The following is a 115,343-nucleotide window of genomic DNA, read 5'->3' on the forward strand; positions in this document are numbered from 1 at the left end:
TATGAATATGAACAATTTAAAAAGAGCATCCATGCTGGCCTTTCTAATGATCCTTGCTGCACATACCATTTTTGCACAGGATAAAAAACCGGAGCGCGCAAGTCCCGCAAAGGTGGCCAAAGGAACGATTAATGGGGCAGCAGTGACCATCAACTACAGTAGTCCGGCTGTTAAAGGAAGAAAAATCTGGGGAGAACTGGTGCCTTATGACAAAACCTGGAGAGCAGGGGCTAACGAAGCTACTACTTTTGAAACAGACAAACCATTAAAAATCCAGGGGCTTAGCCTTCCGGCAGGAAAATATAGTCTGTACGCCGTGCCTGGTGAAAAATCCTGGAAAATCATTTTTAACTCTCAGACTGGTCAGTGGGGCATTAAGCGCACGGGAGAGACTACGGATGATGAGACTAAACATGTACTCACTGTTACAGTGCATCCGGTAAAGTCTTCTTCATTTAATGAGCAGCTGAGTTATGTAATCGCAGAAAGCGGTTTTTCTTTGCTTTGGGAAAACCTTGCTGTTCCTGTAAATTTCAAATAAAATAAGCTTTAAATAGTCCTGCCGCAAATTCAGAATTTGCGGCAGGACTATAGATTAAGACTTTTTCACCGGCACAGCTGCTGCTCCTGCCGGAATGCCCAGCTTGGCTTTAACGGCAGCAGTTAAATCTATACCGTCGTCATAAGCCAGCAAATTGTTTGCCGACTGTTGTGCATTATCATCAAACACATAAGCGATACCCTTTTCTTTGGCTACTGCTTTTACCGCAGTAATAAATTTTGTCTGCAGGGGAGTCATCAGTTCACCTTGTTTGGCTGCCATCACCTGCTGCGCATTTTCAGTAGCCTGATCTATACCTTTCTTAAGTCCGTCCAGCTCTACGCCCATGGCCTGCAGCTCTTTGCCAACTGTTTCTTTATTGGCCTCATTAAGGGTTTTATTTTTTGCTACTGCTGCATTGTACTTTAATGTATAAGCGCTCTGTAGTTTTTCTATCTCGGCCTGTTTTGTTTTCTGCAGGCTCTCCAGAGTAGTGGAGATTGTTTTAGCCTCGGGCATGCTGGTAAAAACCGACTGCGAATTAAGGTGACCAATTTTTTGTTGAGCATTAACGGCAGTTGCGGATAATAATAACGCAGCTGCGATAAAATATGCATTGATAAATTTCTTCATGTTCTCTTAGGTTTTGAGTTAAATATTAAATTATTACTGGCTGAATTAATATTTCAGCCAATTGTATGGTTATACCATATACACACAACTCAATAAATGCACATATGTTGTGCCGGCACGCGCATAAATAACCTGTAATAATTATATTTGCATATGGAGACAATATTTACAGAATTCAGACAACATATAGAAGAGATTTCAAAGTTGACGGATGACGAATTCGAATATATTCTCAGTCATTTTGTAAAGAAAAAATTCAGGAAACATCAGTTCCTGATCCAGCAGGATGAACCGGTGAAATATGAGTATTTTGTACTGAATGGCTGCGTGAAAGCGTATACCCTGGATCATGACACTAAAATGCATATTTTGCAGTTCGGGATGCAGGATTGGTGGATAGGGGATTACCAGGCTTACTTTAAACAAATTCCGGCCACGCTGTATGTGGACTGTATCGAAGATACAGAGGTGCTCTGCCTGACCCTCGAAAACAGGGAGAAACTATGTACCGAGATGCACAAATTTGAGCACTTTACCCGGAAAAAGCTCAATTCAGGCTATGTGGCACTTCAGCAGCGGATACTTAGCTTATTAAACAGCACGCCAAAAGAACGTTATGAGCAGTTGCTTGTGCAATACCCCAGTTTATTTCAGAAGGTTCCTAAACAATATATAGCGGCTTATCTTGGTGTATCAAGAGAAACACTGAGCCGCTTAAACTCAGTAGTTAAATAATTCCGGCATCAAATGATGTGCTTAAGGACTTTGTGAAAAAACGTTTCATCTAATGATACTGATGTTAAAAAAGAATACTTTTGTAACATGAAAAACTTGAAATTTATATTACCTGCCGCTATAATTGCACTTGCTGCCTGTAGCCCTGCTACACGTAATGCAGATGATCAGAACGCCAAAACTGACTCAGCAAGCACTGCTCCTGTCAGTCAGCAGACTGAAGCAAGGCCCTTATTTGCGAAAATGACAATTAAAGATACCATCAAAAGCGGAGAGCCTGTTCAGCTTAAGTTTACAGTTTATAATACAGCAGACAGTGTTCAGCAATTCTGTAAATGGCATACTCCCTTTGAACCTTTGATCAGCAAATATTTAGACATTAGGGATGAAAACGGTGAAGAAGTAAATTACAAAGGTGCCATGGCCAAGCGCATCATGCCGCCACCGGCTAGTAGTTATCAAAAACTAAACCCTAAAGACAGTCTTTCTGCAGATGTTGATCTGTTAAAAGGTTATGCCATTACTAAACCGGCGAAGTATACTATTCTTTATAACAGTCAGAATATGAGCGGGCTGGTTGTAAAGGATAGCATTACCTTTGTATACGGAAAATAACAATGTTTGATAAATTTACCAGACAGCTCAGCTGTCTGGTAAATTATATTATTTGGCCAGTAAAGCCATTAAATGATCAGCAACAACTACAGACGATGACGGATTCTGACCGGTGATCAGTAAGCCGTCAGTAATTGCAAAGGGCTGCCAGTCGCCGGCTTTCTGATAATTTCCGCCATTTTCTTTTAGCATGTCCTCTACCAGGAAAGGCACAATGGCGGTTAAACCTACACCATCTTCTTCGCTGTTGGTAAAGCCGGTTACATTTTTACCTTTTACAAGCGGCTGTCCGTCGTGACTTTTCACATGTTTCAATGCTGCAGGCGCGTGGCAAACAAAAGATACCGGCTTATTATTTTGATAAAAGGACTCTATCAGTCTTGCCGACTGAGGATCTTCTGCAAGGTCCCAAAGCGGACCGTGACCGCCGGGATAATAAACGGCATCAAAATCTTTCTCTGATACCTCACTAAGCAATAATGTAGAATTTAGTTTATCCTGTGTAGCCTGGTCCGCGTAATAACGTTTTGTATCCGCTGTACTGCTTTCCGGTTCTTCACTTTTCGGATCTATCGGAGTGCTTCCGCCCTTTGGAGAAGCTATCGTGATGTCAACGCCCTGATCCAGCAGATGGTAATATGGAGCAGCAAATTCTTCTACCCATAGCCCTGTTTTTTTACCGGTATCACCTACCTGGTCATGAGAGGTTACCACAAAGAGTATTTTAGTGCCTTTTAAATTATCAGTTGTCTGAGCTTCCATGTTTTCCTGTTTAATGTTTGTAAGAAATATAATCACAAAGCTCCGGTAAAACAAAGACTTCCCACAGGAGGCAAATCACAATTTTCATGTGATCAGGATCACACGCTTTGCCTGATTGCTGGAGTATTAATCAGCTGATATGATAATGGATCCGGATCCTGCTCAGGTTTTACTTTTTTAACTGTTTCGGCCTTAAATAAAATACCGGCAAAGGCACTGAGGTCAAATACGATCATAATCCAGGCGAACAGTTGCAGGCCCATTACCACAGCTATAAAGATGTGCATCATCACAATACTGATTAATATAACAGCGCGTACCTTAGCCCATTTTATCCAGATCAGAAACGGAAATGCGGTCTCTGCCAACAGTGTGCCCCATGTTAGCGCGTATGATATAACAGGATAACAGGCAAGCGATTTGATCAAAGGTGTAAAGGCAGTATAAAACTGCGGCTGATTGATAGCTTTCCAGATTGCTGTTCCGTTCATCCATTCCTGTCCGCCCAGTTTTGAATATCCTGCAGTAAAATAAACAATGCAAAGGTGAACCTGAACCACCCCGAGGAAGAGGCTCAGCTGAGCCGCATCGAGTGGTCTGTGCTTCTTGTCCATCAGCTGATCGATCGTGTATACTTTATGTGTGGGGAAAATCAGACAGTAAAACAGCAGGGAAAACAAGAAGCCGTCAAAGCCAAAAGCGATTAAATTATAACTGTTAAATACCATAATATGTGTCAGCAGGCAGATAAAGACATTCAGTTTTGTTTGAAAACCAACCAGCAGCAGCAGGGCGGCAACAGCAAGAACAATGTATATGCTGTTTAAAAACACGTGCTGATCCTGAATATGCAGGAAATCGCTCAGTCCGTGCAGCGACAAAACATAGGATACTTCCAGTGGCCTGGAAAGTACGTCCTGCACAATCCCGTTCCTGCTGTACATCAGGTCGAGCTCACTGAATTCAACAAATACTTTAGTGAGGATCGCTATGGCTACACCTATCCTCAGAACAGCGAGCTGATAACCTTCTTTCAGTTTAAACATTTTCATAACTTTAATGATCAGTGTATATTTTAGTTATAAGTGTATGTGCCATTGTATACTTCATAGAACTTTCCGGATTTTGTGCCCGCACGGTATTGTTCCATGCTTTCAGGTTTATATTCTCCTACAGAAATAAACACCGGGCCTTGGTGCGGATATTTTGTAGATATATAGGAGACGACCACGCGCGACATCAGTTCGTATGCTTTCTGGTTCCTGAAAGTATGGATAGCAGATGAAAAGCGGCTGTCGAACATATTCCTGCCGGTGCCAAATGCATCGATCTTCAATTGCTGACGCGCTGTGAGTGTGTACGTTTTAATGACTGTCTGATTGCCAACATTCGGCGAAAAAAAGGAATAACCGAATCCTCCTCCGGTCCAGAGTGTATATCGGCATAAAGCGGCTTCAAAACTCTTGTTCGTAATTTTAATTAAGCCCGATCCCAAAAGAACGGTGCAAAGGTGGGCAATCAGAAAGCCCTTGAAAATTAAATTTTTCATGAGAATACCTTTTGTGGATTGTAATTGCCATCCGGTTAGCTTTGGCTGGCAGTTTTAATGCTGATGGTGCAGCTTTAATAATTGGAAGCCAGCGAATTGAGATTGCTGAGCTTTACCCTTCTGAAAGATTGGGCTGTAAGGCCTTTGTCGAGCACAGAAATGATTTCCTTTCTCAGTTCAGCGCTTTGTTTGCGGGAGCCGGGCTGCATTACCAATATGCCGGATGCTGCATAATCTTTGTGATCTCTGATACCTCTGCCCTCCAACTTTTCTATTCCGCAAATGGGGGCGGTACCGTAAACAGTAGTAATGGTTTTTGTGCCGGATGACGACCAGACCGTTAAACGATAAGAGGAGGGGTCGGTGTTCTTTAATCGTGCCAGTATTTTTTGTACTTCTGCTGCCGAACTGGTATGAATAATATAAGCCCTGGCATAATCTTTTGTGATCAGATTGGTAATGACAAACATCATGACAGAACCGGCGCAAATCAGGGTCAATAACTTTTTCATCTTATGATCTTAAAATTGAAATCAGCTCTAATAGACATTACAACAAAGAAATACAGGGAGCAGAGCAATGCCCGCCCCCTGTAAGATCTTTATCTCATATTGCCGCCTCTCAGCGCGCTGGTACTTACTGTTTTAACTGTTTGCGTGCTCAGGTTTTTGTTGAGCTTAGAAATGATATCTCTCTGAAAATCCTTTCCGTTGGTGATTACTTTAACCGCTACAATCACATCGGAAGCCGCGTATCCGCCGCCGATTTTTCCTGTACTGCCATTTACTTTGCCAATTGCAGAAAGAGGGGCAGTACCATATACCGTGCTGCTGGCTTTACCGCGGTTGGTGGTGCTCACTGTTAAGCGGTAAGTGGAAGGATCGGCATCTTTCAGGGAAGCCAGGATCTTGTTTACTTCGGATGACGAGCTGGTGTTGATAATCAGTGCTTTGGCTGTTTCCTGTGCCATTAAACGTGAAGAGCCCAGCATCAGTAATGCGCCGGCGCAAAGAGGAATAAATAATTTTTTCATGTTCTTAATTTTTAAATTGATTAATATTTGGTAATTGTCTAGACTTACTTCATTAGTCGCAACACTTACCGGCAGGGAAACAAAACATGTAAATTATTTTTTTCTGTTGAAGAAGGGGCTGCTCCTGAAGAAGAAGTAAAGGGCAGAGAAGAGCAGGATCGCGGCAATCAGTGCTGCCATGGGCAAACTACCTGCAGACTGGCGGTCAATGCCATCGGTATTGCCTATAACCACCGTTGCTGCCCAAAAGTAAGGAAGGTCATAGATATGGTCTCCCTGTGCCATCAGATCAAGTTTGGCGCGGTTGAGCGCAACATCCTTGGGCAAGCCCGCCTGCAGATAGGCATAGAACATCTCCGTAATCTGGTAGGTGATCTGATGATCTACCTGCCAGAGGTTGGTGACCGTAGCGGGGACACCTCCAACTGTAAAGGCCCTTGCCAGGCTAAAAATACCTTCGCCTTCGGCATGGTGCCCTACACCGGTATTACAGGCTGATAATACCGCCAGATCTGTGTTCGAAAAGGTTATTTTCTGAATGTCCGACAAATAGACTGCTGAATCGGCCAGATATAATACGGGCTCTTTTTTCGTAAGGCCGGCATCGGCATGTGCATAGATCTGCACAATATTGTAATGTGCGGCATTGCTGAGAAACTGGCCCCTGGTGGCGCCGCTGCCGGTCAGCAATGACGAAGAGGTAAATCCGGCCGCAATTTTTTGCAGTGACTCAGCTGAGCCCGGCAATGGCGAAAGTGCAGGATTATTGTTGTACCGCTCCGGAGCGATCCCAAAAAATGTGTGTTTACCTGCTTCGCTGCTCAGGTTCTTCATCAGAACATTCATGGAATGCACATAACTAAAAGTATACTGCTTTGCAAGGAAACTGGTTTGTCTGCGGCTATTCGAAATCAGTGCTTCAAAAGGTATAAAAAGATCATCCGGTGATACGATTACACGTTCCCCGGCAATCCTGAGAGGCTTGAATAGCTGTTGATAAAGCAGATTGGCTGCCTTGCAGTAACGATCGTAGTTCTGATTGAGCAAAGATTTGTCTGAACACAGTGCCAGCATTTCCCTCGCGTTTGCCCGGTAGGCAGTGTCCTTTAGTTTTGCAAGCTCTTGCCTGTCAGCTGAAAGGGACAGGATGTAAACTGCTGATCCCCCGTTGAAGTATTCGATCAAAGACTGCTTATCCGCTGATAACTTTCGGATTGCCTTGGTATAAGAATAAACACTGTTATCATATTTGTACTGATAATATACCGGATATTTGCTTTCCAGGCTTTTGATAAAATCTTCCCATCTGCTTTGTGCATCGTGCCATTGCCTGTTGAAGACATTATAGTTTTTATCTGTTTTGGCTAAAGACAGCAGTTTCTGGCTCAGTGCAACTGTCCTGGTGCGCAGCTGTTTTTCAGCCATTTGGTCCCTGCCCGAAATATGATGGGAGGCTATAATTGCATTCAGCTGATCACCCAGTAGTACAGCACGGCTTTTCTCAAAAAAGTAATAGGCTTTTTCGGTATTTCCAAGCTGATAACAAACCTCAATGGCTTCGCCGTACAATTGTTTTGTTTTCTGGCGCCAATATAGCCTGGACTGCTCGCCGGACTGCTTCCAGCGCATGATATCCACAGACTTATCTGCGATCTCATAGGTGTTTAACGCCAGCTGCAGCAGCATTCTGTCCTTTTTGCTGTGATAGAGTGCCAGTAATGCAGATCCTTTATTGGCGAGAATATTATAAACCACATAGTCATTGGCAACAAGTTTCAGCATATCTACACTGAGGTTGCTTTTAATGGCGGTGTCCGTAAAATTGAGGGGCAGTACGTTTAAGGCCTTTTGATAATATTTCAGCGCATTCCTGAAGTCTTTATTTTTCCAGTACACTACACCGCTGTTCATGTAAAGGCCGGCCAGCTGGTATGGCTCGCCGGTTATCAGGGCCAGCTTGATCCCTTCATTATAATAGCACAAAGCTTTGTTGCCCTGATTTAATCCATTCAGGTATACACTGCCTATATCCAGCAGGTCCCTGGAGCATTGTTGCAACAGTCCGGTAGCTTTGTTCAGCTCAAAGGCTTTATGATAATAGCTTAATGACTCTGTTACCCTTTTCTTTTCATACAGTAAATTCGCATAAATTGAATAGCTTGTTGCCAGCTGGTCTGCATTTGTTCCTGCTTTTTCAAGCAAGAATATCGCCCTCTGGACATCGGCCTCTGCCTCCTCAAAGTTATCAAGCTCAGCTTCTGATTGCGCTTTCTGGGCCAGGAGCGGGGCCGCTGCCAATTCATTCTGGTCCCTCTCTGCCAGTAGCAGCCCCTCAGCTGCAACCTCCGTGCTTTTTTGATAGTCGCCTGTCTGGAAATATTCAAATGCATCCTGTGCATAAGCCATAAAAACGATAAAGTGTTTCTCCGGAAATGGAATGCCGCTTCGGATACACAGACCGAAATAACGGTGTGATTCAGCAGGCAGTTGCAGGCGCTTATAAAACACGCCGAGGTTAAAATAACTGTGTGTCAGAAACGACTTTTGCAGGCCCGGGCCATTTCCCTGATTTACCTGCACAGCCTCCCTGGTATAAAATATAGCCCGTTCCACATCATCTGCCTTGCTGTACTGATCGCCGATCCGGTGCAGGATCTGTGCATAGGCATTGTTTTTTGTAGGGTGGCACTTTAAGAATGCTGCCTGTAGCTCCTTCAGTTGTCTGATTTTTTTTGCGTAACTGTCTGTCGTATTGCTGTTAATCGCAGCAACCCTGGCAATGATTTCCGTATCCGTGATGCACTGTGCTTTCAGCGGCATTGTCAGGGCAGACATTGCCGATAAAAGTACAGCGATACGGGCACAAAGGTTTAGCATGTAGGGCTGGCTATTGTTTTTTTACACAGGCTCCGGCGATGATATATTTCCTGCCAAGTGCAGGCTGGTTGAGCAGTAATGGACCCGCTCCGCCACTGTCTGGCAGCAGCGCCAGTGCAGACAGGAAATCTGATTTTTTAATATTGGGCGCATACAGGGCTTTACTGCAATTGGCACCAATAATCCCGCTGGCAATGGCAGTGGCAAATGAAGATCCGCTGATCTCGTCCGTTGTGCCGGTATTGCTGTCAAAAGGCACCGTAAACTTCATACTGCCGTCCCTGCTACGATCTGTCTCTACGCCAAGGTCTACAAACTGTTCAGAATAATTTTGTGTTGGGCTTACCGTTTTTCCGTCGGTGGTAGTTACTGCAATTACACTGTTTGCAGCGTTGCTCAGGCGGGCAGGATAAAAAGTATGGATCTCCAGGTTTCGCAGCTGATCATCGCTGAGGTTAATGCCCTGTTCTGCCAGGAATATTTGTCGCGCAAGATCGTCATCTGCATCCGTCTTGTTTCCTGCAGCGGTAATAAAAAGTATTCCTTTTTTCTTTAGTTCCACGGTAATGAGCTCCTTCAGATAGGGCACCGGGATTTCATAGTAATAATAAAACCCCCAGCTGGCATTGATAATCTGTGCCCCCTTTGCCATCGCGAAGTGGATACCGCAGATAACGCTGAAAAGATCACTGATGCCCTCTTTATCATGGGTTTTTAGCGGCATGATCTTTACTGAATTGCTGGCAGAATGTTTAAATTCATTGATGATATACTGGCTCACCAGACTGCCGTGCCTGTTGGGATGATCATCCTCAAAATTACCATTGTCAGCAACAAAATTCCATCCGGACTGTACATCCCTGTAACATTCTGATGCAAATTTTGCAGCTTTCTCTCTCCAGATATACTCAGGGTTTACCAGGCGTGTATCTATGCCGGTATCGAGCACCGCAACAACAATCTGGTCCTTCTTTTGATCTGTTTTGCCGGGTGTGAAGGCGGGCCTGTCAAACCTCGTTTCTCTGCCAGAGGGCACATAGTTATAGTAATTCAGCGAATAAGATTCTCCCACGGTCTGCGTAGTCTGAGGGCCGGAACCACCATGTACTGTATCGGTATTCACCACGGTATGGATGCCTTTGGCAGACCATAATTGTACCGGTATTTTGCAGTTTCCGCAGGTTTTGATGCTGATCGCATCCGTTTTGATACCTTTTTTCTGAAAAGAATCTTTAATAGCACGGATATCCTTTTCTGTCGGGTCATTTTTGAAAAAGATGATTAGCTGATCTTTCCGGTATGACCGGCTTAATAATTTTTCTATCCTGGGATTTGGTTTTCTGATCCAGGCAGCTGTTCCCCTGAGAGGTTCCTTTTGATTGTTGTCCATGAGAGAGATTTTATAATTTCTTTAACCATATTTTAGCTTCATTGCTGCCCTCCAAATCTTTTTGCACTACTTCATTTAATATTTTCTTTGCTTCAGCCAAATCATCAGCTTTATTTCTTTTCATCAGCGCAATCGCCTGATAAAATAAGCCCGGGTTGGAGTATAGCTTAAAACCGGCAAGCGCATGAAATGCAACTACTGCCTGATCGTATTTGCCGGTAGCCAGGAAAGTGATGCCCAGATTTTTGATCACCTCCGGTTGCGGAACTGGATTTCTGGCCAGTTTGCTAAATATTTGCTCGGCCCTGACATAATCTTTCGCATTGTATGCCGCAATTCCCTGCTGTATCTGGCTGGTAGAATCAGCAGCGCCCATGGTCTGGCCCAGCGTGCTGAAACTGGACTGAATGTAGTCACCAGACAGCCGCTGCGAAGGGGCAGGGCGGAACCACAAGGTGTAGCCCAGCACAACGATGATACAGGCCGCCGCCAGGTAAAATGCCAGTTTGCCGGGGCTTTGCTTAACCTTTGCTTTCGCTGCCGGTTCCGGCATGACGGATAACTCTGCATGTAATTCTGCAAATTCTGCTTTCTTCCGGTCATTTAACGATTGCCTGATGCCATCTCTCAAAGCCACATAAGCAGCAACCTCCGCTGCAAATTCCGTATCTGCGAGGCACCTGTCTTCAAATTCCTTTTTCTCGTGGTCCTGCAAATTACCTTTAAAATATGCCTCTATTATTTCCGGGTTGTTCATCACAGGGATTGTTTTATGTTCATCATTTTTCTCAGTTTCTCCAGGCAGCGCAGGCGGCTGGTTTTTACTACATCTGCCGAGTTGTACAGCATAAATCCGGCGATGTCCTTATCACTGTAACCATCTTCAAAATACAGCAGTATCTCCCTGCATTTATCTCCCAGTTCCTGTAGTTTCTGGGTGATGCCGGCCCATTGTTCTTTCGCAATGATCTGCTGAACCACATTTCTTGCCCCGTCTGGTAGTTCAAAAACCAAACTGTCAATTGATGTTGTCTGATAAACCTGTCGCTTATTAGTCGTTTCTTTTCTCAGATGGTCAACACATTTATTGGAAAATATTTGGTAACAATATGATTTTAGTGCCGAGCGGCCTTCAAACTTACCTTCAACGATATTATGGATTACACTGATAATCGTATCTGAGTAACAGCTGGCGGCATATTCTTCATCAATTCCATACTTGAAAACACCCTGTTTAATAAAATAAAAAAAAGTCTGATAAAGTGTTCTTTCAAAGGCAGGGCGCTGCGGACCCCCGTTTTTTAGTCCCTCGATGATGTTGAAGTCTGGTATTGGAGTGGTCATTTAGAATACGTTTGTAAGCGTAAATAAATATTGTCTAATAAATATACAAATAATAATCAGTGTAAAAAACAGCCAAACATAGTGATAAATTTTGTCTCAGCTATCACTGTTATTACTTCATTATCTTTACGTTAACGCTCCGGATTCTGATATCTGCTACTAAATCCATTTAAACAAAAAGCCGGACAACATGAGGTGCTGCCCGGCTTTAATAAAAATTTATTGGCTTACATTATCTCTCCTTTTTCAAGGCCGTCTTTGCCTGGAGGGTTTCTATTGTATCCTGCATCATCAAAGTGTGTATGGTTGTAAAAATCATCATCGGCATTGTGCTTATAATTCATTACTTCAACAACATGTTCAGCTGTGCCGGTCAGCACATCCCTGATTTGGAGTTCATCCCTTGCAGTAATTTGTTCACCATCGTATTCCGGCAGGAAGCTTAATTTTGAGGATATAGCTTCGGTCAATAATACTTCGTCTTTATCCTCCTTTAGTGTCACCAGCCCGATCGGGATCAGTACCCGCTTTTCCTCGTCCAGTTCGTAACCTTCCAGTTTTGTAATAATATATCTTACCTTAAGGGCTTCTACATCAAAGATGAGGTCTTCCACATCCCCGATATAATCACCCAGCGAATCATATATTTCCCAGCCCGTAATGTCAGGCTGGTGGTCTGAAATTTCGAAATCACTGCCGTCAAGTTCCTCCAGACGGTCATTAGTGTTATTATCTTCTGTATCCATAACTAATCGATTTTTAGATTGAACAATCGAGCAATCCATTAGTTTTGCATAGGGCCGCTGAGCGCGTTATTGATAATTATTCTTATTCAGCCCGATCAGTTCTTGCTCATCCAAAAGTCTGGGGCAAGTCCTTCAAAAAAGCCCATGCGGTGCTCTTCCACACTGTAGATCAGCAAAAATGTCTCCGGCCTTACCTGGATATTTTCATTGAGCAAAAACATAATCCTTCCAAAAAAGGCCTGTTTTACTGCCGCTGTTTGTTCCGGGGCCAGTATGTTGAGTAACATAAAGCCATCCGGAGCGTTTGGGGCCTCATAATTTTTAGAGAAGATCAATTCATCAGGTTCAAGCTGTTTGATCATCTGGAACATGCTGTCTTCATCATTTGGCAAAGAATTCATTCCTGCATCCTGGACCGCGTCAGATACCGACATGATATAATCTGTAAGCTTACCTTTAATCAGCGCAATACGAACAACACCCATAATTTATCCTCCTTAATTGTTGTAGTTCATACGGCTATATCTGGCTATACAAATTTAACTGGTTTGATATCAAACCCAAATTATCCTGTAATTTTCGTAGCTCATACTTTGTTTTGCACAACTATATGATGATGAGCTGACATAATAGGGGAATATTTTTTCTTTGGTATCAAGTATTCGCTGGATGGCTAAAAACTATCGGTGAAATTGAACAATTTTTCCGTTAGTCTATTTTATAGATCTGCACTTTACCAATGTTCAATCCTCTTTTGATTGCCGGGCTTCCCTTATAACCAATTTTGGCCTCACCAAAGGAAGTCACCTTGATTTGGTCTGAAACATTCAGGCGCAATTCAGCTTCACCATACAATGTAGCCGTACTCGTACTGTTTTTTATGGCAAGTGCATCGATCTTGCTTTCACCGTAAGACGTAAATCTTTGTTCGGCAATGCTTCCTGATTTCAGCATTAATGAGCTTTCGCCATAGCTTGTGGTATGCATCGTTTTCAGTTGTACTTCATCGATATCGACCTGTGCCTCTCCATACATTACCAGGTTAAAGTTTTCCTGTTCAATTTTGCTTTTCAGGTGTATGGTTTCTTCACCCCGAACGGACAGGTCATGCAGCGTTTTGTAGGAGATGGCTACTGTTAAAACCGTGCCCTTGTACAGGGGTTCTTTTCGCTTTTGCTCATCCTCATTTACTTTTTCATTTTTTGTCACTTCCTTGGCTCCCTCAAGGTAAACACGCAAGGTCTGACCATTGGATTCGATGTTAACCTTTTCCCTGCCCACGGTCAGGTTTTCAATGGTTACGGCTTCTTTGTCGCCCTGCGTAAAGGTTACCTGCACATGTGGGCTTACGATCACTCTGTCAAATTTTGCTACGGATACAACTTCCTGAGCTTGTAGAGTTTTACACGTAATAAGGGCAATAGCGGTGGTAATGAAAAGTAATTTGTTCATGTTAATTTAAATAATGTGTAAAATAATAATTTTTGCACAGATCGTTTAAACATTTTCTGCCTATCAGATCTAAGCTAAAAAAAAAGCGGAAATGATACGATGACCATTTCCGCTTAATCTAAATTAACGCTCTCATATACTAAAGCGTAATAACTTCTTAAATATTGTGTAAACCTGAATTATTTTTTACAAAGGCCTGTCTGAGGCATTTACACCAAAAGTCTTGGAAGGTTTATTTCCCATTACAAAGTTCATTGTACCGCCTTTTATCAAATCACTGTGTTTGATAAATGATTTCGTGTAAGGCTTACCGTTCATTGTAATACTTTGGATATAAATATTTTTCCTGCCCTGGTTTTCTGCAGTAATTACAAATTTCTTACTGCCCAGGCTAATTGTTGCCTTGTTCATAACAGGGGAGCCTACGATGTAAATGCCGCTCATCGGGTTCATAGAGTAGAAGCCCATTGAGGATAAAACGTACCATGCACTCATTTGTCCGGCGTCTTCGTTACCACAGATCCCGTCTTTCTCAGTGGTATAAAACTTGTTCATCACATCGCGAACTACCTCTGCTGTCCTCCAGGGCTCGCCTGCGAAATTGTACAGATAGGCAACATGATGGCTCGGCTCATTGCCATGTGCATACTGGCCGATCAGTCCTGTTACATCGTTCGGCGCATTTTTCATCTTTGATGACATCGTGAAGAAATGGTCAAGCTTAGCAACAAATGCTTTTTCACCGCCATTAAGCTTAATCAGTCCGTACGGGTCCTGCGGTACCAGCCAGGTGTACTGCCAGCCATTGCCTTCAGTATAATCACTTTTACCGGGTTTTGCATCGATAGGATCAAAGGGCAGGTTCCATTTGCCATTGGCAAGTTTCCCTACAAAATGTCCTTCATCAGCATTATAATATTGTTCGTAAAGCTTAGCTCTTTTACCAAAGTAAGCAGCATCGTCCTTCCTGCCTAATTTTTCGGCCATTTTAGAAATCCCCCAGTCGGCAATCGCATATTCCATTGCCCAGGCTACAGATTCTTTCATACTGTCTGATGGGATATAGCCCGGTTTCTTTACATATTCAATTCCCATTTCCGGCATCATTGCGGTAGTTCTGATGGCTTTGTAAGCCAGTTCCACATCAGCAGGATAAAGCAGGCCTTTCATATAAGCGTCCGTGATCACCGGTATTGCCGGATAGCCCACCATACAGAAAGTTTCACTTCCCTGTAAAGGCCATAGCGGCAGTTTGCCCTGCTGCTCATAAATCGCCAGGAGGCTATGCACCATATCTTTCACCTTTGCAGGTTCAATGATCGTCATCAGCGGATTTAATGCCCTGTAGGTGTCCCAGAGCGAGAAAGTAGTATAGTTTGTAAATTTCTGATTGGTATAAACTTTTTTATCCGTGCCCCTGTAATCTCCATTATGGTCGTTAAAGGTACTTGGAGCAAAGTAAGTATGATACAATGCAGTATAGAAAACCGTTTTGGTTGACTGATCTGCCTCAAACACAATTTTATTCAGCGCCTTGTTCCATGAAAGGTCAGCGGCTTCTTTTACTGCCTCAAAGTTCCAGTTTGGAGCCTCTGCCTTAATGTTTGCAAGTGCATTGTCTGTACTCACAGGAGAGATGCCTACCTTAACCTTAATGTCAGGATTTTTTACAGCATCAAAGAACAATGCGGCTTTGGTTCCTACACCAGTAACCACTTTTCCTGTTACAGGGTCAAGGCCATTGTATAACTGTACTTTGGTTACCGGTACAGACAGTACCAAGGCGAAAAATACGCGCTGGTCTTTAGACCATCCTGTAGAATAACGGTAGCCTACAAAAGTACTGTCGTTTACCTGTGTAAGGGAAGACGAAACTGTTTTGTCCCATAACATCGTAAAATCCAGGTCTACCAGTAAGTGTGCGTTATCGGTTTTATCATAGTGGTAATGATGAAAGCCTACTCTTGTTGTTGCAGTCAGTTCTGCTTTTACCTTATACTTGTCCAGATAAGCGCTGTAATAGCCAGGTTTGGCTACTTCGCTGTCTTTAGAAAAGAACGATCCGTAGCCGCTCTCCATATTGTTAAATTTAGCGGGTGTTAGCTGTACTTCGCCATTGGCGGGAACAACCAGGACATCATTTAAATCACCTATACCGGTGCCGCTCAGGTGGGTATGGCTAAAGCCAAGGATCTCCTTGCTGATATAGTTATATCCGCTGCACCAGTCCCATCCGTTAAATTCATCCCAGTCCTGCATGATCTGCGAAGGACCTAACTGTACTGCGCCCGTAGGCACGTTAGCGCCTACAAATACGTGTCCGTGACCTACCGAACCGATAAAGGGGTTAACATATTGGGTTAGTGGCACAGTTTTTTGTGGTGCCTGTGCGTAAACGCCGCCGGCGTTAACCGTGCCGATCAGCGTTACTGCTGCCAGGAGTGTTGTAATCTTAGTTCTTATCATTTTTGGTGTGTTGAAATGGCTAATATAATACTCTTGACCGTTATGCAGATAATGAAGATGTCATATCACCTTTACAGATATGTGAAAAGGCCCGGCCCGGGGGCAGAAAAGGCTAAACCCAACTCTCCTAAATAAACCAAATAATATTTCAGTTTCAAAAACCCATGATGGTATTAAATTACGTATTATTGATAGAGGGAAAGAGCTTTTGGCTCTGCCTGTGAAAACTATTATTTACTAAAAAATACCCTGGAACAGTTGGTTGCCAGATAATCAAATGTTTCGAAGCAGCGCATGGCATTAGATGTAAACAATAACACAAAAACCGAAAAAGAACTGAGTGAAACCGAGAGCCTAAAAGCTGTTCTGCAATTTTCACCTGTTCCAAGTTTCATCATAGATCCCAAAGGTAACCAGTTTACCATTATTTCTGTCAACAACTCATTTTTACAGCTTGCGGCTGATGCGGCTGAAGAGTTTGAAGGAAAATCCATGGCCGATATCTTTAAGCCTCTTGATTACTCTGCCTTTCAAAACAAATATGCGATGATGAAGGCATTAGAGCAGGTATTGTTCAGCACGATGCCTGAAAGCCTCACCATCTTCGGCTGTGAACTGTTCAGCGGATCAGCTGCAGGCCAGCCGGTTGATTTTCTCCATTGCGATATTTACCCGGTGCTGGGCAGCGACAGGAACGTCCGGCTGATTGTGCTGCATCTCCGTGAAACCAAAAAAGAACTTCCGGCAGGCGCAGAACCGGATTTTACCTGCAAGGAAAGGCCAGGAGCAGAGGGTATAAAAGCTGCTCCGGAAATTCTGCGTTCTACGGAACTTCATGCAATGGAATATCCTTTGCTGAAATCTGTACTTGAACAGGAAAAGGAAAGATATGAAGACCTTTTTAATTTAAGCCCGCTGCCACAGTTTCTGTATGACCTTGATACATTGCTGTTCCTGGATGCGAATGAGGCAGCAGTTGAAGAATACGGATATAGCAGGGAAGAGTTCCTCAAGCTCAGCCTTATGGACATCAGGCCCGAGGAAGACAGAGGTTTATTGACTGAGATCATCAATACCCGCGTAGTCAAAGGCAAGCTGGGCAATAGTACGGTGCGCCATATGAAAAAGAATGGCGAAATGATGTATGTGAACGTACAAGGCAACTCAGTACGCTATGGCGGAAAGAATGCCAGGCTCGTGGTTGTGGTGAACCTTACAGAAAAAATAAATGCACGCAAGACCATCGAAAGGAGCGAGCAGCGCTATAAGGCACTGGCCCAGGAAGGCTCAGACCTGATTGCCATCATCAGCGTTGAAGGTGTATATCACTACGTTAACCCTAATTCTAAAGCCATTATTGGTGTGGATTCTGATTTTTATATTGGAAAGAATGCTTTCGACTTTATCCATGAGGACGATAAGGAAATGGTGGCAGAACATATCAGTTTACTGACCAACCATAAACGTATCCAGTTGCCGCCCTTCCGTTTTGAGGTAAACAATGGTGAATACCGCTGGATCGAAACTGTGATGACCAATATGATTGATGAGCCCAGCGTTTCGGGAATCATTGCCAACTCCAGGGATGTTACGGAGCGTATCAAAAATGATCTCAGGGTACAGGAAAGTATTGAACGTTTTAATGTGGTTTCAAAAGCAACAAGTGACGCTGTGTGGGACTGGGACATGAAGGATGATAAACTGATCTGGAACAAGGGGCTGCGCGGCATCTTTGGATATAAGGTAAGTGAAACTGACGATGCCTGGTGGCTGGAGCGTATTCACAAAGACGATGTAAAGTATGTGATGGAACAATTCCAGTCTACGATCAAACACAAGCGGTCGCGGCTTGAGATAGAATACCGTTTCCGCTGCAGTGACGGTCATTATAAAAACGTTTTAGACAGGATGTTTACCACTTATAATAAGGCCGGTGAACCGATAAGGATGATTGGTTCAATTCAGGACATTACCGAAAGGACTAAAATCACAAGAGAAATCCAGGAGCAAAATGACCGTTTGAAAGAGATCTCCTGGCTGCAGTCGCATGGCGTACGGGCACCCCTAGCACGTGTAATGGGCTTAACAAACCTGCTTTCCTCCGGCATCATAGATCATGGATCTTCTGAGGAATCGCTGCGGTATCTTTTGCAGTCGGCTACAGAGCTCGACAATGTGATTCGTGATATCATCAAGAAAACAGAGAGTTTGCAGCGTAAGAAGTAGCCGCTTTGCTCAACATGTTCGAATTATACAATTATTGGTTTCCTGTAAACAATTCCCTGAAGGGGTAGTATGTTAATTTTGGACTCAAATGCTTGGCATTTCCAAAATATCAATATGCTCAATCAAATAATAATGTTATGGTTACCTATTTAACGATCTTTCAGACCAATGATGAAAATGCTTCCAGGGGATTGGAACTGATATTCTCAAAGCTCAGGAAAAACACGCCTTCAGAACCGGGATGCATCAGTTATAAGATTTATACCGAAGTCAACAACCCTTTGCGGTCCTATATTCTCGAGATATGGATGTCGCAGGAGCAGTTCGAAGATCATGGAGAAGTAGCGGCAGCCAATGGCTATGTAAAACAAGCCTTGGTATTTACGACAGGCCCGATCGAAACTTTTCAAATTATAGAAAAGTAGTGATATTCGGACAGAATGCTGTCATTAATAAAAAATACGTAGTTTGATTCCTCCGGACTGCATCTGCTCCCGGATTGCGGAAATATTCCTTTTTCAGAACAAATACTGTAGCCCAAATGTTAACGTAACCTAATATTTGGCCTGATCCTTCATACACTAAACGGCGAAATTATGTATAAAAAAGAAACGATAGAGGCGTTTTATAAAAACAACTATCATCAAACTCCCGGCGAGGAGGAAATGAACTTCAATGTTTTAAACTACAAAAAATGTCTGGAAGGAGATGTTATCCCATATCGCAGAAGGGATTACTATAAAGTTACTTTTCTGACAGGACATTATCTTCTTCATTATGGTGATAAAAGCCTGGAAATAAAGGGCACTCTTTTGGCTTTTTTCAGTCCGGAAATCCCATATACAGCAGATGCCATGCAAGTTGATAACAAGGGGGCATATTTCATTTTCCGTGAGGCCTACTTTAATGAGTTTTACAAAGGGAACATTCGTGACCTTCCCATTTTTGCCAGTAAGACGATACCCATATACCAGCTCGATGAACCGGGCGCATCCTTCGTAGAAAAAATGCTGGACAAAATGACGGATGAGATGAACTCTGATTACGAATTTAAACATGACCTGATCAGGAGTTACATTCTGGAGCTTTTACATTTTGCCTTGAAAATGCAGCCTACAGAAAACCTGTATAAAAATATTGATGCCAAAACCAGGATTACCAATGTGTTTAATGAATTACTTGACCGTCAGTTCCCGATTGAATCTCCCGACCGGCCCCTGAACCTGCGCAGTGCAGGCGACTATGCTGAGAAACTGGGGATCCATGTGAATTATCTGAACCGGGCTCTAAGGACTGCAACAGGGATTACAACCACAGAGCACATTAATGAACGCATTATTCGGGAGGCGATTAAGCTGCTTAAGCACTCAGACTGGAACATTGCCGAAATTTGCTACAGTCTCGGTTTTGAAGATCCCTCACATTTTAACCATTTCTTTAAAAGGCAGACTAACCTGAGACCTTCGCATTACAGGATGCAGTTCCGCAACATAAAATAAATAAGATGCCCAGCACCAGGGCGGGCATCTTATCACCCCCAATTATTTTTGCGGGCTCAGATTTAACACACCTCCATCTATCAATATCTCTGTACCAACAACAAAGGATGATTCGTCTGAAGCCAGAAATACAGCCGCGGGACCGATGTCAGCCGGCAGTCCGATCCTCCCAACAGGGATAGTCTGAACCGTTTGTTTTTTATATTCCTCAACCTGGTCTGCCTGTAAGGCCTTCCCAAAGATCGGCGTATCTATGGTACCGGGCAAAATTGCATTCACCCTGATTTTCCTGGATAATAAATCCTGAGAAAACCCGCGCGCATAAGATCTGATCGCAGCTTTACATCCACTGTACACGCACATTCCCTCAAAAGCATAGCGCCCGCCAAATGAGGACATCAGTATGATCGAGCTACCTTCGTTCATATAAGGAACAGCTTTCTGAACGGTAAAATAAACGGCTTTCTGGTTCAGGGCGATGAACTTATCAAAAACATCTTCCGATGTGTCTACCACTGTCTGTTGTTTTGCACTGTCCGGAGGCCCCCCGGCATTTACCACCAGAATATCAATGCTGCCAAACCTGTCAGCTGTTTGTTTGAATACGTTGTCCAGATCCTCCGATTTGGTCACATCGGCATTGATAGCAATAAAACTGTCTCCAAGTTGTTGTATTGATTTGTCCAGCGTTTCCTGGGTCCTGCCTACGATCGCACCAATCGCACCTTCATTTTTGAAGGCTTCAGCAACGCCAAAACCGATACCGCTGTTACCACCGGTGATCACGGCGACTTTGTCCTTCAGTTTCATATTTTTACTGCTAAAGTTTCAGGAATAAACCGGTTCCGCATAAAGTCGACATATTCCTGATCGGCCTTCTGCCTGGTGCTGAAATACAGTTCAGTATCCTCGCCAATGTGATAACGGAGACGATCTGAGTTGTCTGTGGCTGCGGCGTAAATTAATGCGGCCACATCTTCCGGCGGAGCAGGGGTCTCATATTTATACCAGTTGTCCATTCCTTCTTTAGTTACATCCTCATAAACTTTGATCTGATCGTCTTTGGCCTGAAGGTATGACCCTGTGTTGTTGGTCGCCGTTGACCCGGGCTCTACAATTTTTACCCTGATGTTCAGCGGGAGCAATTCATAAGAAATCCCCTCTGTAAAGCCCTCCACTGCAAATTTGCTGGCATGATACAAACACATTCCCGGAAAGGTGATCCGTCCTCCCTGTGAGGAAACATTGATAATCGTACCAGATCCGTTCGCTCTGAAGTGGGGGATGATTGTTTTTACCGTATTCATCACCCCAAATAGATTTACCCCGAACTGAGTTTTTACCTGATCGCTGGTCGCCAGTTCAAATGCTCCCAATACCAGTATGCCGGCGTTGTTAACCACAACATCAATCTTCCCGAATTTTTCTATACCCGCATCGATAGCTGATTTAATGCTGTCGTTATCCTCCACATCAATTTTCGTAACGAAAACATTGTTTAGTTTTGTAAGTTCCTGTTCCTTATCAGGAGAACGCATGGTTGCGATCACATTCCATCCTTCGGCAGCAAATTTTTTGGCTGTGGTCTTACCAATTCCGGCAGAAGCACCGGTAATTAAAATTGTCTTTTCCATAGTTTTTAATTTAGACTCCTAAGTTATGCCGCCGCATTTCCTTAAGATTGTCCGTTAAAAACCAATACTTGTACATTTCAGGACTTTTTGCCGGGCTTGAAAAATACCGCTAGTCCACCAGTTTATCCACAACCTTGTTCAGCGTTAATCCCTGTACAATAATAGAAAAAACCACAATAATATAACTAACCGATACGATCATGGGCTTAAATTCTGAAAAGGGCAGGGAGAGCGCCAGCGCTACTGATATACCTCCCCGTAAACCTGCCCAGATGACAATGGCGATACGTTTATAGGGCAGTCCGAGGCTTCGCGACAGCACCATGGCAGGAGCGGTGATACTGATTGATCTCGCTATCAGCACAAAGACAATAGCCAGCAGGCTGATTACCCAATACGCGCTGTAAAAATGTATGGTTGCTACCTGTAAACCGATCATCACAAAAAGAATGGTGTTGAGCAGGTCGTCAATCAATCCCCAGATTTTATCCAGGATATCTTTTAAAGATCTTTCATCTGCTGTCATGCCCAGCTTCACATTACTCAGCATTAATCCTGCTGCCACAGCGGCCAGCGGGATCGATACATGCAGTATACCGCCCAGTACCGATATCCCCATGACCATCGAGATCGTGATCATCAGCACGGTCTGCAGTTCGGTGATCTTCTTGATCAGGTAGATACAAATCACCGCAGAACCAATACCGAGCAATACGCCCCCAAAAACTTCCTGTACAAAAAGGATGAGCGTGCTTGACCAGGTGAAGGCGGCAGTTGTACTGTCAGTAAGTTCACGCAGCGTAACGAAAAGGAGGATTCCAACCCCGTCATTGAACAGGGATTCTCCGCCGATAATGGTTTCCAGAGAGGCGGGTATCCTTGATTTTTTAAGCACGGAAAGCACGGCTACAGGATCAGTAGGAGAGATCAGCGCACCAAAAAGTAAACAGTATAACAGCGGCACATCAATTCCAAAAAGGGGCAGCGTCCAGAAAAACAGAAAACCAAAGATGGTGGTAGAGCCGATTACCCCGACGGTACTCAGCACCAAAACCGGCAGCTTTTGGGCTTTCAGCTTTTCAAAATCAAAATGCAGGGCACTGGTAAAAAGCAGGAAGGCCAGCATCACATCGAGGAGTGTCCTTGTAAAATCTACGCTTGCAGTCAGTTCCTTAAAAAAATTGTATGCCTCAGGAAAGATCTTTCCGGAAACTAAGATCAGGATGGAGAGCACAATGGCAATCACCATGATACCTATTGTTCCGGGAAGCTTAACATACCGGTGGTTGATATAGGCGATGAATGAACTGATCGTAAAAAGTATGGCAATGGTAGTAAAAGTATCCATAGATACTTTTACACATGAATCATGCCTGTATACCCTCAGCTGTTTTTTTTATCTGCAGATCCCTGAACATTCAGCGCAGCTAAGCAGCCTTGTTAGCCTGTGCAGGATCAGATTTAAATATATTAAAAACCTGTACCAGCAGGGGGGCAGCCGCAACAGCCGCCGTAACATACTTGAACAGGTCACTGTAGGTCTCCTTCTGAGAGGTAAACAGAAAGGCCAGCACCGCCGTGATCAACAGCGTCAGTGGGATTTTCAATTTCCGCCAGTTTCCGTTATCCTCTATTTGCCGCTGGATACTGTCCGCTTCAGATTTGCCAATTGCAGTCAGTATAAAATCACGGAACCCATGGTTAAACAGCCTGATGATACCATCATCTTCCCTGATCACCAATCCTTTACTGATCAGCAGGATCAGGTTGTATTCATCAAATGGGTTAACCAGTCCGTCTTCGGCCAGATCATAGAGGATAAATTTTTCCTCCTTGGTGAGCGACTGCCAGATATACATATAGAAATAGTGAGAGGTTACACCAAGTTTCATGGTAATCGATTCACTGTTCATTCCCCCGGCATTTAACAGTTTGCCTGCTTTATGTATTGGCGCAGACATTTTAGAAAGCATATGGCCGCGCTGTGTTTCGTATTTGAGCGTATTGCGCCAGTTTCCAGTTAATTTGGAACTGTTAAACCTCGGTTTCAGGCCCATGTTTTGCGTTTCCAGTTTTTGGATCACCAGTCTGAAATGCCCCAGCAGCACATGCCAGCGTTCCAGGTCATGTTCCGGTGAGGACTTGCCTGTGATCTGATGATTTACGGAATCCAGGAAATTAACCGGGTGCACGGTAGAGATGATCATCACCTTGCAGTTATTCTTTTGCAGGATGTCTTCCAGTAAGCCCAGCTTTGCACGGTTAGACTCGGGGTTTTTGATATCATATTCAAACTGATTCACGATCACTAGCTTATGCTGTCCGGAAAGTGCCTGCGTGCGCATGGTGTTCCAGTCTGTTACCGAATTTGCTGGCGTGCCTGCCGCTGTGGCGCCCGTATCATTTGGTATCAGGAACATATCGGCCACAAAGCAGTTATCGTTTGCCGGATTCGGCGACTTATAGCGCAGTGGAGTGCCGTCCTTTCCGGTAATTACGCCGCTTTGCACAAGGCTGATCACATGTTCCATCTTGCCCGATCCCGGGACACCAATTAAAAACACCAGCTTGTTCAGGTCATTGTCTTCCAGTAATATCCTGTCTATGATTGGCCAGCCGGCATTGGATGGGAGGTTAAGGCTAAACAGCCGTTTGATCACCTGTTTAAAAGTGTAAAAGAAAGCAGCAAGCACGGCAAAAAATCCGAGCCATAAAAATATGTCCCTGAACAGGTCGCGCTCCTTTTCCTGCAGCGGAAGTTCGTAGCCCAATGGTGATGATTTCAGTACAAAATGTTTGTTTTCTGCCAGTGCATATTCGCTCTTGTCATTGCCCTTCTCAAACAACCCGCTAAACCGCCAGTTGGCATCACAGGGCGCCATTGCCACACCGTCAATACCGGGAACCAGCCTCTCATTGTTTACTGTCAGCAAACGGAACATGAAATTTGCAGCCTCATCAGCTTTGTTCTGCTTTGCACATTCGATTTGATCCTTCTGAACAGTATCCATGTAAATCCAGATACCGTCGCGGTATACATTAGGCTTTACAATCCTGTCGCTTTGCGGTTTGTCCAGTACTGCATTGGTAAACTCGATATGACGGTAACGGGACACCAGTCTTAAATTGTAATTATAGATCGTGATAAAAAACAGCGCTACAGGCAGTCCGCTGGTAATGATCAGCCTTGAGAAAGACATCAGCGAAAAACTGATGCTCAGGTCATTTCCAGCCATCCGGTCTATACGTTCTCTAAAACCCGGCAAGGCAGCCAGGTAGCAGAGGCCAAAAAGCGCCGCAGTCACCAGGGCTTCAAAAAGCAGCAGGAACTGAAACGGAACGTAGTACAATGCAATGGAATTCATGAGTACCAGCAATCCGCCCATTGTCCATGCTGTCCGCTTTTTAAGTTTGATCTTCTGCCGGTCTCCTTCCTTATGTCTGGACAGGTAGAGGTAATTCTGAAAGAAATAAGAAATTTTTGCTGCTGCGAGGAATATAAATACAAACTCCAGGAAAGAAACAGCCGTAAACCAAAAGCCCAGTAAAACGATGATGATCACAATGTTTGCCAGCGTTGACAGGTTGTACTCCCCACGGAACAATGCATTGGGGCCCATCCAGGAAACATCAAAGTAATGTTTGGTATAAAACGCAGGGCGCACTGCCACTGCAAAAAGGATCAGCAGGTCTAAACCGAGTATGATGAAATAAGCAAACAGCATCGAAAAGGTAAACGTAAAATTGTTCACCTGCCTGAAACTGATGAATGAACTGTCCTCCATCACCAGCAGGGTAAAAGGCAGCCCTGCCACCGGTTCAGCATAAACTTTATATTGCCTGCCCTCATAACGGGTGTTAAAAACTGTATCCGTTAAATGCTGAACGGCTGCAGCCAACACGCTGTGGGCGGAAAATTCTTCGAATAAATTCTCGTTGAGTTGCTTTGCCTTGTTGCTGTGATAGAGTACCTTGCCTTCCTGATCAATCATGCAGAATATAAACCCGGGTGTCAATATCACATTGCGCAGCGATTGCATATTAAAAGATAAGGTCGTTAACTTGTTCTGCTTCGATCGTACAGACATCACAGTGGTAAAATCGCCTGTAATCCTGGAAACCACCGGTTCCAGCGCAAATACCTTTCCCATATGGGTTGATAGGTACAGCGGGGGACCGGCAGCATAGAGCGACTTAAAATAACCTCTGTTTGAGTAATTGCCCGTCGGCGCGTTAAACCTAGCCTTTGGCGACCAGTTTCCGGTTTCTTTGCCCGCACTGTTCATCTGATTGACCTGGTTGATGCTCGTGTCTTTTCTAAAACGCATAAGTCCCTGTATCACCTTAGCGTCGAAGCCGCTGCTCATTCCTGTATCCAGACTGTTTGCTCTTGCGTTGACATTGGATTTTGTACTGGTTGTTGGTGCGCTGATGATGTTGTCGGCGGCAAGTAATGTCCGGTATCTGTCGCCAATTTCATTGGAGAATGCGGTCGCCAACCTGGCGGCAGTATTTTTGGCGGATGTTTTAAATGCTTCTGGTCCTGTCCGTACGGGCATGCTATAGCAGAGGAAAACAAAAAATAGCACAGACATCAGCAGCATGGGCACTGCCAGCGAGAAGATGCCATCAGATGCCGTCATCCTGTCCTGCGAGCCCATCTGGTAGACCTTGATCCAGGGCAGGGCAATAATAGATGCCAGGACAATTACTGACAGCAGGATTACGATCTCATTGGGCAGGTTATTTCTTTCCGTATTATACCGGGATTTTGATACCAGACCTGCAATCGTCAGCTTGCCCTGCGTTTTGGTGCTGAGCTGCTGTGAGAATAACTTATAGGCTGTGCCGCTCAGGGAAACATTCCTTACCGGATTTTTATCGAATGCGCTTTTGTCATTTTTTAAGGAGTCTACAACCATACGCGTAATCCCGCTCTGAAATGTTTGATAGATCACTGTGGTATCCTTAAAGATAATGTAATTATCAAAAGAGTTTTCCGGAAACAGCCCTGCGATAAACCGTTTCAGCGTGTAGGTCATCTCGATAATTGTTTTATCGCGGCGCAGGCGGATGGAGAAAACATCGCCATTTACTGTAATTGTGGTGTCCGTGGTTTTAATTACAGGTGGTACTTTCAGTTTATCTGCCGGAAGCACCGGAGGCGCTGAGTAAGTTCCGGTATCCAGTCTGAAATTTGCGTTCCTGACGTTTTTTAAATATTCGGCCACCAGCTGGTAGCGATCACTTGTTTTTGGCTGTTTAAAGCTGTCCATCAATGTATTGAGCAGGTCCAGCGAGTTGCTGATCTTCTCATCTACATTGGCAGCCATATTCTGAAGGCTCCTGTATCTTTTGAGCTCTATTTCATTTTGATTAACAGGTATATACCAGAGGAAATATCCTGCACCGAGAATAATAATCAGAATCACTGTAGCAAAGACAGTTCCGGCTTTGGAGTTGATAATTGGTAGTTTCATCTTTGATTAAATTAAGAGCTGTTATTTCCTCTGTTATACCTGCTATTTATTTTTTTGAACTAAATTGTTTGAACATTTCGAAGGGAGCACTGATGATAAACTGTGCGCCAAAACCTTCCTGGAAACTTGTCCACTTGTTTTTTACACTAGTGAGATAACCGAAGTTAACACCGCCCTGAAGCCCTTTTGTCTTTCCTTTTATAAAATACAAGGGAAGTGTAAAGGCTACTTTCTCACTTTCAATTCCGTAGGTCACAGCAGGGGCTATGGCCAGAATAGGCTCAGTATCGCCCTTGTTATTAAAGCTCTGACGATATTCCGCAGTAACTTTATGGTCCCTGGAATATTCCGGGCTTCCGAATGAAAGGGTTTGGCTAAATGTATTATTGGTGGTACCAAATTTCCTGCTAAACTCCATTTCATCCGCGCTCTCATAGGTTTTGGAGAAGTGATATGAAAAGGCAAGGTAATTCTTAACAGAAAACGGGAAACCTACGGTAAATCCAACATTTGGTGTGAAATGCGTTTCTTCCTTCTTTTTGAGGCTCACTGAATCTGTTGCATAAGAGAATTTGGCTTTGTTAAAGGCTACACTGAGATTGTAGAAGACCGGGTTTCTGTTGCTGATCTTTTTCAGGATCAGCTTTTGTTTTTCCGTTCCGTTTTCCATCATGTAGTTTCTGTCGGCAGTGAGATCGCTCACCGCTGGGTTGTTTCTTCTGAATTCGGCTTTAACATCGTTGAAAGCCCTGCGCTCAGCGGCGGTATATTCCGGGTTCCAGTTCATATACTGGATATTCAGCGCAATCGTGGTACCCGGTGTTAGTCCTTTCCTGAAATCAAAAATGGTAGCTTTTGTTGCAGTTTTACCTATATTCTGCTCCAGTGATAAACCCCCGTTCCAGGATTTGCCGCCTGCCTTTAGTTCCGCATTTCCTTTTACGCCCTTCTCCAGCTCAGATGAAAGAGAGAGATTAGAAATTACGTTCGAGAAAGCACCGTTACCGTTAGGTGTAAAGTTGGCGGCTTTTACCTGCGATTCTCTTTTTTCAAGCATTTCCTTTTCTGCTGCGGACCTTTCCTGTGAAAATCCGCTGAATGAAGCTGTTGTTAATACAATTGCGAGTAGCTGTTTTTTCATATTTATAAATAAAGCGGTGTAGTTACATTAATGATGTTTTCCGATTCCGCTGCTGCAGCTAAATCAAACGTGATTCCTTCAGTGTACTCAATGAATGGGGGATTAGCCTTAATTGTGTACCTGGCTGGATTTGATGACCAGTAATGGTATTCCAGCTGGTAAGTTGTGTTGGGCTGCAGCACTACATTTGCAGTGTCATTGTCAGCAAAGGACAGCAGTTTTACACCATCACTGTCATAGAGGTAAACCCGAAGGTAGCCGTTGTCGGCCGAAGTTGTAATTTGCATATTTGAGCGTTAATTAATAAGTTTCCAATGAATTTTCCGGATCAGATCAGCCTGGATCCTGCAGATAATCAGGTCAGCCTGATTCCTTTTTGCCTTTTAGGACAAAGTGTTTTCTAAATATGAATGTGCGGTAGCGGCTGGATAACGGGGGTAAATCTAGGTATTCATTAAGCAAGCGGAAATAGCGAGAAATAGCTATTGTTAGAGAAGGTAGAGCCCGCGGGACTGGCAAAAAAAAAGCCTGGTCCTGAAATGTCTCCCGGGAGGGGCATTTCAGAACCAGGCTCTTGCGATGAGCGTGATATGACTATTTAATATGCGTGGCGGCGTCGATAATCAGATTGGCCACCTCTACCGGATGCGACTCAAATACGGCATGGCTTGCACCTGCAATTTCTACAGTCTTGCTTGTTGCCCTTTTTGCATAAAAGCGTTCCAGGTCGGGATTGATGATGCGGTCAGACTGAGCTACCATATACCAGCTTGGCCTGCTTCTCCAGGCAGGTGTTTGTATCACCGCACGGAAAACCACATCGGCAGTAGGCATTTGCGCATCTGCCATAAATGTAGCCCGGTACTTTGGCAGGTCGGCGGCGAAATCGGCATAAAACATTTCAGGCTTGATGTAATCAAAACCGTCGGCACCTTTTTGCAAAGATTTGTAGGCCGAAGGATAAAGTTTACCGTTTCCGGCTTCAGTTTCTCCTTTATCAGGTGCGTGCGCTGCGATATATACCAGTCCTGCCACGTGAGGGTCGTTTCCCGCTACAGTGATAACTGCACCACCGTAACTGTGGCCAACAAGGATGCATGGGCCGTCCTGCAGGTCGAGCACGCGCTTAACTGCTGCAACATCATTTTCAAAAGAATTTAAGGGTTGCTGGGTAACAGTCACATGATATCCTTTTTTATACAGGATATCATAAACGGGTTTCCAGCCCGACCCGTCTACAAATGCACCATGTACGAGGACGATATTTTTAACCACTTTGGCTGGCTGCGCAGCTACAACAGGGGCGGGCTTTGCCGCAGGTTTCGTTTGTTGTACTGCAGCAGGTGCAGCCGGCTTTGCCGGTTGAGCGCTGGTTGTTGCCGATGGCTTTGCTACCTGCGCATGCGTTGAAAGACTTAAGGAGGCACTTAATGCAAAAGCAGCCGTGAAAGCAATGCTGCTGTGCCTGATAAATTTCAGATTTTTCATAGATGTATAGAAGAGTATAAATTAAGCTAATTACAATATATAACGCATCTGCGCTTCATACGATACGATCAATGAAAAATAAATCCTGCAGGAACAGGCTTGTCCCGCGGTTACAACTGGAGAATTAAGGTAGTTGTTACAGGATATTTAATTCACCGGCTGGAAACTTTTACCGGATATTTTTAACATATACTGTTAGATTATACATTTATTCCGCGATTTTAATCAGGTCATCCAATGAATAAAAAAACTCATCTTCTGCGTTTATTAGTGGCTGCAGGGGCAATCCTCGTAGTGATGGTCAATGCCTTTGTGAACGATGGACTGCTAAAATTTTGCTGTAATGCGATCGCTGTTGCCGGCAGTGCGTACGGGATCATCGTGTTTATCTTTCCCAGGTCGGCATTCGTGCATAAACTAAACTATCAGCTGCGTAAATATGTATTCTTCAACATACTTCTTGGCCCGGAAAGAGAGGAAAGTGTAAGCGGGGCTGATGCTTTCGTTAAGTTAAAAAGCAGATTATTAGCCTATACGGCAGAACAGATCAGTAACCGCACAGATCTCATTAACAGTCCTGAGATATTCAGTTTCGATTTTGGTGTAAAAGAAGAATTCAATGGGGGAAGCATTCCGGGGAACCAGTCAAAAGAATGGAAGGAACATCTGCAGGACCAGTTTCTGTTTATCACAGGCGCATCAGGCAGTGGAAAAACCTTCGAACTCATCAAACGCGTCCACTTCCTTTGTGAACAGCTCAAGCCTGGCGAAACCAACCGGGAACTGCTGCGGGACCAAAAGGTTCCGCTATACATTGAGCTAAAATCATTAGACCGGAACCTTGATCAGCACTGGATTGAAGATTATATCAGTAAGTCTGCTTCCATTGCAAATAAAGACTTGAGCCTGAGCGAAATTACGGCATTAATTGTCGGTAAGCAGGTCGTTTATTTTTTTGATGGTTTAGACGAAGTCGAAGAAGAATACCGGTATGCCTGTGTCCAGGAGATGATCAGGTTATCAAAAATTACCGGTGTGCATGTCAGCTGCCGGAAAGAAGTTTTCAAACGGCTTACTGAGGCTAATCAACTGGAACTTCAATATTATCCCGCAGAATACTTCCTTAAACCACTCAGCTTTGAATTCGTTAAGGACACAATCCGGTCACTCTTCAACCGGACTGATGCTGTAAAGGCAGAGATGATTGAATTCATCACCAACAAACCCAGGCTGCAGCGGCATATGTCGCGGCCAATATTCCTCAATCTGTTCATCGGTGTATACACCAACTTAACTGAGGAAGAAAAGCGGAGGCTCGCAATCGGCAATGTAGAGGAAACAATGGATATCCTCTGGGCAAACTATGAAGATTTTATCGTTAAAAATAAACTATGGAGAGACAGCGACATCCTGGGGATCAGGACGATCACCGTATGGCTGGCCAGGATCATGGGATACCGGTCGTTCTATATTGAGTCGATCCAGCCCTCATGGATTTCCACGATAAAAGAGGGTGCGGTGGTAGAGCATAAGGGCCTTCAGAAACTTTATTATTTAACCACAAGGGTGGTCGCCTCGGTGATTATCGGCAGTGCCCTGTCCTGTATCATCTCAACACCCTTTGCCCTATTGTCCGGAAGTATCATCGGCGGTACAGCAATTTCAGTATTGGCCGGTCTTTACAACAGGATAAAGGCACCGGAGGGGATTCCGGTATGGCTTACCAACTTCCTGTTTTCGATAGGAATGATCGCTGTGCTGATTATTGTCTGCGGAGGCTACCAGGGCCTGGCCCTGCGCAGGGCCCCCGAGGAAATGGCTACCCCGTACTTTTCTGCTACTGAATGCTGGCCGGGGGTATTGCTGGGCATCACCCTCAGCACTATTTTCAGTTACCGTGTGATTATGGAAAAGATCAGGAAACAATATATCCTGCCGGTAGAGCTTTTTCATTTCGACTGGCCCCATGCCGTAAAATATGGCTTGTCCTGGGGTTTCACGAGCGGCATTATTGTAGGTACGATGGGTGTTTACGTGCGTAATAAATATGAGCAGACAGTATTCATCAGGAAGTGGCTTGTGCCATACCTGCAAAAGGAACTGCACAATTTTCGGGGAGCCTCAATCTCAGCAGCTCATCTCGATGCCGCCATTTTCATCTATGCCTTCCTTGTTACCTTTTTCGTGGCCTCGATCCTGATTGTCCTGCTGGCGGGCCGGTACAATGATCAGGTGCAGACAAATATCGGCAAGAAACAAAAACTAAATTACGGTATCAAAGAGTCCCGCCGTCATGCACTGGTCCACGGCGGCAAGGTAGGTGTGCTCGTTGCGGCCCTTTATTATATCATTATGCTCAGGATTGGTATGGGCAACTGGTTTTTCTGCCTCAAAATATCTCTGGGTGCATCAGTACTGGCGTTTTTATGGTTTGGCGGGATGGAAGTGATCAACCATCGTATCCTGCGGATCAATCTTTATTTACGGGGCATTGCACCACTGGATTATACACCATGGGTACAGAAACAGCAGGATATGGGCCTGATTATATCTACGGGTTTCCAGATGAAGTTTTATCATACTACACTGGCCGGTTATTACATGCGTTATCCGCTGGAGAATAACCCCCGCATCCGGCTGAAAAAGGTCAACGCAACAGACTTCCTTTTATATACACTGATACTTGCTGCCTGTGTAGTGTTCATTGCACTTCCATTTTACCAGCGCTACATCGGGCAAACATACTGGAAAGGGGATTATGATATCAGGACTGATATTCCAGAAAGTAAAAAAGTAAACGACAGCACTTACAGGTTCCTGGCAAACGGGAAAATGAATGTCTCTGCCAGCGGATATATTGTTGTAGGAACCTTTGTTGGTTACGCTTGTCCGCAGGGAACTACCTGTGGGTTTATGGGAATGCCTATCGACAGCGCTTACAATCTGGACGGGTTTGGGCAATACCGGCATGCTGCTTTACTTTACCGTATTAAACATCAGGATACGCACTGGTCTGAATATCGGTACGCTTCAGAACTCCGCTTGCTCAATGTCAAAAAGAACGACCTTTTGCAGGTACTCGTCAATGATAAGGAATGGCAGAATAACACTAAACGTTACCAGCTTTCAATGAAAGCCTGCGGAAATTGCAAATAAATAACCATCAAATGAACCATCAGCTAATGTCCTGGCTTACCAGTATGCCCATCGCACACCGCGGTCTGTATGACGAGGAAAATGCCATACCGGAAAATTCCATGACTGCATTCGAAAAGGCAATTGAACACAATTACGCGATTGAGCTGGACGTATATGTAACCCTGAGCCATGAGGTAGTTGTTTTTCATGATCCAACATTGAGAAGAATGTGCGGTGTTGACAAACGTGTAGAATCTTTAACCAAAGAAAATCTGGCGCGTTATCAGTTGCTGAGGACGGGCGAGCGGATACCTTTGCTAAAAGATGTACTTAGACTCGTGAGGGGCAGGGTGCCCCTGCTGATCGAAATTAAACGGCAGCCCTGGATTAAAAATGCCAATATGGTGATTTTGAATACGCTGCTGGGTTATAAAGGAGAGATGGCTGTACAGTCGTTTGATCCCTTTGTGCTCGGATGGTTTGCCCGGAAAGGCCCGATGGTGACGCGTGGCCAGCTTGCCTCAGACTTCCGCTCAGAAAAAATGCACTGGCTTTTGAAATACCTGCTGTGCAACCTCAAGCTTAATTTTATTAGTAAGCCACATTTTCTGGCCTATGATGCAAAGGCGCTCCCTAAACGCCATATCGAAAGAAGAAGGAAAAAGAATGGAATGATTGTGCTGGGCTGGACGGTTGCAGACCAGGCGGAGCTGAACAGGATTAAACCGCATTGCGACAATATTATTTTTGAGAGATTCAGGCCCGGATAGAAAAAAGGCCGGCAAATTCTGCCAGCCCTTCTTTAGCTTATCTATGCGGACGGTGATTAACCACTACATGGTGTCTTTTTTTACGGTGTTTCTTACGATGATGTGGTTGCGCGTCGGCTGCCTGAAAGGCAAAGGTAGTCAGTAAAATGAATACCAGAATTTTTATGTGTTTCATAGAATTGATATAAGTGTGTACTTAAATGTTGATGTATTCAGCTGCAATGCTTGCAGAAGATTAATTGTGCCGGCCTCTTTCCTGTTGTCCTTTTCCCTCATTGTGCCCCCCATTTCCCCTGTGATGGCGCATTTCTGCACAGCCTGATAACATTACAGCCGTGACTAACAGCAGGCAGAACGTTTTGATAGTATTATTTTTCATGTTCGTTTATGATTTGAAGTTAGAACACGAATGAGCCCTGATTGTTGCCTGCCTGGGGGGCGTTATCGACAGACGGCAGGCTTGTGTCGACGCAGCGGTACAATGTGCAGATGAAAGTTGCGGTGTTTTGCTGCTCATAAATCAATTTTGATTGAATCAATATTTTAAATAGCTTGCAGAGCCTCGATTCCGGAGCTTTCATACATTCAAATCATCTGACAGGGATATAACATATAATGGATACAAACAAAACCGCGGGTACGCTTCTCCAAACAAAACAGCATTATGAAATTCTCGACGGACTGAGAGGGTTTGCCGCTCTGGCGGTGGTCACCTTCCATTTTATGGAGTGGGTATATACTGATTCCAGTCAGAACTTTATCGGCCACGGTTTTTTGGCGGTCGATTTCTTTTTCTGCCTTTCCGGATTTGTGATCGGTTATGCCTACGATGACCGCATCGCCAAAATGGGCAGAGCTAAGTTTTTCATATCAAGAATGATCAGGCTGCACCCACTGGTTGTAGCAGGATCTGTCCTGGGCCTGCTGGCATTCTTGTTCGATCCCTTTGGCGGTCATCCGGAAATGTACAGCACCGGAAAAATCATTCTGACATTTTTCTGTTCCATACTGATGATTCCCTTACCTGTGATAGCCGACAGGGGTTTTAACCTGTTCAGCTTTAATGCACCGGCCTGGTCGTTATTTTGGGAATATATGGCCAATATTGTCTACGGATTTGTGCTTTACCGCATTAGCAAAGCTTTCGTGCTGCTGTTAACCATTCTTTCTGCAGTTGCGATATGCTGTGTCAGCTATCGCTCCGGCAATTTGCTGGGCGGCTGGAGCGGGCCAACGTTCTGGGACGGCTGCGCCAGGATATCCTATTCCTTTTTAGCAGGACTGCTGATTTACCGTTCCAACTGGATCATCAAAAACAAGCTGGGTTTTATCGGTCTGGCCATATTGCTGCTCCTTGCCTTTATCATGCCAGCCTCCCCAAAATGGAACTGGTTCGCAGAACCTATCATTGTACTGCTTTATTTTCCCTTACTGATTGCTTTAGGCGCCGGGGCTGCACTGTCGCCCGGACTAAAAAACATTTGCGTATTTTCAGGAAAGATCTCTTACCCGCTTTACATGACGCATTATGCTGCATTATGGATGTTCGGTAATTATCTGACCAATTACAAGCCGGATGCGGATCATTTAACCCTGATCATTATATCCGGTGTGCTGCTGCTGCTTGGCGCATCATATCTGGTAATGGTGCTTTATGATATCCCGCTGAGGAAATATCTGACAGAAAAATGGAAGCAGCGGTTAGCCAGTAATCAGACTTAAGGTAGTTAATTTCGTATTGCCAGGGATATTCCTGTGAATATACAAGCAAGTATTTCATCATGCTCAATCAAGCCTAAATATAATGCCTAAACAACCAACCAAACTTAAAAGCAGGGCTGCAGATCCTGTTTCAGCCGATCAGATCATACAATCAAACCCAGTCATCAGCAGGCGCGACATGCTTGGACTGACAGGCGTCGCCGGTCTTACGCTCTTAACCGGTCTTGGGTCAAAAACCTTTGCACAAACTGCAGCAGTACGTCCCCGCATCGCATGCCTTGTCAGCTACTGGGGTGCTCCGAGGTCGCATGCCGACTGGATCATTACCAAACTGCTGGACGGTTACTGGTGGGAGGGAGCACATACCCCCTCGCGGGTAGAGGTTGTCGCTATTTACATCCATCAGCTTCCTGAAAGCGGACTGGGGCAGAAAGTAGCTAAAACCAAAAATATTCCAATCTTCAAAACCGTAGGCGAAGCTGTCACCCTTGGTGGCAAAGAACTCGCCGTGGATGGCGTTGTCATCGTTGCCGAACACGGAGAATATCCTACCAATCTCAAAGGACAGTGGATGTTGCCGCGCTGGTGGATTTACCAGCAGGTAATCCGGGTGTTCGAGCAAAGCAAACGTTCGGTGCCCATCTTTAACGATAAACACCTTTCTTACAACTGGGACGAAGCCAAATGGATGTTCGATAAATCACGGGAGCTCAATTTTCCCTTAACCGGTGGTTCGTCCATACCCGTATTTTACCGCACGCCAGAAATAGAACTCGCTAACGATACCCCAATCAGGGCTTCAATCCTGGTAGGAGATACTGCCGATGAAGGCGCACTTTTCCATTGTGTAGACCTGCTCCAGGCTTTTGTGGAACGCCGCAAAGGAGGGGAAACGGGTGTAAAATCAGTGCAGTGTATCCGCGGGCCGGAAACCTGGGCCTGGGTGGAACGTACCGCATGGGCCGCCAAACTGCTTGAATCTGTCAGGAAGAAATTTGAGTTTACGCCAGGCCACTTTCAGGAGATGGAACGTCCAAACGTCTGTATCATCGAGTATAATGATGGAACGGTGGCAGCAGTAATCTCGGCTAAGAGTGCAGCCTGGACTTACGCGGCCGAAATCGAAAAGCAGGATCAACCTGCGCTGGTCTCCATTCTTGGCTGGCCCGGCCCTTTTGCGCAATATCATGCCTCTAATGCCCAACCGCACTGGATTACCGAAATGATGGTAACCAAAAAGGAACCGTTTAACGCAGAGCGGTTATTGTTGTCGACAGGAATTGTATCTTACAATATGGAGTCGAACTGGGAGAATGGCAAGTATTCTCCTGTGGGGCGCCGCATCAAAACACCTTTTATGAACATTAGCTACCGCCCAACGCGAGGAGCACAATTCAGCAAAGGGCAGCGCCCGCCAAACACACCGTATATAAGGGGCTTCGATACCTAGCCCACACTTCAACTGAACTGATCAATTAATGAACCAAATAATATAATGAACCGCAGAGACCTAATTAAGAGCCTAACCATATTGCCTATAGCAGGAAAATTGTTCCCTGTACAAACCCTTTCCGCCGCCCCTCTTGCCAGATATAGTTTCCCTTTTGCTGAAGATAAACCGATGCCGGCAATACACCGAAATTCATTTGTGATGGACGGACATATCCATGTGATGACCCGCGAATTGCTGATGAAAACGGATATCGGGCAGCGTTATACGGATGGGAGCGTTGATCTCCCGCGCGCCAAAGAAGGCGGTATGGATGCCATGTTCTTTTCGGTTTATACGCCCGACGTGTACTATCCCGGAAGGTTCGAGACCAAAAATACATTCAGGGTGATCAATCTTGCCCTGGACCAGATCAAAAAAAACAATGCCGTGATTGAGCTGGCACTTACGGCCACAGACATCGTCCGCATCAACAAAAAAGGCAAAATTGCCGCTTTCCTTGATCTGGAAGGCGGATTTGACCTTGATGGTGATCTTAATCTGCTCCGTGCAATGCATCAACTGGGATTGAGGTGTATGCAGCTGACTGCCCACAATACAACGAACGCGTTCATAGATGCTTGTAATGATATCAGTTACTGGGGCGGGATCAATGATCTCGGCAAACAGATTATCTCCGAAATGAACACGCTCGGCATGGTGATCAATGTTGCGCATGCCTCCAATGATGCGATCCTGCAAGCCACTGAAGCAAGTAAAGATCCTGTGATCTACAGCCACGGAGGTTTTTTCAATATCGTAAATCACCCCCGTTGTATCAGCGACGAAGCCGCAAAAGCGATTGCTGCAAAAGGTGGTGTGATTGGGATTCAGTTCGGAAGCCTGTTCAATAATCCGAAATACTATGCCTGGCAAAATCCCTCGCCGGCTCCGAAGGTTACTGTGCCAAAAGGTACAAAGCCGGCTTCTTTAGTGCCAAAACCGAATACACAGACGATAGAAGAGGTCGACAAACAGCTGGCGACTGAAGTGCCGCTGAATTTCAGGGGGACTATACCCGATGAATACTGGATGCACATTGATCAGCTGGCTAAAGTGATCGACTATGGGGTGAAACTGGTAGGCGAGGATCACATTGCATTGGGTGCCGATCTGGATGGTGGACCTGAACTGCCACATGAAATGAAAGACATCAGTGATTACCCCCAAATTACAATAGCGATGCAAAAGCTCGGCTATAGTGATACACGGATCAAAAAGATCCTTGGCTTAAACTGGCTGCGTGTAATACGCCAGGTAACGGAGAACAAAGCCTGAATTCAGGATCCCATTGATTCCGCTCTCAGATCTCAGCGGATGAACTGAATGCACAGGCATACAGTTCATCCGCCAGTCATCTGGTCCTTATATCATTTATGCAGGCTGTCATTTATTCTTTACATTAATTTCATCAAGGTTATCAGCAATGTAGAATAATCATTAGCTTTGGTTGCCAAATAATTTATTTCATATTGCCTGACAACTAATAAATGAATAATGACTGCTTATAATTGTCTGAGTGATCTGGAATTGTTGGATTTAGTAAAATCAGACAATGAATCTGCATTCGCAGAAATTTATGAGCGTTATTTTGGTGTCCTTTATCTGCATGCCTATCACAGGCTGCATGACCAGGATGAAGCTAAAGACCTGATACAGGAGCTGTTCACCTATCTCTGGTCTACGCGCCGGGTTCTTGAACCTAAAACTAATTTTTCAAATTACCTTTATACCTGGGTGCGTAACCGCGTTCTTAACGTCATCGCCCATAAGCAGGTGCAGGAAAAATACCTTTCCACACTGCCGCCATTAGACAGCTCTGTAGAATCTTTAACAGATCATCGCCTCCGCGAAAGGCAGCTGGCTGCCATTATTGAACGTGAAGTCGCTTTACTGCCGCCAAAAATGCGCGAGGTATTTATGATGAGCAGGAAAGCTAACCTGAGTTACAAAGATATCGGCGCTCAGTTAAACCTGAGCGAGCAGACTGTCAGGAGCCATGTAAAGAATGCATTGAAAATTTTGAAGGCCAGACTGGGCATTCTTTTCTATCTGTTTATTATTTTCTACAAATAATATTTTTCAGAAATAACATTTTTTTTACCCCCATGAGCCTGAGCCTCCTGTCTATATTATTATAAGACATATACCAGGCTATGCATCATACAAAACTTCAGGAGCTTCTTCAAAAAAATAAGGAGGGTACAATCAGTGAGGAAGAAATGGCCTTGCTGGAAAACTGGTATGCGGGCTGGCATCCCGAAGCCAGGCCTTTGAGTCATGAGGAAATTGAAGCGTCCAAACTTGAAGTATGGCAATCTATACAGCAGGTTAAAAAGCCAGTGATCAGAAGGCAACTTTGGCCGCGCCTGACGGCAGCAATATCCTTATTCCTGTTCTTCTCCCTGCTTACATATTATTTCAGCAGGACCAGTATTCCGCAAAAAGCAGATCAGGCAAAAATAAACGCGCCTGCAAAAATCGATTTCACACCCGGGGGCAATAAAGCCGTGCTCAGCCTTGCCGGTGGCAAACGCATCCTGCTGACAAATGCACGAAATGGCCAGCTGGCGGTACAGGGGGCGGTTAACATTGTGAAAACAGCAGATGGTGAGGTGGTGTACGACCATCAAAATGGCGCTGGACGTACGCAAGATGATATTTATAACACCATGAGCACGCCCAGGGGAGGCCAGTATAATCTTACGCTAGCTGATGGCACAAAGGTATGGCTGAATGCTGCATCATCGATTACCTATCCCGTGGCATTTAGCGGTGCAGAAAGGAAAGTCGCTGTAACCGGAGAGGCCTATTTTGAAGTAGCACACGAAAAATCGAAACCATTTATTGTACAAACAAACAATCAGGAGATCAGGGTACTGGGCACTCATTTCAATGTCAAAGCGTATGACGATGATGCGGGAATCAGCACAACCCTGCTTGCAGGCAGTGTGCAGATCAAAAACCTCAGCTCAGGAAAATCTGAGGTATTAAAACCGGGACAGCAGGCTAAAGTATTTAAGGATCAGCCTCAAATCAGTATCAAGGCTGTCAACGCCGAGGACTTTATTTCCTGGAAAAACGGCTATTTCATTTTTGATAACCAAAGTATAAAAAGTGTGATGAAGATCATGAGCCGCTGGTATGACGTGGATGTGGTATACGATAACCTGAACAGGGAAGACAAGTTCGGCGGTACCTTTTCGAGGGCCTCAAACCTGTCGGAGATCCTGCATAACCTGGAGCAGGTCGGCAAAATCCATTTTAAAATGGAAGCCAGGAAAGTAATTGTAAGGGATTAATCCTTCAACAACTGAAGCTATCAACCAAATATAAATTAACCTAAAAAGAGGAGGCACTATGGGCAGGAATTAGACTTACCCCACAAACTTACCGGTAAAAAACCACAGGCGTTGGAGCGCCCATGGTTCCACAGCGTATGCTGTACGTCAGGTAAATAATTAAAGCTAACCAATAGATTTTCATTAAACCTAACAACCAAATGTATAAAAAAATTACTGAATTACTTTTCAGGAGGGACTCCTGTGTATATTCCAATTTTTTCCTCAAAATGAAACTAACCTTTTTGTTATTGCTTATTGCCATTTTGCAGCTAGAGGCAAAAACCTATGCCCAAAAAATCACGGTTATCGCTGACAAGGCGACTGTAACTGATGTAATTGCACAAATCAGAAAGCAAACAGATTTCGACTTTCTCTACAACAACAGCACACTTAAAGAATCCAGGCCGATTACGGTGGAGGCCAGGAATATGGATTTGACAAAAGTACTTGAACTTTGCTTTAGCGGGCAGCCTTTTGATTACATCATCAGAAACAAGACGATTCTAATCCTTGAAAAAGCCGAACGGAAACCACTGAGAGGCCTTCCCAGGGACACCCGCGTCCAAAAGGTCAGCGGATCTGTCAAAGATTCCGCCACAGGCGAGGGTTTAAAAGGTGTCACCGTTAATGTTGAAGGTACTGGCATCGGCACTTTTACAGATGCACAGGGATCGTTCACGATTAATATACCCGGACCAGCATCTGTACTGGTATTTTCATATATCGGATACGAGCCCCAGAAAGTAACAGCGGGCAGCCAGACCAGCATTGAGGTGAAACTGCTGAAGACGGATACGAAGCTGGACGAAGTAGTGGTGGTAGGTTACGGTACGAGAGCAAAAGGTGCAATCACCGGGGCAATTTCTACGGTTAAGGCCGAAGTCTTTGAGAACAGGCCTGTTACGAATAGTTTCGACGCCCTGCAGGGAACCATACCGGGCTTAACGATCACCAAAGCGAGCGGACAACCCGGAGGGGGCAACTTCGACCTCAAGGTCCGTGGCAATTCATCCATCAATGGTAATTCTCCACTGATACTGATTGACGGCGTTCCCGGCAATATCAACACCATTAATACCAATGATATTGCAGAAGTAACGGTACTGAAAGATGCAGCGGCGGCCATATATGGAGCGAGAGCAGGGGATGGGGTCATCATCGTGACCACAAAACGCGGCAAAAAAGGCCCGCCGGAAGTTACCTATACCAGCAATGTCGGCATCAAAACACCAACCTACCTGAGGAAGATCATGAACACCCTGCAGTATGCGGAATTTGCCGACGAAGGATTAAGGAATGTAGGACTTCCTGGTTTCGCGCCGGAAGTGTTTGAGAAAATCAGGGCGAATGCTGCGCCCGACCTGGGCCAGGGATGGAACTATGGTGTCACCAATTACCCTGGATTTTATGGTTATACCGACTGGAATAAGGCAATCTACAAAAGCTCCTCGCAGCAGATCCATAATGTTGCTATTTCCGGTGGTACTGAGACCAACAATTACCTGGTATCAGTAGGGTACAAGAGGGATAATGGCATTTTAAAATTTGGCGAGAACAAGTCTGATGGATATAACCTGCGCCTCAACTATGATTTTCGACTGAGCAGTAAGCTCGCGATTGAAACGCGCACAAACTTTGATAACACGGCCACAGTGACGCCTACATTGCTGGGCAGTGCCTTAACAAATGTAACCAGGCAATTTCCATATCAGCCAGTATATAATCCTCTGGGACAATTTTATGGCTATCAGGGATATGAAAATCCTGCACAGTACTTAGAGGAGGGAGGCTCAAGAAACAGTAATTTCTCCCGTTTCGGTACCAATTTCAAGGTCGACTATACGGTTATTCCCGGACTTAAACTGACAGGGCAGGCTGCTGTTAGAATAGACTATAATAATGATAAAGAAATTCATCCTACCTTAACCCGGTATAACTATGCCGGCGGCGTACAGGACATCAGAAATACGCCTAACTCAGCTATATACGATAACGGCAAAACGCTCAACAAGCTTTACCAGATTTATCTGGACTACAATAAACAGTTTGGAGCAAAACACCATATCAACTTCACAGGAGGCGCTTCACTGGAACAAACCAATTACGAATTCCAAAGCACAACAGGGTATAATTTCCCGAATAATGAATTGTTTACCCTGAACCTGGCCGACCGCACCAAGGTAGAATACGCAGATTTTACAGGCAATTTGAATGATCAGGCACTGGGATCATACTTTGGACGCTTCAGTTATTCCTTTCAGAACAAGCTGATCGTAGACCTTACCGCACGTGCAGACGGCAGCTCCAAGTTCGCACCTGAAAAACGCTGGAGCGCAGTATTTCCATCGGCGGCGCTGGCCTACAATTTATCCGAAGAAAGTTTCATCAAATCAATGAAGATCTTTGACCTGGTTAAGCTCAGGGTATCTTATGGCAGAATGGGTAACCAGGAAATAGGTGCACTGGGCCTCTATGACTATATTCCCCTGATCAATCAGGTAAAGGACGGCAATGGAAATATTGTCGTTTACCCAATTGGTTCTCCAAATGCCGGGCTTACCGGTGTAAATGCCAATCCTGCCTCCGCAGACCGCACCTGGGAAACGATCATCAACAAAAATATTGGTATAGACCTCGCCATACTGCGGTCAAGGCTCAGTTTTTCATTCGATTACTACAATAAGATCAATAACGACATGCTGGTCAACGTGGCCGTTCCCGCAACTTTCGGTGCAACCCCACCATCCACCAACCAGGGCAAGCTGGTTACAAAAGGCTTTGAAACTTCCATGATCTGGAAAGACCAGATCAATAATTTCAGGTACAGCGTTTCCCTGCAGGTAAGCGACAGCAGAAATAAACTGGTGGAGTTGAAGAACACGGACAACTATCAGGAGGGTTTAAATCAATACCGCCAGGGGTATGCGATCTACTCTTATTTTGGATATGTATATGATGGTATCATCAAAACCCAGGACCAGCTCAATGCCTATAAACAGTTACAGGGTGTTCCTGCGCGAATTTCAATCGGGGATGTCATGTATAAGGATGTTGATGGGGATGGTAAGTTAACTGCCTTTGGAGATAAATCCAAAGGGCTTGCCGGGGATATGGTTTACCTGGGCAACGTTAATCCGCGCTACACCTTTTCGTCAAATATTACCATGGGCTATAAGCAATTTGACCTGCAGGTTTTCTTGCAGGGGGTAGGCAAAAGGGACGTGATCTATGAAGGAAACATCAGGACACCAAATACTTTCTACTGGCCCTCGCTGGCTTATTTTTCCGGCAAGACATACAGCCCGGACCGCCCGGATGCTGAGTTCCCGCGGTACCTCCCGGGGAATTTAGGGTATGATGATGTTTCCAGTTATGATTACCGTTCTTCTACCAAAACCATTCAAAGCGTAGCTTATTTAAGATTCAAGGTCATCACCCTCGGATACAATTTACCCGATGCAGTCGCCAGGGCGATCAGGATGAAATCTGCCCGCATCTATTTGAGCGGACAGGACCTGTTTACCATATCCAAAGGAACACTGGGCGGAAACTTTGATCCCGAAGACGGTTACCGCAACGAAGGGACCTATCCTTTCAACAAAGTTTATTCGATGGGCCTCAGTGTTAAATTTTAATGACCTTAATCATGAAAAGAAAATATTCACACAGAAATATATTAAAACCAGCCGCCCTTGCCCTGATATGCCTGTCGGCGATGGTTTGGACAGGATGTAAAAAGGACCTGAACCTGGTATCAAAGGACACCATCACAGACGCAACATTCTGGAAAACCGGTGCAGATTTTAAACTTGCCGCCAATAATCTGTACAGCGGACTGGACCGGTTTGGCGAAGAGGATACAGAATCCGACATTGCATTCAATACCCCGGACCCTGTGAGCAATGGCAACCTGCAGCCTTCTGAGACTTCGTCTACCTGGACATCCAGTTATAGCAATATCCGGTCGGCCAATAATATTTTAGAAAAAGGTGCCGGAATGACTGATGCTGATATTAAAAAGTATGTGGCGGAAGCAAAATTCTTCAGGGCCTGGTATTACTGGAAATTATTGCGCATCTACGGCGGGGTGCCGCTGATTACCAGGGTGCTCAGCAGTGATGATCCGGACCTGTTTGCAGCAAGGTCGACCCGCACCCAAACGGCTGATCTGATATTGAAAGATCTTGATGAAGCCAAGAATGACCTGCCTGTGCAAGCCGACCTGTCATCGCCTGATATAGGCAGGATCACCCGGGGCGCCGCGCTTGCGCTGGCAGCACGGGTGGCACTGTTTGAAGGTACCTGGCAAAAATCAAGAAGCGGGGCTGATGCCGCGAAATATCTTGATGCTGCTGTTACTGCATCACTGGCGATAATCAACAGCGGCACTTACAGTCTGTATACGGGCAGCGGAGCGCAAAGCTATCGCTACTTATTCCTTGAGGCAGGGGATGATTCCAAAGAATCAATACTCGACAGAAGATACGCCAGGAATATCTTAGGGCATGATGCTCCGTATATGTATGATCAGGATGGCTATAACCCCACCCGTAAAATGGTAGATATGTATCTCGATAAAAACGGCTTGCCGATCAGCTCCCCGGGCAGCGTTTTTCAGGGTTATGCAACCTTTACCTCCGAATTCCAGGACCGCGATCCGCGAATGACGCAGACCATGATCATCCCCGGAACATTAACGAACAGGGTCTTTTTCCCGGTCAGCAAAGTGGCTAACTGGCCTGATGCACCTCAGCGTAACTTTAATACAGGCTATATCCTGTACAAATATATGTCGGAAGACCCGGTGGCCAACAATTCGGGACGCGAAGGCGATAACAGCCTCTTTGATTATGACAGGCACCTGATTCGCTATGCAGAAGTGCTGCTGATCTACGCTGAGGCTATATTTGAAAAGAACGGGTCAATCTCCGATAACGACCTGAATATATCGGTCAACAAACTGCGTGACAGGGTGGCCATGCCTCATATTACCAATGGTTTCGTGGGCGCAAATAATCTGGACATGCGCACTGAGATCAGGCGCGAACGTACAGTGGAACTTACCCTGGAAGGTTTCCGTTATGATGATATCCGGAGATGGAAAACCGCCGAAACGGAATTACCGCAGGATGTAAAAGGTATTAAGATCAGCGGAACGAGCTGGGCTACAAGGGCGCCTTACAATGATCCGAGCTATGCCGGAAAGGTGGATGCAAACGGTTTCCTGATTGCAGAGAGAAGCAGAAAGTTTGATCCGGCGAAAGATTACCTTCAACCTTTACCAACTAAAGAAGTTGCTTTCTACCAGGCTAGTGGGCATACGCTTGAACAAAACCCGGGCTGGTAAGGCTATCTGCCGGGTCGGCCCTGGCCGGCCCGGTATTAAAAAACATATATTAAGATACTTATCCTATTGATGCGATGAAATTAAGACTTTTATTCCCTTGCCTGTCACTTATTACCAGCATGTCTCTGTTCACACTGAGCCTGCAGGCACAGCCTAACACAACCAGTAAAGCGCTCACTTTAATGGGCAACCGTTTCCTTACCTTCAATACCGTCATCCGCGTTAACCAGATCGAAGTCTCCAGAGCGCGTAATGTTGGTGAAGACGAGCGCGCACTGCATACGCCCGCAAGGGTTATTGCCTTCAGAAATGCTGTAGCGGAAGGTTTTCCCGGCGGTAAAATGACCTGGTCGTTTAGCTGGCTGGCATTGAACGATACAAGCGCAGCATACAGAGAGATCAGGAAACTTATTGTTGGCTACCATTATCAGTATGGCGATGAGATTACTTTTATTCCGGGCGCCTACTTCGCCAATGCCTACAATACCACGGAACAGGTCAATAAAGATCTCCATGATGCATTGCAGCTGATCACCAAAATTGTAGGCAAAGGGTACCGGCCGCAGAGCATTGTTGCGGGATTTATGTCGGCCAAAAACCAGCAATACCTCGCCGAAAAAGAGGATATACATGTTTGCCAGGGCAATATCTGGAGCCAGTTCAGTATCGATAATCAGGACGGCGACGGGGCGGTGGTATATCCCTTTTATCCCTCAAAAGAACATTTCTGTAAACCTGCGCAAAACAAAAGTGACTTTATCGACTGTGTAAACCTGGATGGCTGGACAGTAGATTTCCTTGCTGCCAGGAGACAGGGCTTTGCCGGCGGATTTAACAGCCGTATGGGTGTTGGGCCAATAGAGACCTTAGGCAGGTATGGCAATGAAAAAGGCCTCCGGGAAATGATGCATAGCACAGCTATTCATTATGATAAAGGTTTTGAACTCAACGGATTTGGCTGGGTCACCAACTGCTGGGAACTTTCACTGCCTTATGATCCCTCTTTATTAAAAAACTGGCTCCTTGCCATCAGGGAGCGCTGGCCGGAGGTGAAGATGATCAACCAGGGCGAGTTTGGACTCATCTGGCGCGCACAATACAAAAGCAACAGCTTCAATTATCGCTTTGTAGAACGTGGTTCGGGCATAGGAGGCTCGGATGCGAACAATGAGATCAGCTGGTACATGAACAAAGATTTCAGGCTGGCTCTGCTCAGAGACTGGCAGAAAAATACGCCTGCAAAAGTAATTGATTTTACCCGGTATGATGTAAAGGCTTCAGAGCCTACACAAATGACCCGCAAATGGAGCCTCCTGGGGGAAATCAATCAAAAACAATCCCGCCCGCAGGACAAACCTGTTTCCATCGATTCACTTTCTGGTAAATCCCGGGCTGTAATCGCCAAACGCTGCAGCAATTTGATTACGAATGTTCCTGGTTACTGACCAGGAACATTTCCTTAAAACACTTTTATAGCTTATCTTAGAGTGACATGAAAAGTTTAGAGGAGTTTACAGCATCTTTGAGAAATGACAGGCCAGATGATGATCTGTCTGTGCATTTAAAAGCATTATGGTATGACAAAAAAGGGGACTGGCAGCAGGCACATCATCAGGTTGATCATTTGAATGACCTCGCATCTGCACATATCCATGCCTACCTGCACCGCAAGGAAGGCGATATCTGGAATGCAGACTATTGGTACAAGAGGGCACAGCAAAAAAGGCCGGAAATTTCCCCGGACGAAGAGTGGGCACAATTGCTGCGTTTGTTCCTTTAAATTTCGCCCGGATCGCTGCAATTTATACCAGTGGTAAAAATTTGTAGTCAATGGTTATATGTGCTATATTTACCAGACCACATATAAGCACTGATTCATGAAAAGTATACTTAAAAGTTCCTTACTTCTTATTACATTCACCTTTAGTACCGTGATTTCCCTGCGTGCACAGCAAGCTGGCAGCTATGGAAAGTACGTCAATACCCTGATCGGCAGCTACCCACTGACCGATCCAAAAATACTGGGTTATGAACTGCCCAAAGACTGGCGTTCCTGGGCAGGCCTCACCTTTCCCGGAAGCTCAATGCCCAATGCGATGGTACAGCTCAGCCCCATGACGGAATATGGTTCAGGTGCAGGATATGAGTATGAAGATGATATCATCTATGGTTTTACGCATACCAATAAGGGGCACTGGAACCTCTGCAATATCCCCCTGATGCCCGTTTCGGAAGCAGGGATCAGCGAAGCCAAAGCCGCCATAGCCGCATCAAATAATAGCATTGAAGGCCAGGGCCGCAATCCCAGGGATTTTGGTTCTAAATTTTCTCATGCCAGGGAACAGTCTTCGCCCGGCTTTTACCAGGTTTACCTGGACAACTACAAAGTGAAGGTGAGCCTCACTTCAACGCTCCGCTGCGGATTCCACCGCTATGAATTTGCCAGTCCTTCAGGCAGACAGATTATATTTGACCTTGGCCGTGCCAACAACAGGATTGCTGAATGGGAAATCAGCCAGTCGGGAAAAAACGAATTACAGGGAAGCCAGAAAACCGGTGAGCACATCTATTTTTATGCGCTGCTGAATACGGAAATCAAAAGCCTTGAGAAAACCGATGAGGGCAAAGCCGGAGGTTATGCAAGGATCAAACTGGCAGACGGAACAAAGGGCCCGGTAGAAGTGAAAATAGGGATTTCCTTTGTCAGTGCTCAAAATGCGAAAGAAAACCTTGAAAAGGAGATTGGAACTAAATCCTTTGAGCAGATCCATAATGAAGCTACCCAAACCTGGGAGCAGGTGCTTTCAAAAATTCAGCTGAAAGGCGGCACGCCTAAGCAAAAAGAGCTTTTGTATTCCTGCCTATACCGCTCTTTGCTTTGGCCCGCATTGCGCAGTGATGTAAATGGCGAATACACCGATATCAGGATGAAACCCGCAAAGTCGGCTGATTTCAATTATTATACAGAGCCCTCGCTCTGGGATACTTACCGTAATAAAGATGTCCTTTTAGGATTGATCTCTCCCAAAGTTGCACTTGATGTGATCAAATCGATGAAAGACGTGGGCGACAAAACTGGTTTTATCCCTACCTTTTTCCATGGCGACCATGGGGCCTCATCTATCGCCGGTGCTTACCTCCGCGGGATTAACGATTTTGATATCAAAGGTACGTACGCCATTCTGCTGAGAAATGCCAATGTCTCTCCGGGAGCACGTCCGCACCTTGAGGAGTACATCAAAAAGGGATATATCTCAGATCCGGATATCGCTCATCCTGAAGTAGAAACCAAAGCCAGTGCCGGTGTCTCCAAAACACTTGAATATTCTTATGACGATTATTCACTCGCACAACTGGCCAAAAAACTGGGCGATACGGCCAATTACAGGATCCTGATGGCACGCTCCGGCAATTACAAAAATATGTTTGACCCCGGTACGCGCTTTATGCGCGGGAGGCTGGAAAACGGAGACTGGATCAAGCCCTTTGATCCGCAGCAACCCTATTATGAATATATGTACCGCGAAGCGAACGCCTGGCAGGTGTCATTTTTTGCACCGCATGACATGAAAGGACTGATCAAATTATATGGCGGACCGGCGGGATTTGAGTCTAAACTGGATTCGTTGTTTACGCTACCCTGGAACCCTAAACATATTGCCAGGAACGTAGAAACTTTTATCGGACAATATTGCCATGGTAACCAGCCCGACCATGAAGCACCATTTGCCTATACCTTTATTGGAAAGCCAGAGAAAACACAAAAAATTGTAGACAATATCTTAAACAACCTTTATGGTATAGGGGATAAGGGACTGGCCCTTGCCGGAATGGATGATGCGGGCGAAATGTCTGCCTGGTATGTGATGAGTGCCCTCGGACTCTATACCTTTTCTGCCACAGATCCTGAATACCTGGTCACTGCTCCGCTATTTGATGAAGTGAAATGGAAAACCAGTACCGGCAAAACCTTAACGATTACCAAACCCGGAAAGGGCAGAGGAATCACCGCCATACGCGTCAATGGCAAAATCAATACAGGGTATTTTGTTTCACATGATTTGTTTCTCCATGGTGGAGATATCGCCATTACTACAAAATAAGGAATGACGGCAGCCTCTGCCGTTATAGATTAAACCCAGGAAAACGGATTGCCTGATGCAATATGTGTAACAGGCAGTCCCGGTAACCTGGGTTTAAGCCATTCTACAAGATATTCCATACCAGGCTCCTCGCTCACAGCATGTCCAAGTACAATGAGGGCCGTGGTTGATCCGGTTAAATGTGCATCCCTGATGTATTCGGCTGTTTCCCATTCCTGTAACTCACCAACGATCATCACTTCTGGGTTTAAGGATTCAAGGATCTGCATTTGATTTTTTCCACCCCAGGAGCCGGGCATTACAGCTACCCTCGTCAGACTCTGAGAGAGATCACCAATAAAGCGTACTTTTTCAATTCCCAGCTTCTCTTTCAGTTGATCAATCAAACGCTGCAGGGTGACTTTTGGCAGTATAACCAGTTCTTCACGGGATTTAAAATAGGGCAGCCAGTCCATCTTCTTCATAAATCCGTATTGTATACCATCCGGTTTGCAGGCATGCCAGTAATCGTGAAACCGCCATACAGTTATTCCGTGTTTCAACAGCAGGGCCTGTTTTTTCTTCACCAAAATGTTTGCTGTGGTGGTATTCACATCATCTAAATGGTTATAAAATGTAGGCTCATGGGCAATGATAAAATTAGCTTTCAGTTTCACCGCCTCTTCGATAACTTTTATCGTTGTAAACATTGTAGTTACTATGCCCGTTACGGTATTACTTTCGCTACCGCTTTTTAGTGTATCCACCGTTTGCTTAAAAGGCGCACCGGGGATATCCTTCAATATCACCTGCATCACCTCCTGCACGGTGTAAGTTTTTTTGCTTTTGTCAAGGAGTTGCGCTGCGCCCGCAATCAAAGGCGTTTGTAGCATCATAAAAGATCCGATTCCTTTGAAGGTATTGCTGAGAAAATAACGTCTTTTCATTTTGTAGTTCAAATAGGTGATTCTGCACCTAATTTAGTGCAAAATCATCAGGTTTTTGCACTTGTTTAGGTGCAAAATACACATGTTATTGCACCTGGATAAGTGCAAAACTCTATAAATGGAGCATAATAATTACAAGATGTTACCCATTTGATGCAGAAAAAGAATGATTGCAGTGAACCAAAAAATCAGTTCTTCCTGAACGACTGCCTGAATTCCAGCGGAGAAAGGCCGGTTTTGGTCTTAAACAGTTTGCTGAACGACTGCGGGTGCTCAAAGCCAAGGTCATACGCAATCTCACTTACTGACAAGTCCGAGACAGTTAGCTTTTCTTTTGCTTTGTCAAGCAGTTTCTCATGAATATGCTGCTGTGCGGTTTGCCCGGTCAGTACCTTCAGTAACCTGCTCATGTATTTCGGCGAAATATTCAATTGCTCCGCCAGATGGTTAACGGTAGGTAAGCCCTTGGTGAACAGGTCGGCACTGCTAAAATAATCAGACAGCAATTCTTCAATGGTATCCAGCACTTTGTGGTTGGCTTTTTTGCGCGTAATAAACTGCCTGTTGTAAAAACGATCAGAATAACTGAGTAAGGTTTCTATTTGTGAAACAATGATATTCTGGCTGTACGCATCAATATTAGCGTGATATTCATTTCTGATATTTGCCAGGATCCCCTGCATCATGATTTCTTCCTTGTTTGATACAAACAGGGCTTCATTGATAGAGTAATCAAAAAAATCATACTGTTTGATAGACTTTGACAGTGCTGAATTCCATAGGAAATCGGGATGGATCAACATGATCCAGCCCGACCTGTCAGGGGGCTCAACCGGATCTTTTTCGATGCTGAACACTTGTCCCGGTGCAATAAAGAACATCACACCTTCATCAAAATCGTATTCCTGCTGCCCGTATCTGATCATGCCCCCCATATTTCTTTTCAGGGAAATAAAATAAAAATCAAAAACCCAGCTCTGCTGACGGAATTCAGGAAGCATGTGAACAGCTGCATAATCAACTATGCTGATCAGCGGGTGTTCCGGTGCGGGGAGATCACGTGTACGGTGCCATTCACTGATCGTCTTAATTCTCGTGATATTGTTCATCTGAAATCGTCAATAACGTTTAAAAATTATCAGGAAGCAGGGGTAAATTGCTTCCTGATACTTACTTTAATCCTGTGCAATTCAAAAAGGCCCTGCGGGCTCCGGCAATAAAGAGGCTATTCATCTTCTTTGTAGGCAGCGGCAAAGTCTTTCGCAAAATCCGCGAGCTTTACTTTGCCCAGCTCAGGCTTGTTACGGTAATAATCCTCATACAATTCGCCTGTACCCTGGCTGTGCTGCATTTCCACAAAGCCATGTGCAATTTGCGAATTAAAGCCGATACCCAGCCATGTTTCAAGCAATTGCCCGTCTGGTACAACAGACCACTTCAGGTCTGGTTTGCCGATAGCCGCTCCCAATTCCTTTGCTGCTTCATTCGGCGAAAATTCATCGCTGGCAACATAGGTCACTGTCCTGCCTTCAAATGGTGTCCTCATCGCTGCCAGGATCGATTCTGCGATATCCTTTGGTGATGCCCAGGGTTCTTTTTGGTCGCCACCATAGTTAGATATAATCAGACCTTTAGATTTGATAGTCCCGATAAACGACAGCATATTAATGTAAAAGCCTACAGGCCGGATAAATTTGATATTTACATCTTCCGGAAGGCTTCTCAATGCCTGTTCAACATTATAGTGGAAAACCAGGATCCCTGTGCCATGATTGGTATGAGCACCTATGCTGCTGAGATGGATCACATTTTTTACACCGCTTCGCTGAATGGCATTTTTATAATTCCCGCCGATTTCAGTGATTGCAGCTATAAAATCCACGGATTTGTCAAACATGTCTCCAACGGCTTCCATAGTTTCCATTAAATAGACGATATCTGCACCGCTGAATACTTCCGTTAAAAATTCTTCATCCTGCATTTTACCAATCGCGGCCCGGCCGCCCAGTTCCTCAATCGCGGCTGTTCTCGCGTCATTACTGCTGATGACTGTAACCTGATGTCCTTCTCCCGCTAATTCTTTAACAAGCGACTTTCCTATGTTCCCGAGGGAACCTGTTAATACAACTTTCATACTTTTGCTGATTTGTTTGTACAAAAGTCTGGAAGATTGAACAGGGAAATTTAGCCATAAGGAGCGTTGTTGTAGCTAAATGGTGTAATGCGGTCTGGTCTTACCCGGTTAGAGATTTTTATCTTTCAGTGCCTCTGCCAGGTTATGTGTATGGGTGAAATTTCCCTTACGGGACTTATAATCCGACGCTTCAGTATTTATGATATAATCACCTGTTTTAGTGTCGATCATAATTATTCCTTTTGTTCCAACAGAAGTCTGATACCTTCCGACATTTTCAGAATTATCTTGTTTAAAACTAAAAGCAGCAAACAGTAGTGTGGCGGTAAAAAATCCAATCATTAGGGATTTGAGGTCAACTGAATATTTCATAAGATCTAAATTAAAAGGTTAGCGGTAATACTAATATAGGTGTTATAGGTAGAGTCCAAATACACTAAAACGTAAAATCACCATGGGAGGTAATTTGCCTCATGGTGATTTTGGTGGTTGAGAGGGATGCTGTCAGCGATAGTAGTGAATGCCATTCATCATCGCCACGCCACATGTAGTCTCAAAAGCATTGCGTACATCATCGGGTGTGCGGGTTCCCCATATGTTCCACATGAGTCCCTGTGAGTTACGGATCGACCAGGCCTGGGCAGCATTTGCGTCCAGCCATGCACCATAATTCCCTGATGTGCCTGTATTTTTTACAAACAGGCAGGCCCATCGGGCAAAAATGCTTTTCATTCCCTGTGTATCAGGTATGCCATTCTCATCCTTCAGTATCCCGCCAGCAGTGTTGCACATACTGCTGCGTGCATAATCCATGGCCTTTAAGCCCATTGCAAGATAATTTACAGCAGGATAATCAGCGCGCAGCAAATCACAGGCGCCAATAAAGGATCCCTGGGTATAGGAAAGTGCGCCTTCAGTAATGGTTCCTGCTTTGTTAATGGCGCCCTTTACTTCACCTGAACCGGCATCATAGAGTTTTAAAACCATCCAGTCCATAATCAGTTTGGCCTTGGTTTTATACGATGTATCGCCGGTGGCCTGATACAATAACATGGCGCATATGACCGCCGGCGCATTTACACAAGTGTTTTTTGTCTGGTTATCTGTGGTCCACCATAATCCGCCCCCCAGAGATTGCGTATCCCAGGCACGGTTCCACATCATGTTGAAGTTGTTTTTTGCCATATCCAGCATTCCGCCGTCGTTAGTGATCTTGTAAGCCCTGATGCACATCAGTGATCCCCATACAATATCGTCGTTGTAAATATTGTCCGTCCAGAGCAAACCGTAGCCGTCTCTTACCCCGTTGTACAGATAAGAAATCTTGTTTTTCAGATCTGTGCCAGGATTGATATTGTACGCGTCGATCAGCGTTTCAATAGCTTCCTGCTGTGTCCAAAAATCCATGCGCCCGGTATGGTTATCATCTTTCCAATAATATGCTTTGAAAGAACTGCCGTAAGTACCATACTGATTATAAAAGTGATTATTGTAAACTTGCATCGCTACCAGGGCTTCACTTTTACTAGGTACTGTAGGAGCTGCCGTCACGGCGCTATTTGATTTTTCCGTCGCCATTTCCGGCCTCGCATTCAGATCAGCGCTCTTATCCTTTTTACAGCTGATCGTGAGGGCTACAGCCCCCAGTGCCGTGCAGGTCAGCAATTTTTTTGCAGCAGTCATGTATTGGCCAGAGGGGTAGGTTAGCCAATACCAATTTGTATTTTTTCTGTTCATACCTTTAAATATTTAATGATCATATTTGGTCAGCTTTTTTAAGCTGATAAAAGGTAAGAAATTTTTCTCAATTATATCAGTAATAACGTTATGCTCAAAAGCAATCAAAGCATTATTACAAATTTTAGCGGCTGCGCAGCGACCGCATCATTTTAGAAAGCAGCGGGAACCGTCTTTTTCGCTGCAGACCAGGATCTGAGATTTTTTTGAGGAAGCCCGCAAAGGCAAGGTAAGCCTCCTGGTCCGGTATCAATTCCGTTTCCACATTGACTGCTGACTGTGCCAGCTCTACATCAAATATATTGCTTTCCGCGCAATGCGTACCACTTGCATCGTGCCCGATATTCCTGACCATGGATTTTCCCGGATAAAGCGTTAGTTTTCCGGCCAAGAATGCGGCAGCGTACCAGCGAATATCCCACTGATCATTGTCGCCGGCCGCCTGCTGCTCCAAAGCGGCCATATAAGGGTAAGACTGATCAAAATTGAACTCTGCTTTCAATTCCTCATCTGCAAACCGGTCCAGCAGTTTTTGGCCATCAAGTTCCATCAGGTCCCATCCCCGTTTCCAGGTTGCCCATCCCCAGCAATCCGCACCTTTCAAAAAAAACACCTCTTTTAACTCAGTTTCTACCGGATACCGGTAACCATGAACAGAAATTACCTGCTCTTCATTCTCATAAAAATCCAAAGCCTCGTTCATGTACTTCAGGAAGAAGGGAGAGGTCACAAGATCATCTTCGAGCACAATCGCCCGCCCTTTTTCATTGATCACTTCTGTCACGCCACCAATCACATTCTGATCTACGCCCAGGTTTGTTTCGCGTAACCTGATGTAAATATTACGGAAACCTTTAACCGACAGCAAGTAAGACCGCACCCGGCTCACGCTATCTACAGCATCCTGATTTTTCGCGGCATCGGCGTAGATGTAAAGATCACTTTCTTCAGCAAGTAAGTTTTCCTGAAGCGCTTCCAAAGTTTTCCGGGTATGGTCCAGGCGGTTATATACAAACAGAATAATCGGCGCGGTATGGGGCATGATAAAAGGGCTGATAGTTAGGTTGTTCAATAGCACGGCACAACCACACAAAGATATGTATTTGCAGAAATATATGCCCGGTCGGGAATCATTTTCGCTATCACACAACCATTGAGAATAATGCGACAAATGTCCCTTTGTGAAACTCCTTAAAATACTATATTTATCCTGCTACTATCTACCTATAAGCATGGATTTACTAACCGACACTCTCTTCAAAGCCCTGTTTGATACCCCAGTGCCCCGTGTTATTTTGAAAGCTGACGTACCTGATTTTACGATCCTGGACTATAACCGGTCGTACGAACTGGCTACACATACCATCGGAAAAAACATCAGGGGAAAGTCGTTATGGGAAATTTACGCTCCTGAACAGGCCGTAGGTGAAGGATCAACAGTATTGCCGGACGCACTAACCCGTGCAGTGATCAATCGGGAAACTGTATACATGCCACCTTTTCACTATGATATTCCTTCGGCCGTCCCGGGCGAAATGATCACCAGCTGGTGGGAACTGGAAATCGTCTATATCCCTGCAAAGGGTAATCAGGAGGCATGCCTGCTCACTACCACCTATAATATTACGGAAAGAATTATCAGTAAACAGTCACTGGACGAAGGACTTAACCGTGAACTGCAGATGGGCCGCGAGCTGGCGGTGATCAACGAAGAACTTTCCGCTTCCAATGAGGAACTCACCTCTGCAAATGAAGAAATCACCGTTTCCAACGAAGAACTTTCTGTGGCCAACGAAGAACTGGCAATGCTCAACGATGAACTGGGAATGATGAACGAGGAGCTGATGCACTCACAGCTGAACCTGCAGTCGCTTTATGCAGAGCTGGAGCAGCGTATAGACGACCGCACCCGGGAGCTCGCAGAAAGTGAGCAGCAGTTCAGGCAGCTTGCCGAATCGATTATCCAAATGGTCTGGATAACAGATGACAAAGGTATCCCTATCTATTACAACCGGCGCTGGCATGATTTCGCGGGACATCTGGACCCGGAACAGGGGGAGGCCGACTGGTACCGGGTTTTTCATCCTGATGATGCCGACAGGGTAAGGGCAGTATGGATGCGTTCGCTCGAAACAGGTGAGCCTTATGAACTGGAATATCGTCTTAGAAATCTCCGCGGGGAATATATCTGGATACTGGGCCGTGCTGCTCCGTACCGGGACAAGGACGGCAGGATTACGCGCTGGTTTGGGACCTGCACGGATATCAATGACCTCAAGCTGGCGGAACAAAGGAAGGACGACTTTATCAGCATCGCCAGTCATGAACTCAAAACACCGGTAACCAGCCTCAGGGCTTCACTGCAGCTGCTGAACAAGTATAAATACAATGAAGACGCAAAAAAGCTCATCCCGGCACTGGTAGATCAGGCCTGCAGAAGCTCCGACCGCGTAAGCCGGCTGATAGACGATCTGCTCAATGTAGGGAAACTCAATCAGGGACAGCTGCAGCTGAATAAGAAACGCTTTAAACTGTCTGATATCATTGACGAATGCTGCGGTTATGTACAACTGGCGGGAGAACACCAGATCATTACCAGCGGAAATACAACTTTAGAAGTTTATGCCGATGCCGGGCGGATTGATCAGGTCATGGTAAACCTGATCAATAATGCAGTAAAATATTCAGCTCCGGGAGAGGAGGTAAGGGTGACCATTGACCAGGAAGAACACGCTGTAAAAGTTTCAGTAACCGACAAAGGCCAGGGGATTCCCCCGGAGAAACTGCCCCATTTGTTCGACCGCTATTACAAGGTGGAGGCAGAGGGCGCAAAATATTCCGGTCTGGGCCTTGGTTTATATATCAGTGCAGAGATCATCAGGAAACATGATGGCGAAATTGGCGTTGAGAGCGAGCCCGGAAAAGGCAGTACATTTTGGTTCACCCTGCCTATTCAGAACTTTGATACCCCTCAACGTTTTAAGTAATTATTATTATACCATGAAAATGTTACATGTTTAAACTAACCATTAGGCAATCCTTACGTTAGTTTAGGTAATATTTGTCTATTTTGCTAACTAACTGGCACCAAATATGAACCGTATAGAAACTTATCAGAAATTATTTGAACATGCGCCTATTGCCACTGCAATCCTGTGTGGGGATAGCCTGACAGTAGACCTTGCCAATGATGCTATGCTGAAATTATGGGGCAGGGAACCTTCCGTTATCGGCCAGAAACTGCTTGATCTGATGCCCGAACTGGAAAGCCAGCCATACCCGAAGATTATCCGTGAAGTGCTTGAAACCGGTAGGTTCCATCACGAAACCGGCTCCAAGGTGATCATCAGCAAGGATGGAAAACCAGAAACAATTTATGTTGATTACAGTTATACCCGCATTGATGCCGAAGAGGGAGAACCGAATGCGCTGCTGATCCTGGCAAATGATATCTCTGAGCGTGAAATGGCAAAGAATGCGCTGGAAGAATCAGACCGTAACCTGCGTTCGCTGATCATGTCTGCCCCGGTGCCGATGTGCGTGTTCAAAGGAGAGGAGCTGAAAGCCGAGATCGTTAATGAAAGCATGCTGGATCTCTGGCAGGATAATAAATCCCTGAGGACAGATGCGCTTAAACATGTATTTCACAACGGGCTCACCTACACCGAAAATATTAACCATATCCTGTATAGTTATACTCCGCTCAGAGATGGTCTGGGCAAGACCTGTGGCGTAGTGCTCATTGGCAACCGACTGGACAACTAAAATTGATTATTGACATCATGATATCTTGATGTTTGCTTCAGCCTTTATTTCCTGAAAGGAACCCTCTTTGCCCAGGTCAGGCTCTGCAGTAACCAGTACGAGCAGGCTCAGGTAACCCATGGTTTGTGCCACAGGCCTGATCTGGTAAAGCTCAGCAACAGATCCTTTGGTAATACTGATCTCGTTAAACCTGGAGTTGTACTGCAGTTCCAAATCAAAGTAAGTAATAAGCAGCCCCAGTGCAATGCCTGCTATCGCGACGATCAGGTAGTGCCGGTACCAGCTTTTCCATTGATAAAGCCCGATTGCCAGGCAGCCATACCAATGAAAAACAGGGTCAATATATCCCGCCATGCCCCGCAGGATATCGATAAAATCTATTCTCTTTTTTGGTTCCGCCGGAATGGCTTTTGCTGACTGTATGGCCGACATGATATTGATCTAAGTTTCTGCTCAAATGTAAACCGCAGAAACTTCGGTCAAAATCACCATTAGTAGGGGTTAAGATCATGCTGCTGATGTAATCAAAAAAACTTCCTGAAATACGTGCTCACCACATTGCTCCCGAAAAACTGGCTGAAGATTTTAATGGCTGTAAGCGATTCAAAGGTATTGGCTGCATTCAATGCCTTAACTGTAGCCATTTGCGTCGCAAAATCCATAGGGATGATCTTCAGGATTCCCCGTCCCGCAATCTCCCCACTGGCATCTTTGCCCTCATACACGGTGATGTACAATACGGTGGTGTCTTTCCAGAGGTCAAACCCGGCATCGTTCTCCACGGATTTGTACCCGTAAAAGAAATAAGCTTTGCCGTCATAGCTGTTCAGCTGCATCTGGTACTTCATCTTTTTTAAGTCGGGCTCCGCCTCATCAATTACAAAAAGGTTAAACAAGCCATTGCTCACAGTAAGGGGCTGAGCAGATAATCCCGGGGCAATCACCGTTCCGGCCATATAGCCGCGGTGCGCCGGATCACTGCAAAAGGTATCGATGTCCTCCGACTGGATCGTCAGCGTAAACATAAAAGGCGAGCACTCTTTCTGTCCCAGCTCATAGGCCTTGGCGAAATCCCGCTTTTCAGTCTTGCTGAAAAAACCGCGCATGGTCTCCGTAAACTGTACCGATACCGCTGGTTCTGTACCTTTTGAAATCACCGCAGGGAAATCATAGGCAATTGTTTTGCCCAACCGGGCGATGATGAGCTTGCAGGCGCGTTCTGCCAGTGCAGAGATCGTCAGCAGCGGATTAGTGCCCAGCGGCCGCGGAATGATAGAGCCGTCCAGTACGTATAATCCCGGATGAGTCTCTGTGCCTGCATTTCCTTTGAACACATTGCCCATGTGATCTGTAACGCCCTGCGCAGCATCTTCTGCCATGCAGCAGCCGCCCAGGGGATGCACGGTGACCAGCCCATGGCGCATCATCTTGTTCCAGGTAAAGTTTTTAACGCTCGTGCCGCCCAGCGCAGTGGTAGCCTGATACATCGCATCGTTGGCGGTCTTGAAGATCGGCTGCTCGCCCACGCCCGGCCATTCGATATTGAGGCGGTTATTTTTCAGGCTCAGATGTCCCTGGCCATCATCGTGCGACATGATCAGGAAGGTCTGCATTTTATTGGTGGCACCACAATATGGCCCCTGGATCAGGCTGCTCGCTTCTTCCTTACATTCACTGAGCCAGTCAGAAAAACCGCCGTCGGTATCTACACCTACCGTGCCTGCCAGTGATAACATGCTCATGTTGATCACGGCCGCCATCGGGGCGGGGATACTGCCTTCCTCAAAAGTCATTCCGTCCTCCAGCCGGGGCTGATTGCGCATATCAATAATGCCTGTGATACATGGGCCAACCGGGCCAATCGGCTGGTATTGTGCTTCATTGCAGAGTTTACCTAAACCTATGCCATCGATCTTTTCGTTGCAGTTGTACGCAAATCCAAGTACATCCCCGTTTCCGGTAAAGCGGTTGCCAAGCGTATCGGATACTTCCAGTCCCTTCAAACGCGAGCGCATCAGGATCTCCGTGCTGCCCAGTGCACCTCCGGCAATCACCACATTGGCGGCCCTTACAATCAGCAGGGGTGCCTTAAATTTATCGCGCTCAGAATTGAACACATCGTAATATACCACCCAGTGATCCGCCATTCTTGCTACATGCTCCACATCGATATTGCAGAAGATCTCCGCACTATGGTTAACCGCATCGGGCAGGTAGTTCATGATCAGTGTATTTTTTGCAGAATGGTTGCAGCCCGTCACACAGTCCCCGCAGTTGATGCACTGCTGCTGTTCCACGCCAACATGGTTAATGCCGGATTCAAAGCTCACGTTGATATCCGCCAGATGGAAAGGCTGCTGCATATGACTGGCCGCCGTCCGCATGGCTTTGGTTTTGGCAAGCTCCGGGTAGCCATGCTGATTTTCGGGATAGGGAGAGGGCCTCAGCATTTCCCGCGCACGGTCGTAGCCCTCATTTAAGCTCTGCATATTGTTACGGATCGCTGCAGGCCAGGCCGCATCTTCAAAAACACGCTCTTCCGGGCGGATCGATACGTTGGCGTTCACCAGTGAAGTGCCGCCAAGTCCGCAGCCTTTAAATACCGATATGTTCTCGCTGAAATGAAAATCGTACAGCCCGTTCTTCCGTGCCTCATGCTGGTCGGCATTGATCTGCATTTCCTTTTCTGCTTCTGCAAGGGTATCCGGGTAATCCCCGGGCTGGAATTCTTTGCCACGTTCCAGCAGTGCAACTTTTAGCCCGGCGCGCGCAAAGCGGCTGGCGGCAATGCTTCCGCCATAGCCACTGCCGATCACGATCACATCGTATTCGGGCTGCAGCTGAGTGAATGGTTTTGATAGTCTTTTCATGTTGGTTAGGTTTAGGTTTTTAGCGTAGTTTAATTACGATCGGCTCTTCAATCAGATGATATGCGGGCTGCTTTCCAGTGATATTGTACTGTTTATCTTTTTCATCTGAGATGATGCACCATTTTTTCGTGACCTTTTTGATCCCGATCGGATAAATCGTAAGTGCATCTTCAGAGATGTGCATGCGCAGAAAATTCTTGTAGTCCTCGCAGATCAGCGATGATGAAGATTCATCAATATGGATACGGAAAATAAGGTCTGAAAGCAGCAGGTATGAGCCCATCAGCGAGCCGCCGGTGAGGGTGCCTCCAGAAAGAAGTGCTGCTGCCACAGCCGGGTCAAACCAGAAACCTGCAAAGCAGGGTATGGGCGGAATCAATTGTACAAAGATGTACAGCAGCAAAAAGATAGATAGGAACTGGAGACTGCCATGTAAAAATCCCCACCAGCAAATATATTTCCTGCCGGTTTTGGTATCGGCAAATACCGTGAAGCCCCAGATGATCAGTACCGACAGCAGCAGCACTGCAGGATTTTTTACCAGTTCGAGGCCCATAAACAGGCAATAGCTGTTAAAGTCCATCCCCCTGATATACGCTGTGAGGCTCAGTTGGCTCATCGGATCTGTATTGAAATGGCTGCACATCAGCCAGAAAAACAACAGGTAAACGCATCCGATCAGGAAAGAGAATTTGAAGTTATGTTTTGCAAAGGCAAAGTTGCCTGTCAGCAGCCCTCTCGATTGTTTGTCGTTAGGGAAAGAAGCTTTCATTTCTACAGGCCGGTTATTGAGCTTGCTGAGCTTCTTTGGCAGGTTGTGCGTTAGGTGCAGGAATGCACCGCCGCCTCCGGCACCAATGTAATGATAACTGAATTTTGCGGGCCCTTCTGCGGCAGTGCTTTCCGTCGCCTCCTCAGGCAGGCAGTAATGCGTATAATGGTGAAGGTCGCCCGTCAGCACTGCGGCCAGCCTGAAGCTCTTGTCCGGGCATATTGTCCCTTCCTTTGTGATGTAGGTATCGATAAAGAACTGAAGCCTATCATAGGAACTGTCTGCCGGGTACATTTCTTTATACACCCAGGAAGGTTCGGCAGTGCAGAGGATCACTTTGTCATCCTGTTTCATTTTGTCCCTGGCAATCTTCCTGAAGTAATCCTGCTGCGGCTTATCGATATCCTCATTCAGCTGGATATCGGTAGCCCATAACCAATAATTATTGGGCAGGGGAATGGCAAAGTAACTTCTCAGCTGATGAGTTTTCCAGTTGCCAATCCAGCGCTGCTGACAAAAAACTTTCATAAAATTGCCCAGCCCGTCATACCAGTCGTGGTTGCCCGGAATGGCATACATATCCGGGTGTCCGGGATCATTGTCCCTGGCCGGAAGGGCCGATTCAAAAGGGATCCTGAAGTTCGTATGGTATAGTTCGCTGGTAGGAGTCGGATAGATCTGGTCGCCACCCAGGACAAGGATTTTTGCACGGGGCAGGGCATAGGTTTTTCCTTTACATATAAAGCTGAGCTCATCCTGTGCAGCGATAGTGGCTACAGAATACGTAGCGTTAAAACCATCCCCGGTATCACTGATGAAGTCTACCCATATTTCTTTCTCTTCCAGGTATTTGCATGTCTGTTTCTCCCATGCATCTTCAGCTTCGGGATCATCCAGTGCAGCCTGCGTTTCGCGCCTGTCGGCATAGTTGCCAAACATTTTGGATACTACAGATTTGATGCCCGATTGTGCGAGCACTGAGGGATGAAACCAGTTCACCATTTTTGCCGGTTTAAAATCTGTTTTCATAGGCTTATTTTAGGATTTCGTTTAAAAGTCTGTACTTGCTCTGTTGTTTTTTCCACCAGCCGGTTTTGCTGTGCACATGCAGATAAAACGCATTTCTAATCCTGTTTGATGCAGCCTGATACAGCAGAAATCCCGGTTCAATAACGGTATCTGAAAGGGGACGAACAGTGACCAATGCAGTTTTAAATGCCAGGCCAAGAAGCAGATCGTTTGCACAGGGAATTTCGCTTTCGTAACACAGTACATAAACGACGCCCTGTACGATGAAATTAAAGCTTCCGGTAGCCTTTCCCTTCTTACTGATCTTTAACTTGTTATCATATCCTGATACCTGCCAGTCACGATTGAATCGAACAGAAGAGTATTGTTGCAGCATCAGTTGATCCGCGGCCGCGCCTTCGCATTCCCTGATGTAGAATGCCAGATAAATATCTAATGCACCATGCCGGCCAGCGATGCTTGCCCTGCCGCTAAACTGCTGGCGGAAATGAATATACGTTCCTGCAGCTTTCATCGCGGTACTGCCGGGGATATCTTCAAATGAAAACACCTCTCTGGCGGCCAGGTAGTTTTTGGTATCCGCGTATCCCATATTGATCAGGGTATCCGCATCAATTTTATGAAAGAAAAAATCCGGATCCAGCGGCAGCACAAATTCCGGTTTGATGATATGGATGTTCACCGGTTTCAGTCCTTGGGCCAGCCGTTCCGCGTTATGCCTGCGGATCAGCTCCAGCTCGGCAAATAATCCGCCGTTGGCGCTCATTTCAATCATATGCACATATTGCAGGAACGCACCATCCGCATATCCGGGCGTATTGCCGATGCACCACACCAGCCAGATCTCCTCTGCGCCCCGGTTAAGTGCTTCCAGCATATTGGCATCCCTGATCCATACGGCATCGGTGTACCAGTCGCTGTCAATTTGAATGGCCGGCATAAACACAGGAAGCGATACCCCCGCAACCAGATGATCTGCGGTCACTTCCTGGTGTCCTATTGCCTCCAGCGTTTTGCGCGAGAAGTTGCAGAGGTTAAATGTAGCCTCTAAATCGATATTGGCATTGATTTTTGTGATGTCGATACCCAGTGCCGGGAAAACCTTGTCCCTGATACCGCGGGCACTGGCCAGCGCAGGGAGAGACCGGGGCCGCAGGTATTTCACAAATGGCAGGGCAGCAGCAAAATCACTGAGCTTTAACTTTCTCCAGCGGCCGGCAATTTCTGCAGGGCTCAAACCGCTGGCCAGCATCGCAACACCAAAAATTCCCCCTGAGGTGCCGTCTGCATGTTTGTAGCTGATCCCTGCTTCTTCGAGTGCAATCAGCACCCCTGCATGATAGGCAAGGCGCATGCCCCCGCCGGCAAGCACGAGCGATCGCCTAAGAGATGTATTGCCGGCGGTCATATATATTGATTTTGGTATACAGGCTGATCAGCAGCAGTCCGGCAAACTCATAGATCATAAAAAACCACATGAGCGGGGAGGGATTGCCTTCCGCCCATACGGAGACCATACGGCTGGCTACACCTGCGCCCATGATGAACAGGAATAGCCTGTTGAAACGCGGATCGCTGAAGATATCTTTTTTAAAGACGATTGAGAAGATGCCGAAACCCAGTTCAATGGCACGCAGAAAACGGTACTGGCTCAGCAGATTGATCCTGCTGTAGTCACCCAGCATGTCGGCATCAAGCCTAAACAGCATTCGGAAATCCAGATTGGCATTGCCAAACGCTCCCCAGGCCCCGGCAACAACCACCAGCCCCACATAGGTATAGAAAAAGAAATTGCCCAGGAACTTCATGATCTTTTTCTGAGGTTATAGTAGTAAATAAACAGGATGCCGGACAGTAAATCGAAAGCCGCAACAGTTCCCGCAACAATAGAAAATACACCGTGAAGGATACCTGCCACCACAGCCAGGCAGGCGCCGAACTTCTGGAAGGACGACCATAAAATGGCCGCCTGATTACCCGCTGAACTGTACAGTGCATGGATCATCATCCCCCCAAAGATGGCCATAAAGAGCCCTAAGGTGGCAAAAAGATGTGCCAGCGGCAAACTGACCTGCGCTCCGATAAAGCGGAGCACAAATCCCGGCGCTACGATTTGCAGTAAGCCTGAAATGATCGTGGAAACGGAAATGATTAAGGTGGCAAAGCTGATATATTTCTTCATGAGAAATTGAATTTGTTTTGAGAATAGTAAATGATCATCGTAAGCCACTGCAGTGTCCAGGTGCTTACCCTGATGATGTTTAAGCGCATCCATCCCTGCAGTACATGATGGAGTTCTGTGGCATCAGTAATGCCGCTGGCCATCTTTTCGTTATATGGAAAGATATAGATCATGGTGAGCGCAGTGGCAGCGATAACTCCTGCCAGAACAATAATGGGATACCATTTTGCGGCCGTTTTCCATTGCTCTGCGATAAATAACAGGCAGCAGGCCATCATCACCGCAGTCATGTAAGTAAAAAAATGAGTGGCAGCTTTAACCTGCGGCACAAACTGCATATAGTACGTATCAGGATTCAGTTGCCCTGCAACCGGAAAGGAAAATAGCACCAGCGACCAGCCTGTGCCAAAATACATCGAGACACAGGCAAACAGAAGCGCTTTGTTGAGGCTGAAAAGGGTTTTCATAATTATTGGATTGAATTTGGTTAGGGCCTCAGATCTTATATTTTTGATAATCCGTAACGGAGGGGGCAGGCAGCCAGTCTTCGTTGAGGCCGAGGTTAAACACACTCTCTAAACCCTCAGGGCCCGGGCCTCCCGGAGGCCCGGGGTAAGTAACAAACCAGGATTCAAAATGATCGTCGAGAATCCCATGGATCTCCGGCATAAAGAGCGTGAAAAAGGGCTTGCCCTCAATCTCAAGTTCTTTTAAGTGTTTCGTCCGCGGATGATCACCGATATATAAGTTCCCTTTGGCTCTTTTCCCGAGCCTGATCCCGGCTTTACTATCAAAGTATACATAAGAAGCCATCAGCATATTCCTGAAATGACTGTAGTTCACTACGCCCGCTCTCAGCGGGAAATTGCTGCTGCGGGGTCTCTCAATTTCGATCCGGAACGCAAATTGCCCGTCTTTTTCGTATTGTGAAGACACCGTCTGCCCGCCAATGATAAAATCCAGGCTCGCTTTGTGCTTGGGCATGCCCCAGATCCCTTTGCCGCCTTTAACAGAAATCTCGGAGCTTACCGGCAGGTCCAGTATGAACTGTCCGGTGCGAAAGCTTTTCATAAACAGCGCGGGCAGCAGTGGCGGGGCCGGTTTTCGTCCCCTCGTGCAGGCGATAGCTAAACTGTACTCTATGTATTTGCCGATGGTAGTTTGGCGGTAGTCAATCACCGTAACCATAAAAATGGCTTTTCCGTTGATGTACTTCATCGGATGAAGTTCGCTGCCGGGCATCAGTGCGCGCGCCTTTTCATAGTCGCAAAAAAATCCTGCCATCAGCGCCGGCGAATGCTCTGCCGCTACAGGAAGTTTGAATGGAATGCCATCTACATTGGCATACTGGCCGGTATATCTTTTGATTCTTTTGGGTACAGACATGGTGTTAGTGGTTAAGTTCATGAATCATCGCAGGGAAGATATCCTCACAGGCATTTTTACCGAAAAAGATATCAAGGTGGCTGTAATCCGGATACAGATGCAGCTGGTGATAGCCCGGCTTAAGCCTGTTAAAATACCTCCACGACCTTTCCTGGCTTTCGGCTTTGAAACATTTGTTAAGGCGCCCTGCAAAAAATGCAATCCTGGCGTCGGTTTTCGGGAGGCCAGCCGTGTAGTTTTCTCTTCCATCGGCAGATACCAGTGCACCGCTGCTGATACATTTTTTGATATGATCAAAAAAGCTGAAAGGCACAAAACCAAACTCGCCCCTGATCCAGTTTTTGGTTTCATCGCTGAGGTTGTCCAGCTCCCATAATGCCGGAAAACCGCTGCCATAGGTGAAGCTCACAAATTTGCCTACATCGGTATCTTTCTCCCAGTGGGTCATTTTCACCATCCTGCTAAAGAGTTTTGCTTTAAAATCCGGTGCACGGTCGCCCCATTGGGGGTTAAGGTGCGTGCTCAGCCTTGCGGCAAGGGGCAGGATCAGGTCGAGCTTAAAGGAAGAGAAACCGGAAACTACGGGATGTAAGGATACCGCATTGGATACAATGGTCTTTACCCTTGGCACCAGGCCTTTCACTGCAGAGATCATAAAACTGGTAGATCCCTGACAATGGACAACGGCCTTAATGCTTTCTGCACCGGTAAGCCGGCATACCTCCTCCACGGCTGCGGGATGGTCGTTCAGCGCTACCTGATCAAGGTCCCAGTTGTTCGGTTTGCATTCCATGCTTCCCCGCCAGTTTTCGAGCCATACATCATAACCCGCTTCGGCCAGTGCATTTAGAAAATTCCTGCGGTTTGGCGGGTTAAAGATATTGCTCCTGACACCGGCGCCATGTACCAGCAGAACAGGGCCGCGCGTAACCGGGCCGGTTGATTTTAAGCGCCATAGATTACAGCTGAAACCATCGCGGGACAGAAAAGGATAAACATCGAAAGAGTGATTGTACATATAATATTAGTCGTGCCTGTATGCTAAAAGGAAACAGCAAATGATTTTATTTTTTATTCCCGTTTTATTAAAAATAAATAGGAAATTCGGAATAATATATAGTAGTTTTTTGTCATTTTATATCTCAGTTATTATCATACATATAGAATAATAAAGCACTGATAATCATGCTGAAATCGCTCTCAAAACGAAAAATAACATGGCTTCATTATCTGGATAAAATAAAGGATAACCCGGGCCAGGAAGAACCGCTGCAGCTTGCCGGTTTTAACGACTTCTTCAGGGCTAACCGGCTCGCTAATTCGTTTTTCAAATACTGCAGGCCCTTCGTTTACCTGCTGGATTACAGAAGGAGCGAATATATCAGGATGTCGGATAATTTTGCCGGATACCAGTCGGGCGCTTTTCTCAAAGGCGGCATCAGCCACATGCTGGATATTTATCACGCCGATCACTTCAAGCTGTTTGACCAGGAGATCTTCCCTGAAAGGCTCCGCATCCTGCAGGGCATACCCCTTAGCGAATATTCCCGCTACCTTTTTACCTATAACCTGTGCCTGCAAACCAGGAGCGGCCGGTATGAAAACTTCCTGCAGCGCAACTGTTTCCTGCCCGACGCAATGGGCAACCCCATCCTCAGCATGGGCATGCTTACTCCCCTGAACGATCACCGCATAGGCAGCAGGATTGTACAGACGGTAGACCGCATCTGCGTAAACGGGATGCTGGAACAAAGGCTGATCGACAGGGCCGTTTATTATCTCAACGAAGAAGATAAACTGTTCTCCAGGCGCGAGAAAGAGATCTTACTATGGATGGCCGATGGTTTGAGCAGCAAGATGATCGCCGGCAAACTGCACATCAGTGAGCATACTGTAAACAATCACCGGCGCAGCATGCAGGATAAAAGCAATATGCCCAATGCAATTGCCCTGGTAAGTTTCGCAATCAGAAAGGAAATTATATAAACAGGCGGGCGGCTTGGTCGCCATTAGCTGAAAAATGTACAGATGCAATAGTTACTTCTTGTCATTTTTATGTTCGGTAATTTCGTTATATTTATTTATAAATAACTGAAAATCAGGTATAAAACGCTCTCAATCAACGTGGTCAACTGGTTAAGTTATCTCGAATCAGAAGACTTTATGAAAAATGGTATCCATCAAATGCTGGAGATTTATTACCGTGATCATCTTCGGCTGGTAGTTCACAAAACTCTGTCTGGAACAGGGCCTGACGCATCTGGACTACTGGAACAGGATTGCAAAATGTTTTCCAGGCGCGAAAGGGAAGTGCTGCTCTGGATGGCAGAGGGGCTAAGCAGCAAAATGATTGCCGGTAAACTCAATATCAGTGAGCACACAGTGATCAACCACCGGCGGAGCATGCAGGAAAAGAGCCATAAACCAAACGCCACGGCACTGGTCAGTTTTGCAATCAGAAATGGTATTATCTGAATGTCCCGGGTTTTTGTCAAAAGTAATTTTCTAATTACTAGGAATATATACAATTCATGGCTATTTTAGACCCTGTAAATAACCTAACCGTCCAGTTCATTGCGCCCTCTACTATCTTTTGTTTATAAGCACTTAAAGTTTTTCGAGGAATTATTAAATTCCCTTTCTGTTGCCCTGCTGCTGCTTGCAGCGATGTACTGCTGGTCTAATCTCCCCCTGAATTTTATCATGGAAGAGACGCTGACAAAGGCAACCGTAAAAGTAACCGACTTTTTTAACAGGCAGGATGAACAGCCTTACGGGATGAAGGATGTGATGTTTATTGACGTATCGCGCAGCAGTGCGATTGTGACAGATCAGCTGGGCACACATGTGATGGCCGACCGTGAAAAGCTGGATACGCTGTTCCGGCTGCTCCATCAGCATAAAAATCCGGAACAGATCATTGTGTGCGACCTCTACTTTGATGTCACGGCCAGCAAGGACTGGCAGCTGCAGACATCGATGGCTGGCCTCCCCAATTTGCTTTCTACTGTAAAAACAGACTGGTTTGGGGAAATTACCCCGAATGTGCTGCGTGCCGGCACAAGCGGAACAACAGGTTTTAAGCCCTTGCATACGCCTTTCATGATCTTTTCCAATTCGATGTTCAAGTTTCATTTTACAGATGACCACTGTGTAAAAACGATTCCGGTACTGATGTACGAAAGGCTCAACAATATCCACGCTGCCTGTCTGGGCGATGCCCTTAAACTGGGCGACGACTGGTTTTTCAATACGATCCTGATCAATGAAGAACTGGGACGCGGAATTCCAAAGGCAGTTTATGAAGACCAGGTGATACCTATCCAGTCAGTGCTCAATGGGGCAGGGGCAAAAAATAGCGAGCTGCTTTCCCAGCTGCAGCAGAAGAAGTTTATTATGATAGGTGATTATGAGGCCGATTTGCAGCATACCACGTTTGGTGACAAGCCCCGCACCATGATCCTGTTTGATATCTTTTTGTCGCTGCAGCAAAAGGAAAATATGATCAGTACGGGATGGCTGATCATGACACTTACCTTTCTCACGCTGCTTATCTATAACCGGTTCTATCATTTCAATGTTTTTAGAAAGTATTCCCTCTGGCTGGATGAGCACACCACCGTTCTGGGCTTTAAGGCGCTTCCGGCAATAGACTGGCTGCTCTTTTACCTGCTGATCCTTTGCTCGGGCATCTTTTTTCATGTATACATGGAAGCTATTGCAGGGCTCTTGTTTTTGGGCTTCATCGCCTGGGCACGCATCTACGCCAAAGCACGTTATGTAAAGCTGCTGCAGTTCAAAAGAAGCGGCCGCAGATGGAGTGCCAGGGCATTGTTTGCCTTTGTTTTCACCAAGCCGGGATTCAAAAGCGGCAAAGCCTGACACCGGGCTGAAACAAATTGTAACTGATCTTGTTATTCACCACAATCTAAAAACATATGGCCGCTAAAGAATATCCTTTTTACATCAAAAGCACAGTCGTGCTGTTTGGCCTGATCCTCTTAACCTATACCCTGAGCAACCTCAGGGATATCCTTACCCCGATGGCTTTTGCACTGATCATAGCGATCCTGCTTAATCCGCTGGTAAACAGGTTTCAGAAAAGGAAACTGCCAAAGATCGCTGCCATTGTACTGGCCATGTTCATTGCACTGGTGCTCATTCTGGGCGTCATTTATTTTCTGTCTACCCAGATCGCCCAGTTTGGCGAAAGCCTGCCCATGCTCACAAAAAAATTCAACCAGCTGCTGCTGATGTTACAGCACTGGCTGGAAACTGATTTTGGGGTGAGCATCCAGAAACAGGTACAGCTGATCAATGAAGCGGTAAGCAGCAGCAAGGCAATGGTAGGGCATACCCTCGGCACAGCCCTGGGCATCATGGGCGTGGTTTTTCTGATCCCGGTATACGTATTTCTGATCCTCTGGTACAAAACCAAGGTGCTGCAGTTTCTGTACGAAGTATTTGCAGAGGAGAATTCGGAAAAAGTGGCCGATGTGCTTAGCGAAACCAAGCTTGCCATCCAGAGTTATATGGTAGGGCTCCTGATTGAAGCGGGGATTGTGGCCGTAATGAACTCTGCTGCACTGCTGCTCCTGGGCGTGAAATATGGTATCCTGTTTGGCGTAATCGGCGCCATCTTAAACATGATCCCCTACATCGGCGGAATTATCGCCATTCTGCTGCCGGTGCTGATGGCTACCGTCACCAAAGATGGCTACACCACTCAGCTGCTCATCATCGGTGCTTACGCCGTCATCCAGTTTATCGACAATAATTTCCTTGTGCCCAATATCGTCTCTTCCAAAGTTAAGATCAATGCACTGGTCTCCATCCTGATCGTGCTGCTGGGCGGTGCGCTCTGGGGCGTATCGGGGATGTTCCTTTCTATTCCCTTTATCGCAATTATCAAAATCATTTTTGACAGGATCGACGACCTTAAACCATGGGGCAAACTACTGGGCGACGAGGTTTCCTATGAAGAGCAGAAGAAGCGCCCTTTTTGGAAGAAACAGAGAAAAGATTCTGTGGCGGAAAAAATTGTTAAATCCTAGTAGATACGGCTATGGAATATCAATTGCAGGGATCTGATGGGCAGGACAGGAGCGAGGCTCTGGTTCAGCTGAAGGATTCTGCTTTTTGGATCACTCTTGTTTTAGAAAAAGCAAACAAATCAAGAATATTCGTTGTTATCGATTATATATAAACAATATTTCCAGATTGCCGGTCTTTTAACGCTAGCATTCAGTAAGTTCTAAGCACATTATCTATATCTTTCCGGAACATATCTGGCTTCTTTCAGAACTAAACCTGTCATATCTGTGGGTTAAAAAGATGTAAAAGAGAGCAGGCTTTTTGTGTTGGCATTTTCCTTGTAATTATTTGATGGTAAAACACACAATTAGAAATCTCGTCTGCTTACACTTTTTTATTAAAACCTCGCTGCTCTTATGATTTCAAAGGTTAGAAAGATCCCGATACTGCGATATGCGATCATAGTTTGTTTAATAGTAGTTTTGTTTATCAGTGCTTTTTACCTCTATCTCTATTACCGTAGGGCAGAAAGCGTACGTTATAATGTACACCAGATGATCCTGGCCCGTGAAAGCGCCGCAATGATCGACAACTGCCTGATCAGCCTCTACAGCGCCGATAACAACAGCAGGCTTTACGGCCTCACCTCGGATACCAAATATTTTAACCAGTTTTCTGCTGATATCAATTTTGTAAACAAGATGATCGGCCAGTTAAACCTCAAGAATCAGCCTGCATCTTCCAAACGTGGTTTTCAGCATCTGATCAATGAAAAGACCGTCAAAACCGAGAGTTATACAAAACTTAAACTGATGTCTGACAGTCTGCTGAATTCGACCGGCAAGATCAGCACAATTATCGAACAGGCAGCCGCCACACCGGTGAAGGTTCCGGTAGTACGTAAATACATCAGTGAAGTTAAAATTGATACCATTAAACCGCAGGTCAAGCCGCTTCGTAAAAAAAGGTTCTTCGGACGGGTATTCGATGCTTTCTCTGCCAGAAAATCTGACGAGCTGATGCAGCATCAGCAGGAACTGCAGAAAGCACCAACGGTAATAGAAAAACGAATCGCCACAAGGGTAGAGAGCCGGACAATTATTCCAAAGGAAGCCCTGGTATCGCGCAAACGTTTCCAGGAGATTTACCAGACAAACCATCGTCTGCGCGACTCAGAGCAGGAAATCCTTAAAATTAATACCAACCTGATTGCGCAGATCATTGCAAGTCTCAAGGAATACAAATCCGCAGAGCAGCATTACATTGCCAGTGGCAAAGCCGAACTGAATGACAGCCTGCAGGATGTGGTCTTCAAATTCAAAAGCCTTTCTGGTTTGATTTTTATCTTTCTGATCACAATGGTGATCGTCATTTTATATAATATCTGGAAGATCTTCAGGAACGAGGAGGAAATCATCAGCTATAGTTTAGATGCCGAGCAGTATGCCCTTTCCAAAAGTGCTTTCCTGGCCAGCATGAGCCACGAGATCCGTACGCCCCTCAACTCCGTGATTGGCTTTTCTGAACAGCTGAGCCAGAGCCGGCTGGATGAAACACAGAAGGAGCAGCTGGAGGCGATCAGCAGTTCATCGCGGCTGCTGCTTGACGTAGTGAACGAAATCCTCGATTTCTCCAAATTCGAGACCGGCAAGATGAGCTTTGATAATGCGCCTTTTGTTCCCCACGATTCGCTGGAGGAAGTGTTCAACAGTTTGCGCCTGCAGGCCGAGCACAAGGGCATCCGGATGGAAAAGGAACTGAACCTGGATGAGGATATTTGTCTGAAAGGGGATGCCTTCAGGTTAAAGCAGGTGGTGATCAACCTGATGAGCAACGCCATTAAATTTACTACAGAAGGGAAAGTTGTGCTCAGGGCCTCCATTACTGAAGGGGAAAAAGAACTCAGGATCCTGCACGTAGCGGTACAGGACAGTGGGCTGGGGATCAGCAAAGAGAATATACCGCTGATCTTTGGAGAGTTTGCACAGATTGTTTCTGCACAGCAAAAGGCTTCCCAGAAAGGTACCGGCCTCGGACTGGCCATATCCAAAAAAATTGTAGAACTGCAGGGAGGCTCTATCAGCGTCAGCAGCGAGCCGGGCAAAGGTTCGGTTTTTACTTTCCACCTCCCTATGGAAAGGGCAGAGATGATTGCCTGCAGGAAAAAGAAACCAGCAGGCGACCTTGTTGCTCCTGATACGCTTAGCGGTAAACATATCCTCGTGGCCGAAGACAACAAGCTGAATGTACTGCTGCTCACCACCATTCTCAAAAAATGGAATATTACTTTTGATGTTGCCGAAGATGGTGTACAGGCCTTTGAACTCTTTGAAGCGCATTACTATGACCTGGTGCTCACTGATATTGAAATGCCTGAGCTGGGCGGGGTAGAACTTGCAGGGATGATCAGGAAATACCAGGATATCGGCAAATCGTATATACCCATACTGGCGCTGACCGCAAATGCACTGAAAGAAGACCGTGATCATTATATCAGCGCAGGAATGAACGGCGTGATCCTGAAACCATTTTCCGAACAAAACCTGCTGGATACCATCAATGAGGCGCTGAAAGATCCGATGCTGCTTGATGAAAGAGTGTAGCCCGCACCTGAGCAAACGTATCTGTTTTTGCCCGCGTTAAGGGGATTGTTTTTCCCGCGAACTGCCGGATAATTTCATAAAACTTTTTAGCCCTTTTTGCGCTTTTATAGGAAAATCATTCCTTATGAGCTTATCAAAATATGTTGCCAAGCGCGATTTCACGAAAACTGCAGAACCTAAGGCCGGAAAAAGCAAGGACAAAAACAAGTTGTTGTTTGTGATCCAAAAGCACGATGCTTCGCGGCTGCACTATGATTTCAGACTGGAAATGGATGGAGTGCTCAAAAGCTGGGCTGTGCCCAAAGGCCCTTCTACAGATCCAAAGACGAAACGCCTGGCAATGATGGTTGAAGACCATCCCTTTGATTACCGCAACTTTGAAGGCACCATTCCCAAAGGCGAGTATGGCGGAGGAACAGTGATCGTCTGGGATGAAGGTACCTATGAGCCCATTGAAGAGATCAAGGGAAAAAAGGCTCAGGAAAAGCATTTGCTCAAACAGCTGGAATCCGGCTCAGTAAAGATCAAACTACATGGCCACAAGCTTGAAGGTGAGTTTGCACTGGTAAAAACCCATGGCATGGGCGACAATGCATGGCTGCTGATCAAGCACAATGATGATTTTGCTTCTGCTAAGGATATTACCAAAAAGGATGAATCTGTCTTATCAGGGAAGACGATAGAAGCTGTAGAACAAACCAGCGATGCGGTCTGGAAAGATGGGCATAAGCAGCATATCAAAAGTAAGCCTGCGGGAAAGGGAAGCACAAAAACTGCTGCAGAAGGAAGCAAAAAAACTGCTGCAGAAGGAAACACAAAAACCGCTGCAGAAGAAAGCGCAAAAACCGCTGCAGAAGGTAAAGCGAAAACCGCCGTAAAGGGAAAAGCAAAAAAAAGCAAATCTTCCAAAGATAATAAACAGGACGACGCAGAGCCGGATCCTTCGGAACCAGTCGATTCTGCTGCTGTACTTAAAAAAATAAAAAAATCCAGTATACCAACAGGCATGAAGCCGATGCTGGCAACACTCGTGAGCGAGCCTTTTGATGATCCCGGCTGGACGTATGAAGTAAAGTGGGACGGTTACCGCGCGCTGGGCTTTGTGAACAAGGGAGACGTGGAACTGCTGTCACGCAACAACAAAAGCTTCAATGAGAAATTTTACCCGATCTATGACCTCCTGAAAAAATGGAAGATCAATGCGGTGCTGGACGGGGAAATCCTGGTGCTCAATGATAAGGGTGTCTCCAACTTTGGAAGCTTACAAAACTGGCGCAGCGAGGCGGACGGAGATCTGGTATATTATGTATTCGACCTCCTCTGGTATGACGGCAAAAGCCTGATGGAGCTGCCACTGTATCAGCGACAGGCCATCCTGCAGGATATACTGCCTGTAGATGACGACAGGATCAGGCTGAGCAAGATATTTAAGGCAAGCGGGACAGGTTTCTTTGCTGCCGCCCAAAAAATGGGACTGGAGGGCATCATTGCCAAAAAGTCTGACAGTCTGTACCTTTCTGATTACCGCTCCAAAGAATGGCTCAAAGTGAAAGTGCATAAACGGCAGGAGGTGGTCATCGCCGGCTTCACGAAAAACCAGGATACTTCCAAACAGTTCAGCTCACTCCTGCTGGGCGTGTATGAAGATGGGGCACTGCAATATGTTGGCAAAGTAGGAACAGGCTTTTCAGATCAGGTGCAAAGAGAGATGATTGCCCAATTTAAGCCATTGATCACCGATAAAAGCCCTTTTGATTCGCTGCCTGATATTAACAAACCATCCCGCTTCCGTCCTAACCCGCCAAAGGCAAAGGCAACATGGCTTAAGCCCAGGCTGGTCTGCGAGGTGGCTTACGCCGAAATCACCACTGACGGTGTGTTTCGCCATCCCTCGTTCCAGGGCATGCGGATCGATAAGAGCGCCAAAGAGGTTGTCCGCGAAACAGCAGCCCCAACGGTGGAAGTAATCGCAGAGGTAGAGGCCGGGCTTCAGGATACTGTGAAAAACGATAATCATCCTAATGATATGGTTAAACCTGCAAAAGATAAAGGCAAAAGAACATTGCTGAACCCCAAAGACGAAACCCAGGTCAGAAAGCTGAAAGGGCATGAGCTCAAGTTTACTCACCTCAGCAAAATTTACTGGCCGGAAGACAAGGTCTCCAAACGCGATCTGTTCAATTACTATTACCAGATCGCGGAATACATGATCCCTTATATCAAAGACCGCCCGATGTCGCTCAACCGTTTTCCCAATGGCATAAACGGCCCAAGCTTTTACCAGAAAGACGTCAAAGGCAAAGCACCCGACTGGGTAAAAACTTTTCCATATACCAATGGTGAAGGCGAACATAAAGAATATCTGGTAGGGACTGACGAGGCCAGCCTGCTCTGGATGGCTTCACTGGGCTGTATCGAGATGAACCCCTGGTTTAGCCGCGTACAATCCGAAGACAATCCTGATTACTGCGTGATTGATCTTGATCCCGACAAAAATACCTTTGATCAGGTGATTCAGGCAGCGCTGGAAGTGAAAAAAGTACTCGACGCGCTGGATGTGCCCTGCTGCTGTAAAACCTCGGGATCAACCGGGATCCATATCTATATCCCAATGGGGGCTAAGTACAGCTATGAGCAGTCGCAGTTGTTTGCCAGGCTGATTGTAAACCTGGTGCATGAACAGCTGCCTGATTTTACCACACTGGAAAGAACAATTGCAGACCGGCATGGAAAGATGTACCTGGACTTCCTGCAAAACCGGCCGGGGGCCACGATTGCGGGCCCTTATTCCCTACGGCCAAAACCTGGCGCAACGGTTTCAATGCCGCTGCACTGGGATGAGGTAAAGCCCGGGTTAAAGATGAGCGATTTTACAATATTTAATGCTGTAGAGCGTGTAAGGGCAGAAGGGGACCTGTTTAAAGGTGTTCTTGGAAAAGGGATTGACCTGGAGAAGACGATCACGAAGTCTAAAACAATTTTTGGTTAATCAAAAATGTCTGATCTGTATGGCTAAAAAAGCACCATACAGATCAGACATCTTCAGCGGCCTGTCTAGTAGGTAGGCTCATCGTAAATTTTTCTTTCGGCGATGAAATCATCTTTAATGCGTTTGGCATCTTCAGCCCATTTAGGCGCATTTTCTTTCAGATCATCAACTATAGATCTTCCGTTCACATCTTTTTTGGTTACATACTTAATTACACCGTAAACTGCGGCACCAAGTATTGCTGTTTTTAATAATCCCATGATAATATCTTTTTGTGGTTTTAAAACATAACACGACAGGAGCTAAAATGTTCAGTTTATTATTTTAACTTTTTTACCACCATGTTAAAGTCGAGGCCAAACAGCGGTATTTTCTTCCATTTTCCATCTGCAAACTCATAAGATCCGCCATTCAAGACCCCGATCGCAAACCGGGCACTGGCATCTTTAACGGTTTCTGTCCACTCAATGCTTACCAGCAGATCTTTCTTCACCTGGATGTGATATTTTTCAAGATCTACATTTACGCGGGTCTTGCCTTTGGGGATACTGCCCGTAATATCCTGTTTAACAAAGTTTTCGCCAGAAAGTATTCCGTTAAACTCGTACACATTCACCTTAAACTTAAGATCTTCAGCGGCTGAGTTTTCTACGCCAAAGTCCAGCTTCAGCAGTTCCACAGGTTTATTGCCCGCTTTCATTTTAATGCCCAGCTGATTGCCTTTAATTACAGCGTGAGTACTGTTTGACGAACCATGGCGTGGCTTGTTGCCAATCACTTTGGTTTTATCCTGAGCTTTCAGCAAAGCTCCGCTGAATAAAAAAAATAAAGTCATGCACAGCGTGATTTTCATACCTGGTTGAATTTTGATCATGTGATAAAGATAAATTTGTCTGGTAATAAAGATGACGATTAAAAACTTAAAATGGTTGCAGGGCCAGAATGATTATCTGTAATTAATTTAAGCAGCTATGATCACGAAATAACGCCGTATCATCGTTTAATAGCGAAATATCGTAAATGTAAACCCTGTGTCATGTATATAATGTGTTGATATACAGTATTTAAAACCATTGGCATAAAACTTGTCTTTTTGCATGAAAATCAGGAAAGATATGAATGCCCTCATCATTGCACAGGAAATAAGCGAAAGCCGCAATCAGGAAACCATGCGCGGCACTGAAAACCATATTTTTATCAGGGACACAAATGTAATAAGGCGTTTAAAGCTGGATGACATTCTTTTTGCAGAGGCCATGGGCGATTATGTGAAATTGCATACGCAGGAGAAACTGTACGCCATCCACACCAAACTTAAAACTGTGGAAGAGCGACTGCCTTCCTGCAGCTTTCTGAGGATCCACCGCTCCTATATTGTTGCGCTCAATAAGATTGATACCTTCCAGGGCGGCAGCCTTCAGATTGGCAGCAGGTTCCTTCCTGTGAGCGATACCTATAAAAAGATTCTGAATGTGCGCATGAACATACTCTGAAGCGACAGACTGGAATTATATAAAAAGAGCTCAGAATTATATAATCGCCGGAGCAGCTGAATTGTTATTTTTGTTTATCATTAAAAATAAAAGCATATGATAAAAACGATAATATTAGCTGTTGCCCTGATCGTATCGGTAGGCACAGTATCAGGTTTTGCGCAGGACAACCAGAAACAGGCATTGCTGGCATCCTACTATGATATCAAAAATGCCCTCGTCAATTCTGATGCGCCAGGCGCTGCCGGTAAAGCAGGGGAGTTCCTCAAAGAAATTTCTTCAGCAGACGCAAAAACTTTCTCAGGAGCAGAAGCCACAGCATTTAAAACGTACCAGGATAAGCTGGGCTACGATGCCCGCCATATCTCCGAAAGTAAGGATATTGCCCATCAGCGTGAACATTTTGCCAGTTTCTCCCTCAATTTCTTCAAGCTTGCCAAAGCCGTTAAGCTGTCTGCACAGCCTATTTATTATGATTACTGTCCGATGAAAAAAACCTACTGGTTATCTGCCGCAAAGGAAATCAAAAACCCTTACTACGGTAAACAAATGTTAACCTGCGGATCTGTTTCGGAAACGATTGACTAATCATCACCACTTAAGCTGAAAAAGAGCCTGCTGCCTGCCCCTGAAAATTCAGAACATTTTGAGGACAATCAGCGGGTTCTTTTTTTTTATTCGTCAGGGTTGTGCAATATCGAAGATAAAATGTCATTTACTGAACACCATTCATTATGTTTGCAGTGTATATATTTGTAATACGTACAACTGCACCGATAATAATGGGAATATCTGAAAGAAAAGAACGGGAAAAAATTGACAAGAAGCAACTGATCAGGTCTGCTGCCATGAAGATGTTCCTCGAAGACGGATATGCGAAGACCTCTATACGCAATATCGCAGATGCGATCGAATACAGCCCGGGCACAATTTACCTTTATTACAAAGACAAGGATGAATTGCTGTATGAGGTACAGCGCGACGCATATGGCAAACTGCTGGAAGAGTTTAAGGCCAAAGCTAAACATAAAGACCCTGTAAAAAGGCTGATGCAGATTGGAAAAACCTACGTTGCATTCGGGCTTGCCAACCCTGAACTGTACGACCTCATGTTTATCATCCGCGCGCCCACAAACGTTGATGAGGAACTTCATAAGGACAATGGGGGCGACTCTTATTTTTATCTGCTGGACTGCCTGCAGGAATGCATCGAAAAAGACCTGCTGAAGGTGACCGACCTAAACCTATGCGCATTGCAAACCTGGTCGGTAGCCCATGGCCTGGTTTCTCTGAACCTGCGCTGCCGCTTAAAGATGATGGTAGAAGAGAAAGATATGCCCAAAGTTTTAAATGACGCTATTGAATCTTATGTAAAACTATTGATAAAATAGTTTTTTTTTGTAATATTAATGAACAGTGTTTAGTCAATATACAGGGTGTAAATATAATTAAACGTTCAGACATATATGATGATGCTTAGAAGACCAGAAAATAAAATAAATCATATTCAAATTAATCCATAGCGGGCAAAATTTTTTTGCTCTAACACTAAACACTGTTTATTATGTATACGTCATTTATTAAGACTTCGCTCTTACTGCTCGGCATCACCTGCATCGCCCTTCCCGTTGCGGTAGCCCAGTCGGGCCCCGGACAGCTGGATAGTTATATCGCTGTAGCCTTTGCCAACAACCAAGGCTTAAAGCAGCAGCAGTTTGATCTGGACAGGTCTTTGGCTGCCCTGAAAGAAGCGCAGGCCATGTACCTGCCCACGGTGAGCGTGCTGGGCAGCTATACCAAATCTTCCGGCGGAAGAACAATCGATGTTCCGCTGGGCGACCTCCTCAACCCGGTTTATTCTGCGCTTAACCAGCTTACAGGTGCCAAGTACCCGACTTTGCAGAATGAATCCTTTCTGCTCAACCCAGACAATTTCTATGATGCCAAGGTACGTACTTCACTGCCGCTGATCAACGCAGAGATCAGGTACAACAAACTGATCAAACAGCAGCTCATCACCAGTCAGCAGGCCGCCGTTAACGTGTACAAGCGCGCCCTGGTAAAAGATATCAAAACAGCCTATTACAGGTATTACCAGGCCCTGCAGGGAATAGCAGTTTACAACAGTGCGCTGCTGCTGATCAAAGAAAATATCCGTGAAAACGAAAGCATGCTGCGCAATGGCGTGCGCAATGGTACAGCCCTGCTGCGCTCACAGACAGAGCAGCAGAAAACCAATGCGGCCCTGATCCAGGCGCAGCGCAATTCACTGAATGCACGTTCGTACTTTAACTTTCTGCTCAACCGCCCCCTGACGGATTCTGTTTCCACGGAAAGCATTGCCCGCGATGTGGTGATGATCAGTCCTGATACCACGACAGGAGTGCAGGGAAGGGAAGAGCTCAGGCAACTCGAAACCCTCAGGCAGGTATATACCCTGAACGAGAAAATGCAAAAATCGGGCATTATCCCAAAGCTGAACACCTTTATCGATCTCGGCTCGCAGGGCTATGATTTTAATGTGAACAGTAAAACACGCTACTATCTCTGGGGCGTAAACCTGCAGTGGGATGTGTTTACAGGGGGCCAGCGCAAATACCGTGCACAGCAGTCGCGCGCCAGCTTCAACGCCGCTACTGCGCAGCTGGACCAGACGCAGCAATCCCTGCTGCTGGAACTCGACCAGTCGTACAACAATTACCAGTCGGCCAGAGCAGCCTATAAAAGTGCTGCCTCACAGCTCAGCTTTGCCCTCAAATACTATAACGACCAGCTCAAGGCCTACCGCGCAGGGCAGTTATTATACCTCGAGCTCATTGATGCCGAAGATCAGCTTACCTCTGCGCGGCTCCAGCTGGCAGATGCCCAGGCCAACCTGCAAATCACGCTGGCCGAAATGGAACGCGGACAGGCCACTTATCCTGTAAATAACACCAACTAACATGAAATCTCCATCATTTTACTCTATACAACAAGTAATGAAACCACTTCGATACCTCATTCTACTGCTCAGCTTACCTTTGATGTATTCCTGCAGCAGTCCCGTTCAGCCTGTAAGCACAGCCTCAGACACCATTCCGGTTCAGATCATGCCCCTGCAGCAGCAGAACAGCCAGGCACCAATGTCCGTCTCCGGGCAGTTTACCACGGATGATGAAGTGATGCTCTCCTTTAAAACAGGCGGCATCATCAGCAGCCTCAGCGTAAAGGAGGGCGACCGTGTAAAAAGGGGCCAGCTGCTCGCCACATTAAACCCTACGGATATCAATGCACAGCTGCAGCAGGCCAAACTGACGGTAGAGAAAGCACAGCGTGATTACCAGCGCACGCAAAATCTCTACAAAGACAGTGTGGCCACACTGGAACAGCTGCAGAACAGCAAAACGATGCTGCAGCAGAGCCAGCAGCAGCTGAACATGGCCAGCTTTAACCGCCAGTACTCAGAGATCCACGCCCCCAAAGACGGCTTTATTCTAAAGAAACTTGCGAACACCGGCCAGCAGGTTACCGCCGGCACAGCGATCCTCCAGACCAATGGCGCAGAATCTGGCAAATGGATGCTCAGGGTAGGCGTCAGCGATTACGAATGGGCAGGACTGCGGCTCGGCGACCGCGCAAAAATCCAGACTTCGTCCTTACCGGGACAAACCTTTGAGGGCCGCGTAACCCGGAAGTCCGAAGGTGTGGATGCCGCTACCGGAACATTTTCTGCAGATATCAGCTTCAGCGGCAAAAAGCCTGAGGCAATTGCCGCAGGCATGTTCGGAAAAGCCGTTATCGAGCCCTCCAAAGTTACTACGGGCACCGGCAGCTGGCAGATCCCTTATGAAGCACTGCTTGATGGCGACGGCAACAGCGGTTATGTGTTTGTAACCAGCGACCGTAAAACGGCCAGGAAACTGAAGGTAACCATCGGTGGCATCGAAAAAAACACCGTCACCGTTACCCATGGTCTGGAAAATGCCGGCGCGCTGATTATTTCGGGTTCTGCATACCTGACCGACAAAAGCCCTATCTCCGTTCAATCAACTAAAACTGCTGCGCAATGAAGATCTCAGATTACGCCGTAAAAAACGGCCAGTTCACCCTGGTGATCTTTATCATGATCATCGTGCTGGGCATTACCACGATGCTGAATATGCCGCGGTCCGAAGACCCGGAAATGCACGCCCCATTCTTTTCAGTAATCATTATTTACCCAGGTACCAGTCCGAGGGACATTGAAGACCGCGTAGTTACGCCCCTTGAAAAAACGATTTCGGGGCTGGACGATATCAAAAAGGTACGTACCAGTATTTCCAATGGCGTGGCCGTGATCCGTGTAGAATATGTGTACAGCAGTAACATCGATTCCAAATACCAGGAGATCGTCCGCGAGGTCAACAGCAAACGGCCGGAACTTCCTGCCGATATTGCCAGTATCGAAATCCAGAAACAGCAGCCCTCTGATGTGAATGTGCTGCAGGTAGCGCTGGTATCTGAGAACGCTGCCCGGAGCAAGCTGCAATACTATGCCGAGCGGCTGCAGGACGACCTGGAAAAGGTGCCTTCGCTCAAACAGGTGCAGATCTTTGGTTTGCCGGGCCAGCAGGTCAGGGTTGAGCTCGACCTGGAGAAAATGGCGCAGATGCACCTGCCGGTAAGCGCTATCGTCAACAGCCTGCACAGCGAAATGGCCAGTATCCCGGGAGGAAGCATTGATGCCGGAAAGCAAACTTTCAATATCAAATCCAACGATTACAGAACACTTGATGCCGTAAATAATACGATTGTATACTCTGCAGGCGGAAAGAATATCCTGTTGAAAAACATCGCCCGCGTCTATTACGGATATGGTGAAGAACAGCATATTGCCCGCCTCAACGGCCACCGCTGCGTTTTTGTCGTAGCTGCCCAAAAGGAAAAAGAAAACATCAGTAAAACGCAGCTGGCCTACGTCGCCACGCTGGCCAACTTCAAAAAGCAGCTGCCGGCGAATATAGACCTGGTGCAGAATTTTGACCAGGCAAACAATGTAAACAGGCGGCTGACAGGCCTGGGACATGATTTTATCATTGCGATCCTGCTGGTAGCCATCACGCTGCTGCCCCTGGGTTTCCGCCCCGCGGTGATCGTGATGATTTCCATCCCGCTGTCACTGGCCATAGGTATTGTACTGCTGCAGCTGTTTGGCTTTAACCTCAACCAGCTCAGTATTGTAGGTTTGGTGGTTGCACTGGGGCTGCTGGTAGATGACAGCATTGTGGTGGTGGAGAATATCGAGCGCTGGATGCTGGAAGGGCACAGCCGCCTGGAAGCCACGCTCAAAGCCACAGGGCAGATCGGTATGGCCGTAGTGGGCTGTACCGTGGTACTGATCATTGCATTTATGCCGCTCGTGTTTTTGCCTGAAGGTTCCGGAGATTTTATCAGGTGCCTGCCACTGGCCGTGATCTTCTGTGTACTGGCTTCGATGTTTGTTTCTTTAACGATCATCCCCTTTTTATCCAGCCGCCTGCTGAAAAACCATACCGGAAACCCCGAAGGGAATTTCCTGATGCGCGGACTAAAAAAACTGATCCACGGCAGTTACGCACGTTTGCTGGACAAGGCGCTGGACAAACCTTTCCTCACGATCGGAGTGGCCGTAGTGCTTTTTTCTGCCTCGATCTACCTGTTCGGCGTAATCGGTTTCAGTTTGTTCCCGGCTTCGGAGAAACCACAGTTCCTGATCAATATCACCACGCCAAGCCAGTCTAACATCCCTTACACAGACACTGTGGCAAGGGCAATAGAAAAACAGCTGAAAAGAGAGCCGCTGATCAAATATTATGCGTCCAATATCGGCAGGGGAAACCCGCGGATCTACTACAATGTGATCCCCGAAAACAACCGCAGTGATTTCGCACAGCTGTTTGTTCAGCTGGACGAAGAAACCAGTCCCGATGAAAAACTGGCGCTGATCCAGCAGCTGCAGCAGCGCTGGGCACATTACCCCGGCGCTAAGGTAGAAGTGAAAAACTTTGAACAGGGCCCGCCGGTAATTGCCCCGGTGGAAGTGCGCGTTTTTGGGGATAACCTGGATACGCTGCGCGCCTTATCAATGAGGGTAGAACAGATGCTGCACCAGACCCCCGGAACCATGTACATCAATAATCCGGTGAGCCTGCTGAAAAGCGATATCCGTATTGCGGTAAATAAAGAGAAGGCGCAGCAGCTGGGCGTATCGTCGGTTAATATCGATCAGATAGCCAGGCTGGCGGTAACCGGCCTCAATATGGGCACTTACTACAACAATGACAATAAATATGGCTACACTGTACTGCTTACCCGGATGAAAGAGGGCAGGCCCAGTCTTGACGCTTTCCGCAACCTGTATGTGAACAATGTTCAGGGCAATGCTTTGCCCTTAAACCAGGTGGCGGGGCTGCAGCTGGAATCTTCACCGGCAATCATCAACCACCAGGAGAAGAAGAGGGTGGTCTCGGTACAGGCAAACCTGCAGAAGGGCTATCTGGCCAGCCGTGTCATACAGGATGTGATCAATAAAATGGACAAAATGAAACTGCCTCCCGGATACAGCTATGAGATGGGCGGAGAGCTTGAATCGCAGAACAATTCATTCGGAGGCTTCATGAGCATTATCCTGGTGACGGTATTTATGTTTGTTGCCGTACTGGTACTGCTGTTTAAAACCTTTAAAAGTATGCTCATCATTCTGTCTGTGATCCCGCTGGGGATTGTAGGTGCTGCGGTGGCACTTTGGGTCACAGGAAATTCGCTGTCCTTTATCGCTGTGGTGGGCCTGATTGCACTGGCAGGAATAGAAGTGAAGAATACGATTTTGCTGGTCGATTTTACCAATCAGCTGCGGAAAAAAGGAATGAGCCTGCATGATGCGATACGTGAAGCCGGAGAAGTCAGGTTTTTACCGATCGTGCTCACTTCCCTGACAGCCATCGGCGGATTGATCCCGATTGCGGTTTCTACGAACCCGCTGATCTCACCGCTGGCCATCGTACTGATTGGCGGGCTGATCAGCTCTACTTTACTGTCCAGGATTGTAACGCCGATCGTTTATGAGCTGATCCCGCCGGCGGTAACCCCGGATGAGGAAAAGCCGGAGACACACTAAAATACAGGAACTGCCCTGGCCTTATTGCATTTCAACGGAGAAATGCAGTATCGCCGGGGCGGTTTTTAATCGTATAAATTAGTGATAGTGTTCTTGATAAAGTTTTCCATGGTGTTTACAATCAGGTTTAGTTGCTCCGGAGGGGCCACTTCACTGAGCTCATCCAGCAGGAGCTGCGATTCCAGCTTCCATTTCAGCAGCTGGGCGGCAACAATCGCATTGATATTCTGATACTGGCCCAGTAACTTTTCTATATCTTCTTTATAGGCTACCCAGCACAATGCCTTTGTCCTGTTGAGGCCTGATGCAATATCCTCGTCTGTGTATGCCGGATCTGCCAGAAAACACATTATCCCTGTAAATTTCTTTCTGTATACAGGCTTCACAACTACTCTGTATCTATTCATGGCTTGTATTTGGTACTATAAAAATATTACAATTTTTTATAAAAAGTAATATTTTTGACCGAGGATCTGATATTTACGTTTTAGCTGTTTCCGTAATCAGGCGCAGTGCTTCTTCCACTTTTTTGAGATTGTTACCAATCTCTGTTATGGTACTATACACTTCCGGATTATTTTGCGGCAGTTGATGTAGTGTGTCCTTTAAATTTTGGTGATGCTGAGCAATATCTAAATGCGCAGCCAGCATTTCTACGTTAGCCATTGATATGAACTGGAGCCGCTTTTTTGTATTTACATGTTCTGTGACCTCTGTTGCGATTACCATAATACTGGAAGTTTGGCCCCCGCCATTTTTAACGGGCTGATAAACAAAATTGAAACAAACCTCTTCAAAACGGTTATGTCTTTCTAACATCACATACTGCTCATTGCCAAAGAAAGGATTGCCGGAGCGATAAACCTGATCAAGGATCTCCAGAAAGCCCTGGCCCTGTATTTCAGGGAGTGCCTCTTTGAGTGTCTTGCCGATTACTTCTTCAGTTTTGCCCCAGAGTTCCAGAATTTTGATATTTGCGATCTCTATCGTCATCTCTTTTCCTGTGAACAGGCCAATGGCAATCGGCGCAGCTGAGATGATGCTCTGGTGACTCCTGTTTTTCTGGATCTGGTCTGCGGTTTCAATCAGTCCCTGTTCAAATTCAAACAGACTGTGTAAACGCATTTCTATCTGATCCATCACAATTTTTGCCATGTTTGCGAGCATTTGTTTCTCTTTTTCGGAGAAATTCCTTTTTTCATAGCCCATTACACAAATGGTACCGATGCTAAAGCCATCATAGGTGATGAGTGGGGCGCCTGCATAAAATTTAAATCCTATTTCTGCTGCCAGTATAGAATTGCTGAGTAAACAGGGGTCGGCGATTGGCAATGTTTCAAAAACAGTAACCTCATTGCTGAGCATGGCCAGTGAACATAAACTGGAGCTTCTGGGAGTTGCAACATTTGCGCCCTTGATGTCCATTGAAGTTTTCACAAATACCTCTTCAGTATCGACAAAGTTGATCAGCGCAACAGGAAGATTAAAAAAATTGGCAGCAAGATTAGCGATATTATCAAAAGACTTTTCGGGAGCGCTGCCGATGATATGATAACGTTTCAGTGCTGCTACACGCTGTTGATCATTGGCAGGTTTCGGGTTGTTTTCTGTGTGGTTATCTGTTGAAGTTGCTTTATCTTTCATCCGTCTTGCTGATTCCATCTGTGTGCATGTGTCTAATTAAGACATACGGGAAATCTAGGCAAAAAGGTTTATATCTTTGACGATCATTTCGTTCATTCTGTAAATCAGTATGGTACACTTATAAATGCCTGCTGTTTCAATTATTTTGTCCGGGATTTGGGATTTCAATCGTTACCCCGGAGAGCTGAGTAGCCTTGCCATCAACATAATCCAGTTTTCCGAAAGCTCTCAGCCATCGCTGCTGATGATCCTCAGTTGCATTCAGTGGGAAGTCGAGGCTGAATGGTTCGTTCTTGTCAATTGAATTGCGTATGGCCTGCATAATTTTGTCGCCATATGGATCTGAAATTAGTGCTATCGCCTCCTGCCAGTCAAACTGATGATCAGTAGGAAAACCGTATAGCTTATTGAGGCCTGGTGATGCAACACAGTTGAGGGTGTTTACATCGACGTGCCAGATACCCACCGTTGAAGTATCAACATAGCTATGCAAAACATCTTCTGCTTTCTGTATACTTTCTTCAATTTTTTGCAGCGAGTGATAAAGACCCGTTTGATTTTCGGGCACCTTGCTCAGCATGTCTCTGAGCAAATTCTGCGTTGCAACAAGATCTTCATGCGTAATGCGCATATCCTTGTTCGCACTGGTCAGCTCCTGTATACTTTTGGTCAGCAGTTCGTTGTTTGTCTGTGTGTCTGATTCCATACGCTCTAGTAATCTCCTCGCATTTACGATGTTGGTGATGTCGCTTACTGATGCAATAATCTGATGAACTTCACCGTCGTCATCAAATACCGGGACATAACTAATATTCAGGATCAGATCTTTAGGGCCCTCTGTGGTCTGGAGAGTTACCTCTGCTTCAGGAAAGTTGGCGGTTTCCCGCGTTTCCAACACGAGCGTAAGGCTGCTCGTTGATGCAGGATTTACAGAATCCGGAAAAATATCGAAAAGCGACCTTCCCAGTATCTGTTCTCCGGTTTTGCACCAGATGTCAAACATTTGCTGATTGGCAGCTTCTACAATAAGCTCTTTTCCTGAGAAGATTGCCATTCCTGAAGCTGAATTCATCACCATGTTCTCCAGCTGTTTTTCGCTGTTCTGCAATGCTTTGCGTGCATGCATTTCTTCAGTAATCTCATTGGCAACAATCATGATGCTTGTTGTATTGCCGTCACCATCTTGTAACGGTTGGTACACAAAGTTAAAATAAACATCTTCCATCACACCGTTGCGCATCAGAAAAACACATATTTCCTTGCCGTAGTAGGGAATACCCGATGTAAATACGTTATCAAGTATTTGCAAAAATCCCTGTCCTTCTATTTCAGGCAAAGCTTCTTTCAGCGTTTTGCCAATCACCTCATCTGTTTTGCCCCAGACTTCCAGGATAATAGGATTGGCGAGTTCGATGACCAGGGACCTGCCGTTGAGCACGCCAATAGCCATTGGTGCTTTTGCAATCAGCGACTGATTATTAAAGTTCAGCTGTGCCAGCCGGGCGGCATCCATCACGCGTTTTTCTGCGTCGAATATACCGCGCAGGCGCAACTCAATCTCGTCCATTACGATTCTGGCGAGCCCTTTCAGCATCGTCGTCTCTTTTTCCGAAAAGGTTCTTGTTTCCCGGCCAATCACGCAGATGGTACCGATGGTAAAACCATCATGGGTAATCAGCGGGGCACCTGCATGAAATTTAAAACCCATCTCGGCTACCAGCAGCGGATCTGTCATCAAATGACGGCTCAGATTAGGAATGTCTTCAACAACCATTACTTCATCAGTCCCTAGCGCCATTGTGCAGATACTGTTGCTTCGCGGGCTGTTGCGGATCTCTTCCACACCCACATTTGATTTCAGGAATACGTTTTCGGTATCGATAAATGAAATCAGGGAAACAGGGAGATCAAATATTTGGGTGGCTAACCTGGCAATATTATCAAATGTTTGCTCGGGAGGGGTTCCAAGAATCTGATAACGTTTGAGTGCTTCAACCCGGCGTTTGTCGTCAGGGGAAAGATTAGTTGGTGCCAGGTTGTTTTCCATTGTATATGTCTCATTTAGAAGCATTGGCAGTACAACCAACGGCTATGATACGTTTGTTAAGATATAAATTATCCGCTTGTTCCATCCTAATTTTGAAGAAAATAATCCAATTTATTAACAATTATTTGCGAATTCTAATTTTTTAATCATTTTTTTTCTTCATATATAAGACTATTGAGTTTAATGGTTAAGCTAAAGTGTTTTAGTTTCAAAATTAACTTTACAATTCGACCATTTAATTCAGAAGTTTTATTGTCCTACCATTATTATAGACTTTTTGGCGTCCTTTTTCCGGAAAAATTATAACTTGGGCGTAGAAAAACATTAAAGAATGAAACGACTCGCCCTGATTAGTTCCCTCAATTTACTATGGATCCCCCTGATGGCACAAACCGGCCAGCTCACAGGATTTAAAGCGCAGCATCAAACTGCGCAATATGCACTCGAAAAAGAATTTGATGCCGGCCTCAGCAAAGAGCATATCGGTGAACTGATCAAAGAACTCTCTTCCGCTCCGCACCATCTGGGCTCGCCAAGGGGCAAAGTGGTAGCCGGGCTGATCCTCAATCAGTTTAAGAGCTATGGTTGGGATGCAAAAATAGAAACCTACTACGTGCTGTTCCCCACACCCAAAACACGGTCGCTCAACCTGCTGAGCCCCGTAACCTATACAGCAGTGCTTGAAGAACAGCAGATCGCGGCTGATCCGGCTACGTCGCAAAAAGGGCAGCTGCCACCATATAATGCCTGGGGTGCTGACGGAAATGTCACAGCAGGGCTGATTTTTGTGAATTACGGGCTTCCCGAGGATTACGAAAAGCTGGAACGTTTGGGCATAGATGTAAAAGGGAAAATTGTAATTGCCAAATACGGGCATTCCTGGAGAGGGGTAAAGCCTAAAATTGCCTATGAGCACGGCGCGATTGGCTGCCTCATTTATTCAGATCCTAAAGACGATGGCTTTGTAAAAGGAGATACCTATCCGGCAGGTGCCTTTAAACCAGAATATGCGGTACAGCGTGGCTCTGTAATGGATATGGTGATCTATCCGGGCGATCCGTTAACCCCGGGCGCCGGGGCCACAAAAGGAGCCAAAAGGTTAACAAAAGAAGAAGCACAGACGATTCTGAAGATCCCTGTACAGCCCATCAGTTACCATGACGCACAACCGCTTCTGGCAGCGCTGAAAGGCCCAGTGGCACCGGCAGAGTGGAGCGGGGGACTCCCTGTTACCTATCATGTGGGCGACGGGGCAGCCACAGTAAGGCTCAATCTGGCTTTTAACTGGGATATTGTGCCTGCCTATAATGTGATCGCCAGGATGAAAGGTTCCAAATATCCAAATGAATGGATCCTTCGCGGAAACCATCATGATGCCTGGGTAAATGGGGCGGCCGACCCGATAAGCGGACTGGCAGCACTGCTGGAGGAAGCAAAATCCATCGGCCTGCTGGCAAAAAAAGGGATCCGCCCTCAAAGAACGCTGGTATATGCGGCCTGGGACGGTGAAGAGCCATCCCTGCTCGGATCAACGGAATGGGCAGAAGACCATGCAGCAGAACTAAACCAAAAGGCAGTGGCCTATATCAACTCTGATGGCAATGGCCGCGGCTTTCTCGAAGCCGGGGGATCGCATGCGCTTGAGAATATGATTTCGGAGGTGGCACATGCGGTAAATGACCCGCAGGCCAACGTGAGCATCTTTGACCGTAAGATCGCCGCTGAGGCTGTTGCTGCCACTTCTGCCAAGGCAAAACAAACTGCTATGGGCAAGAAAGTGCTGGACATTTCTGCGCTGGGCACGGGCTCAGACTATTCAGCTTTCCTGCAGCACCTGGGGATCCCCTCGCTTAACCTCGGTTTCGGTGGCGAGGACGAAGGAGGGGAGTACCATACGAACTTCGACTCCTATGATAACTATATTAAGTTCAAGGATCCCGGTTTTAATTACGGCCTGGCACTTTCCCAAACTGCCGGAAGGGCAGTGCTGCGACTGGCAAATGCCGATGTGCTTCCTTTTAATTTCGAAAACCTGCAGGCCAAGATCGCGAAATACCTGACAGAGGTTACTGATCTCGATACACAGCTCAGGGCCAATGCAAAAGCCAACAATCAATTGCTGAACGCCGGATTATATAAACTTGCGGCTGATCCACAGGAAAACCTGAAAGAGCCCAAGCCTAAAACAGAGCTGCCGGTAATAGATTATGCGGGATTGAAAACCGCATCGGATACCCTTAAATCATCTGCTGCGAAACTTAACCAGGCTATCGTGGCAGGACTTGAAAATATCAGGCAGCCCGAAAAATTGAATGTACTGTTGTACCAGGCAGAAAAACAATTGCTCAGCACAGCGGGCTTGCCAAAACGCCCCTGGTATAAACATACGATCTATGCGCCGGGATTTTATACCGGTTATGGCGTGAAAACGCTTCCGGGAATACGGGAAGGGCTGGAGCAATACCAGGCTGAAGAAGTAAAGCAGCAGCTTGTGGTCCTTACGGAATCCATTCTCAACTTATCAGCTGAGCTGAACAAGGCAGCAGCGTTAGTAAAATAACCTGCTGCTTATAGCACCTGCATATCAATAGTTAAGGTAAAGCAGGTTTCCTCTTCAGAAGATACAACGCCCAGTGTCCCGTGGTGGGCACGGGCAATCTCAGAGGCAATATAAAGTCCGAGGCCCAGTCCGTCTTTGCTGTTCTCTTCTGAGCCGCGTGAAAAGGGCTGGAAAAGGCGGGCAATTTTTGCATCCGGGATTTTCTCCCCGCAGTTGGCTACCGACAGTTCCAGTATTCCGTCCTGACTGCTGACGATCACGCGGACAGGCTCATCTGCACGTCCATAGGTCAGTGCATTGCCCAGGATATTTGAAAACAGCTGTGCAATACGCACGGCATCACATTTTACAGGTTGCCTCAGTTTAAACTGGATGTCGATGCTGCGGCCCGGCCAGATGGCTTTCAATTCTGTCACCACCTGCAACAGTGCTGATTCAAGGGGCGCATTGTCGCTCAGGTCTAAAGTAATTCCTTCGCCGAGGCGCCCCCTTGCAAAATCCAGTACATTCTCAATCAGGCCGGTGATCCGGAAAGAACTGTCCTGAATGATATTGGCAAGGCGCAAAGCACGGTCATCAAGCGGCATCCTCAGCAATAACTGTGCGCTGTTCCTGATGGCGCCAACTGGGTTCCTGAGGTCGTGCCCAAGTATCGCAATAAACTGGTCGCGCAGTTCAGAAGTCTTTTGCTCTTCCTGCAGGTTGATTGCAGAAAGTTCTATCTGTTCAACTGCATTGAGGTGAAAGGCGATCAGATCAGCAAACAGTTTAAACATTCCTACGGTCTCAGGAGTGTTTAAAGTTGCAGGATTGGGATCAATCGCACAGAGCGTACCAAAGAAGCGGTTACCGCTCAGGATAATCGGAGTTGAAATATAGCTTTGAAAACCATAGATCAGGGGAGTATGATGGTTGGCATACTGCTCGTCAGTGGCTACGTGGTCAATCACCACACATTCTTTATTCTTTTCAATTTCGCGGCAGATCGTGGTCTTGATATCAAGCTCGCCTCCTGGTACCAATCCAAAATTGATATGATCTTTGACCGCACAGGCCACCCATCTGTCTTCGGTCACACGCGCCACGGCAGCAAAGCCCAAGCCCGTGATCCTGCATATCACCTCGAGGATACTATCTACAGCTGGTATGCGGCTGAAGACTTCAATTTCTGCCTGTAACTTGGCTTCAGTAAAATCTGACATTTATATTCCTTCTGAAATTATATCAACGCAATTTAAACATATTCAATTCATAAAAACAACTAAAAGTGGCGCTCTTTCAATGTTGTGGCCTAAAAACGACTTTTTTAAAAAGGAAAACAACCTTTAGTGCTGCTTTTACGGTTTAGCTGAAAAATCGAGACCGGGCAATTGCAAATCCGGTTGGCCACGTTTCCCGTATATTATTGCTCAACTACATATGTTTATGAGTATTGGTAAAGAAAAGGTGAAACTTGAAAAACTATTGGTGTCTGTTGCCAGTGTAAAAAACATCGACGACTTAAACCTGGAAATAGTAAATGAAGGCTATCGCGAATATGCGGCAATCATCAAAACCTTATATACCAAACAACCCAACATATTTGGCAACCTGTACAATTACGATCTGCGTGAGATCAAGGAAAACAAAAAGTTTATTAAAGAAAGCTATACTGCGAAAGCAAGGCAGGTAAATTTTGCGGTTTACCGCGATTCTGTAGTAGAAGCTATTGAGAGAACGATGGAGTACATCTCCAGTTATGTGCAGTAAGCAACTGGTAACATTCCTGTTAACTGCTTAACTTACTCTGTCAATGTTTAAACATCTTAATACGTTTTAGTTATTTATATTCTATCTTTATAATGCCTGCTTCAGCAGCTGCCGGGTGACTATGGAATTTTATAACAGCAATCAGAAAGAAGTCTTAAAATTTGCGGAAGAAATCTTAAAATGGGAATTGCCCAGAACGCTCAGCCAGGCAGACCTTGACCATATTAAGCTGATTGCCAATTCAGCGATTACACACAGCCACGATGTGATGAACGTAAAGCTGCACAGGATCGTCATTAAGCCAAAGATCAGTATTGCAGACCTGGCAAAATTCAACCGGCGGTCATAGTCTTAAAATTTCCTAAACAAATCGGGGAGGCCGTGGGTTATGGCTCCAAATTATAATTATGTCCGCACTTTCCGATGAGTTAAAAGCTTTCAACAGAAACCGCCTGCCAGAAATGGCCAAGCTCAAGTATGAAGCAATGACAGAGAATGCCTTTCGTTTTTTCAGGGGTACCTGTCATTTATTTTATCAGCGCCTTTCCGGTGTGAAAGGCTTCCCCCGGTCGCCCCTGACCTGGATCTGCGGCGACCTCCATCTGGAAAATTTCGGTAGTTACAAAGGCAACAACAAGCTTGTTTATTTTGATCTGAATGATTTTGACGAAGCAGTGCTGGCTCCTGCGATATGGGAAGTGATCAGGCTCGTTACCAGTATTTTTATCGCATTTGATGCGCTTGATATCGACCAGGGCCAGGCCCAGAGTATTGCGTCGCTTTTTGTAAATACGTATGCTGCCACCTTGCTTACCGGCAAGGCCGTGAGCATCGACCCGCGTACCTCTAAAGGGATCCTGAATGAATTTCTGAAAAAGGCGGAGAAAAGCACCTACAGGGAAGTTCTTGAGAAACGTACGGAGAACAAGGGGAGCAAGGTTGTCCTGTCTTTAAAACACGAGCGCCATTTTAAGCTGAAAAAGGCGCTCAAATCACAACTTGAAGAACATATCACCCAGTGGATCAGAAAGAGTAACGACGGGCCCTACAATTACAAAGTGAAAGATGCGGTTTTCCGTCTTGCCGGTACCGGAAGTATAGGGGTAAAAAGATATCTGATCTTGCTGAAAAGCACCAATGTCAAAGAGAAATACCTGATCGTTGATATGAAACAATCATTTCCTTCTTCATTGGAACCCTATTTAAAAGCGGGGCAACCCAACTGGCCAAACCAGGCAGAAAGAATTATCGCGGTGCAGAAGCGTATGCAGAATGTTTATCCTTCGCTGCTTAGCACAACAGAGTTCAGAGGGGAAGATTATGTGATCCAGGAGCTGCAGCCGGTAAAGGATACGCTTGAGTTTAAGATGATCAAGGACCGTTACCGTGATATCTACCAGGTGGTTGATGATATGGCAGTCCTCACGTCATCCGCACAGCTGCGCAGCGGAGGAATGAACGGTTCTGCAATTACTGATGAGCTTAAAGAATTTGCGTCGCGGGTTGGCGCATGGCGCCAGCCCGTGCTCGATTATGCGCTGAACTATGCGGCAGAGGTAAAGGCAGATTATAAAGAGTTCGTAAAGGAATTTGGTGATAAAGTATATGATAACCAGTATCATATGAGCAATACTGTTGAGGTTGATTGATGCTCTCCTCAGAGTTGTGAAAAATTATCCCCAAAGTTGTGAGCACAAGACTGAGGAAAAGGTATATTAGGATAGAAATTAACCTCTTATGCCCTATAACGATCCCAGGCGTTTACAAGCTGTTAACCGTTTTTTAAAGCTCGATATCAACAGACAAGCAGAACTGCAGGAAATGGTAGAACTCGCCGCTGCCTTATGCGACACTCCGGTCGCAATGATTACCCTGCTCGACGAGCAGACCGAATACATTAAATTCAGAAAAGGTATAGAACTTCAGGAGCTGCTGAGGGAGGATACTTTTTCCCAGTATCTGCTGGACGAAGAAAAGCTGATGATTGTACCCGATGCACTGTCAGATCCCCGGTTTTCACATACAAAATTAGTGGTTGAAGAACCTAAAATCAGGTTTTATGCTGGCTGCAGCCTGATCACACATGATGGGTATGCTGTCGGGAGCATAAGTATAATGGGGCAGATCGGCAAACAGCTGAATGAGCCGCAAAAACATCTGCTCAGCGTACTGGCAAAACGGATCGTGGAGATCATGGAAATGGAGTTTAGCCTGGGCATTGTACGGAACCAGTTTATCAAAGCCAAAGATTCTGAGATGAAACTGCAATCCTTTTTTGAAAGGGCAGGGACATGTCATCTGCTGATCGGCAAAGAAATGGAGATTATTGCATTCAATAAGAATGCCTCAGACTATTTTGCAAAAAGCCAGAAAGTAGAAATTTATGCGGGCCTTACCATTCCGCAGATCCTCAGTGATGAGCGGCTGGAAGACTTTTTTGAAAAATATCAGCAGGCGATGGCGGGCGATCCGGTGTACTATGAGCGGGAGGTAGAGTACAGCGGAAAGCTGATCTGGTGGTCAGTTTCTTTGGAGCCGGGATATAATGTGGAAGGTGAAATCATTGGGATATCCTTTAATGCCACTGACGTCACCGAAAAGAAGATCCACGAAAAGGAAATGTCTGATAAAAACGACCGGCTGATGCAGATTGCCCATATCCAGTCGCACGAACTCAGAAAACCTGTAGCTTCTATTCTAGGTTTTATGGAGATCTTCAAACACAGCGATTACTGTGCTACCAAAGAGGAATTGCTCATGATGGAGCGGGCTACGATTGATTTAGATACGCGCATCAGGGCAATAGTTTATCTGACGCAGTAGTGCGGAATGTCATTCTTCGAAAGACATTGCTGAGCGGCGCTGATTTATTGGCTATTCCTTTTTATTCCTGATTTTGGCTACTATATCACGGTAGGTACCATGTGTGGCTGCAGGATTTTTGCCCTTTGGTACTTCTGAGAGCTCACCGGTCTTTTTGTATTTTGCTATTGCTTCGGAAAACGCTCTTTTGTCTTCCTGATTTTGTACAGACGGCTGTATAATAAAATCAATGTTTTTTGGCTCTTTTATATATCCCATTGTCTTATAGTTGCTTAAAATATCTATTGATCAAATATAATGCCTTTTCAGGGTAAATGATCATGTTTTGTGCGCCAATATGCGTTGCGCCCAACTTAGAAACATAATGCTGTACCAAATTACTTTTTGCCTTAAATCCGATAATACCATCATTACCATTATCAAAAGATAATTTACAGCAAAATGCAATTAAATTACCTGCTACTCCTTCATAAAGTTTGTTTGCCCCATAATTTATGGGCGAACTTTCAACCAGGTTCAAATAAACATGATCATCAAAATCTGTTGCGCTCACCAAACCCTGTATTTCCTTTTGACCAGCAATACACAGTTTGTAAACCATCCTGCGTGCGGAAAGTAATTCCTTTTTCCAGTTAAACTTCCATTGATTTTTTCTGTTGACGGTATTTAATTCATTGACTGCCACAGTAGAAACTGTTGTTTGAAAACTTTCCCCGGAAAGCCGGTTTACAATACTATTTGTAAGTTTGTCAATTTCTATTGACAGTTGGTACACTCTTTCATGCCCCATAACACTAATTTACACAATTAAAATAAAAAACCCAAATATAATCTAAAGGAAAATAAATTACAAATATATCTTAAATCTTTAATTAAATAAATTAATTGTTTTTAAAAAGTATTATTTATCGGACTGGCAGTAAGATCGTGTAAATGGAATTGGATATGCTGAAGCTGCAAAATACTTCGCATCTGAAATAGAAAAAATGGTAATTACAGTAAGACGTAATCGGTAATGTATTCAATCGCGCTTTCAGTTGCATGAACCAGCGAATCGCGGTATAAACTAAACTGCGCCTGCTGCGCTTCATCAGCAAAATCTTCTTTCAGCAGCCTTTTGTGTCCCCTGATTTCGGCGAGGTCATAGTTGTACAGGTTGGCAAACACATTGGGGCTGATTTTGAACAGTACCCTGATGATCTTTGCATATTCAATAAATCCTTCATTAACGATGAGCAGGTTCGGTTCGTTAAACGAGTTAACATCTGTTAATGAGGATAATACCTTATTAAGTTTTATTTTTTCTTTATTTAAGACCATAGAGGAAACTAATGTAACTAATTGAATGAACAAAGCACAAAAATATGAACATTGATCAATAATAAGTACATAATTTCTACAATTGAACAAGCAAAAAAAAATATTTTGCAGGATTTTTAAGATTTGTTTTGCCAGTGCCTAACCGTTGCACTGAGCTCCTCCCGGTGAAAAGGTTTCCTGAGAAAACCATCTGCACCAGCCTCTGCGGCCATTTTTTCAATCCCAAGAAGTGCAGACATCATTACCACCGGAATATGTGATGTAGCTGTATCGGCTTTCAGGGCCTTACAGGCCTCGCTGCCTTTTTCATTTCCCAGCAGTTCATCCATAAGTATCACATCGGGCTGGATCGTGTTTACCTCTTTAATGATCTCCAGATCTGATGAATGTATTACTTTATGGCCTTCCTCAGTTAAGAGTACATAAACGATATATAATATTTCAGCGTCGTCTTCAATGACCATTATTTTTAAGCACATAGGAATACAGTTGATTCAGATTATCCAAGAAAGAACAAGATGTCTCACAAAAATGTTCAGGACTTTTCTACCACTTTGTGGAATACAGGTATGATCAATGCAATAATGGAGGCACTGTTTACCTCATTTAGTTATACACTCTTAGTCCCCGGTGGCTCGCCTTTTATATTTTTTATCCATCAGGATCTTCAGCGCTGCAAGGTCCTGATTAAGCCCACTGATCAGGTCCTTCAGCAGGGCCACGGTATTGTCATCCTGGTTCAGCAGCCTGAGCTGTTCCGGTTCAGGAAGATCAAACTGCTTTTTAAGCACCTGAGGGATTTTAAAGCTCTGCGCGGTGTAAGCACAGGCGTAGAGATACAGGCAGCTGATAAAGTCGGTTAAGGCGCGCTCATAATATGCCAGGAGCTTCTTATAACTTTTAGAGCGCTTAAACATCAGCAGATAGGGTTGGTACCGTTGCGACTGCACAAGAATATCCTCATTGATCAGATCTTCTTCTTCATCAATTCCCCACCTGATACACAGTTCGTACTTTGCTTCAATCAGTTTTCCTGTAGCACTGTACATGTTCTGCACAAAGGGATCGTCAGTCTGCCCAAAAAAATCCAGATGGTCAATAGATTGTTCCCAGGGGTTCCTGAATTCCCTGCTGTGTGATTTCATACTTCTTTTAAAAGTCAGGTAGTACATGTATTCATACAGATCCGAATGCATATAAGTGATGCTCACACCCAGGCCCCTGACGGAAAGATTTAAATCGAAGGGGTCATTTCTGGAAACTTTCATAAAATAAATATTTGGCCTCATTCATGTGTATGTAAGTTAAATATACTGCTAATTAATGAAATCAGCCCGTCAATTGGCAAACAAATGATGCATGATGCTGGTTGTTTCCCTTTAAGAATACATCGATTACAACAATTTATATTACATGGACATCTCTGCTGAGCCACTGGCTGATCTCAAACTTTATATGCTGTTACTGGGTTCCAAAGCCCCTCAGCGCAATGTTGAACAACACGATTATTTTTTTGGTGTAGCGCGCTCCTTAAAGGAACTGGTTCCTGAGATCAGGGCATTCTGGCCCGAAGCCGGCAACAGTATCCATCTGGATGGCTGGAGGGAAGTAAACCATGTTGAAGGATACCGGATCAGGGCAGTATTAAAAGATAATGTCCAGGATAGTGACCAAAAAAGCCTGTTCTTTATCAACCTGGGCGGTTACCAGGAAAACAAGCTCGAAGAGCAGCACTATATTGTTTTAACGGTGCAGGACGACCGTGCACTGGCTACCCAACACGCCAAGAAAACCGTGTTTTTCAAAAAGAACACCATCAAAGGTGCCAATTCGCACATCGATGAGAAATATGGGATTGATGTTGATGATATTTATAAAATTGAAGAAATATTAAGCGCCTCACAGAAGGAACGCTACCAGATTATCATCAGTCCGGCGGAGACTCATGGTACCGATGATTATCCTGCTGAGGATAAGGTACACCTGGGTTATTTTAAACTTGATAAACTGTAGCTTTCCGGAGCCTGGGGTATCACCGTATGAATGAGCTGAGAACTGTTAAAACTAAACCCGGCATTCTTTGTTAATTTCTAAAATCCAAACACACGCTACTTATAAACTACATCAATTGAAAGATAAAAAACGCATTGCTATTCTTGGAGGTGGTCCAAGCGGGTTATTCATGTACAAGAGATTCGTTGATGCGAACAGGACAGATATCACGATAGATATTTTTGAAAGAAAAAAAAGCCTTGGGGCAGGAATGCCATACAGCGCCGATGGTGCCAATGATGAGCACATCACCAATGTTTCGGGCAATGAGATCCCGGAACTGGTTACGCCTATTGCCGAATGGATCCGGACGGTAGCCCCGGAGACCCTGCGTCATTTCCATATCGATGCAGATCATTTTAACGATTATAAAGTCCTTCCAAGATTGCTGTTCGGCCAGTACCTGTCCGCACAGTTCAGCCTGCTCAAACAAAAAGCAGCAGGCGCAGGGCTTGCCACAAACATTTACTTTAACAGCGAGGTGACAGACATTACTGATCATCCGCAACGCGAAACCGTAGTGGTGGAGATACGGGGACAGGAGCATTTTGAATATGACCATGTGATTATCTGCACCGGCCATAACTGGCCCCTTAAACATGAAGGAACAGTGCCCGGATATTTTGATTCTCCCTATCCTCCGGCCAAGCTGGCTTTCAAAGTAAACCATGCAGTGGCGGTGAAAGGATCATCATTAACCGCTATCGATGCGATCAGAACACTGGCCAGGCACAACGGAACATTTATCAAAGGGGAGGACGGTACGCTGAGCTATCATCCCGCAGAGGATAGTGCAGGATTCAGCATCATGATGCATTCCCGCAACGGCATGCTGCCGGCGATCAGGTTTCACCTGGAAGACTCTCACCTGCAGAAAGAAGCTGTACTGAGCAAAGAAGAAGTGAACAGCAACAGGGCGGCAAACGGTGGCTTCCTTTCGCTGGATTATGTCTTTGAGAAGAACTTTAAGGACCTGCTTAAAGACCGGCAACCCGAGTTTTATGCGCAGATAGCGGCGATGGACATCGAAGCTTTCGTAGCCTTAATGATGGAACTGCGCGAACGCCTTGCACCATTTCAGTTATTTAAAGCAGAATATACAGAAGCAGCAAAATCAATCAAAAGAAAAGAGTCTGTTTACTGGAAAGAAATGCTGGCTGTGCTCAGCTTTGCCATGAACTATCCCGCCAAATATTTTTCGGCCGAAGATATGCAGCGCCTGCAGAAGGTGCTGATGCCGCTGATCTCTATCGTCATCGCATTTGTACCACAAAGTTCCGTTGAAGAACTGCTGGCACTGCACGATGCGGGGGTGCTGGACCTGGTGTCGGTTGGTGACGACAGCCATATTGAGATCCCGGGCAGCGGCGGGATCGTGTACCATTATACTGATGAAGAAGGAGTGCCACATGCTGTTCCCTACCAGACTTTTGTCGATTGTGTAGGCCAGCCGCATATGTCATTCCAGGAATTGCCCTACGAAGGCCTGCGCTCTGGCAAAACAGTAAGCCCGGCGCGTTTGCTGTTCAAAGATCCCTCAGCGGGCAGGGCCGCAATGGAAAATGGCAATGAGCACGTAGCACAGGATACCAGCGGCAATTACTACCTGAAAGTTCCGGGGATTACCATCAATGATAATTTTCAGGCCATGGATGAATACAATGCTTTAAACGAGCGGATTTATATGATGGCGGTGCCATATATCGGGGGCTTTAATCCCGACTACTCCGGTCTCGACTTCTGCGAAGCTGCTTCATCAACCATCATCAAGAGTATCCTGCAACTGACTCCCGATCTCCATCTATGAAAATCACATTCTATGGTCTGCTGATGGCCTCAGGGCTCTTCGGTATTCCCGCTATGCTCAGCGCACAAACGCAGGCCATCAAACCCTACAGCCTCTTTAACCCTGTACCGAAAACTCAAATGAGGGAGATGGAAACCGACCGCCCCGATGTGACGGAATCTCCATTTACCATTGATGCCGGGCATATACAGTATGAAGCAGATTTATTCCGGCTGGAAACAGAAAAAGGAGAGCTCAGTAAGCAGAACACGATGTTATTCAATCAGGGCAACCTCAAAATTGGCCTCGCAAAGAATACATCCATACAGTTTGGTTTCCAAACCTATGTAACGGAAAAGGAAACCGACCTGCAAACAGGGGAGGTAAGCCGTGGACATGGTATCGGGGATGTCAATATCCGTATCAAACAGAATATCCTCGGAAATGACGGCGGAAATTTTGCCCTGGCGGTTTTGCCCTATATCAAGTTCCCTACAGCAAGATATACTGATGACAGTAAGTACGAAGGCGGCATTATTGTCCCGATGCTGTTCAGGTTGTCGGGTGAGTGGAACCTGGGAAGCCAGGTAGAAGCCGATAGGCTGGAAGATGCTGAAGAGAGTGCCATGCACACAGAACTGCTCCAGTCGCTCACCATCAGTCATGATATCGTTAAAAACCTTGAAGGTATAGCTGAAACTTATTACCGGTACGACTTTAAAAAGCACCACTGGTCTAACTTCCTCAATGCATCTGCACAGGTAGAGGTATCAAAAAACTTTAAGCTTGATGCCGGGTTAAATTACGGCCTGCAGTCTGATGCAGAGAAAAATTACTTTATCGGTACTTCGTTCAGGTTTTAGTAGCCTGCTAAAACCCTGAGCGCTACAATATGTGTCATTCTCCGATAACATACTATACGAAAATGTGTTAATGGTGTTACACCAATAACAACTAGCTAATACATGGAAAATACGTTCGGAATGAATATCATTCCCGAAAACGACTCCCAGCGGATTGAAGCGCTAAAACGATACCAGATTTTAGACACTCCACCCGAAAATTCTTTTGACAATGTGGCCAGGCTTGCTACCCAGATCTTTAAGGTGCCGATTTCCCTGGTATCCCTTGTAGATGCTGAACAGGTTTATTTCAAAGCCAATATCGGTATGGGCAGGGCCAGGACAACTTCACGAGGTGTGAGCCTCTGCTCCCTGGCTGTAATGCAGCCGGAGGTGACTGTATTTGAAAATGCCGCCGATGAACCATGTTTGCTCACAAACCCCAATGTTGCAGGAGATTTTGGCCTTAAATGTTATGCCGGTGCCCCTTTGACTACGCATGACGGATTTCTGATTGGCACCCTCTGCATCATCGATAAAACCCCACGGACATTCAGTGATTCAGACAGAGAGATTTTACAGAGCCTTGCAAAGATCATCATGGATGAGATCGAACTGCGGCTGTCTTCCATTAAAGAAACAGAAAAACAGCAGCTGTACCTGATTGAGCAGGAAAAAAATCACAAGGTGATCGAAGAGCTCAATGTGAAGATTGAGCTGGCTTATGAGGAGGCGCTTGCTTCTAACGAAGAGCTCACTACAACTAATATTGAACTTCAGCAGATCCAGGAAGACCTGTTGTCTGCCTATATCAAGCTGCGTGAAAGTGAGGAGGTGAAAGAAATTGCTATCGAACAGGCTCAGCTAGGTTTATGGTATATTGACGCAGAAACAAGAGAATTTGTTCCCTCAGACCGCCTCAAGGAATTTTTTGGCTATGAGGCAGATGAAGAAATGCTATACGATGCGGCCATCATACAGATCAGGGAAGACTACAGGGAAAAAGTAGCCGGTGCTGTAGAACTTGCCATTCAGTCGGGCAGTTCATATGATCTTGAATATCCCATTGTAAGTCCAAGAAACCAGAAATTACGTTGGGTACGGGCAACAGGTAAACTGAATGCTGCCGAAAATGGCAGGAAATCATATTTTTCTGGGACGGTAATGGATATCACCGAACAGAAAGAAGACGACCAGCGCAAAAACGACTTTATCAGCATGGTTAGCCATGAGCTGAAAACACCGCTGACCTCAATGAACGGCTATATCCAGATGCTGTCTGTAAAGGCCAGGAGAAATGAGGATGCCTACGCGGTTTCACTGCTTGACAAAGCAAACCGCCAGACAAAAAAGATGGGAACGATGATCAATGGTTTTCTCAATATGAAAAGACTGGAGACAGGAAAAATCCATATTGATAAGCAGCGGTTTGATATGGCCGGACTCATTGCCGAGGCAGAAGAAGAAAGTACGGCCACCATCGCCAGCCACAATATCATCTTTGCACCTGTTAAAAGTTGTTTTATCAGTGCCGATCGCGACAAGATTGGTCAGGTGATCACCAATCTGATCAGCAACGCCGTCAAATATTCTGCTCCTGCCAGTACGATAGAGGTGGCTTGTGTCAGTATGGGACAAACCTTTCAGGTCAATATCAAAGATCAGGGAATAGGGGTTGGCGAGGCCGACCGCAGTAAATTGTTCAGCCGCTTTTACCGTGTTGAGTCTGCTGACACAGAAACCATCAATGGTTTTGGGATCGGCCTTTATCTCTGCAGTGAGATTATCGCAAGACATGATGGGAAAATCTGGGTAAACAGTGAACTGGGCAAAGGTTCAGTGTTCTCGTTTAGCCTGCCTGTTTCAGGCTAATACTGGTTAAAGTGTATAAAATACCATACACTTTAAGCAAGGGCATTTGAGGCAGGCCAGCAAGCATTAACGACGTCTAAACATACAATCAGGCCTGTTATTCCCTTTATTTTAAACGCCTGAGTTGTGTGGCTGAATTATTTCTAAGGTGGAAGTATCAATCTACTTTTATAAATAGAAATAATGGTTTCCAAAATTACAAAATCAGCACTGATCCTGTCCTTAGTAGGATTATCAACTTCCCTGTTTGCTCAGGACATGAATTCTGACACGACAAAACGTTTCGACAAAAAAGATTTCCGCACCTGGTCTATCGGCCTTAACGGTGGAATGTTAACACACTATACTCCGTTCAACGGAAGTTCTAACGGTGATTTCCGCACACCGCAGGAAAGCTGGGGTTACGGAGGTTATATCAAGAAACAAATCCTTCCGGGATTTGGTATCCAGGCAGACTTTCTTGCTGGTAAAGTAAAAGGTTTCAGATCTAACGATTTGCCTTCGCCTACAGCAGCACAGGACAACAGCAGCTTCGAAACTAAAATCGACTGGTCAGCAGCAGTGAGTGCAAACTTTACCATCGCTAACCTGAGCTTAAACCAAAAACGTAATTTCTTATCTCCTTATGTTACTGCAGGTGCGGGTTACATGTCGTCAAGCGCGAATGTACAGAACACACCAGCAGGCGCAAGCACAGGTTATAACGAAAACTGGTTTGTACCAGTTGGAGCAGGTTTCAAACTGGGTGTATCCAAAGGTGTAAACATCGATTTAGGTTATACAGTGAGCTTCATGAAAACCAACAACTTTGATGGTGTGCGCAGCGCATCAAATGATAAATTCTCTTATGCACATGCGGGTGTTGAGATCGCCCTTGGTAAAAGAGGAACTTCCCAATTGCAAAACTACAGTGCCGTCGCAGCCATCCGTGAGGAAAGTGCAGCAGAAAGTGCTGAGTTAAGAAGAGCACTATCTACATCTGAGCAAAACAGACTGAGAGATCAGGAACAATATGCAAAAGATATGGGCGATGATGATATGGACGGTGTAGCAAACAAATTCGACAAATGTGCCGGAACAGCTGCTAATACAGTAGTTGACGGAGCAGGTTGTCCTTTAGTAGCACCTAAACCAGTGATCAAAGAAAAAGTGATCATTACTGAATCAGATCGTAAAGTTGTAAGCGAAGCGATCAGAGATTTAGAGTTCGACTTAGGTAAATCTACTATCAAAGCGACTTCATACACTACTTTAAACAGGGTTGCTGCTTTATTGGTTGAGAAAAACTTTAGCCTGAAATTAGCCGGACACACTGATAACACAGGTTCTATGGCTTTAAACTTAAGCTTGTCTAAAGACAGAGCTGAAGCGGTTAAATCTTACCTGGTTTCTCAGGGTGCTAACCCATCCCGTATCGAAGCTACAGGTTACGGACCAAACCAACCAATTGCTACAAACAAAACAGCAGCTGGACGTCAGAAAAACAGAAGAGTAGAATTCACACTGTATTAATCAGTAAATAAACTCAACGTTAAAGCCTGCAAATTTTGCAGGCTTTAATTTTATCCGGCAGTCACCGCTCTGCATATTTATTTCGCTCTAAAAAATGATCTCATGGAATTAAAACTACCAAAAAATTTACCTTTTCACATCAAGCTTTCATCTATACTGATCAGCCTTGTGATCCTGGTGTACATCACCATCGTGGCGAAAGAGATTTTGTCACCTCTGATCTTTTCCTGCCTGTTTTCTATTTTGCTGTTACCCCTGGCCACGTTCCTGGAGAGAAAAGTAAAACTTCCGCGCAGTGCAGCGTCGATGATCTCGATCCTATTGCTGTTGGGTGGGATCGGTCTGATCCTCTATGTGATCGGATCGCAGATGAGCGATCTGGCGAACGACTGGCCGCAGTTTCAGCAGCAACTACTTAAAACACTGGACAGCCTGCAGGACTGGATTGCTGCAACGTTTCATGTGAATGCAAACAAGCAGCTTACTTACGTACATTCGGCTACGAGTAAGGTGATGGCCTCCGGCACTACGGTACTGGGCGCAACACTGTTGTCATTGTCGTCACTGATGCTGTTTTTTGTCTTTACATTTATCTATACATTTTTTTTCCTGCTTTACCGCAGTTTGATCATGAGGTTCCTCATTTCTGTGTTTTTAGATGAGAATAAAGCAGTTGTGCACGATATCATTGAACGTGTTCAGTATATGATCAGGAAATATATCATTGGTTTGCTGATCGAGGCAGCAATTGTATCGCTGGTTGTATGCCTTGCATTTTGGGTATTGGGTATTAAATATGCTGTGCTACTGGGCCTGATTACAGGATTGTTTAACATTATCCCTTATATCGGTATTTTCTCTGCACTGGTAATCAGTGCGCTGGTAACCTTTGCCACTGCCACAGTAATTTCCAAGGTGATCCTTGTGATTGTCACACTGATCATTACGCACCTGATCGACAGCAATATCCTGCTGCCTGTGGTAGTAGGGTCTAAGGTAAGGATCAATGCACTGGTGACCGTGCTTGGTGTAATCATCGGGGAAATGATCTGGGGCATCCCGGGCATGTTCCTTTCGATTCCGGTGATCGCCGTGCTGAAGATTATTTTCGACAGGGTAGAAGGACTGGAATCATGGGGGATTATCCTTGGTGATGAAGAATTAAAGCAGAATAAACTGGCTACAAAGCTTACAGCTAAAAGGAAATAGCGGTTGACTTGAAAAAGGCAGTGTATTGATGATATTGAGCCTCTGAGAATTCAATATTTGAAGTGATCCCTTGGGGGGGCAAGTAAAAACAACAAAGAGGCTGATACAGCCTCTTTGTTGTTTTATGCAGTTTTCTGCAGCTCCGGATAAATCACGTTTTGCGCAACCTGGTTCAGATAGGCAAAAGTATTTTGGTTGTCTTTACTGCATTGTTCCAGGAGCGGGGCATATTCTTCGTGGCCCAAAGCTGCCGCCATCTGGTACAATGACTCATATCGGGAAACCTTTACTGTAAATATCAGTTTTAACGTCTGCATCATCTGGATATCTTTCATCAGAGAGGTACCTTTCCCTGTGGCCGCTTTCAGCATGTTCAACAGTTCTTCATCAATGGATGAGATTGCTGCCTGCGGTTTCTGCTTTACTGCCTCCAGTGCGCGTGATAATCTTGAAATATGGCTTTCAATATCAGTAGCCTGCGGCGATATCGCGCTTTTCAGCTCGTCTGTCAGCAGCACTTTGGGAAGCTTCTCCAATGCTTTGATGTATTTCTTCTCTGCTGCCAGCTGTTCGCTCAGGCAGGTTTTAAAAACCTCAGTCAGGTTGTTGATGTCAATTGTTTGCAAAGTATGTAGGGTTAATTATAACTCTAACTCATCAACGACCGCATTGTTTTAAAAAATAAACGCCTGCTGATCAAATTAGGTTGCCTCCAGGCTAAAGCTGCAGATCGAGGGACTGCTTCTCATCCTGAAACCCAGTTTTTCGTAAAGTCTGATGGAGGGATTGTCTTTGGTCAGATGTAGAAATGGGATATATCCTTCCTTCAGGTTCAGATTGTGTAAATGCGTGATCAACTGTGTTGCATAACCCCTTCCCCGGTATTCAGGATAGGTACAGACAGAACTAATTTCTGTAAAACCAGGTAATTTTATCCGTTCTCCGGCTACAGCAACCAATTTGTTGTGATCCCTGATGCCAAAAAAACGGCCCAGTTTGAAGGTGTCAGGCTGATAATAATGAGGATCAACATCAGTTTTTATCGCCAGTACTTCGTCGCTATCTTCTATGCGTTCAATCGCAGCGTCCAGGCTTTCGGGCAATAATTCATTCCTGTCGGCAATCATTTGAAAGATCTCATACTTGTAGTCAAGTTTTAACGCCTCGGGAATGCGGGCCGGAATCGCGCCGAGCAGAGAAAGATGGTCGCCGGCTTTAAGCCAGGGGATGATCCGGCCCAGCTGGTCTTCTGCCGCCGGGTTTTCGATCGCAAAGTAGGGGAATATTTCGGGCAACACCACTCTTATCTTTCCTTCACCGGTACAGTACTGCTTGTGGATGGTGGTAAGGGAATGCCATAATGGATTATCTAAAACGCTTAAATCATCAGTTGTCATGTTAAACATATTTTTTATAAATCTAACCTGAATCGAGGAACGGATGTCTGCCCAAATATGGTGATTTCCGCAGTCGGCCAACCAATTTCTCCAGCCCTCTTTAAGACCAAAAACCTTTTACGCGGATATTGCTGTGCCCCATACCCTTTAAGATCCTGCGCAGGCTGATCACCAGCTGTTGATTGCCAATCAGGTAAAACCATGTATGGGCCGTGCTGTAACCCTGATTGATCAGCCATACAGACAGTTCCTCCAGGCTGGGCACAGTATTTAGTGCCGGCGAATAGTTTTCACATAACAGCTGACCTGTCAATGGATTATCAATGACCAGGGCACTGTCAAAACGGCTCACAGGTACGGTTAACTGCTGCAGCGCCAGCAGGTGGCCGATGCTGCTGGCATCGCCCAGGCCAACTACACAATCGGTAGGGTGGGGCGACTGGCGTGTGCTGTCCGTCGCAAGGTAAAAAACAGTATCACCTTTCTGCAGGGATTTTGCCCAGCGGCTCCCGGGGCCCTGATGATCGGCATCAATCAGTACCGAGCAGGTATTTGTTTCTGCGTCCCATCCAAAGGGGGTATAATCCCTGAAACTGAAATCATCAACCCTCAGTTTGATGTAGGGCACCTGGTTCCAGTCGCGCATATTCACATTTGGCAGGTGCAGCTCAAGTTCTACCAGGCCTGATGATTCCCATGTACGCACATCGAGCACCTCAGCGTTTTTCAGTAACTGGCTTTCGATTAATTTTCCCGCTTTGTTTTTTATTTGTTGTAAAATAGATATTTCCATGTTGTATGATTTTGCTCATACAAAGGAAATGCGTTTTCATGGTCTCTGAAAGAGGGAAATCTATGTAATGATAGGACTATTTACGGTATTTCTGCCTGAAGGCAATTGCGGGCGTTCCAGTCGCTTTGCGAAAGAACCGCGAGAAATAGGAGTGATCTGTATAGCCTAAGGTATGGGCAATCTCTTTCACACTCAGCTGGCTGTAATACAAAAGGCGTTTGGCTTCCATGATCACTTCCTGCTGTATCCAGTAACTTGCGGTAAAGCCTGTTTGTTTTTTAAGCGCTTCGCTGAGATAGGACTCCGTAATGTTTAACATGGATGCGTATGCTGCCGGGCTTTTGTTTTTTCCCAGTTCACTGTTGAGCAATTGCTTAAACTGCCCGGTAATCTGCGCCGGCCGTGAAGCTTTTAGGTTTAAGCCTACCGACTGGCTGTAATACCCCGCTGCAATTGCTAAAAAGGACTGCAGCAAAGCCTGCACGATGGTCATATAAAAGGGATTGTTGTCCTCAGCATTATATTTTTCAGTGAGCAGCCTTAATAATGAACTGCATTGTTCCTGTTCCACCGTGTTCAGTGCATAGGGCTGCTGCAGTATCAGCTGGCTTTCAAAGATTTTTCTGCACTCCTGCGAAACCAGCGCGGTATCAATGGCGATGAACCAGCCTGAAGCAGCTTCCGGCCGGATCCGGTAATGCACCTGACCGGGAAGGATATAGTAAATTACACTTCCGGTCATGCTCACCTCATTGAAATCAATCATCAGTGATGCTGTACCGCCTTCGAGCAAAAAGAAAATATAGTGGTCGTCACGGTGTAAGCCCATCGTGTCTGCCTCTTTGTCCATGTGCTTTTGATCCATATAGCGGATCTGTAACCCATCTGGTGTTCTGTCCTGTAAAATATGTACCGGGATGTGCGCCATGATGTAAAGCTAGTAATTTTATGCTTTGATAAAAGCGAAGGATAATTTGCATATTGAGCTATTAATCGTAATATTGCAATACAATATATGGGACTTACAAAAACTGAGATATTTAACGACGAACAGAACCAGCTGGCTACCTTGCTAAAAGCGATGGCCCACCCGGCGCGTATTGCGATCCTGCAGAGGATACTGATCTCCAATACCTGTATTTGCGGTGACCTGGTAGAGGAACTTGGACTGGCACAGGCCACTATCTCTCAGCATTTGAAAGAACTGAAGACTGCAGGGATCATACAGGGAACAATCGAGGGGGTAAGTATTTGTTATTGTATCAACCCCGTAACCTGGAAACTGCTGGAAAATCAGCTTGGCGCTTTCCTCGGTGCTTACAAAGGCGAAACTAAGTGCTGTTAACCTTTTTTTAACTATATCAATCGTAAAATTGCAATATTATGTTACTAACCGAACGAACCAACTGGCAAACGTTTAAAGCTACATTAGAACAATATCCGGACTTAACCCTACAATTCCAGTATGCGCAGGATCAATGGGTTGATGCATCGTATCATATCACTGAAATCAAGCAGGCCCCGATCGTTTCTGTAGACTGCGGAGGAATCATGAATACCTGGACAGAAGTAATCGTGCAGCTCTGGGAACCTGAACAGCGCGATACCGAAAGGGCAATGCCGGTGAGCAAGGCTTTGTCTATCGTACGCCTCGTGGAGCAGTCGCTGCCACTAAACCCGATTGGCATCGTGAAGATTGAATTTGGCAATTCACAGTTTGACACCAGGCAAATGTATCCGGGAGAATTTATCATCAGTGATGGTAACCTGATTGTCAACCTGGTTCCTGATTATACGCAGTGCAAAGCCACCGGACGGGGACAGACTTGCGGAGATACCAATAAACCCAAGTTACAAATGATCAACCTGGCAGGAGCGGGGCAAACCTGTGAGCCCGGTTCCGGCTGCTGCTAACTGAATTATGGAAATCGTAGAATTAGCTCAAAATCATTGGGAAGATGTCAGGGCAATCTATCTGCAGGGGATAGCCACAAAACAGGCAACTTTTCAGACAACAGCATCAGAATGGGAAGAATGGGATCACTCTCACCTCCCGAAAGTAAGGTACGTTGCACTTATAGATCAGTCCGTTGCGGGCTGGGTAGCGCTGTCAGCGGTATCGTCAAGGTGCGTATATGCCGGCGTGGCGGAGGTCAGTGTTTATGTCCATCAGGATTTCAGGGCCCGGGGTGTTGGAGTAGCTTTAATGCAAAGAGTAATCACCGAAAGTGAGTTGAATAATATCTGGACCTTACAGTCCGGCATTTTCCCGGAAAATACCGCAAGCATCGGCCTGCATGAAAAATGCGGGTTCCGCAAAGTTGGCTATCGCGAAAAGATCGGCAAAATGGATGGGATCTGGCGCAATACTGTATTGATGGAAAGAAGAAGTAAAATAAGGGGACAAGATTAAGTTATAAATGAAAAAAGTATTGGTACTCTGTACCGGCAACAGCTGCAGGAGCCAGCTGGCCGAAGGTTATTTAAAAAGCTTTGCAGGCAATGCTGCCGAAATATATAGCGCAGGGATAGAAACACATGGTGTAAACCCAAAAGCTGTTCAGGTCATGGCCGAAGATCATATCGATATCTCAAACCATACCTCCAATCATGTGGATGAATATTCAGGAATTGATTTTGATGCGGTGATCACGGTGTGCGACAATGCCAGTGAGGCATGCCCTGTCTTTCCCGGCAACATAAAACGTTATCACTATAACTTTCCCGATCCTGCAAAAGCAACAGGAACAGCGGAGGAAATCATGAATGAATTCAGACGGGTGCGCGAGCTGATCAAAGCTTATTCAGCAGATTTTGTGATCCGCCATCTCAGTAATTAATGGGTAATGATCATTGTTATCCGGCCGCAGAGCGAAGAAAGCTGGGCTTTCTGGATCGCTTTCTTACCTTATGGATTTTTACTGCGATGGCCGCAGGTATAGCGCTGGGGTATTTTGTGCCCTCATCTTCTCAGGTTATCAATTCCTTTTCCAGCGGCACTACAAATATCCCTCTGGCCATTGGCCTCATCCTGATGATGTACCCGCCACTGGCGAAAGTAAGATATGAAAAGATGGGAGAGGTGTTTAAGGACACGAAAGTATTGTCTGTGTCGCTGATCCTCAACTGGGTGATCGGTCCGCTGCTGATGTTTTTTCTGGCGATCACATTTCTGCGGGATTATCCGGACTATATGGTTGGCCTGATCCTGATCGGGCTTGCCCGCTGTATTGCCATGGTGGTGGTCTGGAATGAACTTGCAGAGGGCAACCGGGAATATGCAGCGGGGCTGATTGCGCTGAACAGTATATTTCAGGTGCTGCTTTACAGTGTGTTTGCTTATCTCTTTATTACTGTGCTGCCACCGTTTTTTGGATTAAAAAGCCTTCAGGTTAATATTACTATGGTGGAAATTGCTAAAAGTGTGGGAGTCTATCTTGGTATTCCGTTTGTCCTGGGGATCATCAGCAGGTATGCGCTGATCAGGCTAAAGGGCGTAGACTGGTTCCAGGAAGAGTTTGTTCCCGTCATTTCTCCAGTTACACTGATCGCACTGCTGTTTACAATCGTGATTATGTTTAGCCTGAAGGGGAACCTGATTGTAAAGATCCCAATGGACGTGCTGCGGATTGCCCTGCCGCTGCTGATCTATTTTTCGATTATGTTTGTGATCAGCTTTTTCGCTGGCAAATACTTTGGAGCGGATTATTCCAGAAGCGCTGCGATTGCTTTTACTGCTACCGGAAATAACTTTGAACTGGCAATTGCGGTTGCAATTGGTGTTTTTGGTATCAATTCCGGAGAGGCTTTTGCAGGTGTGATTGGGCCATTGGTTGAAGTTCCGGCATTGATTGCACTGGTGAATGTGGCGTTCTGGTTCAGGAAGAGGTATTATGTGAGGGAAGGGATTGTTGATTGAGATTCCTCTAAAGAATTACCTAATGATATAAATTAGAGATTAATATTAAGAATATTCTATACACCTGTATCACAATACACCCACGCCGCAGCAAAAGAAAATCAGGTCAAGCATTTTCAGGCCTATAATCTCTCAGGTCAAGTGATTTCAGGCGAACCAAAAACAAATGTCAAGTAAAAACAGTTCAACTAATAAAACCCAATAATTACTATTCCTAATTTGTCAAGTAATCTCAGTATAAGACAAATCAGTAATTTACTTTTTTACTGTACACTAATATCAGTATAGGACAAATCATGCACTGGTCGTGTACTGCTTTGTGTTGATAAGGTGTTGAAGAGGCATTGCTTTGATGTTGGGCAGGGGTTGGTTTGGGTAAAAGACGAAGCAACCCGCGTTCAACGCCAAGCGAACGCGTTTGCAACCTTATTCCAATACAAACCAGTATACAACTAGTGTACACCTGGTATCTATCTGCATATGTAATGTATATACTAATAAGGCATCAGGTTGGTAATTCATTGTATGCCATGAGGATGATCAGCATTTGCCCTCTGCAGCAGGCAACTGTTTAATAAAATCAATATTACGCGTTAAGCCTTTAAACTTGGTACGCTTGACCGCAGAATGCTTAAAGATCTGTTTGAATACATCCTCGGTGATATCCAGCCAGTCCTCGCGCTTCATTTGCAGCAACTGCGCATTGGGCTCAAACGCAGGCTCCGTATGCGGAGCAGAAAACCTGTTCCAGGGACAAACATCCTGGCAGATATCGCAGCCAAACATCCAGTTCTCCATTTGGTTGCCAAATGTGGCAGGAATCTCCTCCCTCAGCTCAATGGTAAGATAGGATATACACTTATTTGCATCAATCACAAAAGGAGAGAGGATCGCATCCGTAGGGCAGGCATCAATACATTTGGTGCAGGTGCCGCAGTGGTCAGTGGCAAAAGGCGCATCATATTCAAGGTCGAGATCAACAATCAGCTCTGCAAGAAAGAAAAAGGAACCACTTTTTTTGCTGATGATATTGCTGTTTTTTCCTACCCAGCCAATCCCTGCACGTTTAGCCCAGGCACGGTCAAGCACCGGCGCAGAATCCACAAAGGCCCTTCCGCTAACCGCACCGATCTGCTCATTGATAAAATTCAGCAACTGGAACATTTTGTCTTTAATTACCGTATGGTAATCAGCACCGTAGGCATATTTGGAGATCTTTGGCGCATTGGGGTCGCTCTGCTGTTCAACCGGGAAATAATTGAGCGTGAGCGAGATCACAGATTTGGCATCCTCTACCAACAGGCGTGGGTCCAGCCGCTTGTCAAAGTGGTTCTCCATGTATGCCATTTGCCCGTGGTGCTGGTTCTTCAGCCAGTTTTCAAGCCTTGGCGCCTCTTCTTCAAGAAATCCCGCTTTGGCAATACCGCATTGCATAAAGCCTAAGCGCAGGGCTTCGTCTTTGATCAGCTTACTATATTTCGCGGCATTGTTGTACATCTCAGCTGCAAAGGTATGAAAACCTTTTACGTATAGTTTTGTTATCTGAATGTAACCACAATCTAAATTTATGGAAAATACAGATCCCAAATACTCGGAAAACCCTGATGGGAACGCAAAACCGGTTGAACATGATTATGCAAAGCATGAGCAGGATCCCGGTCCGTCGCCTCAGGCTGTGAATGAAGAAAATGATAAAGGTGCAGGGCCCACCATGAAATGGATCATCCCCATCCTGATCATTATCCTTGCTGTTTTATACTGGATATTTTTTAAAGACCGCCCGCATACCAGTTAACCACAGGGCGATCAACAAATAGGGCCGGCTACAGATGATGTAGCCGGCCCTATTTATTTTATATCAGCCTGATATTATTTCAGCAGTTTTACTTCATATAGATCTTTACGGCGGTCTTTCAGGATCTTAACCGTACCAAAATGGTGCAGTTCATCCAGCAGGTGAAGGTCTACATCAACCACCAGCATCATTTCTGTATTTGGCGTAGTTTCAGCCTTTACCGCATTGGTAGGAAAGGCAAAGTCTGATGGAGTGAAAACGGCCGACTGTGCGAACTGGATATCCATGTTGTTCACTTTCGGCAGGTTACCTACGCAACCCGCAATGGCTACATAACATTCATTCTCAATCGCACGTGCCTGAGCACATCTGCGTACACGCGTATATCCGTTTTGTGTATCCGTTAAGAAAGGTACAAAGAGGATCTGCATTCCCTGATCGGCATAGATCCTGCTCAGTTCAGGG

General features: G+C 45.6%; 104 protein-coding genes (1 of these 104 running past the window's edge). 49 read left to right on the forward strand and 55 right to left on the reverse strand.

All coding sequences use genetic code 11. From position 1 onward, the window contains the following. The first annotated feature begins 7 nt into the window (after positions 1-7). On the forward strand, positions 8-541 hold the full coding sequence (locus FN831_RS08760) for a DUF2911 domain-containing protein (protein ID WP_142527848.1): 534 nt from the start codon (positions 8-10) through the stop codon (positions 539-541). Between the two features lie 54 nt (positions 542-595). Here FN831_RS08760 and FN831_RS08765 read toward each other — a convergent pair whose 3' ends face one another. Then, positions 596-1,174, reverse strand: coding sequence for an OmpH family outer membrane protein (locus tag FN831_RS08765; protein WP_142527849.1), 579 nt, complete (start codon positions 1,172-1,174; stop codon positions 596-598). A gap of 153 nt (positions 1,175-1,327) precedes the next feature. Here FN831_RS08765 and FN831_RS08770 point away from each other — a divergent pair, with 153 nt between their 5' ends. Beyond that, a complete protein-coding gene (locus tag FN831_RS08770; RefSeq protein WP_142527850.1) occupies positions 1,328-1,909 on the forward strand; it encodes a Crp/Fnr family transcriptional regulator in 582 nt (193 codons plus the stop codon). 87 nt (positions 1,910-1,996) lie between these two features. Continuing rightward, complete coding sequence (locus FN831_RS08775) at positions 1,997-2,524, forward strand: protease (RefSeq protein ID WP_142527851.1); 528 nt, start codon at positions 1,997-1,999, stop codon at positions 2,522-2,524. A gap of 48 nt (positions 2,525-2,572) precedes the next feature. Here FN831_RS08775 and FN831_RS08780 read toward each other — a convergent pair whose 3' ends face one another. The 13 genes from FN831_RS08780 to FN831_RS08840 form a co-directional block, all read right to left on the reverse strand. After that, entirely contained in the window at positions 2,573-3,286 is a 714-nt protein-coding gene (locus FN831_RS08780; RefSeq protein ID WP_142527852.1) for a type 1 glutamine amidotransferase domain-containing protein, read from the reverse strand. 98 nt (positions 3,287-3,384) lie between these two features. Next, positions 3,385-4,332: an HTTM domain-containing protein gene (locus FN831_RS08785; RefSeq protein ID WP_185960431.1), complete on the reverse strand. Its 948-nt coding sequence runs from the start codon at positions 4,330-4,332 to the stop codon at positions 3,385-3,387. A gap of 29 nt (positions 4,333-4,361) precedes the next feature. Next, complete coding sequence (locus FN831_RS08790) at positions 4,362-4,835, reverse strand: hypothetical protein (protein WP_142527854.1); 474 nt, start codon at positions 4,833-4,835, stop codon at positions 4,362-4,364. A 74-nt stretch (positions 4,836-4,909) separates the two neighbouring features. Beyond that, on the reverse strand, positions 4,910-5,347 hold the full coding sequence (locus FN831_RS08795; protein ID WP_142527855.1) for a hypothetical protein: 438 nt from the start codon (positions 5,345-5,347) through the stop codon (positions 4,910-4,912). Positions 5,348-5,436: 89 nt separating this feature from the next. After that, a complete protein-coding gene (locus FN831_RS08800; RefSeq protein WP_142527856.1) occupies positions 5,437-5,868 on the reverse strand; it encodes a hypothetical protein in 432 nt (143 codons plus the stop codon). Positions 5,869-5,961: 93 nt separating this feature from the next. Next, complete coding sequence (locus FN831_RS08805) at positions 5,962-8,745, reverse strand: CHAT domain-containing protein (protein WP_142527857.1); 2,784 nt, start codon at positions 8,743-8,745, stop codon at positions 5,962-5,964. A 10-nt stretch (positions 8,746-8,755) separates the two neighbouring features. Next, entirely contained in the window at positions 8,756-10,135 is a 1,380-nt protein-coding gene (locus tag FN831_RS08810) for a S8 family serine peptidase (RefSeq protein WP_142527858.1), read from the reverse strand. A gap of 10 nt (positions 10,136-10,145) precedes the next feature. Continuing rightward, positions 10,146-10,892 carry a hypothetical protein gene (locus FN831_RS08815; protein WP_142527859.1) on the reverse strand — a complete coding sequence of 249 codons (747 nt, stop codon included), beginning with the start codon at positions 10,890-10,892 and terminating at the stop codon, positions 10,146-10,148. Beyond that, positions 10,892-11,479 carry an RNA polymerase sigma factor gene (locus FN831_RS08820; protein ID WP_142527860.1) on the reverse strand — a complete coding sequence of 196 codons (588 nt, stop codon included), beginning with the start codon at positions 11,477-11,479 and terminating at the stop codon, positions 10,892-10,894. The genes FN831_RS08815 and FN831_RS08820 overlap by 1 nt, the downstream gene beginning before the upstream one ends. A 227-nt stretch (positions 11,480-11,706) precedes the next feature. After that, positions 11,707-12,225, reverse strand: coding sequence for a PRC-barrel domain-containing protein (locus FN831_RS08825; protein ID WP_185960432.1), 519 nt, complete (start codon positions 12,223-12,225; stop codon positions 11,707-11,709). 95 nt (positions 12,226-12,320) lie between these two features. Then, complete coding sequence (locus FN831_RS08830) at positions 12,321-12,710, reverse strand: tautomerase family protein (RefSeq protein ID WP_142527862.1); 390 nt, start codon at positions 12,708-12,710, stop codon at positions 12,321-12,323. Positions 12,711-12,933: 223 nt separating this feature from the next. Next, positions 12,934-13,677: a GIN domain-containing protein gene (locus tag FN831_RS08835; RefSeq protein WP_142527863.1), complete on the reverse strand. Its 744-nt coding sequence runs from the start codon at positions 13,675-13,677 to the stop codon at positions 12,934-12,936. A gap of 186 nt (positions 13,678-13,863) precedes the next feature. After that, complete coding sequence (locus tag FN831_RS08840; RefSeq protein WP_142527864.1) at positions 13,864-16,143, reverse strand: GH92 family glycosyl hydrolase; 2,280 nt, start codon at positions 16,141-16,143, stop codon at positions 13,864-13,866. A 294-nt stretch (positions 16,144-16,437) separates the two neighbouring features. Here FN831_RS08840 and FN831_RS08845 point away from each other — a divergent pair, with 294 nt between their 5' ends. The 3 genes from FN831_RS08845 to FN831_RS08855 all read left to right on the forward strand — a co-directional run bounded on the left by FN831_RS08845 (position 16,438) and on the right by FN831_RS08855 (position 19,868). Beyond that, on the forward strand, positions 16,438-18,369 hold the full coding sequence (locus tag FN831_RS08845; RefSeq protein WP_142527865.1) for a PAS domain-containing protein: 1,932 nt from the start codon (positions 16,438-16,440) through the stop codon (positions 18,367-18,369). Positions 18,370-18,506: 137 nt separating this feature from the next. Further along, complete coding sequence (locus tag FN831_RS08850; protein ID WP_142527866.1) at positions 18,507-18,794, forward strand: putative quinol monooxygenase; 288 nt, start codon at positions 18,507-18,509, stop codon at positions 18,792-18,794. 171 nt (positions 18,795-18,965) lie between these two features. Beyond that, entirely contained in the window at positions 18,966-19,868 is a 903-nt protein-coding gene (locus FN831_RS08855; protein WP_142527867.1) for a helix-turn-helix domain-containing protein, read from the forward strand. Between the two features lie 42 nt (positions 19,869-19,910). On the opposite strand, the gene FN831_RS08860 is transcribed toward FN831_RS08855, so the two are convergent. The 7 genes from FN831_RS08860 to FN831_RS08890 form a co-directional block, all read right to left on the reverse strand. Then, positions 19,911-20,678, reverse strand: coding sequence for an SDR family NAD(P)-dependent oxidoreductase (locus FN831_RS08860; protein ID WP_142527868.1), 768 nt, complete (start codon positions 20,676-20,678; stop codon positions 19,911-19,913). Next, complete coding sequence (locus tag FN831_RS08865) at positions 20,675-21,502, reverse strand: SDR family oxidoreductase (RefSeq protein ID WP_142527869.1); 828 nt, start codon at positions 21,500-21,502, stop codon at positions 20,675-20,677. The genes FN831_RS08860 and FN831_RS08865 overlap by 4 nt, the downstream gene beginning before the upstream one ends. A 109-nt stretch (positions 21,503-21,611) precedes the next feature. Then, the gene (locus FN831_RS08870) at positions 21,612-22,850 is read right to left on the reverse strand and encodes a cation:proton antiporter (protein ID WP_142527870.1); all 1,239 of its coding nucleotides are present in this window, start codon (positions 22,848-22,850) and stop codon (positions 21,612-21,614) included. 79 nt (positions 22,851-22,929) lie between these two features. Continuing rightward, positions 22,930-26,982 carry a PDC sensor domain-containing protein gene (locus FN831_RS08875; RefSeq protein WP_142527871.1) on the reverse strand — a complete coding sequence of 1,351 codons (4,053 nt, stop codon included), beginning with the start codon at positions 26,980-26,982 and terminating at the stop codon, positions 22,930-22,932. A gap of 46 nt (positions 26,983-27,028) precedes the next feature. After that, positions 27,029-28,123, reverse strand: coding sequence for a hypothetical protein (locus tag FN831_RS08880; protein WP_142527872.1), 1,095 nt, complete (start codon positions 28,121-28,123; stop codon positions 27,029-27,031). Positions 28,124-28,125: 2 nt separating this feature from the next. Continuing rightward, on the reverse strand, positions 28,126-28,410 hold the full coding sequence (locus tag FN831_RS08885; RefSeq protein ID WP_142527873.1) for a DUF4384 domain-containing protein: 285 nt from the start codon (positions 28,408-28,410) through the stop codon (positions 28,126-28,128). 307 nt (positions 28,411-28,717) lie between these two features. Continuing rightward, positions 28,718-29,611, reverse strand: coding sequence for an alpha/beta fold hydrolase (locus FN831_RS08890; protein ID WP_142527874.1), 894 nt, complete (start codon positions 29,609-29,611; stop codon positions 28,718-28,720). A gap of 237 nt (positions 29,612-29,848) precedes the next feature. Between FN831_RS08890 and FN831_RS08895 the strand changes: the two genes are divergently transcribed. Together FN831_RS08895 and FN831_RS08900 are read left to right on the forward strand one after the other, a co-directional pair. Beyond that, positions 29,849-32,767: an NACHT domain-containing protein gene (locus tag FN831_RS08895; RefSeq protein ID WP_142527875.1), complete on the forward strand. Its 2,919-nt coding sequence runs from the start codon at positions 29,849-29,851 to the stop codon at positions 32,765-32,767. An 11-nt stretch (positions 32,768-32,778) separates the two neighbouring features. Then, positions 32,779-33,519, forward strand: coding sequence for a glycerophosphodiester phosphodiesterase family protein (locus FN831_RS08900; protein ID WP_142527876.1), 741 nt, complete (start codon positions 32,779-32,781; stop codon positions 33,517-33,519). A gap of 37 nt (positions 33,520-33,556) precedes the next feature. Here FN831_RS08900 and FN831_RS27675 read toward each other — a convergent pair whose 3' ends face one another. Next, entirely contained in the window at positions 33,557-33,694 is a 138-nt protein-coding gene (locus FN831_RS27675; RefSeq protein ID WP_185960433.1) for a hypothetical protein, read from the reverse strand. A 60-nt stretch (positions 33,695-33,754) separates the two neighbouring features. Continuing rightward, positions 33,755-33,898 carry a hypothetical protein gene (locus FN831_RS27680; RefSeq protein ID WP_185960434.1) on the reverse strand — a complete coding sequence of 48 codons (144 nt, stop codon included), beginning with the start codon at positions 33,896-33,898 and terminating at the stop codon, positions 33,755-33,757. Positions 33,899-34,134: 236 nt separating this feature from the next. On the opposite strand from FN831_RS27680, the gene FN831_RS08905 reads away from it, so the two are divergent. From FN831_RS08905 to FN831_RS08950, 10 genes are all read left to right on the forward strand, one after another. Then, positions 34,135-35,241: an acyltransferase family protein gene (locus FN831_RS08905; protein WP_142527877.1), complete on the forward strand. Its 1,107-nt coding sequence runs from the start codon at positions 34,135-34,137 to the stop codon at positions 35,239-35,241. 82 nt (positions 35,242-35,323) lie between these two features. Then, the gene (locus FN831_RS08910) at positions 35,324-36,691 is read left to right on the forward strand and encodes a hypothetical protein (protein WP_221931314.1); all 1,368 of its coding nucleotides are present in this window, start codon (positions 35,324-35,326) and stop codon (positions 36,689-36,691) included. A gap of 45 nt (positions 36,692-36,736) precedes the next feature. Beyond that, the gene (locus FN831_RS08915) at positions 36,737-38,008 is read left to right on the forward strand and encodes a dipeptidase (RefSeq protein ID WP_142527878.1); all 1,272 of its coding nucleotides are present in this window, start codon (positions 36,737-36,739) and stop codon (positions 38,006-38,008) included. A 219-nt stretch (positions 38,009-38,227) separates the two neighbouring features. Beyond that, positions 38,228-38,806: an RNA polymerase sigma-70 factor gene (locus tag FN831_RS08920; RefSeq protein ID WP_142527879.1), complete on the forward strand. Its 579-nt coding sequence runs from the start codon at positions 38,228-38,230 to the stop codon at positions 38,804-38,806. 80 nt (positions 38,807-38,886) lie between these two features. Then, positions 38,887-40,032: a FecR family protein gene (locus FN831_RS08925; RefSeq protein ID WP_142527880.1), complete on the forward strand. Its 1,146-nt coding sequence runs from the start codon at positions 38,887-38,889 to the stop codon at positions 40,030-40,032. Positions 40,033-40,301: 269 nt separating this feature from the next. Further along, entirely contained in the window at positions 40,302-43,709 is a 3,408-nt protein-coding gene (locus FN831_RS08930) for a SusC/RagA family TonB-linked outer membrane protein (protein ID WP_185960435.1), read from the forward strand. A gap of 11 nt (positions 43,710-43,720) precedes the next feature. Next, entirely contained in the window at positions 43,721-45,421 is a 1,701-nt protein-coding gene (locus FN831_RS08935; RefSeq protein ID WP_185960436.1) for a RagB/SusD family nutrient uptake outer membrane protein, read from the forward strand. A gap of 74 nt (positions 45,422-45,495) precedes the next feature. Beyond that, a complete protein-coding gene (locus FN831_RS08940; protein ID WP_142527883.1) occupies positions 45,496-46,866 on the forward strand; it encodes a DUF3863 domain-containing protein in 1,371 nt (456 codons plus the stop codon). A gap of 47 nt (positions 46,867-46,913) precedes the next feature. Next, complete coding sequence (locus tag FN831_RS08945; RefSeq protein ID WP_142527884.1) at positions 46,914-47,201, forward strand: hypothetical protein; 288 nt, start codon at positions 46,914-46,916, stop codon at positions 47,199-47,201. Between the two features lie 97 nt (positions 47,202-47,298). Further along, on the forward strand, positions 47,299-49,524 hold the full coding sequence (locus FN831_RS08950) for a GH92 family glycosyl hydrolase (protein ID WP_142527885.1): 2,226 nt from the start codon (positions 47,299-47,301) through the stop codon (positions 49,522-49,524). A gap of 29 nt (positions 49,525-49,553) precedes the next feature. Here FN831_RS08950 and FN831_RS08955 read toward each other — a convergent pair whose 3' ends face one another. The 6 genes from FN831_RS08955 to FN831_RS08980 form a co-directional block, all read right to left on the reverse strand. Next, positions 49,554-50,450: a Nif3-like dinuclear metal center hexameric protein gene (locus tag FN831_RS08955; protein ID WP_221931315.1), complete on the reverse strand. Its 897-nt coding sequence runs from the start codon at positions 50,448-50,450 to the stop codon at positions 49,554-49,556. 188 nt (positions 50,451-50,638) lie between these two features. Then, positions 50,639-51,559 (reverse strand): helix-turn-helix domain-containing protein, encoded by a 921-nt coding sequence (locus FN831_RS08960; RefSeq protein ID WP_142527886.1) that lies wholly within the window; start codon positions 51,557-51,559, stop codon positions 50,639-50,641. 116 nt (positions 51,560-51,675) lie between these two features. Beyond that, positions 51,676-52,584 (reverse strand): SDR family oxidoreductase, encoded by a 909-nt coding sequence (locus FN831_RS08965; protein ID WP_142527887.1) that lies wholly within the window; start codon positions 52,582-52,584, stop codon positions 51,676-51,678. Positions 52,585-52,692: 108 nt separating this feature from the next. Beyond that, on the reverse strand, positions 52,693-52,956 hold the full coding sequence (locus tag FN831_RS08970; protein ID WP_142527888.1) for a hypothetical protein: 264 nt from the start codon (positions 52,954-52,956) through the stop codon (positions 52,693-52,695). Positions 52,957-53,088: 132 nt separating this feature from the next. Beyond that, complete coding sequence (locus FN831_RS08975; RefSeq protein ID WP_246101435.1) at positions 53,089-54,321, reverse strand: glycoside hydrolase family 76 protein; 1,233 nt, start codon at positions 54,319-54,321, stop codon at positions 53,089-53,091. Between the two features lie 124 nt (positions 54,322-54,445). Then, positions 54,446-55,363 (reverse strand): glycosyltransferase family 2 protein, encoded by a 918-nt coding sequence (locus FN831_RS08980; RefSeq protein WP_142528141.1) that lies wholly within the window; start codon positions 55,361-55,363, stop codon positions 54,446-54,448. 190 nt (positions 55,364-55,553) lie between these two features. Between FN831_RS08980 and FN831_RS08985 the strand changes: the two genes are divergently transcribed. Both FN831_RS08985 and FN831_RS08990 read left to right on the forward strand, forming a co-directional pair. Then, positions 55,554-57,308, forward strand: a complete 1,755-nt coding sequence (locus FN831_RS08985) for a sensor histidine kinase (RefSeq protein WP_142527889.1) — start codon at positions 55,554-55,556, stop codon at positions 57,306-57,308. A gap of 106 nt (positions 57,309-57,414) precedes the next feature. Further along, positions 57,415-58,086, forward strand: a complete 672-nt coding sequence (locus tag FN831_RS08990) for a PAS domain-containing protein (protein WP_142527890.1) — start codon at positions 57,415-57,417, stop codon at positions 58,084-58,086. Positions 58,087-58,101: 15 nt separating this feature from the next. Here FN831_RS08990 and FN831_RS08995 read toward each other — a convergent pair whose 3' ends face one another. The 9 genes from FN831_RS08995 to FN831_RS09035 form a co-directional block, all read right to left on the reverse strand. Continuing rightward, positions 58,102-58,518, reverse strand: a complete 417-nt coding sequence (locus FN831_RS08995) for a hypothetical protein (RefSeq protein ID WP_142527891.1) — start codon at positions 58,516-58,518, stop codon at positions 58,102-58,104. A 92-nt stretch (positions 58,519-58,610) separates the two neighbouring features. Continuing rightward, positions 58,611-60,956: a GMC family oxidoreductase N-terminal domain-containing protein gene (locus FN831_RS09000; RefSeq protein WP_142527892.1), complete on the reverse strand. Its 2,346-nt coding sequence runs from the start codon at positions 60,954-60,956 to the stop codon at positions 58,611-58,613. Positions 60,957-60,975: 19 nt separating this feature from the next. Further along, positions 60,976-62,757, reverse strand: coding sequence for a metallophosphoesterase (locus FN831_RS09005; RefSeq protein ID WP_142527893.1), 1,782 nt, complete (start codon positions 62,755-62,757; stop codon positions 60,976-60,978). Positions 62,758-62,761: 4 nt separating this feature from the next. Next, on the reverse strand, positions 62,762-64,165 hold the full coding sequence (locus FN831_RS09010) for a patatin-like phospholipase family protein (RefSeq protein ID WP_142527894.1): 1,404 nt from the start codon (positions 64,163-64,165) through the stop codon (positions 62,762-62,764). Next, the gene (locus tag FN831_RS09015; protein ID WP_142527895.1) at positions 64,140-64,565 is read right to left on the reverse strand and encodes a DUF4345 family protein; all 426 of its coding nucleotides are present in this window, start codon (positions 64,563-64,565) and stop codon (positions 64,140-64,142) included. Before FN831_RS09015 ends, FN831_RS09010 begins: the two co-directional genes overlap by 26 nt. Beyond that, complete coding sequence (locus FN831_RS09020; RefSeq protein ID WP_142527896.1) at positions 64,562-64,939, reverse strand: patatin; 378 nt, start codon at positions 64,937-64,939, stop codon at positions 64,562-64,564. The genes FN831_RS09015 and FN831_RS09020 overlap by 4 nt, the downstream gene beginning before the upstream one ends. Then, positions 64,936-65,406 (reverse strand): anthrone oxygenase family protein, encoded by a 471-nt coding sequence (locus tag FN831_RS09025; protein ID WP_142527897.1) that lies wholly within the window; start codon positions 65,404-65,406, stop codon positions 64,936-64,938. The genes FN831_RS09020 and FN831_RS09025 overlap by 4 nt, the downstream gene beginning before the upstream one ends. 28 nt (positions 65,407-65,434) lie before the next feature. After that, positions 65,435-66,325 (reverse strand): acetoacetate decarboxylase family protein, encoded by an 891-nt coding sequence (locus FN831_RS09030; protein ID WP_142527898.1) that lies wholly within the window; start codon positions 66,323-66,325, stop codon positions 65,435-65,437. Positions 66,326-66,329: 4 nt separating this feature from the next. Further along, on the reverse strand, positions 66,330-67,343 hold the full coding sequence (locus tag FN831_RS09035; RefSeq protein WP_142527899.1) for an alpha/beta fold hydrolase: 1,014 nt from the start codon (positions 67,341-67,343) through the stop codon (positions 66,330-66,332). A 167-nt stretch (positions 67,344-67,510) separates the two neighbouring features. Between FN831_RS09035 and FN831_RS09040 the strand changes: the two genes are divergently transcribed. The 6 genes from FN831_RS09040 to ligD all read left to right on the forward strand — a co-directional run bounded on the left by FN831_RS09040 (position 67,511) and on the right by ligD (position 76,951). Then, a complete protein-coding gene (locus FN831_RS09040; RefSeq protein ID WP_142527900.1) occupies positions 67,511-68,311 on the forward strand; it encodes a helix-turn-helix transcriptional regulator in 801 nt (266 codons plus the stop codon). A 138-nt stretch (positions 68,312-68,449) separates the two neighbouring features. Further along, positions 68,450-68,800, forward strand: a complete 351-nt coding sequence (locus FN831_RS09045; protein WP_246101436.1) for a response regulator transcription factor — start codon at positions 68,450-68,452, stop codon at positions 68,798-68,800. A 99-nt stretch (positions 68,801-68,899) separates the two neighbouring features. Continuing rightward, positions 68,900-70,207, forward strand: a complete 1,308-nt coding sequence (locus FN831_RS09050; protein ID WP_142527901.1) for a hypothetical protein — start codon at positions 68,900-68,902, stop codon at positions 70,205-70,207. Between the two features lie 56 nt (positions 70,208-70,263). Then, on the forward strand, positions 70,264-71,379 hold the full coding sequence (locus tag FN831_RS09055) for an AI-2E family transporter (RefSeq protein WP_142527902.1): 1,116 nt from the start codon (positions 70,264-70,266) through the stop codon (positions 71,377-71,379). Positions 71,380-71,775: 396 nt separating this feature from the next. Further along, positions 71,776-73,962 (forward strand): ATP-binding protein, encoded by a 2,187-nt coding sequence (locus FN831_RS09060; protein ID WP_142527903.1) that lies wholly within the window; start codon positions 71,776-71,778, stop codon positions 73,960-73,962. A gap of 124 nt (positions 73,963-74,086) precedes the next feature. Next, positions 74,087-76,951 carry a DNA ligase D gene (gene ligD, locus FN831_RS09065; RefSeq protein WP_142527904.1) on the forward strand — a complete coding sequence of 955 codons (2,865 nt, stop codon included), beginning with the start codon at positions 74,087-74,089 and terminating at the stop codon, positions 76,949-76,951. Between the two features lie 65 nt (positions 76,952-77,016). Here ligD and FN831_RS09070 read toward each other — a convergent pair whose 3' ends face one another. Further along, positions 77,017-77,211: a YtxH domain-containing protein gene (locus tag FN831_RS09070; protein ID WP_142527905.1), complete on the reverse strand. Its 195-nt coding sequence runs from the start codon at positions 77,209-77,211 to the stop codon at positions 77,017-77,019. A gap of 59 nt (positions 77,212-77,270) precedes the next feature. Further along, positions 77,271-77,825, reverse strand: a complete 555-nt coding sequence (locus FN831_RS09075) for a hypothetical protein (RefSeq protein WP_221931316.1) — start codon at positions 77,823-77,825, stop codon at positions 77,271-77,273. A 223-nt stretch (positions 77,826-78,048) separates the two neighbouring features. Here FN831_RS09075 and FN831_RS09080 point away from each other — a divergent pair, with 223 nt between their 5' ends. From FN831_RS09080 to FN831_RS09105, 6 genes are all read left to right on the forward strand, one after another. Then, complete coding sequence (locus tag FN831_RS09080; RefSeq protein ID WP_142527907.1) at positions 78,049-78,444, forward strand: LytR/AlgR family response regulator transcription factor; 396 nt, start codon at positions 78,049-78,051, stop codon at positions 78,442-78,444. A gap of 96 nt (positions 78,445-78,540) precedes the next feature. After that, entirely contained in the window at positions 78,541-79,032 is a 492-nt protein-coding gene (locus FN831_RS09085) for a DUF3347 domain-containing protein (RefSeq protein WP_142527908.1), read from the forward strand. 194 nt (positions 79,033-79,226) lie between these two features. Then, positions 79,227-79,835 carry a TetR/AcrR family transcriptional regulator gene (locus FN831_RS09090; RefSeq protein ID WP_142527909.1) on the forward strand — a complete coding sequence of 203 codons (609 nt, stop codon included), beginning with the start codon at positions 79,227-79,229 and terminating at the stop codon, positions 79,833-79,835. Between the two features lie 173 nt (positions 79,836-80,008). Beyond that, positions 80,009-81,385: a TolC family protein gene (locus FN831_RS09095; protein ID WP_142527910.1), complete on the forward strand. Its 1,377-nt coding sequence runs from the start codon at positions 80,009-80,011 to the stop codon at positions 81,383-81,385. Positions 81,386-81,422: 37 nt separating this feature from the next. Beyond that, complete coding sequence (locus FN831_RS09100) at positions 81,423-82,493, forward strand: efflux RND transporter periplasmic adaptor subunit (RefSeq protein ID WP_142527911.1); 1,071 nt, start codon at positions 81,423-81,425, stop codon at positions 82,491-82,493. After that, positions 82,490-85,558 (forward strand): efflux RND transporter permease subunit, encoded by a 3,069-nt coding sequence (locus FN831_RS09105; protein WP_142527912.1) that lies wholly within the window; start codon positions 82,490-82,492, stop codon positions 85,556-85,558. The genes FN831_RS09100 and FN831_RS09105 overlap by 4 nt, the downstream gene beginning before the upstream one ends. Positions 85,559-85,623: 65 nt before the next feature. Here the strand turns inward: FN831_RS09105 and FN831_RS09110 are convergent, their stop codons facing one another. The 3 genes from FN831_RS09110 to FN831_RS09120 all read right to left on the reverse strand — a co-directional run bounded on the left by FN831_RS09110 (position 85,624) and on the right by FN831_RS09120 (position 89,249). Beyond that, positions 85,624-85,965, reverse strand: a complete 342-nt coding sequence (locus tag FN831_RS09110; protein ID WP_142527913.1) for a hypothetical protein — start codon at positions 85,963-85,965, stop codon at positions 85,624-85,626. 73 nt (positions 85,966-86,038) lie between these two features. Beyond that, positions 86,039-87,220 carry a PAS domain-containing protein gene (locus FN831_RS09115; RefSeq protein ID WP_142527914.1) on the reverse strand — a complete coding sequence of 394 codons (1,182 nt, stop codon included), beginning with the start codon at positions 87,218-87,220 and terminating at the stop codon, positions 86,039-86,041. A gap of 118 nt (positions 87,221-87,338) precedes the next feature. After that, complete coding sequence (locus tag FN831_RS09120; RefSeq protein WP_185960437.1) at positions 87,339-89,249, reverse strand: PAS domain-containing protein; 1,911 nt, start codon at positions 89,247-89,249, stop codon at positions 87,339-87,341. A gap of 331 nt (positions 89,250-89,580) precedes the next feature. Here FN831_RS09120 and FN831_RS09125 point away from each other — a divergent pair, with 331 nt between their 5' ends. Next, positions 89,581-91,809: a M28 family peptidase gene (locus tag FN831_RS09125; RefSeq protein ID WP_142527916.1), complete on the forward strand. Its 2,229-nt coding sequence runs from the start codon at positions 89,581-89,583 to the stop codon at positions 91,807-91,809. Between the two features lie 8 nt (positions 91,810-91,817). Here FN831_RS09125 and FN831_RS09130 read toward each other — a convergent pair whose 3' ends face one another. Then, positions 91,818-93,011 (reverse strand): GAF domain-containing sensor histidine kinase, encoded by a 1,194-nt coding sequence (locus FN831_RS09130; protein ID WP_142527917.1) that lies wholly within the window; start codon positions 93,009-93,011, stop codon positions 91,818-91,820. Between the two features lie 223 nt (positions 93,012-93,234). Here FN831_RS09130 and FN831_RS09135 point away from each other — a divergent pair, with 223 nt between their 5' ends. From FN831_RS09135 to FN831_RS09150, 4 genes are all read left to right on the forward strand, one after another. Continuing rightward, positions 93,235-93,558 carry a hypothetical protein gene (locus FN831_RS09135; RefSeq protein WP_142527918.1) on the forward strand — a complete coding sequence of 108 codons (324 nt, stop codon included), beginning with the start codon at positions 93,235-93,237 and terminating at the stop codon, positions 93,556-93,558. Between the two features lie 121 nt (positions 93,559-93,679). Continuing rightward, positions 93,680-93,907 (forward strand): hypothetical protein, encoded by a 228-nt coding sequence (locus tag FN831_RS09140; RefSeq protein WP_142527919.1) that lies wholly within the window; start codon positions 93,680-93,682, stop codon positions 93,905-93,907. 58 nt (positions 93,908-93,965) lie between these two features. Then, the gene (locus tag FN831_RS09145) at positions 93,966-95,207 is read left to right on the forward strand and encodes a DUF2252 domain-containing protein (RefSeq protein WP_142527920.1); all 1,242 of its coding nucleotides are present in this window, start codon (positions 93,966-93,968) and stop codon (positions 95,205-95,207) included. Between the two features lie 88 nt (positions 95,208-95,295). Then, a complete protein-coding gene (locus tag FN831_RS09150; RefSeq protein ID WP_142527921.1) occupies positions 95,296-96,381 on the forward strand; it encodes a PAS domain S-box protein in 1,086 nt (361 codons plus the stop codon). A 51-nt stretch (positions 96,382-96,432) separates the two neighbouring features. Here FN831_RS09150 and FN831_RS09155 read toward each other — a convergent pair whose 3' ends face one another. The 5 genes from FN831_RS09155 to FN831_RS09175 all read right to left on the reverse strand — a co-directional run bounded on the left by FN831_RS09155 (position 96,433) and on the right by FN831_RS09175 (position 98,969). Continuing rightward, a complete protein-coding gene (locus FN831_RS09155) occupies positions 96,433-96,639 on the reverse strand; it encodes a hypothetical protein (protein WP_142527922.1) in 207 nt (68 codons plus the stop codon). 4 nt (positions 96,640-96,643) lie between these two features. Continuing rightward, entirely contained in the window at positions 96,644-96,982 is a 339-nt protein-coding gene (locus FN831_RS27915; protein WP_221931317.1) for a hypothetical protein, read from the reverse strand. Between the two features lie 392 nt (positions 96,983-97,374). Further along, positions 97,375-97,701 carry a hypothetical protein gene (locus FN831_RS09165; protein WP_142527924.1) on the reverse strand — a complete coding sequence of 109 codons (327 nt, stop codon included), beginning with the start codon at positions 97,699-97,701 and terminating at the stop codon, positions 97,375-97,377. Positions 97,702-97,817: 116 nt separating this feature from the next. Then, on the reverse strand, positions 97,818-98,180 hold the full coding sequence (locus FN831_RS09170; protein ID WP_142527925.1) for a response regulator: 363 nt from the start codon (positions 98,178-98,180) through the stop codon (positions 97,818-97,820). Positions 98,181-98,321: 141 nt separating this feature from the next. Further along, the gene (locus tag FN831_RS09175) at positions 98,322-98,969 is read right to left on the reverse strand and encodes a hypothetical protein (RefSeq protein ID WP_142527926.1); all 648 of its coding nucleotides are present in this window, start codon (positions 98,967-98,969) and stop codon (positions 98,322-98,324) included. A gap of 145 nt (positions 98,970-99,114) precedes the next feature. Here FN831_RS09175 and FN831_RS09180 point away from each other — a divergent pair, with 145 nt between their 5' ends. From FN831_RS09180 to FN831_RS09205, 6 genes are all read left to right on the forward strand, one after another. Next, a complete protein-coding gene (locus FN831_RS09180) occupies positions 99,115-99,714 on the forward strand; it encodes a DUF1543 domain-containing protein (RefSeq protein WP_142527927.1) in 600 nt (199 codons plus the stop codon). Between the two features lie 115 nt (positions 99,715-99,829). After that, positions 99,830-101,560: an FAD/NAD(P)-binding protein gene (locus FN831_RS09185; protein WP_142527928.1), complete on the forward strand. Its 1,731-nt coding sequence runs from the start codon at positions 99,830-99,832 to the stop codon at positions 101,558-101,560. Then, on the forward strand, positions 101,557-102,402 hold the full coding sequence (locus FN831_RS09190; protein ID WP_142527929.1) for a transporter: 846 nt from the start codon (positions 101,557-101,559) through the stop codon (positions 102,400-102,402). The genes FN831_RS09185 and FN831_RS09190 overlap by 4 nt, the downstream gene beginning before the upstream one ends. A gap of 102 nt (positions 102,403-102,504) precedes the next feature. After that, positions 102,505-104,253 (forward strand): ATP-binding protein, encoded by a 1,749-nt coding sequence (locus FN831_RS09195; protein ID WP_142527930.1) that lies wholly within the window; start codon positions 102,505-102,507, stop codon positions 104,251-104,253. Between the two features lie 183 nt (positions 104,254-104,436). Continuing rightward, complete coding sequence (locus FN831_RS09200; protein WP_142527931.1) at positions 104,437-105,765, forward strand: OmpA family protein; 1,329 nt, start codon at positions 104,437-104,439, stop codon at positions 105,763-105,765. Between the two features lie 102 nt (positions 105,766-105,867). After that, the gene (locus FN831_RS09205) at positions 105,868-106,974 is read left to right on the forward strand and encodes an AI-2E family transporter (protein WP_142527932.1); all 1,107 of its coding nucleotides are present in this window, start codon (positions 105,868-105,870) and stop codon (positions 106,972-106,974) included. 122 nt (positions 106,975-107,096) lie between these two features. Here the strand turns inward: FN831_RS09205 and FN831_RS09210 are convergent, their stop codons facing one another. The 4 genes from FN831_RS09210 to FN831_RS09225 form a co-directional block, all read right to left on the reverse strand. Next, the gene (locus FN831_RS09210) at positions 107,097-107,600 is read right to left on the reverse strand and encodes a DUF892 family protein (RefSeq protein ID WP_142527933.1); all 504 of its coding nucleotides are present in this window, start codon (positions 107,598-107,600) and stop codon (positions 107,097-107,099) included. A gap of 75 nt (positions 107,601-107,675) precedes the next feature. Then, positions 107,676-108,371 (reverse strand): GNAT family N-acetyltransferase, encoded by a 696-nt coding sequence (locus FN831_RS09215; RefSeq protein WP_185960438.1) that lies wholly within the window; start codon positions 108,369-108,371, stop codon positions 107,676-107,678. A gap of 100 nt (positions 108,372-108,471) precedes the next feature. Beyond that, positions 108,472-109,164: a ferredoxin reductase domain-containing protein gene (locus FN831_RS09220; protein ID WP_142527935.1), complete on the reverse strand. Its 693-nt coding sequence runs from the start codon at positions 109,162-109,164 to the stop codon at positions 108,472-108,474. A 76-nt stretch (positions 109,165-109,240) separates the two neighbouring features. After that, entirely contained in the window at positions 109,241-110,092 is an 852-nt protein-coding gene (locus FN831_RS09225; RefSeq protein WP_142527936.1) for an AraC family transcriptional regulator, read from the reverse strand. An 87-nt stretch (positions 110,093-110,179) separates the two neighbouring features. Between FN831_RS09225 and FN831_RS09230 the strand changes: the two genes are divergently transcribed. The 5 genes from FN831_RS09230 to arsB are packed head-to-tail and all read left to right on the forward strand — an operon-like array spanning position 110,180 to position 113,083. Further along, positions 110,180-110,509 (forward strand): ArsR/SmtB family transcription factor, encoded by a 330-nt coding sequence (locus tag FN831_RS09230; protein WP_142527937.1) that lies wholly within the window; start codon positions 110,180-110,182, stop codon positions 110,507-110,509. Positions 110,510-110,547: 38 nt separating this feature from the next. Further along, positions 110,548-111,078, forward strand: coding sequence for a DUF6428 family protein (locus FN831_RS09235; RefSeq protein ID WP_142527938.1), 531 nt, complete (start codon positions 110,548-110,550; stop codon positions 111,076-111,078). Between the two features lie 7 nt (positions 111,079-111,085). Then, complete coding sequence (locus FN831_RS09240; protein WP_142527939.1) at positions 111,086-111,577, forward strand: GNAT family N-acetyltransferase; 492 nt, start codon at positions 111,086-111,088, stop codon at positions 111,575-111,577. A 7-nt stretch (positions 111,578-111,584) separates the two neighbouring features. Further along, positions 111,585-112,004 (forward strand): arsenate reductase ArsC, encoded by a 420-nt coding sequence (locus FN831_RS09245; protein WP_142527940.1) that lies wholly within the window; start codon positions 111,585-111,587, stop codon positions 112,002-112,004. Then, positions 112,004-113,083: an ACR3 family arsenite efflux transporter gene (arsB, locus tag FN831_RS09250; RefSeq protein WP_142527941.1), complete on the forward strand. Its 1,080-nt coding sequence runs from the start codon at positions 112,004-112,006 to the stop codon at positions 113,081-113,083. Before FN831_RS09245 ends, arsB begins: the two co-directional genes overlap by 1 nt. Before the next feature lie 540 nt (positions 113,084-113,623). On the opposite strand, the gene queG is transcribed toward arsB, so the two are convergent. Next, on the reverse strand, positions 113,624-114,580 hold the full coding sequence (queG, locus tag FN831_RS09255; protein WP_142527942.1) for a tRNA epoxyqueuosine(34) reductase QueG: 957 nt from the start codon (positions 114,578-114,580) through the stop codon (positions 113,624-113,626). A gap of 70 nt (positions 114,581-114,650) precedes the next feature. Between queG and FN831_RS09260 the strand changes: the two genes are divergently transcribed. Continuing rightward, positions 114,651-114,878, forward strand: a complete 228-nt coding sequence (locus FN831_RS09260; protein ID WP_142527943.1) for a hypothetical protein — start codon at positions 114,651-114,653, stop codon at positions 114,876-114,878. Between the two features lie 74 nt (positions 114,879-114,952). Here FN831_RS09260 and FN831_RS09265 read toward each other — a convergent pair whose 3' ends face one another. Then, positions 114,953-115,343, reverse strand: the 3' portion of a protein-coding gene (locus FN831_RS09265; RefSeq protein WP_142527944.1) for a bifunctional GNAT family N-acetyltransferase/carbon-nitrogen hydrolase family protein. 1,118 nt of this gene lie beyond the right edge of the window; only the last 391 of its 1,509 coding nucleotides appear in the window; the start codon falls outside the window, past its right edge; its stop codon occupies positions 114,953-114,955.

This window comes from Pedobacter westerhofensis, from assembly GCF_900182595.1.
Taxonomy (GTDB): domain Bacteria; phylum Bacteroidota; class Bacteroidia; order Sphingobacteriales; family Sphingobacteriaceae; genus Pedobacter; species Pedobacter westerhofensis.

What these genes read in the sequence shown, in the direction of transcription:
- FN831_RS27680 (WP_185960434.1), bottom strand. Translation starts at nt 33,898, where the DNA reads ATGAAAAATAATACTATCAAAACGTTCTGCCTGCTGTTAGTCACGGCT.
- FN831_RS08800 (WP_142527856.1), bottom strand. Translation starts at nt 5,868, where the DNA reads ATGAAAAAATTATTTATTCCTCTTTGCGCCGGCGCATTACTGATGCTG.
- FN831_RS08855 (WP_142527867.1), top strand. Translation starts at nt 18,966, where the DNA reads ATGTATAAAAAAGAAACGATAGAGGCGTTTTATAAAAACAACTATCAT.
- FN831_RS08875 (WP_142527871.1), bottom strand. Translation starts at nt 26,982, where the DNA reads ATGAAACTACCAATTATCAACTCCAAAGCCGGAACTGTCTTTGCTACA.
- FN831_RS08895 (WP_142527875.1), top strand. Translation starts at nt 29,849, where the DNA reads ATGAATAAAAAAACTCATCTTCTGCGTTTATTAGTGGCTGCAGGGGCA.
- FN831_RS08920 (WP_142527879.1), top strand. Translation starts at nt 38,228, where the DNA reads ATGACTGCTTATAATTGTCTGAGTGATCTGGAATTGTTGGATTTAGTA.
- FN831_RS09205 (WP_142527932.1), top strand. Translation starts at nt 105,868, where the DNA reads ATGGAATTAAAACTACCAAAAAATTTACCTTTTCACATCAAGCTTTCA.
- FN831_RS08765 (WP_142527849.1), bottom strand. Translation starts at nt 1,174, where the DNA reads ATGAAGAAATTTATCAATGCATATTTTATCGCAGCTGCGTTATTATTA.
- FN831_RS08940 (WP_142527883.1), top strand. Translation starts at nt 45,496, where the DNA reads ATGAAATTAAGACTTTTATTCCCTTGCCTGTCACTTATTACCAGCATG.
- FN831_RS08805 (WP_142527857.1), bottom strand. Translation starts at nt 8,745, where the DNA reads ATGCTAAACCTTTGTGCCCGTATCGCTGTACTTTTATCGGCAATGTCT.
- FN831_RS09060 (WP_142527903.1), top strand. Translation starts at nt 71,776, where the DNA reads ATGATTTCAAAGGTTAGAAAGATCCCGATACTGCGATATGCGATCATA.
- ligD (WP_142527904.1), top strand. Translation starts at nt 74,087, where the DNA reads ATGAGCTTATCAAAATATGTTGCCAAGCGCGATTTCACGAAAACTGCA.
- FN831_RS08965 (WP_142527887.1), bottom strand. Translation starts at nt 52,584, where the DNA reads ATGAAAGTTGTATTAACAGGTTCCCTCGGGAACATAGGAAAGTCGCTT.
- FN831_RS09105 (WP_142527912.1), top strand. Translation starts at nt 82,490, where the DNA reads ATGAAGATCTCAGATTACGCCGTAAAAAACGGCCAGTTCACCCTGGTG.
- FN831_RS09195 (WP_142527930.1), top strand. Translation starts at nt 102,505, where the DNA reads ATGGAAAATACGTTCGGAATGAATATCATTCCCGAAAACGACTCCCAG.
- FN831_RS08905 (WP_142527877.1), top strand. Translation starts at nt 34,135, where the DNA reads ATGGATACAAACAAAACCGCGGGTACGCTTCTCCAAACAAAACAGCAT.
- FN831_RS09155 (WP_142527922.1), bottom strand. Translation starts at nt 96,639, where the DNA reads ATGGGATATATAAAAGAGCCAAAAAACATTGATTTTATTATACAGCCG.
- queG (WP_142527942.1), bottom strand. Translation starts at nt 114,580, where the DNA reads ATGTACAACAATGCCGCGAAATATAGTAAGCTGATCAAAGACGAAGCC.
- FN831_RS09030 (WP_142527898.1), bottom strand. Translation starts at nt 66,325, where the DNA reads ATGTCTGTACCCAAAAGAATCAAAAGATATACCGGCCAGTATGCCAAT.
- FN831_RS08950 (WP_142527885.1), top strand. Translation starts at nt 47,299, where the DNA reads ATGAAAAGTATACTTAAAAGTTCCTTACTTCTTATTACATTCACCTTT.
- FN831_RS08985 (WP_142527889.1), top strand. Translation starts at nt 55,554, where the DNA reads ATGGATTTACTAACCGACACTCTCTTCAAAGCCCTGTTTGATACCCCA.
- FN831_RS09025 (WP_142527897.1), bottom strand. Translation starts at nt 65,406, where the DNA reads ATGAAAACCCTTTTCAGCCTCAACAAAGCGCTTCTGTTTGCCTGTGTC.
- FN831_RS09135 (WP_142527918.1), top strand. Translation starts at nt 93,235, where the DNA reads ATGAGTATTGGTAAAGAAAAGGTGAAACTTGAAAAACTATTGGTGTCT.
- FN831_RS09035 (WP_142527899.1), bottom strand. Translation starts at nt 67,343, where the DNA reads ATGTACAATCACTCTTTCGATGTTTATCCTTTTCTGTCCCGCGATGGT.
- FN831_RS27675 (WP_185960433.1), bottom strand. Translation starts at nt 33,694, where the DNA reads ATGAAACACATAAAAATTCTGGTATTCATTTTACTGACTACCTTTGCC.
- FN831_RS08810 (WP_142527858.1), bottom strand. Translation starts at nt 10,135, where the DNA reads ATGGACAACAATCAAAAGGAACCTCTCAGGGGAACAGCTGCCTGGATC.
- FN831_RS09040 (WP_142527900.1), top strand. Translation starts at nt 67,511, where the DNA reads ATGCTGAAATCGCTCTCAAAACGAAAAATAACATGGCTTCATTATCTG.
- FN831_RS08860 (WP_142527868.1), bottom strand. Translation starts at nt 20,678, where the DNA reads ATGAAACTGAAGGACAAAGTCGCCGTGATCACCGGTGGTAACAGCGGT.
- FN831_RS09145 (WP_142527920.1), top strand. Translation starts at nt 93,966, where the DNA reads ATGTCCGCACTTTCCGATGAGTTAAAAGCTTTCAACAGAAACCGCCTG.
- FN831_RS09170 (WP_142527925.1), bottom strand. Translation starts at nt 98,180, where the DNA reads ATGTGCTTAAAAATAATGGTCATTGAAGACGACGCTGAAATATTATAT.
- arsB (WP_142527941.1), top strand. Translation starts at nt 112,004, where the DNA reads ATGGGTAATGATCATTGTTATCCGGCCGCAGAGCGAAGAAAGCTGGGC.
- FN831_RS09140 (WP_142527919.1), top strand. Translation starts at nt 93,680, where the DNA reads ATGGAATTTTATAACAGCAATCAGAAAGAAGTCTTAAAATTTGCGGAA.
- FN831_RS08970 (WP_142527888.1), bottom strand. Translation starts at nt 52,956, where the DNA reads ATGAAATATTCAGTTGACCTCAAATCCCTAATGATTGGATTTTTTACC.
- FN831_RS09230 (WP_142527937.1), top strand. Translation starts at nt 110,180, where the DNA reads ATGGGACTTACAAAAACTGAGATATTTAACGACGAACAGAACCAGCTG.
- FN831_RS08935 (WP_185960436.1), top strand. Translation starts at nt 43,721, where the DNA reads ATGAAAAGAAAATATTCACACAGAAATATATTAAAACCAGCCGCCCTT.
- FN831_RS08785 (WP_185960431.1), bottom strand. Translation starts at nt 4,332, where the DNA reads ATGTTTAAACTGAAAGAAGGTTATCAGCTCGCTGTTCTGAGGATAGGT.
- FN831_RS09220 (WP_142527935.1), bottom strand. Translation starts at nt 109,164, where the DNA reads ATGGAAATATCTATTTTACAACAAATAAAAAACAAAGCGGGAAAATTA.
- FN831_RS08880 (WP_142527872.1), bottom strand. Translation starts at nt 28,123, where the DNA reads ATGAAAAAACAGCTACTCGCAATTGTATTAACAACAGCTTCATTCAGC.
- FN831_RS08820 (WP_142527860.1), bottom strand. Translation starts at nt 11,479, where the DNA reads ATGACCACTCCAATACCAGACTTCAACATCATCGAGGGACTAAAAAAC.
- FN831_RS08885 (WP_142527873.1), bottom strand. Translation starts at nt 28,410, where the DNA reads ATGCAAATTACAACTTCGGCCGACAACGGCTACCTTCGGGTTTACCTC.
- FN831_RS08780 (WP_142527852.1), bottom strand. Translation starts at nt 3,286, where the DNA reads ATGGAAGCTCAGACAACTGATAATTTAAAAGGCACTAAAATACTCTTT.
- FN831_RS09070 (WP_142527905.1), bottom strand. Translation starts at nt 77,211, where the DNA reads ATGGGATTATTAAAAACAGCAATACTTGGTGCCGCAGTTTACGGTGTA.
- FN831_RS08900 (WP_142527876.1), top strand. Translation starts at nt 32,779, where the DNA reads ATGAACCATCAGCTAATGTCCTGGCTTACCAGTATGCCCATCGCACAC.
- FN831_RS09165 (WP_142527924.1), bottom strand. Translation starts at nt 97,701, where the DNA reads ATGGTCTTAAATAAAGAAAAAATAAAACTTAATAAGGTATTATCCTCA.
- FN831_RS08955 (WP_221931315.1), bottom strand. Translation starts at nt 50,450, where the DNA reads ATGAAAAGACGTTATTTTCTCAGCAATACCTTCAAAGGAATCGGATCT.
- FN831_RS08775 (WP_142527851.1), top strand. Translation starts at nt 1,997, where the DNA reads ATGAAAAACTTGAAATTTATATTACCTGCCGCTATAATTGCACTTGCT.
- FN831_RS09085 (WP_142527908.1), top strand. Translation starts at nt 78,541, where the DNA reads ATGATAAAAACGATAATATTAGCTGTTGCCCTGATCGTATCGGTAGGC.
- FN831_RS08825 (WP_185960432.1), bottom strand. Translation starts at nt 12,225, where the DNA reads ATGGATACAGAAGATAATAACACTAATGACCGTCTGGAGGAACTTGAC.
- FN831_RS08945 (WP_142527884.1), top strand. Translation starts at nt 46,914, where the DNA reads ATGAAAAGTTTAGAGGAGTTTACAGCATCTTTGAGAAATGACAGGCCA.
- FN831_RS09180 (WP_142527927.1), top strand. Translation starts at nt 99,115, where the DNA reads ATGGACATCTCTGCTGAGCCACTGGCTGATCTCAAACTTTATATGCTG.
- FN831_RS09260 (WP_142527943.1), top strand. Translation starts at nt 114,651, where the DNA reads ATGGAAAATACAGATCCCAAATACTCGGAAAACCCTGATGGGAACGCA.
- FN831_RS09020 (WP_142527896.1), bottom strand. Translation starts at nt 64,939, where the DNA reads ATGAAGAAATATATCAGCTTTGCCACCTTAATCATTTCCGTTTCCACG.
- FN831_RS08835 (WP_142527863.1), bottom strand. Translation starts at nt 13,677, where the DNA reads ATGAACAAATTACTTTTCATTACCACCGCTATTGCCCTTATTACGTGT.
- FN831_RS08830 (WP_142527862.1), bottom strand. Translation starts at nt 12,710, where the DNA reads ATGGGTGTTGTTCGTATTGCGCTGATTAAAGGTAAGCTTACAGATTAT.
- FN831_RS09240 (WP_142527939.1), top strand. Translation starts at nt 111,086, where the DNA reads ATGGAAATCGTAGAATTAGCTCAAAATCATTGGGAAGATGTCAGGGCA.
- FN831_RS08845 (WP_142527865.1), top strand. Translation starts at nt 16,438, where the DNA reads ATGGCATTAGATGTAAACAATAACACAAAAACCGAAAAAGAACTGAGT.
- FN831_RS08960 (WP_142527886.1), bottom strand. Translation starts at nt 51,559, where the DNA reads ATGAACAATATCACGAGAATTAAGACGATCAGTGAATGGCACCGTACA.
- FN831_RS09095 (WP_142527910.1), top strand. Translation starts at nt 80,009, where the DNA reads ATGTATACGTCATTTATTAAGACTTCGCTCTTACTGCTCGGCATCACC.
- FN831_RS08990 (WP_142527890.1), top strand. Translation starts at nt 57,415, where the DNA reads ATGAACCGTATAGAAACTTATCAGAAATTATTTGAACATGCGCCTATT.
- FN831_RS09120 (WP_185960437.1), bottom strand. Translation starts at nt 89,249, where the DNA reads ATGGAAAACAACCTGGCACCAACTAATCTTTCCCCTGACGACAAACGC.
- FN831_RS08975 (WP_246101435.1), bottom strand. Translation starts at nt 54,321, where the DNA reads ATGAACAGAAAAAATACAAATTGGTATTGGCTAACCTACCCCTCTGGC.
- FN831_RS09125 (WP_142527916.1), top strand. Translation starts at nt 89,581, where the DNA reads ATGAAACGACTCGCCCTGATTAGTTCCCTCAATTTACTATGGATCCCC.
- FN831_RS08865 (WP_142527869.1), bottom strand. Translation starts at nt 21,502, where the DNA reads ATGGAAAAGACAATTTTAATTACCGGTGCTTCTGCCGGAATTGGTAAG.
- FN831_RS09075 (WP_221931316.1), bottom strand. Translation starts at nt 77,825, where the DNA reads ATGATCAAAATTCAACCAGGTATGAAAATCACGCTGTGCATGACTTTA.
- FN831_RS09235 (WP_142527938.1), top strand. Translation starts at nt 110,548, where the DNA reads ATGTTACTAACCGAACGAACCAACTGGCAAACGTTTAAAGCTACATTA.
- FN831_RS09055 (WP_142527902.1), top strand. Translation starts at nt 70,264, where the DNA reads ATGGCCGCTAAAGAATATCCTTTTTACATCAAAAGCACAGTCGTGCTG.
- FN831_RS08770 (WP_142527850.1), top strand. Translation starts at nt 1,328, where the DNA reads ATGGAGACAATATTTACAGAATTCAGACAACATATAGAAGAGATTTCA.
- FN831_RS09200 (WP_142527931.1), top strand. Translation starts at nt 104,437, where the DNA reads ATGGTTTCCAAAATTACAAAATCAGCACTGATCCTGTCCTTAGTAGGA.
- FN831_RS09010 (WP_142527894.1), bottom strand. Translation starts at nt 64,165, where the DNA reads ATGACCGCCGGCAATACATCTCTTAGGCGATCGCTCGTGCTTGCCGGC.
- FN831_RS09015 (WP_142527895.1), bottom strand. Translation starts at nt 64,565, where the DNA reads ATGAAGTTCCTGGGCAATTTCTTTTTCTATACCTATGTGGGGCTGGTG.
- FN831_RS08790 (WP_142527854.1), bottom strand. Translation starts at nt 4,835, where the DNA reads ATGAAAAATTTAATTTTCAAGGGCTTTCTGATTGCCCACCTTTGCACC.
- FN831_RS09110 (WP_142527913.1), bottom strand. Translation starts at nt 85,965, where the DNA reads ATGAATAGATACAGAGTAGTTGTGAAGCCTGTATACAGAAAGAAATTT.
- FN831_RS08795 (WP_142527855.1), bottom strand. Translation starts at nt 5,347, where the DNA reads ATGAAAAAGTTATTGACCCTGATTTGCGCCGGTTCTGTCATGATGTTT.
- FN831_RS09000 (WP_142527892.1), bottom strand. Translation starts at nt 60,956, where the DNA reads ATGAAAAGACTATCAAAACCATTCACTCAGCTGCAGCCCGAATACGAT.
- FN831_RS08925 (WP_142527880.1), top strand. Translation starts at nt 38,887, where the DNA reads ATGCATCATACAAAACTTCAGGAGCTTCTTCAAAAAAATAAGGAGGGT.
- FN831_RS08815 (WP_142527859.1), bottom strand. Translation starts at nt 10,892, where the DNA reads ATGAACAACCCGGAAATAATAGAGGCATATTTTAAAGGTAATTTGCAG.
- FN831_RS09150 (WP_142527921.1), top strand. Translation starts at nt 95,296, where the DNA reads ATGCCCTATAACGATCCCAGGCGTTTACAAGCTGTTAACCGTTTTTTA.
- FN831_RS08915 (WP_142527878.1), top strand. Translation starts at nt 36,737, where the DNA reads ATGAACCGCAGAGACCTAATTAAGAGCCTAACCATATTGCCTATAGCA.
- FN831_RS09130 (WP_142527917.1), bottom strand. Translation starts at nt 93,011, where the DNA reads ATGTCAGATTTTACTGAAGCCAAGTTACAGGCAGAAATTGAAGTCTTC.
- FN831_RS09005 (WP_142527893.1), bottom strand. Translation starts at nt 62,757, where the DNA reads ATGAAAACAGATTTTAAACCGGCAAAAATGGTGAACTGGTTTCATCCC.
- FN831_RS09215 (WP_185960438.1), bottom strand. Translation starts at nt 108,371, where the DNA reads ATGACAACTGATGATTTAAGCGTTTTAGATAATCCATTATGGCATTCC.
- FN831_RS08870 (WP_142527870.1), bottom strand. Translation starts at nt 22,850, where the DNA reads ATGGATACTTTTACTACCATTGCCATACTTTTTACGATCAGTTCATTC.
- FN831_RS08930 (WP_185960435.1), top strand. Translation starts at nt 40,302, where the DNA reads ATGAAACTAACCTTTTTGTTATTGCTTATTGCCATTTTGCAGCTAGAG.
- FN831_RS08850 (WP_142527866.1), top strand. Translation starts at nt 18,507, where the DNA reads ATGGTTACCTATTTAACGATCTTTCAGACCAATGATGAAAATGCTTCC.
- FN831_RS09175 (WP_142527926.1), bottom strand. Translation starts at nt 98,969, where the DNA reads ATGAAAGTTTCCAGAAATGACCCCTTCGATTTAAATCTTTCCGTCAGG.
- FN831_RS08840 (WP_142527864.1), bottom strand. Translation starts at nt 16,143, where the DNA reads ATGATAAGAACTAAGATTACAACACTCCTGGCAGCAGTAACGCTGATC.
- FN831_RS09080 (WP_142527907.1), top strand. Translation starts at nt 78,049, where the DNA reads ATGAAAATCAGGAAAGATATGAATGCCCTCATCATTGCACAGGAAATA.
- FN831_RS08980 (WP_142528141.1), bottom strand. Translation starts at nt 55,363, where the DNA reads ATGCCCCATACCGCGCCGATTATTCTGTTTGTATATAACCGCCTGGAC.
- FN831_RS08890 (WP_142527874.1), bottom strand. Translation starts at nt 29,611, where the DNA reads ATGAAAAATCTGAAATTTATCAGGCACAGCAGCATTGCTTTCACGGCT.
- FN831_RS08995 (WP_142527891.1), bottom strand. Translation starts at nt 58,518, where the DNA reads ATGTCGGCCATACAGTCAGCAAAAGCCATTCCGGCGGAACCAAAAAAG.
- FN831_RS08760 (WP_142527848.1), top strand. Translation starts at nt 8, where the DNA reads ATGAACAATTTAAAAAGAGCATCCATGCTGGCCTTTCTAATGATCCTT.
- FN831_RS09115 (WP_142527914.1), bottom strand. Translation starts at nt 87,220, where the DNA reads ATGGAATCAGCAAGACGGATGAAAGATAAAGCAACTTCAACAGATAAC.
- FN831_RS09225 (WP_142527936.1), bottom strand. Translation starts at nt 110,092, where the DNA reads ATGGCGCACATCCCGGTACATATTTTACAGGACAGAACACCAGATGGG.
- FN831_RS09090 (WP_142527909.1), top strand. Translation starts at nt 79,227, where the DNA reads ATGGGAATATCTGAAAGAAAAGAACGGGAAAAAATTGACAAGAAGCAA.
- FN831_RS09245 (WP_142527940.1), top strand. Translation starts at nt 111,585, where the DNA reads ATGAAAAAAGTATTGGTACTCTGTACCGGCAACAGCTGCAGGAGCCAG.
- FN831_RS09100 (WP_142527911.1), top strand. Translation starts at nt 81,423, where the DNA reads ATGAAACCACTTCGATACCTCATTCTACTGCTCAGCTTACCTTTGATG.
- FN831_RS27915 (WP_221931317.1), bottom strand. Translation starts at nt 96,982, where the DNA reads ATGGTTTACAAACTGTGTATTGCTGGTCAAAAGGAAATACAGGGTTTG.
- FN831_RS09190 (WP_142527929.1), top strand. Translation starts at nt 101,557, where the DNA reads ATGAAAATCACATTCTATGGTCTGCTGATGGCCTCAGGGCTCTTCGGT.
- FN831_RS08910 (WP_221931314.1), top strand. Translation starts at nt 35,324, where the DNA reads ATGCCTAAACAACCAACCAAACTTAAAAGCAGGGCTGCAGATCCTGTT.